Below are 115,343 nucleotides of genomic sequence, written 5' to 3'. Positions count from 1 at the left end.
CCTCTACACGGCCACCCTGCGCAATGCTCAGCTGGCCGGAGTAGGAGACGTGACCGGTTCCATTGAGCCGGGCAAGAGCGCAGATTTTATTGTGACGAAGCACAACCCACTGGACGACCTGCGTGCGCTGCAGCATCTGGAACTGGTGGTCTGCCGCGGCCATGTGATCAAAAAGCCGAACCCCAAGCGGAACAAAACGGTGGATGCCCTGCTGGACCCGTACCTCGAATAATACTGAAAAAGCAAGGAGAGACGATCGGTCTTTCCTTGCTTTTTCGTTCACATGCCTGCCATCACGGCCATGATGCTTTGCCAGCTCTTGTTGCGGGCAGCGGGCACAGTGGTGCGGCGGCGTGCGGGTGCAGAGCCGGAAGAGGCCGTATTCATGGCGGTCATCGGCACCGACGGATGGAAGAATACGGCTGTATCACCGGCCAGCCACTGGGCGGCAAGGCGGGCTGCCTGCGGGTCGGCCTGCAGGGTGCGGCGCTCGGCACCGGCCAGATGATCCGCCAGCCAGTAGAGGATGGCACCCAGCGGCAGGCTGGGCAGAACATCCTGACTCCAGTAGGTCCAGCGGGCACCGGCCCCTACAAAACTCTCCACGGTAATAACGGCACCGGTGCGGGCGTTCTGCGGGATGCTGCCCTGATAATTGATACCGGCGCACTGGCGAAGCTCGGCGGTGATGCGCTGGGTGCGGGGCATATCCAGCCTGTCCTCACGGCAGTAGGCGCGGAAATCGGTCTCGTCGATTAGGCCGTCGGCGCTGGAAGGGAAGCGGCCCACCAGCTGGCCATCGGCGTTGTGGCACAGCTGCCAGCCCTTGCGGAACAGCTGGAAGTTCAGGCAGCGGCGACCCATGGTGGAGTAGCACAGAATGGAGGTGCTCTCACCGGGCAGCTGCTTCAGCTCCAGGCAGGCATCGTTGCCGCAGGTGTCCTGCAGCTTTACCGTTAACAGCAGCTGCGCACCGGGGTGCTGAGCTGACATAGCGTTGTGCATGGCATCAAAATAACGGTTGGCATCCATGATCGGTTCCCTCCTGAAACTATAACACAGCAGTTCGTTGTATAACGGGTGGGCACTGCGCCAAACGACCCGGTGCACAGCAGGCGGCTTACGCAGGAATGTTTTATTGACTGAACATAGTATAGCATACTTTGCAACAAAAAACAACTATAAGTTTGCAGAAAAACAAAATATTTCCGCGCATCCTGCAACAGTGACCCGAAACATGGTTGTTACAAGAGTGAATCAGTTGTGTCCTGTATCAAAAACAGCCCACAGACGGCAAGGCCAAAGCCTCCCATCTGTGGGCTGTTCTGGTAAAATATGGTTCAATCGCCCAGTTCACGAATCTCGTTCTGGATCAGCCGCCCGGCCGCGCGGGCCAGTTGGTCCATGCCGCGGATACGGGCCATGTTTTTGCCGTAGATCTGTGCAGCGGCACCGGCAGAGCTGTCCTCACCCATGAACACAGCCGACACCCGGATGCCCATGCGCTGCAGCGCACGCACCTGCGCGGCAGTGTCAGCCACACCGGCAGCGTCCTCGTAACCGCAGCCCAGCGGGTTTTCTGCACTGGGCGGGATGCGGCGGCTGTCGTTGGGCGAAGCGTCCGTCAGCACGATGAGCAGATGCCGCGGTGCAGGGCCGGGCGCATACTGCAAAAGGTCGCCTGCGGCCCGCAGGGCAAGGCCGTCACGGTTCCAGCCGGAAGCAAAATATCGGTTGATGTTCTGCAGGTTTTTGTCTGCAAAGCCTTTGAGCACACGCAGTACGGTGTAGCCCCGCAGGCTGCTGAAGCTGGACACCCGCACCGGGATACCGCAGGCCGCAAGGCTCTGGGCCAAAATGGACCCTTGAGCCGCGATCACTTCCTGACAGTGCAGGCGGGAAGCGGATGCGTCCAATAAAAGGTCTACCGTAAAAGAGGGCTGGTTCTCTTCCTCGGCACACAAAAACACCCGGTCATCGTTCAAAAGTGGTGCGCGCCAGATGCGCCCAGCGTTCAGGTTGCCACTGCGGGCAACACGGGCGTTGGGCTGCTGGTGCACAAGGATGCAGTTGCGGATCTGCTCGGTAAGCCGCAGCACCACACTGCGGTGCAGTTCCCGATTTTTGGCGTAATAAGCGCGGTTGCGGTCAGCCTGCAGTTCAGCCTGCTCAGCCAGATGTTTTGCTTCCGGGGTGGGGGCCTGTTCCGGACTGGGCACACCGGCACTGAACCACAAATGGCACCCCAGATGGTCGCCCACGCAAAGCTCCTGCTCAGCCTTGCGCAGCCGTTCCGGCGGGTAGAGAGAGCGGCCGAAGCAGCTTTCGATGTAGGCTCTGTCCTGCGCGGCATCCTGCTTCAGGGTGATGTGGGCCCGGCGCTTGTCCACCGCCAGCCCGCTGCCCACAGCATCCACGGAGCTTGAGTGCTCCACGGTCACACGGTCGGTCTTGATCATCTGGGTGGGCATGGCTTTGGTGGCAAGCTTTGCCAGCAGGCCGTCCAGATGTAGATGCAAAGCTGCTCTCTGGTGCACAGTGCCGTCGAACAGGTTGAATTTTGCGTAGATCGATAAAATTTCGGCTTTCAGCTGTTCCGCTGCCGGCGCTTTTTCCGGGGAAAGAGCCGCAGCGAGGCCGGACTCATAAGGGGTCATCACCGGGTCGGCACGGCCCAGTACACGCCGCCAGCGTGCGGCCTGCATGGTGTACACCAGCTGATTTTTTGCCATCCACTCCTGCCGCGAAAGCTTGTACTGGATGGCAAAGAAATAATCTGCATGGGCATGGCGCAGTGCTTCCAGAACCGGGCGGCGGGGCAGCTCCAGCCGATAGGCTGCATTTTCCAGATACAGCCATGTCATGTCGTCCAGCATGGTCTGCCGCAGATCACCGTCCCATGCATCAAAGATGCTGCGGATCAGCGCGTCACCGTAATATTTATGGATGAGGCCCACGACCGTGTTCATGTAAAAATCGGTGGTGCCGTCGGTATAGCGGGCCAGAAACAGCGGCTCAAAGCCATAGGCTCCTGCAGCAGCCCAGACCTGATTGGCCGCACGCCGCTCCTGCGCGGTGTAACTCTGGGCTTCCATCAGCCAAAGAGCTTGGCGGCATCCAGCTTGGCCGGAATGCGCGCCGCGATCACATCACGGATCAAGCCCTGCTCATAGGAGTCAAAGGCCTTGTTGGTGATGCCCATATCCAGTGCCGCGCCTGCCGGGATGCCGCGCCGGATCAGCCGCAGGGCATCCAGCATACCGCGCAGATCCAGCGCCTTGGTGGAAATTTCTGCACTGTCGCACTTTTTCTGCAGGTCAAGGAACAGCAGTGCAAACTGGCGCACATACTTGGAAGTAAGATCGGGGAACTGCGTCCGCAGCAGCTTTTCCAGATCGTCCTGCGTAATGGTGGGCATCTGGATGACCACGAAACGGGAGGTGAGGGCCTCGTTCAGCTCACGAGTGCCGGCATAACCGTAGTTCATGGTGGCAATAAAGCGGGTCTCCTCCGCCAACGGGATGCGGTCGTAGCCGGGCACATCGATGGCACGGCGGAAGTCCAGCACCGCGTGCAGCACGGCCAGCGCTTCGTTTTTGGCCATGTTGATCTCATCCAGCACACCAAAGCCGCCGCACTGGGCGCAGCGGTATACCGGGCCGGGCCGGAACACCACCTGACCGTCCGCAAAAGTGTCCATACCGATGAGGGATGCTGCATCCATGTTCACATGGAAGGAGATGTCCCACGCAGGACGGCCAAAGGCGGCGGCAAGGTTTTCGGCCAGCACGTTTTTGCCGGTGGCTTTTCCGCCTGCCAGCAGCAGGTTTTCGCCGCAGAGCAGCGCCGCCAGCGCCTGCTCCCACACCTGTTTGCCGTAGTAGGTAAAGGCAGGGGAAGGAATGCGCGGGCGCAGTGCGTCCGGCAGGGCATGGGCAGCGCGGTACTGTTGGACTGCTTCCAGCAGAGCGGGGTCTACCCCTTCCTGCTGCAGAGTTTCAAGGAGATCAGACATTTGTACAAACACCTCGATTTTGCCGGTTGTCTGGCACAAACCGGCTGTTCAGCTTTATCATAGCACAATCGTGGGGATTTGTGTAGGGGGCGGGTGGCGAAAAAATGGCAAAGAGAGGCGGCCCCAAACAGGGACCGCCTCTCTTCATGAAGAAAGAAGAAATGGAAAAACGCTTAAGTTGTGCCGGAAAACCGCGCTGAATCAGGCGTTATCCAGACCCGCCATCTGCTTGACGGCCTTCATGGCGAAGGTCAGGGTGCGGCCCATGGCTACACCGGCCATCAGGCAGGGGTAGTTGTTGGCAAAGAAGCTGCCGGACATATCACCGGTGATATACAGGCCCTCCATGGGCTGGTTATTGGTGTCCAGCGCCTGACCCTTTTCGTTGATGGCAATGCCCTGCTCGGTGGTCAGCAGAGAGGCACCCAGCCAGCAGCCATAGAAGGGCGCAGTGCGGATGGCACTCAGGCGGTAAGCGGGCTTGCCGAAATCCTCATCGTTCTGCTTGTCGTACAGCTCATTGTAACGTTCCACGGTAGCAAGGAAGGTGTCCTTGGCAGCACCGGTAAAGCCCATCTTGTCAGCCAGCTCGTCCAGCGTATCGCACTTGAACAATGCACCGGCCTCAATAGCCTCGTCCATCTTACCCTGAATGTACTTCTCGCCGCCGTTGCGGGTCTGGGCAGAGCAGCCGATGGTGTGGAAACGTTTTGCGTCCTCCAGAATGTTGGCATCGCAGATCTGTGCGTAGACGCGGCCCGGCTGGTGGGCAGCAGCGTAGACGATATCGTTGTAGGGGCTGCTCTCGTTGGCAAAGCGCTCGCCGTTGCGGTTCACCTTCAGGAAGGGCTGGGTACCGGGGTTGTACTGGCGGATGTTGCCGGGGAAGGCCTTGCCGCCGAAGGCGGAGTCACTGTCCACGTAGCCTGCATCCACGCCGGGAGCCACGATGCCGCGGTCAAACAGCATGGGAGCAGCTTCCTTGTCCAGATTGGCACCGGCCCACACGGCAGCGCGGATGCCGTAGCCCTTGTCGGCAGGGGAGTAGGAGCAGGCGGTGGTTACGCTGGTGCCCAGCGGATCCAGCTGCTCCATCATGTAGGGGTTGCCGGGGAAACCGCCGCAGGCCAGCAGCACGCCCTTGTTGGCGTTGTAGCGGATAAAGTGGTCATCTTCGGTGCTCTGGGCGATGATGCCGGTAATGCGGCCCTCGCTGTTCTTTTCCAGCTTGGCCAGACTGGTCTTGAAGTCTACATCGTAGCCCAGCTCCTGAATGTACTGCAGCAGCAGCTCATTACGAGCCAGACCAGACTCGCGTTCGCTTGCCATGTAGTTGTGCTCCTGCACAGGGAAGAGGTAGTCGGTGTTGTGCTCCGCGTTCTCTGCAGGCCATGCAGCCTCGCTGCCGGAGGTGAAATCGCACACCCAGCCGTACTTGTCCTCCAGAATGCTACGCATGAAATCGTGCATAGCGGCAGACTCGTTGATCCAGGTCTTGACGACGCGCTGGTCGCACTTGCCGGAGGCATAGCGGGAGATCTCGCTCAGCAGCTTGGCGCGGTCGGCGGGCTGCTCACCGGCGGCCTTGGCAGCAGCGGAGTCGATCGCGCCGTACCAGTGGCGGGTGTCCTGCACGTTGGCGTTCTGCTCAATAACGCGGAAATTCAGGCCGTTTGCAGCTGCATAGGCGGCAGCAAACATACCGCCGTTGCCTGCACCCACAATGAGAATGTCGGTGTCTACGGTCTCGGTGATGGCAGCCTCGTCGATATCGGGTTCTTTGCCCAGCCAGTCGTTTGCATCGCCGGTGGGCAGCTGTACGCTGGACACCACAGTCTCACCCTTTGCCTGTGCGTAGCAGCTCTTGGCAGCTTTCATCACGGCGTCGGAGGTGATGGTAGAGCCGGAAACGCCGTCAATCTCGGCAGAACCGGCAGAAAGCAGCTGCTCACGCAGCTCATCGGCAGCGGCAGCGCCGAAGGAAGCGGTCTCGCCGGAGGTGTCCACCACCACATCGGTGACAGCGCTGTCGGAGAAGGTCATGGTGACCTTGACGGTGGAGGAGATGCCCTCGGCGGTGCCCTCGTAGGTGCCGGGGATGTACTGACCGGCGGCACCGGAGGCAGTGGAGCTGGAGGCGGAATTGCAGGCAGCCAGTGCGCCGGCAGTGACACCGCTCATGGCGGCGGCAGCAGCGATCTTCAGAAAGCCTTTGCGGGAGATCTTGTTCATAGGGATGCTCTCTTTCTTTTTGTTCTTTGTTGTGTTCCTTCTTATCGTGCAGCAGGGTAAAAACTACTTTGCTGAATCTTTAACAATTGTATCGTAGAGCGGCACACTTTACAATTCAAATTTGTTATATTATAATTTAGCAAACCCTAATGTGAGAAGGTGAGGACGCACAGATGAACCAGAGTGCACTGGAAGGATTTGTGAAGATCGTAGAGATGGACAGCTTTTCGGCAGCGGCAGAGGCGCTGTATCTTTCGCAGTCGGCACTTTCGCAGCAGATCCGCACATTGGAAGGACAGCTGCAATTTGAACTGTTTCAGCATGTGCCGCGTCGGGTGATCCTTACCCCGGCAGGCCGGGACTTTTACCCCAAGGCAAAGCAGTTGACGGCCCTGTATCAGGAGGCAGTGCGCCATGCCCGTGCGGTGCAGCAGCAGGCAAACCCACCGGAAAGGCATCTGCAGATCGCCGGTTGTCACGAGGCGATGCGGATGTTCGCGTATGATGTGTTTTCCCTCACCAGTGACCTGTGCCTGCAATACACGCCCATTCTGGGGAAGTGCGCCAACCGCAGCGAAATCTGGCGCAGCCTGAAAAAAGGGGAGATGGATCTTTCCTTTCAGCTGGAAAGTGCAGAGTTCTACGCGCAGGGGCTTACCTTTATGCCGCTGTTCTATGTGCCGGAGCTTTGCATCCCCATCCACCCGCCTGCCGATATGCCGGTGGGCAGGCTGACCTTGGAGCAGGCGCTGCAATACCGCTGGCTGCCCATCAAGGAGATGTACCAGACTGTCTACGAGACAAGTCTGCTGCAGGAGGGGATGGAACGCGGGGTGGAGTTTACGCCGGTGGGCGGCATCCGCAGTGCGCCTTATGGGGACCCGGCGCTCAAGATGGTCCCGGCGGTCTATTACCGCAGACCGGATCTCAGCTTTGTGCGGGTGCTGGACTGGGGCAGGGGACACCGCTTTGGCATCGTGCTGGGGCAAAAACGCGAAGATCCGGTGGTAATGGCCTATGCCCGCGCGTTGCAGCAGCAGCTGCCGTCCTTCTCGGAAAAGCTGTTCGGCCTGAAGCTGGAAGCGATTCAGGAATAAAAAAGAAACACCGCCCGGCGGTTCTCAGTTCGGAGAACTGCCGGGCGGTGTTGATAAGGGAATCATTCAAAAAGGGAAAAGTTCTTTACTCCACCACGTCCTCGAACTGGCTGTTGTACAGGTCGGCGTAGAAGCCGCCTGCTTCGATCAGCTGGTCGTGGGTGCCCTGCTCCACAATGTCGCCATCTCGCATCACAAGGATGAGGTCGGCATCCCGGATGGTGGAAAGACGGTGTGCGATCACAAAGCTGGTGCGACCCTCCATCAGGCGGTCCATGGCGGTCTGGATGCGCTGCTCGGTACGGGTATCCACGCTGCTGGTGGCCTCGTCCAAAATCAGGATGCGGTTATCTGCCAGAATGGTGCGGGCGATGGTGAGCAGCTGCTTCTGGCCCTGACTCACGTTGGAAGCGTCTTCGTTCAGCTCCATCTGGTAGCCGCCGGGCAGGGTGCGGATGAAGTGGTCGGCGTTGGCAGCCTTGGCGGCGGCGATCACTTCTTCGTCGGTAGCATCCAGACGGCCATAGCGGATGTTCTCCATGATGGTGCCCTTGAACAGCCATGTGTCCTGTAGCACCATGCCGAAGCCCTCGCGCAGAGCGCTGCGGTCAAAGTCCCGCACATCGTGGCCATTCAGGGTGATGGAACCGGAATCCACATCATAGAAGCGCATGAGCAGCTTGACCATGGTGGTCTTGCCTGCGCCGGTAGGGCCGACGATAGCCACCTTCTGGCCGGGCTTGACCTCACAGCTGAAATTGTGGATAACGGTCTTGTCCGGGGTGTAGCCGAAGCGGACATGACGGAATGTCACCTGACCGTTGATGCAGCCGGGGTCGGCCCGGCGGGCCGGGTCTGCCTGCTGATCCTCCTCCGGCTCGTTCAGAAACTCGAACACCCGCTCAGCGGCAGCGGCCATGCTCTGCAGCATGTTGGACACCTGAGAAAGCTGCTGGATGGGCTGGGTGAAGTTCTTGACGTACTGGATGAAGGCCTGAATGTCACCGATGGTAATGGTGCCGTTTGCCGCAAAAATGCTGCCCACGATGGCCACTGCCACGTAGCCCAGATTGCCTACAAAGTTCATAATGGGCATCATCAGGCCGGAGAGAAACTGGCTCTTCCATGCGGATTCGTACAGCTTATCGTTGGCGGCGTTGAAGTCGTTCAGCACCACGGCCTCACGGTTGAAGGCTTTGACCACGTTGTGGCCGGAGTAGACTTCTTCCACCTGACCGTTCACAACGCCCAGAATGGCCTGCTGTGCCTTGAAGTATTTCTGGCTGAACTTGACCACGATGAGCACCAGCACCAGCGAGACCGGCAGGATCAGCAGGGCGATCAGGGTCATCTTCGGGCTGATGGACAGCATCATGACCAGCACGCCGATCATGGTGGTCACACTGGTGATGAGCTGGGTGATGCTCTGGTTCAGGCTCTGGCCCAGCGTGTCCACATCGTTGGTGATGCGGGACAGCACCTCGCCCACGGTGCGCTTTTCAAAGTAGGCAAGGGGCAGGCGGTTGATCTTTTTGCTGATCTGCTTGCGGAAGTCGTAGCAGACTTTCTGGGAAAGGCCGGTCATGAGCCAGCCCTGAATAAAGCTGAAGGCACTGCTCAGCAGGTACATGCCCAGCAAAAACAGCAGGATTCGGCCGATATACACAAAGTCGATGCTGCCGGTGCCGCGCAGCTTGGCGATCCAGCCGGTGGCAAGAGCCGTGGTGGCCTTTGCCAGCACCTTGGGGCCTGCAATGTTGAAGATGGTAGAAAGAATGGCAAATACAATGGCGGTAACGAGCGAAAGGCGGTAGCGGCCAAGGGTGCGCACAAGCTGCAGCAGGGTGCCCTTGAAGTCCTTGGCGCGTTCGGTCGTCATGCGTCCGGGTCTTGGCATATCACTCACCCTCCTTTTCGGTATTCAGAGATTCGAGGTCCAGCTCCTTCTGGCTCAGCTGGCTGCGGGCGATCTCCTGATACTCCGGGCAGGAAGCCATCAGCTGGGCATGGGTGCCCTTACCCACCAGACGGCCTTCGTCCAGCACCAGGATCTGGTTTGCGTGTAGCACAGTGGAGATGCGCTGTGCCACAATGATAACGGTAGCGTTATCGGTCTGGGCTTTCAGTGCACGGCGCAGGGCAACATCGGTCTTAAAGTCGAGGGCGGAAAAGCTGTCGTCGAACAGATAAATTTTGGGGTCCTTGGCAATGGCACGTGCAATGGAAAGGCGCTGCTTCTGGCCGCCGGACACATTGGAGCCGCCCTGTGCAATGGGGCTTTGGTAGCCCTCGGGCTTTGCGTCGATGAACTCGGTGGCCTGCGCAATGGCAGCAGCCTTTTTCACATCGGCATCGGTGATGTGCTCCCCGCCGAACTTCAGGTTCGAGTCGATGGTGCCGCTGAACAGCACGCCCTTCTGGGGCACATAGCCCAGCAGGTCGTGCAGCTGTGCCTGCGGCATATTGCGCACATCGATGCCATCCACGGTCACGCTGCCGCCGGTGACATCATAAAAGCGGGGGATGAGGTTGAGCAGGGTGGATTTGCCACAGCCGGTGGAGCCGATGATGGCGGTGGTCTCGCCGGGCTTTGCGGTAAAGCTGATGTGCTCCAGCGCATCGCTGTCCGCACCTGGGAAGCGGAAGCTCACATCGTGGAACTCTACCTCACCCTGCCAGTTTTCGTGCTCCTGCGTGGGCTTTGCAGCAGCTTCGTCCGGGTCGTTGATGGTGGCCTTGGTGCGGATCACCTCGTCGATGCGCTCCGCAGCCACACCGGCGCGGGGCAGCATGACGGCCACCATGGCCAGCATCAGGAAGGACATGACGATCTGCATGGTGTAGGTGATGAATGCGATCATCTCGCCCACCTGCATGGTGCCGTTGTCCATGGCCTTGCCGCCGAACCAGACGATCAGCAGGCTGGTGCCGTTCATGATGAGGGTCATAAAGGGCATCATGGCAACCATGGCACGGTTGGTGAACAGCTGGGTGCTCATCAGGTCTTTGTTGGCCTTGTCGAAGCGCTCCTCCTCAAACTTTTCACGGCTGAAGGCGCGCACCGGCATGATGCCGGTCAGAATCTCGCGGCTGACGAGGTTCAACCGGTCCACCAGCTTCTGCATGATCTTGAACTTGGGCATGGCCACACTCATCAGGAAGAAGATGAGCAACAGCAGAACGGCCACATCCAGCACGATGATCCAGGAAAGGCCGGTGCTGCTGTTCAGCACATGCAGCACGCCGCCAATGCCCAGAATGGGCGCATAGGCCACCATGCGCAGCAGCATGACGCAGACGAACTGCACCTGCTGGATGTCGTTGGTGGTGCGGGTGATGAGAGATGCGGTGGAAAAATTCTCGATCTCTGCATTGGAAAACCCGATGACGCTGGCAAAGGTCTCACGGCGCAGGTCGCGGCCAATGGCGGCGGACACACGAGAGGCGAGGAAGCCCACCGCAATGGACACAGCCACCATCAGCAAAGTCAGGCCCAGCATCTGGCCGCCTACGCGGTAAAGGTAGCGCATCTGCACATCGTGGGCAATGCCCTGTGCCTCGTATTCCAGCTGCACCAGCAGCATGGACTGGCTTTTGAGGTTCTCCATCAGGGTATCATCCAGACTGGCAAAAGCACCGGTCAGCTGCTGCTGGACAGCTTCGCGGGTGAAGCCGGGCATCTGGCTCATAGCGGCAAACTGGGCGCATACGGTGTCCAGATCTTCGGCAGTGGGGGTGACGGTCTCGCTATCCGTGGTGGTGCTCTCAGAGGATGCCGCCTGCATGTCAGCAAGGCCGGTCATGCCCATGGTGTCCTGCCCGGCGGGGGCGTTCGCTGCCTGCGCGGCGGCCATATACAGCACGATGTCCGGCGTGGTGACGGCATCCTCCAGCGCGGTGCGCTCGTCATCGGTCAGGTCGGTGCGCAGCTTCAGCACGCCGTCGTCCTGAAGATAATACCCGTAGGCGTTCTGGAGCGCATCGGCGTTCTCTTCGCTCATCAAAAGCGTGAGGGCGTCCAGCGTGCTCTGGCGTATCGTTTCCGGCAGAGGGCTTTCAATGCCGCCCTGCTGGATGCCGGTGTCCACGATCCTGCTGGTGTAGTCCGGCAGCGAAAGATCGCAGTACGCCTGCACGAACAGCAGCGCGAACACCACAAGACAGACGGCCCAGTGCCGGGCCAGCTGCTTGAAAATTTTCGTCATAGTTCGGTTCTCCCTTCGTTGTTTTTTGCTTCACGGGAAGCGTTTTCCGCAAGAATGGCGTCCATCAGTGCGCCACGCAAAACGTTCATCTGCTGCACCTGTTCCGGTGTCAGCCGGGCCATCACGCAGGCAAAATAATCGCTGAGGGCATCCTCACACCGGGCACAGGCGGCGTAGCCCTCCGGCGTGATGCGCACCAGCGTTTTGCGCCGGTCAGCCGGGTCCGCTTCGCGCAGAACAAGGCCGTCCTGTTCCAGCTGGCGCAGGCTGCGGCTGATGGCCGGCAGCGGCTGGTGTGCCTCCCGGGCAAAATCGGAAACATACACCGCTCCATTCTGCCCGCGGGTACGGATCGTGTGAGCCAGACCCTCCAGCATGGGAAAGTGGCACTTGGGACAGCCCCGCAGAGCCGCCTTCATGCCGGCCCGGGATGCCTTGCTCAGCCGTCCAAAAAAATGGCACAGACCGTGAAAGCTCGCGGCGGCTTCGGTTTCGTACAACATTCTATCCCTCCTCATTGCAGAATGCTTAACAGCTGTTAACTATTAACGCCTGACAATAATATTCCTCCGGCACCCAGAATGCAAGGGCAGTTTAGGATAATTTTAAAAAAGTTCACAAAAAGGGGAGGGCGGCAGAAAGCCTGAACCGCCCGGCAGCTGCATAAATAGAATAAGAAACGTTTCTGCGGGAGGGGCGGCGGCAGTGGAACAGAACCTGACAAGAATTTTTACACTTTTTGGCGGCTTGGCACTGTTTTTATACGGCATGGATGCGCTCAGCCACAGTCTGGAAACAGCGGCAGGCAGCCGCTTGAAAAGCCTGCTGGCCGCTGTGACCGGCAGCCCGGTGCGGGGCGTGCTGGCGGGGGCTGCGGTCACGGCGGTGCTGCAAAGCAGCTCGGCAGTCACGGTGATGGTGCTGGGCTTTGTAAGTGCGGGCCTGCTGACCCTGCGGCAGGCGGTCCCGGTGATCTTTGGCTGCAACATCGGAACCACCGTTACCGCACAGCTGCTGGCTTTCCGGCTGGAAGATGTGCGCGGCCTTGTGCTGCTGGCCGGGCTGCTGCTCTGCTTTGCCTGTGCAGGGCAGAAGGCCCGGGCCATTGGCCGGGCGGTGTTCGCCTTTGGCCTGCTGTTCGAGGGCATTGCCGATATGGGCACTGCCATGGAACCGCTGGTGCAAAGCCCGGTGTTTGTGCACTGGCTGGGTCGGGTGCGGCAGCACCCATGGCTGGGACTGCTGGCGGGGCTTGGCATGACCCTGACAGTGCAGAGCAGCTCGGCTACCATTGCCCTGCTGCAGAACTTCGCAGCCCGCCCCGGGCTGGACGGCAGCAGTCTGTTGGGTCTTGCGGGTGCGCTGCCGGTACTGCTGGGCGATAACATCGGCACCACCATCACGGCAGTGCTGGCATCCTTGAGCGCAAGCCGGGACGCAAAGCGGGTGGCTGCGGCCCATGCAGTGTTCAATCTGACCGGCGCGGCGGTGTTCTGCGCCGGTCTGCCGTTGTATGTGCGGCTGACGGCTGCACTTTCGCCCAAAGGGCCGGAGCTTGCCGTGATCGCCCGGCAGATCGCTAATGCGCACACCTTGTTCAATGTGGTGTGCACGCTGGTGTGGCTACCGCTGACCCCGCTGATGGTGCGGTTTGTGTGCCGCCTTGTGCCGGACCGGGCAGTGCGGTAAGTTTTTACTGGACAAACATACCAATTGCGCATATACTGAAAGGGATGAAACCTACTGCGGAACAAAAAGGAAACATTGCTATGCGACAGAAAATCGGAAGAGTGTGTATGGTGCTGGGCGCGCTGCTGATCCTTGCGGCAGCAGCCCTGCTGGCCTATAACAAGTGGGATGCATCCCGTGCAGACAAGGCCTCGCAGGAGGTGCTGGGCGAGCTGGAGCAGACCCTGAACGCTGCCATTGAGGAAAAAGCAAAATCGGATACCGTGGCGCTGCAGCCGGAGCTGGACCCCACGCAGGAAATGACCGTGACCGAACTGGACGGCTGGGATTACATCGGCTATCTGTCCATTCCGTCCATCGGGCTGGAACTGCCGGTGATGAGCCAGTGGAGCTATGCGGGCCTGAAAATCGCACCGGGCCGTTACTCCGGTTCCACCTATGCGGATAACATGGTGGTCTGCGCCCACAACTATGCAAAGCATTTCAGCCCCATCAAGTGGTTGACCGAGGGCGCGCAGGTCTATTTTACGGATATGGACGGTATGCGCTGGACCTACGAGGTCTCCTATGTGGAAAACCTGCAGCCCACGCAAATTGAGGAAATGACCGAAAAGACGGAGGAGTCCGATGAATGGGATCTGACCCTCTTTACCTGCACCACCGGCGGCAGCGCCCGGTGCGCTGTGCGGTGCGTGCGGACGGGCTACCCGGCGCTCACAACGGAGACCGCAGAATAAGATGCAAAAAATCCCCTGTGCACTGGCACAGGGGATTTTTCATATCCGGTATTCAGTGGGCGGTGCCCACCTTCACAGGGGATTACTTGCTCTGAATGTACTCGTCAATGGCCTTTGCAGCAGCCTTGCCTGCGCCCATGGCCTTGATGACGGTGGCTGCGCCGGTCACGGCATCGCCGCCGGCGTACACACCATCGCGGCTGGTCTTGCCGTCATCGCCGTCGGTAACGATGCAGCCGTGCTTGTTGGTCTCCAGACCCGGGGTGGTGGAGCGGATCAGCGGGTTGGGGCTGGTGCCCAGACTCATAATGACCGTGTCCACATCCAGCTCGAACTCGCTGCCCTTCTTTTCGATGGGGCGGCGGCGACCGGAAGCATCCGGCTCGCCCAGCTCCATCTCAATGCAGGTGATGGACTTGACAAAGCCCTCGTCGTTGGGGTGGATCTCCACAGGGTTGCACAGGGTCTTGAAGATGATGCCCTCTTCCTCGGCGTGCTCCACCTCTTCCTTACGGGCAGGCAGCTCAACCATGCCGCGGCGGTAGACGATGTACACGGTCTCGGCACCCAGACGCAGGGCGCTGCGGGCAGCGTCCATAGCCACGTTGCCGCCGCCCACAACGGCGACCTTTTTGCCGGTGCGGATGGGGGTCTTGCTGGTGGGCAGGTAAGCCTTCATCAGGTTGGAGCGGGTCAGGAACTCGTTGGCGGAGTACACGCCCTTCAGGCTCTCGCCGGGGATGCCCATGAAGCGGGGCAGACCGGCACCGGAGCCTACGAACACGGCCTCGTAGCCGTACTCGTCCATCAGCTCGTCGATGGTGAGCACCTTGCCAATGACCATATTGCACTCAAAATCAACGCCCATCTTCTTCAGGCCGTCGATCTCCTGCTGCACGATGGCCTTGGGCAGACGGAACTCGGGGATGCCGTACATCAGCACGCCGCCGGCCACATGCAGGGCCTCGTAAACGGTGACCTTGTAGCCAAGCTTTGCCAGATCGCCTGCGGCGGTCAGGCCGGCAGGGCCTGCGCCGATGATGGCCACCTTGTGGCCGTTCCATTCGGGCACGATGGGGGCGGTGTGCACATTCTCACGGTGCCAGTCGGCAACAAAGCGCTCCAGGCGGCCGATGCCCACCGGCTCGTTCTTGATGCCGCGGGTGCACTTGCCCTCGCACTGGCTCTCCTGCGGGCATACACGGCCGCAGACAGCGGGCAGGGAAGAGGAGCGGTTGATCACCTGATAAGCGGCTTCAAAGTCGCCCTCGGCCACATGGCCGATGAACTCGGGGATATCGATGCCCACAGGGCAGCCGGTCTGGCAGGGTTTGTTCTTGCAGTGCACGCAGCGCTTTGCTTCGTTCACGGCCATTTCTTCGGTGTAGCCAAGTGCAACTTCCTTAAAGTTCTTGTTGCGCACATTGGGGTCCTGCGTGGGCATGGGGCACTTCTTCGGGTCCATATTGAAAGCCATCTTATTTTACCTCCTGATTGAGCAGATTGCATGCCGCTTCACGGGCGTGTGCCTCAAACGGGCGGTACATGGTGCCGCGGGCCATTGCCTCATCAAAATCCACCAGATCGCCGTCAAAGTCGGGGCCGTCCACGCAGGCGAACTTGGTCTCGCCGCCAACGGTCAGGCGGCAGCCGCCGCACATGCCGGTGCCGTCGATCATGATGGGGTTCATGGAAACGATGCTCTTCAGGCCATGCTTCTGGCAGGTCTTGACCACGAACTTCATCATGATCAGCGGGCCGATGGTGATGACCAGATCGTACTGGTTGCCGGCGGCCACCAGCTCGTCCAGTGCAGCGGTAACAACACCCTTGGTGCCATAGCTGCCGTCGTCGGTCATAATGCGCAGCTCGTCGCTGCAGGCTTTGAACTCGTCCTCAAGGATCAGCAGGTCCTTATTGCGGAAGCCCACCACGCTGTGCACCACACAGCCCTGCTCGTGCAGCTCACGGGCAATGGGCAGAGCGATGGCGCAGCCTACGCCGCCGCCCACGACACATACCTTCTTCAGGCCTTCCACCTCGGTGGCGCGGCCCAGCGGGCCTACAAAGTCGTGGACACTCTGGCCCACCTGCAGGCTGTTCAGCTCCATCGTGGTACCGCCCACGATCTGGAAAATGATGTCCACAGTGCCCTTTTCGCGGTCGTAACCGGCCACGGTCAGGGGGATGCGCTCGCTGTCCTCAAACGGGCGCACAATGATAAACTGGCCCGGCTTTGCCTTTTTGGCGATCAGCGGGGCTTCAATGACCATCTTCGTCACGGTGGGATTCAGCGCGACTTTTTCAGTGATCTTATACATTGTGTTTGCTCCTTTATGCTGGCTTTTCCTATTTCTGCGCACGAAAACGCGCCTGTATGCCCTCGGCGGCATAACAGACGCAGCTTTTACAGGCGACAAAATGACACGTTCCATTATAACGGTTTACAAAAGGGAAAGCAAATCAATTTTCTTCGTGTATGTTATGACAGACTTGAATAATGACACAGGTGAAGCCCGCAAAAGTGAAGCTTTTTGAATACAGACAGGCGGGTTCCCAACTTTTTTGCAGAAAATGCAAATTTGTGGTTGACAATTGCCGGGCGGTACGGTATAATAATCAGCGTCGCCGGTAAACAGTCCGGCACAAACACATGGAATGTGCGGCCGTAGCTCATCTGGTAGAGCGCCACCTTGCCAAGGTGGAGGTAGCGAGTTCGAGCCTCGTCGGCCGCTCCATTTTGTGGAAGTTTAGCTCAGCTGGGAGAGCATCTGCCTTACAAGCAGAGGGTCAGCGGTTCGAGCCCGTTAACTTCCACCATTTGGCCCGGTAGCTCAGTTGGTTAGAGCACCAGCCTGTCACGCTGGGGGTCGTCGGTTCGAGCCCGATCCGGGTCGCTTCGTCGAAAGTCCTGCAGTTCATCGGGCGGTCTTGCAAGCAAGACTGCCGTGATGAACGCCAGACTTTCTCCTCTTCCCCACAAAATCTTGCTTCGCAAGCTTTCGCCGGGGCCCCGAAATTCGAGAGAATCGCTCGGGAGGGTGCAGGGATAATTGCACCGCTTATGCCTCTGTAGCTCAGTCGGTAGAGCAGGGGACTGAAAATCCCCGTGTCATTGGTTCGATTCCGATCGGAGGCACCAGTCAAGGAAACCCAGCAGGGTTTCCAATATGCGGCCGTAGCTCATCTGGTAGAGCGCCACCTTGCCAAGGTGGAGGTAGCGAGTTCGAGCCTCGTCGGCCGCTCCAATACGAAGCCATCGTTGATGCAGAAATGCAAAAACGATGGCTTTTTTGTTGTTTCCCGTTACGGCTCCTTCCTGTGAAAAAAGAAAAGCCGGAAAATCCGCAGATTTTTCGGCTTTTGCAAATATGAAAATAATGATTCCTCTGATATTGTCGGAGCGCAATCCGTGCGCGGAGACAAGTTTAAATCGTTTCTTACAGGATCACATTTTTAATGAGCAGCGAAATGCTGCCGTCGTCACTGTGCAGAAATTCCACCTCGTTGTCCGAGTTGAGCAGTTCGGTGGGGATCTTCACCTCAATGCCGTTGGCGGTGTGGATGCTGCGGCTCTCCATGCGGCGGATGCGCGCAGGGGTCACAGTCACGGGCTGCTCAGGCGCTTCCAGAACATCACTCTTTTCCACATAATCATCAAAGGGCACGGCGGCAAGGGGATATTCCTCTTCCAACTGCTGACGCACCTGCTGGATGGATACCTGATTGTCGTTGTCAACGGCCTGATTGGCGATCAGCATCGCGACCTGAGCCTCTACGTGGGGCTGGTCAGCATAGTTTTCCTGCACGGCCTGAACAGCGGCTTCCTGAATGGCCTGCAGCTTCTTTTTCTCCGGCTGAGCGGTGGTATACTGGAACACCACAGTGGAAAGATAAAAATCCTTGTGCCCGTCGATATCAAATTTTTTTTCCAGCAGCTTCATGGAGTAGTCGGTCAGATTGACAAGGGCACCTTCCTCCACCTTGCCGCTCTGGCTGGGCAGGCAGGCCCGCTGCTGTATGATGGAGTTCACCGGGGCACCCTCCACATTCTCGGTGTAGTGGGTGTAGCCGTTTTTGTAGTTCAACTTCAGGATGCCCAGCCACGGCTCACCATCGCGGGTAAAATCCACCACGGCAAGGTCTGCCCCCGGAATGGTGGTGTGCGCGTGCATGTAGTCGAACAGAACGCCCGCGATGCGGCAGGAGAGGTCCACAAAATCGTGGTTGTGCTCCAGCTCGTTTTTAAAGGCGGAATCCGGCAGCGGGCGGCACTGGCGGATATCGTCGCTGGCAAGCAGCTTTTCGATGTGGTACTGGAAATAGGCGGTCTTTTCGGCGGTCATTTCCATGCCGCTGCCGCTGAGTACAGGCGCATCCATGGTGGTGTCCAGCACGTGCAGAATGGCCTGATGAATGATGATCTCCATGGGAGTTACCTCGTTTTTATAAGAATCTCTTTGGCATACAGTATAGCACAGCCCGGCCCAAAAGGCGAGAGCACATCTTGTAAACCGCCTGCAGGAATGCTACAATAAGGACAGAAAACCACGCAGGAAAGGGGACAAAAACCATGGAATTCCGTGATAAGCCAATGGAAAACCTCATCCGCCTTCAGGAAAAGGACATCTGCAAAAATGCCCGCGCGCTGCTGCTGGACGGTGAGAGCATCGTGGGTGCCTACAAGACGGTGCGCGATCAGGTGATCTTTACCACCCACCGCATCATCATGGTGGATATGCAGGGCGTTACCGGAACCCGGCAGCAGATCTTTGTGATGCCGTACCGCAAGGTGCTGCACTTCGGGATCCAGACGGCAGGCTTTGGCGACCCGATGCAGGCATCGCAGCTGACCGTCTGCTTTGCGGACGCACACGAGGCAAAGTTCGGCTTTATCGGCCAGCAGGAACTGTTTGCGGTCGCCAACGCCATCAGCCGGTGCATCCTGTAAATAACTCCTTTAAAACAGCAGGCTCCCCGCCCGAGACCGGACAGGGAGCCTTTTGCTGTATATGAAATAGGAGAATAGGAGAATGGCAGAATTAGCAGCGGCTTGTTTTGCGCACCAGCTGTTCGTGCATGAATACCATGAGCACCAGCAGTGCCAGCAGGTAAAAAGGGAACAGTGCCGGAGTGATGTTGTTTGCCAGCAGGCCGAACAGCGGCGGCATGGCCAGATTGCCCAAATAGGCGCTTGCCATCTGGATGCCGATGACCGCCTGCGATCTGTCCGCACCGAAGTGTTCCGGCGTGGAGTGGATGATGCTGGGATAGATGGGCGCACAGCCCAGCCCCACAAGAACAAGACCGCTCAGGGCAAGGACCTGCGGCCCGGGCAGCAGCAGAGCCAGCACCCCTGCGGCCAGAATGCACTGACCCATGCGGATCATCTGTGTATCGTTGAATTTCAGGGTCAAAAAGCCGCAGGCGGCGCGCCCGGCAGTGATGCCGATGTAGAACAGGCTGGCAAAGCTGGCGGCAGTGCCGGCGGCAACGCCTTTCGTCAGCGTGAGGTAGCTGCTGGCCCACAGACCGGCCGTGGTCTCCAATGCACAGTAGCAGAAGAAGCACAGCATCACCTCTCTGGCACCCGGCAGACGGAATACCTGTCCAAGGCTCAACGCCTGCGTCGAAGCAGTTTCGGTGTCGGTGCCTGCAGTACGGCTCTGCCATAGCGGCAAACTGAAAAAGAGCACTGCGCTCAGCAGGATCTGGAACAGGGCAATGTACCGGTAGCCGGATGTCCACGGCCCGCCGCCTGCCAGCACCCGGCCCATGACCATGGGGCTGATCATGGTGCCGATGCCCCACATGCAGTGCAGCCAGCTCATGTGGCGGCTTTTATAATGTAAGGCAACATAGTTGTTCAGGGCCGCGTCCACGCTGCCTGCACCCAGCCCATAGGGCACGGCCCACAGGCAGAGCATCCAGAACTGTGTGGAGACCGAAAAGCCGAACAGCGCGGCAGCTGTCATGGCCACACTGAGGGCGGTCACTTTTCCGGTACCCAGCGCACGGGTGAGCCGGTCGCTGTTCAGGCTGGAAACAATGGTGCCAAAGGAGATGATCATGGAAATCAGCCCCGCATAGGACACCGGCACACCGAGCGCCGGATACATGGAGGGCCACGCCGACCCCAGCAGGGAATCCGGCAGGCCCAGACTGATGAACGAGATGTAAATGATCGGAAGCAGAAGCTGTACCATAAACCTTGAGTTCCTCCGGGAAGGGTGTTATACTTGCAATGCATCGTGTGCTTTGCTGATGTAATAATATCACACATCGGAGCGGAATATTAGGATAAAAACGCCCGATTGGTACAACAAAACCGGCGCGGATGCGGATGTGCACCTTGACGGAAAGGAGATGGCTGATCGTGGCATTTCAGACCAGCTGTGCAGCAGCGGGCGGGCTCAACTGCCCGCCGGATATTGTGGCAGATAGCGAGGGCAGGGAGCTGGTGCAGCACGGCAGTGCACTGTTTCCCATTGCCTGCTATGCAGAAGACCTCAAAAGCTATTCGGTAGCATGGCACTGGCATGAAGAGTTTGAATACATCCTTGCCGTAAAAGGCCCGCTGGCGGTGGACGTGAACAAAGCCCGTCTGATTTTGCAGACCGGGCAGGGCGTGTTTGTCAATTCCGGAGTGTTCCATGCGGTGGAGCAGGCTGAGACCGGGGATGCTCTGCTGCATTCCGGGGTATTCCATCCGCGCCTGATCGGCGGCATGGATACCATCTTCTGGCAAAAGCTCGTGCATCCACTGCTTCAGCCGGGAGCACCGGCGTTCTTTCTGCTGGACGAGGCAGACAACGGGCAGAAGGCCGTGCTCTGCCATTTGCGGGAAGTGTGGGACGCAGTGGCCCAGGAGGTCTTTGACTATGAGAATCAGGCGCGGTACCATCTTTCGGCGGCGGTGCATCTGCTGGGAATGCAGTGCGAGGGTGGAAAAACAAAGGTCTCTCAGCAGGAGCAGATCGCGGCCCAGCGCATGAAACAGATGCTGCGTTTTGTGGAAGAGCATTATGCTGAGGAACTAAACGTGGAGCGCATTTCCGACTGCGTGGCCCTGAGTGAGAGCGCCTGCCTGCGCAGCTTCCGGCAGCTGCTGGGGATCACACCCATCCAGTATGTCAAGCAGTACCGCATTGAAAAGGCCGCCGAGCTGCTGCTTTCCACCAGCATGAAGATCGGCGAGATCGGTGCCGACTGCGGCTTTTCGGATACCAGCTACTTTACAAAGACCTTCCGGGAGATCAAGCACTGCACGCCCAGAGAGTACCGTCAGAAGTTTGCAGGAAGAGAGCAGTCTCTTTCAAGGCGGGACGGCGGCAGAGCCAGTGCACCGGCTGAAACAGCGTTATAAAAGGAGAATCGGAAACAATGCAGCGTAGTTTGACCAAAGGCCCCATCACCGGCAGCATTTTGCTGTTTGCTCTGCCGCTGATGCTGGGCAATCTGCTGCAGCAGATGTACAACATTGCGGATACATGGGTAGTGGGCCGCTTCCTCGGCGCAGACGCACTGGCGGCAGTGGGCTCGTCCTATACCCTCATGACCTTCCTCACCTCTATTTTGCTGGGCCTGTGCATGGGCAGCGGCGCGGCCATTTCCATGCAGTATGGCAGCGGTGAGCAGGACCGGATGCGGCAGAGCGTGTTCCTTTCGTTCGTCCTCATTGCGGGCATTTCGCTGGTGCTGAACGTGCTGGTGTATCTGGGACTGGACGGAATCCTGTGGGTGCTGCGGGTGCCGGAGGAGCTGCGCCCCCTGATGAAGGAATACCTGCTCATCATCTTTTTGGGCATTACGGCTACTTTTTTGTATAACTACTTTGCAAACCTGCTGCGCGCCATTGGCAACTCGGTGGTGCCGCTGCTGTTTCTGGCGGTTTCGGCGGTGCTGAACGTCATTCTGGACCTTGTGTGCGTGCTGGTGCTGAACTGGGGAGTGAAGGGCGCGGCGGGCGCAACAGTGTTCTCGCAGTTCGTGTCCGGCATTGGCATCGGGTTGTACACTCTCAAAAAATTCCCGCAGTTGTGCCCCAAAAAGGCCGACTGCCGCTGGGACAAAAAGAATCTGGATATCATCCTCAATCTGTCCGTCATGACCAGTGTCCAGCAGTCCATCATGAACTTTGGCATCCTGATGGTGCAGGGTCTTGTGAACAGCTTTGGCACCGTGATCATGGCGGCGTTTGCGGCGGCGGTCAAGATCGATTCCTTTGCCTACATGCCGGTGCAGGACTTCGGCAATGCGTTTTCCACCTATGTGGCCCAGAACTACGGCGCGGGCCAGACCGACCGCATCAAAAAGGGCATCCGCAGTGCGGGCCTGTGCAGCGCAATGTTCTGCGTGTGCATCAGCGTGCTGGTGTGCGCCTTTGCTTCGCCGCTCATGAGCATCTTCATCGACCCGGGCGAAGGGGCTATTATTGCCGCCGGTGTGCACTACCTGCGCATTGAGGGCGCGTGCTACATTGGCATCGGCATTCTGTTTTTGCTGTACGGCTATTACCGCGCCGTCAACCAGCCGCAGATGTCGGTGGTGCTCACCATTGCATCGCTGGGCACCCGCGTGGCGCTGGCCTATCTGCTTTCGGCCACGCCGCTGGGCGTTACCGGCATCTGGCTCAGCGTGCCCATTGGCTGGGCGCTGGCAGATGCCATTGGCATTGGATACTACCTGAAAAAGAAGCGCTAAAAAAGCAAATAGCACAAAAACAGAAACCCGGAACCTTCTTGAGCCGCTTGGCTCGGAACAGGTTCCGGGTTCCTACTTTTGCACGATGCTAGCGCATTTTTATTTTGCAACAGCCCCTTTTTTGCTCTGTGAGAAAGCAGGCATCAGCCTGCAGCGTCCAGAACGACCTTTTTATGATTGAAGTATTCCGCCAGAGCTTCGTTCTGCCAGTATTCACCGTCATCTTCGGATGCGGCAAGAAGATCATCCTCAAACGGCGGGCAGGGCGGCAGAAGCCCCGGAAGAACACAGACATCAGAAGGTGTCAGAAGAAGCTCCAGACGTTCCTGATAAGCCTGTTCATGCCGGTCTGCAGAGCCATCGACAATGGCAGTGATTGCCTTGCCGGAGGTAAGCCGCTGGAGAGAGGGCAGAGGATCCTCCGGTCCCACCAGACCGACGGCCAGCATGAGGATGCCTGCCAGAAAGAAAGCTGCCCGGTGGGATGGTACAGCAAGAAAAGCGGGCAGCCCTGATGGCTCGGAACGGGTGTGTTTGAACCAGTTGATCCAGTAATAGAGGATTGCAAAAATGCACCAGTAGGAGCTGTAGCAGTAAATGTTGATCTGACGCCCGGAGCCGATGTAGCCCATAGCATACAGCGGCGGGGGGTACTGCGAAGCGTAAAGGCCAAAGATCAGAGTACTTGCCAGCACCGGATGCTGGAACGGAAGGATGCGGCGATCCGGCAGGCAGTAGAAAAACACCCCGGCAATCGCAAACAGGACGATCTGAGGTAGATTGACCCAGCTCATCACCCAGATAACAGCGTTGGACAGAGAAAGAAGAATGGCCAGCACGGGGGAAATGGATGCCTCGCGGGCAGCCCGGACAGCGTTTCCGGGCGCAAGAACGCTGATTGCAAAGGAAACCAGCAGGATCAGAAGAATCACAGCAAGGCGGAACCGGCCGGGCTTTTTGAAAAATAACCATGCGGCGCAGAGAACAGAGGCGATGAAGCTGGTGGTCAGGGCGGTGCTGTAATTTCCGCCGCCGATCAGAACCGCAAGCAATGCACAGCACCCAGTCAGCACCGGATGCACTTTTTTGCCGGCGTCCAGCAGCAGGGTACCGATCCCGGCAAAAAAGAGAAGCGAAAACGAATAAAAGACCGCATAATAGGAAGCGCCGTTGAACCAGTAAAACGCCTGCGCCTGATTGGTCACCATCTGAACTGAGAGCAGAAGCGTCAGCGCGGAGAGGATCACGGCCTGACTGCTTTTTCCGCCCAGAAGCCTGCAATAGACAAAATGCATCAGGACGAAGGTGGAAAGGCTCAGGCAGCCGATAATGATGAATGGGGTGAGAAAATAGGCAGACTCTGAAAAAGCCCCCGGCTGTAATGCAAATAGAAAAATTGCTGAAAACGTCCCCTGCCAAGTGAAATAGTAGTCGCGCACCGTTTCCGCTGCAGCGGACAGAATCTCCGGGATCCCGCCGCCGGAAACAACCGCCCGATGCACAAGCAGTCCGTATGTAAAATCGTCTGCCAGAGGGTGACAGTAAGATGAAAACAGGAAAATCGGGATCAATGAGATCAGATAGAGAAGAACGGCCAGAAAGGCGATCCTGGATGGCATCAGTGCGGCACCGAACCTCCGGTGCAGGCGCTGGAAACGGGTCGAATGCATGAAAAACCTCCTGAAATAAAGTACAAAATGACATACCTGTAGTATAACAGAAAAAACCGGCAGGAAAAGTGTTTGCCCACAAAAAAATCTGGTCTCCTGCACAAAAGCAGGAAACCAGACCGGGAAAAAGCGATTACCGCTTAATATCGTAATTCATGTTCATCAGGTTGCGGATGGTGCTCACATCATCGGTGATGTTGGCATCGCCGTGGATGGTGTGCTTGATGGCACTGCTTGCCACCGCAAAGTTGATCATATCCATGGCTCTGTAGTTGTGCAGCATGGCGTAGATCAGGCCGCTGGCAAAGGCATCGCCGCCGCCCACGCGGTCAAGGATATTAAAGGTGAACAGCTTGCTCTCGAAGGTGTGGCCGTCGTACCACATGAAGGCCTTCAGGCTGTTCTCGCTGCCGCTGTGCGCATAACGCACATGGCGGGCAATGCACTTGAGGTTGGGATACCGCTCGATGAAGTGCTGGAAAATCTCGTCCTGCTGCTCATAGCTGGGCTGCAGAGGAACGCCGTCCTTCCAGTCGCCCTTGGAGTGGTCGCTCTCATCCTTCCACAGGTGGTACGGCTCAATGCCAAGCAGCACATCCACATAGGGCAGGCACTCGGTGCAGAAATCGCGGGCTTCTTCCCAGCTCCACAGGGTGGAGCGGAAATTGCCGTCGAAGCTGACGGTCAGGCCCTTGTTTTTGGCGACCTTGAGCATATCCAGAATGAGGGTGCGGCAGTTGGGTGCCAGTGCCGGGGTGATGCCGCTCAGGTGCAGCCAGTCGTAGCCGTCCAGCAAAGCATCCAGATCCACCTGCGAGAAATCGTACTCAGTAATGGCACTGTGCTTGCGGTCATAGATGACCTTGGACGGGCGGATGCCGTAGCCGGTCTCCAGATAATAAGTACCAAGACGGTTGGAAGGAGTTTCGTTCGGCTCGGTCAGGATCATAGGGGTGCAGTGCACGTCGTTGGAACGCAGCCAGCGCACGGCGCTCTTGCCCAGACTGTTGTTGGGCACCACGCTGAAGAAGGTGCTGTCCACACCAAGGTTAGCCAGTGCCAGTGCAATATTGGCCTCGCTGCCGCCGTAGCTGGCCTCAAAGCCGGATGCCATACGGATCTTCTCGTAGTTCGGCGGGGTCAGGCGCAGCATGATCTCACCGCAGGTGATGAATTTCTGGCCGGTGGTATCGTTGCCAAGGATCGGGTTGAAATGTTCCATAACGCTCCTCCTGATATTTACAGCTCATCAGAGTTCTGTTAACACATCGTTGTATCCATTATAATCCGGCCCGGATGGGATTGCAAGCATTTCCGCGGGGATGCAAGAGAAAATAATCGGCCTTTTTTGGGAGATTTGACGAATTCATACCCCTGTCAAATCGAAAGAAGGCGTATACTCTTCCTTTGCGCTGCTCTTCTGCTGCATGTAGCCCTGCGCCAGTCCCTTGTCCATGGCATAGTTGACCACCCGGCGGTATTCATAGGTGGTAATGCGCCGTCCGATGCCGTGCTCTGCGGCTTTGTAAAACGGTGTGTACTGGCTCATGACGCTGGGGATGAAGCATCCGGGGTCTGCATCGTTCCACGCGGCCATCTGGTCAAGCACCGCAAAGCTGTCGTCAACATGGCCGGGCAGGGCAAGGTGCCGCAGAATGACCCCCTTTTGCAGGATGCCCTCTGCATTGAACACCGGGTGCCCGGCCTGTGCCATCATGGCTTCAATGGCGGGCTTTGCCTGCGCAAAATAGTCCGGTGCAGAGGAAAGCTCTGCCGAGAGGGCGGAGGAGACGTATTTCAGGTCGGCCAGCCAGATGTCGATGTATCCGCGCCATGCTTCCACGCTTTCCACCGTTTCGTAGCCGCCGGTGTTGCATACGATGGGCAGATGCAGGCCATTAGCCCGGGCAATATCCAGCGCGGCAATGATCCAGGGCCGCCACTGGCCGGGCGTGACCAGATTGATGTTGTTGGCACCCTGCTCCTGCAGATTCAGGAAAATCTCTGCCAGATGTTCCACGCTGATCTCCTTGCCAAGGCCCTCGGCGCTGATGGGATAGTTCTGGCAGAAGCAGCATTTGAGGGTGCAGCCGGAAAAGAACACCGTGCCGCTGCCCTTTGTGCCGCTGATGCATGGCTCCTCCCAGTAGTGCAGGGCAGCGCGGGCTGCTTTTAAGGTGCCGCCCGCGCCGCAGAAACCGGTGCGTCCGGCAGCACGGTCGGCCCCGCACCGGCGCGGGCAGAGGGTGCAGGAAGAGGGAACGGAGACGAAATCGCTTTTCGGCATAATATCCAAAGTCCTTTGCTGAAAGTTTGTCAGCCCCAGTATACCACTTTTCGCCCCGGACGTGCTATACTATAAGATAAGGAAAAAATAATACATATGGAAAGCAACATCTTTGCAAGGTCCTTGTGGCGGACTGCGGCAGAGAGAACGTTGTGATGGAGGAGACCATGCGCACCGAAACCGATGAGATCCGCGATAATCTCAAGTACCTGACCCTGCTCTCGCGGGATTATCCTTCGCAGGCGGCGGCAGCCAGCGAGATCATCAGCACGCAGGCACTGCTCAAGCTGCCCAAGGGTACCGAGCACTTCATGAGCGACCTGCACGGCGAGAATGAAGCTTTTGTGCATATTCTGAATTCCGCTTCCGGTGTCATTCGCGAAAAAGTGGATCAGGTGCTGGGCGATACTGTGCCGAAGAATACCCGCGCCGAGCTTGCAACGCTGATCTATTACCCAAACGAAAAGCTGCCCCAGCTCAAGGCACGCTGTACCAGCGAGGAAGCGCTGGATCAGTGGTACACCGAAACGCTGCTGAGGCTCATTGATATCTGCCGTCTGGTGTCCTCCAAGCATACCCGCGACCATGTGCGCAGATGCCTGCCTGCCAGCTGCGGCTACATTCTGGACGAGCTGCTCCACGCCCATTTTGAGGATCACGACAAGGATCTGTACTACGGCCAGATCGTGGGCAGCATCATTGAAAATGGCCGCGCCGACCGCTTTATCGTGCGGCTGTGCGAGCTGATCAAGCATCTGGCAGTGGACAAGCTGCACATCGTGGGCGACCTGTTCGACCGCGGCCCACGCCCGGATATCATCCTCGATCTGCTCATGCGCCACCACAATGTGGATATCCAGTGGGGCAACCACGATGTAGTATGGATGGGTGCCGCTGCGGGCAGCCCCATCTGCATCTGCACGGTGCTCAAGACCACGCTGGCTTATCATAACCACGGAATGCTGGAGGACTGCTACGGCATCAACCTGCGCCATCTGCAGCGCATGGCCGAGCAGTTCTACGGCAATGATGATCTTTCCATCTGGATGCCTCATACCGATGCAGCCCGCGGCCCCTACACCAGGGGAATGCTGCACCGCTGTGCCGTGATGCACAAGGCCATCAGCATTCTGATGTTCAAGCTGGAGTGCCATGTCATCGACCGCAACCCGGACTTCCAGATGCAGGAGCGAGATTATCTGCGCCGCATCGACTGGGAAAAGCACACGGTAAAGATCGGCGAAAAGGAGTATCCGCTGCGGGATACCTCGTTCCCCACGGTGGACCCCGCCGACCCGGCCGCACTGCACCCGGATGAACAGCTGGTGCTGCGCAAGCTGGTGCAGTCCTTCCGCCAGAGCGAAAAACTGCAGCAGCATGTGGAATTTCTCTATGCAAAGGGCAGCGTGTACCACATTGAGAACGGCAACCTGCTCTACCATGGCGCTGTGCCCATGACCAGCCGCGGCACCTTTGCCATGGAGCGCTTTGAGGGCCGCTACTACTCCGGCCGCGCACTGATGGACTACTGTGATGCCCGCGCCCGCCGGGGCTACTATGCACCGGAAGGCAGCGCTGCCCGCCAGAGCGGACAGGATTTTTTGTGGTATCTATGGTGCGGCAAGCTTTCGCCGCTGTTTGGCCGCAGTGCCATGACCACATTTGAGCGGCTCTATGTAGAGGACGCTTCCACCCACACCGAGGTGAAGGACCCCTATTATACATGGTATAACGATGAGGCCGTCTGCCGCCGCATTCTGGCCGAGTTTGGCCTGCCCGGTGCCAGTCACATCGTCAACGGCCACGTGCCGGTGCGGGAAAAGAACGGCGAAAGCCCCATCAAGGGCGGCGGACGGCTGGTGGTGATCGACGGCGGTTTCTGCCGTGCCTACCACGAAAAGACCGGCATTGCGGGCTACACGCTGGTGTATTCCAGCCGCACCATGTCCCTGCGCACCCATCAGCCCTTTGAAAGTGCTGAGAAAGCGGTGAAGGATAATCTGGATATCATTTCCCAGAAAAACATTCTGGAGACCGAAAATCATCGCATTCTCGTGGAGGACACCGACGAGGGCGAGGTGCTGCGGGAGCGTGTGCACGACCTCAAGCAGCTGGTGGCTGCCTACCAGCTGGGCTGGATCACTGAGACTCGGTGCGAAGACCACATCTGGTAAAGAAAGCGCAACAGCAATGTATCTGGTTTTTGTAAAATACCTGAAAAAGAAATCAAAATTTTGGAATATCCTGCGCGAAAATGGGCAAAACAGAAAATAATAAAACAACACCAAACGGGGCTTTGCTTTTTTGTGAAAGTTGTGTATAATAAGATAGCTGTACGTGTACGGCCTTATGGCCCATGCACATCAGGCAGCTTTTATGGAAAATGCTTTCAGGAACCTTAACAGGCCTGCGGCTGCGGGCCTCCGACAAGGAGATCATAAAATTGGAGAAATTTGTTATTACGGGCGGCAAGCCCCTGCACGGCGAAGTTACTATTTCGGGTGCCAAAAATGCGGCGGTGGGCGTCCTGCCTGCAACCATTCTGGCAGCGGATGTCTGTGTGATCGAGAATCTGCCGGATATCAGTGATGTGGCGGTGAGCCTGAAAATCCTCAGCGTTCTGGGCGCACAGATCAAAATGATCAACCGCAACACCTACGAGATCGACACCACCCATCTGACCGGCACCAACGTCCCGGACGACCTGTCCCGCCAGATGCGCGCCAGCTACTACTTTCTGGGCGCACTGCTGTCCCGTTTTGGCAAGGCTCAGGTGGCCATGCCCGGCGGCTGCAACCTCGGCCCCCGCCCCATTGACCAGCACCTGAAGGTGTTCAGTGCTCTGGGCGCAGAGGACAGCGTGGACTACGGCATGATCAGCGTGCGCGCCAAGGAGATGAACGGTGCACACATCTTCTTTGATAAGGTCAGCGTGGGCGCTACCATGAACGGTATGCTCTCCGCTGTAATGGCCAAGGGCCAGACCATTCTGGAAAACTGTGCCAAGGAACCCCATGTGGTGGATCTGGCAAACTTCCTGAATATGTGCGGTGCGAACATCCGCGGCGCAGGCACCGATGTGATCAAGGTGCGCGGTGTGGAAAAGATGCACGGCTGCACCTACAGCATCATCCCGGATCAGATCGAGGCTGGCAGCTACATGGTGGCTGCTGCTGCCACCGGCGGCGATGTTCTGGTGAAGAACGTCACCCCCAAGCATCTGGAACCCATTACCGAAAAGCTGCGCCGTGCAGGCGTGGAGGTGGAAGAATTTGACGATGCTGTGCGTGTGCGCCGCACCGGCGATATTCTGCCGCTGAAGATCAACACGATGCCGCATCCCGGCTTTCCCACCGACATGCAGCCCTTGATGGGCGTGCTGCTGAGCGTGGCCAAGGGCACCAGCACCGTGACCGAGAGCGTGTGGGACAACCGCTTCCGCTATGTGGACGAGCTGCGCAAGATGGGTGCCAACGTGCAGGTGGACGGTCAGGTGGCTGTGTTTGAGGGCGTGGATAAGCTCACCCCTGCACCGCTGCGCGCACTGGATCTGCGTGCAGGCGCTGCCATGGTGGTGGCTGCGCTGATGGCAGACGGCACCAGTGAGATCGAGGAAATCGGCCACATCGAGCGCGGCTACGAGAATATCGTGGAAAAGCTGCGCGGTCTGGGTGCAGACATCAGCAAGGTGGAGCGTATGCCCGCTGCACTGGATCAGGCACTGTAACTTATAAAAAGCAAACAGCCTGCTGCATATGCGGCGGGCTGTTTTTGAGTGTATCAGAGGTTTTTCATGGCAGAATTCATCTCGTTATATTCGGGTTCCTCCGGCAACAGCAGTGTGGTGCGCTGCGGGCAGCGGTATCTCATTGTGGATATGGGCAAGGGCGTGCGCACTACCTCGGCGGCGCTCAAGGCGCTGGGCCTTGCCGCCAGTGACTGCGACGGCATCCTTGTCACCCACGAGCACAGCGACCATGTGAAGGGGCTTTCCACCTTCCTCAAAAAGAACACGCTGCCGGTGTACGGTGCAGCGGCAACGCTGGATTTTCTGGACAGCAACGGCATCGTACCGGCCAGCTGTGAGCTGCACGAGCTGGAAGGCAGGGAAGAGGACGTGGGCGCGTTTGGCGTGCAGAGCTTTCCCACCAGCCACGATGTGCCCTGTGTGGGCTACCGCATCCACACCCCGGACGGCAAGACCATGACCATTGCAACCGACCTTGGCGTGCTCACGCCGCCGGTGCACGAGGCGCTTTCCGGCTGCGACCTTGTGGCACTGGAGAGCAACTACGACCTGCACATGCTGCGCAGCGGGCCGTACCCTTATTACTTACGGGCACGCATTGAAAGCACCCGGGGCCACCTTTCCAACGACGAGTGCTCGGCAAAGCTGCTGGAACTCATTCAGGAAGGGTGCAAAAAGTTTGCGCTGTGCCATCTTTCGCAGGAGAACAACACGCCTGCGCTTGCCCTGCAGACCGTGTTCAACACGCTGGGCGCGGCGGGCGTTGTGCCGGAGAAGGACTGCATCGTGCAGGCACAGCGCCGCAACGAAATGAGTCCGGTATTAGAGTTTTAAATAAAACAAACGGCAATGCATTTGCATTGCCGTTTGTTTTATTCAGCTGCTTTCTGTGTGCGGATGTCATCGCCTGCAAAAAGGCAGGGGACAAAGGCAGAAAGGCGGCTGGAAATTTTTTCGGTATACAGCTTTTCCAGCAGAGCACCGTCAGTGATGTTGGTGGTGACGATGGTGGGCAGCTTTGCACCCAGCCGGTTGTTGAGCAGACTGTACAGACTGCTGATGAGGAAGGCGGAGTTGAACTCCGAGCCAAGATCATCCAGAATGAGCAGGTCGGCCCCGGCAGCGGTCTGCATCAGCGTTTCCTCCTCGCCTGCCGGGTCTGCACCAAAGTGCAGCCCTTCCAGCTTGGAGAAAAAGTCCGGGCTGGAAACATAGATCACATCGTAGCCCTTTTCCAGCACGATGCCCGCAATGGCAAGGGCCGCATGGGTCTTGCCAAGGCCCGCATTGCCAAACAGCATCAGGCTCTCGCTGTGGTGGTCAAACTCTTCCGCGTAGCTGCGCAGGTCTGCCAGCATATCGGCCATGTAAGGGCGGATGGAACCGCCCACCTTTTCATCGGCACGGTTCGGGTAATAGCGCAGCTCCATGGTGTCAAAGCTTGCAATGGACAGGCTGGACAGCGCTTCGATCTCCTTGCGGCGCAGCTGCTGCATCACCTTGTGCACGCACTCACAGGTGCGGCCATTCACGCTGCCGGTGTCCTGACATTTGGGGCAGACAAAGCGCGGCTCCAGTGCATCAGCGGGTCGTCCGCCTTGTGCCAGCAGGGCGGTCAGCTTCTGCTTTGCATCGGCAAGGGCGGCGGCAGCTTCGGTGCGGTCCTTGCCCGCAGCACCGGCCAGTGCGCAGCGGATGCCCCGCACCCGCACCTCTTCTTCTGCATGGCGCAGGGCGGGAATGGCGGCTTCGGCTTCGGCGCGGGCATCCTCGGCTCTGGCTCTGGCCATCTGCCGCCGGGCGGCCACGGTGCGCATGGCTTCCTGATACAGTTCGTTTTTGGTACGCATGGCTCCTCCTTATTCCGGCTTCTTTTTCAACGGACGGCGGCGGGCAGCGTTCTTGAGAAAATCGTTGCCGCTGGGGGCTTCGCGGTCTACCCGGAGGTTTCGGCTGGCACCCGCAATGGCCACCGGGCTGCGCACATCGTGCACGGTGCGCAGGCCCTTGGCGTTCCATGTTTTGAGGATACTGTTCCAGTACCACAGGTCGCGCTTGGCCCCGGCCTGCACGGCAGCTTCCTGCACCATGGCATCGTCGTAGCCGTAAACCTCGTACCAGCGTGCAATGGCCTTGCGCCCGCCAAGGGTCAGCTCGCTTTCCGGGATGTTCAGAAGGCCGCTGACATACTGCTCGCGGCTCTGGCGCAGTGCCAGCAGTTTGAGGTGGGCATCGGCCTGCTCACCGGTCTCCACGCCCTCGGTGCGCCACACCTTCAGCTCATGCACTACGGCGGCCATGGTGCTACGGCCGGTGCTGGCAACGTAGGCGGTGCACAGCATCACGGTCTCCGGCGCAAAGCCCTCCTGCATATAAAGGTTGACCAGCTTTTCCATCTCCCTGTGGGTCAGCGGACGGGCAAAGCCGGTCTGTGCGCAGTCGATCAGGCTGGAGATCATGGGGTCGGTGCGGCTGGCCGCAGCGATCTCGGCCCAGGTCATGGGTGCGGGGGCGCTGGGTTCCTCGCCCGGTGCGCCGTTCTCTTCGTACCGCTCCAGCAGGCCAGCGCCTGCCCAGAAGGAGAGGGCGCTCTCGGCGCTGATGCGGCTGCGTAGCTTGAGGTCGGCACAGATCTTGTCCGGGTCGGTGATGCCGGTCGCCAGCACATACAGAGCCACGCGCACATTGTATTCTTCGGCGATGCCCAGTTTGGAAAACACCAGCTGCGGCACTGCAATGGTATCGCCCTTGAGTTCTTTTAAACGATAGATCATGTTTTATTCCTTCGGCTTGTCCGGCTCGGCTTCGGCAGCAGGCGGCTCCCACGGGTCGCTGTCCATCATGCTGGGGCAGTTTTTCCAGCGGTCAGGATCGGCATTGAACGCGTCCTGCAAAAAGGCGGCTGTGGCCTCCCGGCCCTCGTCGGTGAGCGGAAACACCTTCTGCACACGCAGGGCAGGGTCGGTCTTTTCAATGGTCCAGGGGTCCGGCCAGTAGTCCACGGTGAGGATACTTTCCTCTTTTGCGGCACCCTCGCCGCCGTCCGGGTCCGGCACGGTGCGCTTGCCGGGGATCATCCGGTATCGCAGGCCGTATTCGTTGCCGCTGTAGGAATTTTTGCATTTGAAGTAATGCAGCAGGGGAACAAAGATCATGGCAGAGTCCTTTCGTGTTTTGCAGGGAGCGGCTGTAAGCAAAAACGGCAAACCGATATTCCACGGTTTGCCGTTTGTTTTTGGAGCAGGGTACGGGACCCGAACCCGCCGCCTGCTGCTTGGGAAGCAGCCGCTCTACCGGATGAGCTAACCCTGCAAGTTGCTCATTTATTGTAGCAAAGAGGGACGGGATTGTCAAGGGCCGGAGAATGTCAGTTTTTCTGGGCATCGGTCAGGTCCAGCACCGGCGTGAAGGGGTCGAACACAAGGCCGGTGATGCCGTCCGCCACCAGCAGACGCCTGTTCTGGCCCAGCAGCGGCACCACGGCGCAGCCTTCCAGCAGCTGGCGCTCACAATCGGCCAGCAGGGCACAGCGGGTGCTGCCGGTCTGCTGGGCACTCTCGGCCAGACGCTGAGAGTAGATGGGGTCGGACCAGCCGGTCAGGCCGCCGCCCTCGGCCGTGAACTGCTGCAGCATCTGGTATACGCTGCCGCCTTCGGCGCGGATGGGAGCCAGCGCAATGGTGTAGCTGCCCGCTGCAAGGCGTTTGTCGAACTCCTCCTGCGGAACCTCTTCCACCGAGAAGAAAAGGGAGCAGTCCTTCTGCCATGCGCCGTTGATCTGCTCGGCCAGTTCGGTCAGGCCGGCTTCCTTCGGCAGCAGGATGGTCACGCCGGAAAAATCCGAGCTGGCCATGCCCTGCCGTGCATTCAGGTACAATGTACGGGGGTCGGTGATGGTGGGCAGCGGGTTCCTGGCAGACTTGCGGTAATCGATGCCGTCCACGGAAAGGCCGGTGGGCACAAGACCCTCGGCAGCGGTGTACAGACCGGAAGAGGGTACATCCACATTCTCCCGGGCGATGCCGGCAAGCGCCTGCCGCAGTTCCTGATCGGAAAACACAGAACCTTCGGCGCTGTTGAACAGCAGTGCCCAGGTGGTGTCGGAGTAAGCCACCGACTGCAGCGAGGTATCCTCGCCGGTGTCGTCCAGCGCGGCGGAGCATTTTTCGTCTGCAATGAGCTGGGCGGCGCTCTTGCCGGTGCTGCCGGTGTTCTGCACCAGACGCAGACTGCCGATCATGGGGGAGGAGACATCCCGGCGCAGGAACAGGCCGCTGGCCGTCCAGTTGTAAAGATAGAAGCTGCCGCTGGAAAGGGTGGTCTTGGCGGTCAGGCCGTAGGTGCCGCGGGTGCTCTCAAAAAATGCTTCATCGCAGGGCATGGCACCGGGCAGGGTGAGCTTGGCAAGGAAGTTGTCGTCCTTTTCACTCAGGCGGAACACCAGCGTCAGCGGGCCGGCGGCCGAAACGCCCAGCGTGCTGGCATCGGCTGTGCCAGCCAGCACGGCAGCACTGTTCTCAAGGGCGGCAAACTCCACGGCATAAGGGGAATTTGTCTGCGGCTGGAATATGCGCCGGAATGCAAACACAAAGTCCTCGGCAGTGATGGTGTGATCCGTGGAAGCGCCCTTGACGGCCTTGTAGGTCAGGCCGTCCTTGATCTGGAAGGTGTAGGTCTTGCCATCGGAGGAAATCGTCCAGCTCTCGGACAGATCGGGCACGATCTCGCCATCCGCTTTTTTGCGGACAAGCCCGCTGTAAAGGTTCTCGCAGGCGATCACGTCCGGGGCAGCAGAAGCCACCTGCGGGTCGAGGTTTGCGGGAATGGTATCCACGAACCATGTAAAGCTTGGCGCACTGGAACTGCTGCCGCAGCCGGTGAGCGCAAGCAGGAACGCAGCAGCAAGCACTGCTGCGGTAATACGGAAGAACTGTTTCAAGGGGATGACCTCATTCTATGGTATTTGCGGAAAAAAGGCTTCTTGTATACAAAAAGTACTCTGCTTCGACAAGTGTAGCAGAAACAGCGGCAAAATACAATTGCAGAATTGTGAATTTACCTTGCTTTTTGGGGCAAAAAGGGCGTTTTTCCGTTGCCAATTGCGGCTAAATGGACTATAATGGTACAGCGAAACATCTCTGCACCCGTTTTGAGGTGCGTTCTGAATACGATATTATGGAGGAGGAACTGTTTTTATGCAGAAGGATCAGCAGAAACTGATGGAACTCATCAAAGGCAAAAAAGTGGCCTTTATTGGTGCCGGTGTCAGCCACAAGACCCTGATCAAGGAGTTTGTGGAGCTGGGTGCCCATGTGACCCTGTGCGACCAGAAAAAGAGCGTGGAGGACTTTGGCGATTACGCTGCCACCATCAAGGAGCTGGGCATCGACCTGAGCCTGGGCGAAAACTATCTGGATGGCTTCAAGGGTCAGGATATCATCATGCGCACCCCGGGCTTTGTGGGCTACTTTGAAAAGCCCCTGCAGGATGCCATGGCCGCAGGCACCATGGTCACCAGTGAGGTGGAGTTGTTCTTCGACTTCTGCCCCTGCGAGATCGTAGCCGTGACCGGCTCCGACGGCAAGACCACCACCACCACCCTGATCTCCAAGTTCTACGAGGCCGCAGGCCGCAAGGTGCATCTGGGCGGCAACATCGGCGCAGCTCTGCTGCCCATGCTGCCCGAGGTGGCTCCCGAGGATGTGGCTGTGGTGGAGCTTTCCAGCTTCCAGCTCATCAGCATGCATTCCAGCCCCAACATTGCCGTGGTGACCAATGTTACCCCCAACCATCTGGACCACCACAAGGACATGCAGGAGTACATTGATGCCAAGCGCAACATCCTGCTGTACCAGAAGCAGCCCTGCCGCGCTGTGCTGGGCTATGAGAACGAGATCAGCCGTTCCATGCAGTCCGACTGCAAGGGCAAGCAGGTGTGGTTCACCCGCCTGCACGATACCGACAACGGTGCCTTCCTGCGCAAGGAGGACAACATGCTCTGCATGGCCGAGGATGGCGTTGTGACCCCCTTCCTGGCCCAGAAGGACGTGAAGCTGCGCGGCCTGCACAACATTGAAAACCTGCTGGCTGCTGCCGCTGCCGTGTGGGGCGAGGTGCCCGTGGAAGCCATCCAGAAGGTGGGCAGCACCTTTACCGGTGTGGAGCACCGCATTGAGCCGGTGCGCACGCTGGACGGCGTGCTGTACTACAACGACTCCATCGGCACCAGCCCGACGCGCACCATTGCCGGTCTGCGCAGCTTTAACCAGAAGGTCATTCTGATCGCTGGCGGCTACGACAAGCACATTCCCTATGAGCCGCTGGCACCGGAAGTGGTGGCCCACGTGAAGAACCTTGTGCTGATGGGTGCCACCGGCCCCCGCATCGAAAAGGCTGTGCGCGAGGACCCGAACTTCAACGAAGCAGAGCTGCCCATCCAGCACGCCGACAACATGCAGCACGCTGTGGAGCTGGCCCGTGCCTGCGCAAAGCCCGGTGACATCATCATCCTGTCCCCGGCCAGCGCATCGTTTGACCTGTACCCCAACTTTGAGGTGCGCGGCCGCGAGTTCAAGAAGATCGTCAACGAGCTGAAGTGATCGCGCAGGTCAGCACAAAAGCCCACCGCGCCCGCTTTTTAAATGCCTGCCGGGGGAAATGGGTGCTGGGAGCGACCCTGCCGCTGGATCTTGCCCTTTTTAGCAAAAGCCAGCCGTGGCGATTCTATGCAGGGCCTACACTGGCGCTGGAACTCAGCGGCAGCACCGCATGGGCAGCAGGGCACGCAAACCCGGAAGAGCTGGCCAGCTTTCTGGCTTTCTGCGGGGGTGAGAGCATCATTTTAGACGAAAACGAATGCCCACCGCCTGCCGGGTGGTGCAAAGCTGAAACGCTGACCGTATTCGGCCTTGCACCCGGCAAGGCTCTGCCGCTGCCCGCTGTAGACGAGACGCTCTGGGCCGGACTGACCCTTGACAGAGAACCCTCTGCCATGGATGTGGCACGGGCGCTCTACCCGGCGGATACGGCAAAGCAGGAGGACTTTTACTCCGAACTTTGCACAAAGCGCACCCGCGGCAAAGCCCTTGTGTGGGCGCTGCGGCAGGGAAGTGAAACGATCTGCACGGTAGGGGCCTATGCCCTTGCGAACAGGCAGGCCTACATGGCCTGCGGGCAGACAGCCCAGCCTTTGCGGGGCAAGGGCATCGGCGGGCGGCTCATTGTGCAGATGGCGAACGAGCTTGCCGCCAAAGGGGAGCACCCGGTGTTTCTCTGCAGCCCGGAGCGGGTGCACTTTTATACCCGGCTTGGCTTTGAAAAGCTGGGGGAATATGCAAGATATGAACAAACTCCTTCAGTCAAAACCTGACGGTTTTGCCAGCTCCCTCAATGAGGGAGCCTTTGGCAGGACGGAAAAGCTTTCTGCATAAGTGAAACGTTCTGGTTTCGTCAGGAGCTCCCTCCCTGAGGGAGCTGGCGCACAAAGTGCGGCTGAAGGAGTCATTCCGACAGAAAGCCTGCGCTCTATAAAATCTATAAAATTAAGGAACCGTTATAATGTCAATGTTGAACCACTTTTTCAATTACAAACCCGAAGTTCTGGCGCTGGACGAAAAGGCTATGGAGCTGTGCCAGCCCTACTTCCGCCATATGGAGGAGATCCGCGATTTTAACCAGCTCAAAATGCTGAAAGCCTTTGCGGATACCCAGATGTCCTCCACCGATATGCTGGGCACCACCGGCTACGGCCTGTGGGATACCGGCCGCGCAAAGCTGGAGCAGATCTTTGCCGAGGTGATGGGCGCAGAGGATGCTCTCGTGCGCAGTCAGTTCCAGAGCGGCACCCACACGCTGGCTGTGGCGCTGTTCGGCCTGCTGCGGGCAGGGGATATCCTGCTGGCTGCCACCGGCCGCCCCTACGATACGCTGGAAGGCGTGATCGGTCTGGACGGCAAGGGCAGGGGCACCGGCACCCTGATGGATTACGGCATCCGGTACGATGAAGCTCCGCTGAAAGCCGACTTCACCCCGAATTATGACCTGATCGCCCAAAAGGCCCCCGGTGCAAAGGTGTGCCACATCCAGCGCAGCCGCGGCTATCTGCAGCGCAATGCCTTTGATCTGGAAACGATCCGAAAAATTGCGGATACCGCCCGCGCCGCAAACCCGGACATCATTATTTTTGTGGATAACTGCTACGGCGAGTTCACCCAGACGCAGGAACCCTGTCAGATGGGCGCAGACCTTGTGGTGGGCAGCCTGATCAAGAACCCCGGCGGCGGCATCGCTCCCACCGGCGGCTACATTGCGGGCCGCAAAGACCTTGTGGAGCTGTGCGCTTACCGCCTGAATGCGCCCGGTCTCGGCAAGGATCTGGGCTGCACGCTGGAAACGCCCCGTGATATGTATCTGGGCTTCTACTATGCGCCCGGCGTGGTGTGCGAGGCCATCAAGACCGCCATTTACGCCCAGTGTATGCTGGAGCTGCTGGGCAAGAATCCAGTGCCGCGCTACTGCGACGACCATAACGACATCGTCACCTGCTTTGATGCAGGCACTGCGGATGCGCTCATCGGCTTCTGTCAGGGCATTCAGGCTGCAAGCCCCGTGGACAGCTATGCCGCCCCGGAACCTTCTCCGGAGCCGGGCTATACCGACGAGGTGGTCATGGCAAGCGGCAGCTTTACACAGGGCAGCACCATCGAGCTTTCCTGCGACGGCCCGCTGCGTGAGCCGTATACCTGCTACCTGCAGGGCGGTCTGAACTTTGCTGCCAGCCGTGCAGGCGTGCTGCTGGCCATCCAGAAGGCTTATTTTAAGGACTAAAAAGAGGAGAGTACATGCCTGTTCTAAGTGACCGTGTGGGGCTGAAGCACAATGTTCCGCAGGGCACCTATTTTATGATGATCGATTTTTCCGATTTTCTGGCGCTGCCCCAGTTCAAGGGCTGGACCGATCTGCAGTTCTGTGAGTGAATGATCCGGGAAGTGGGCGTGGCCGCTGTGCCTGGCTCCAGCTTCTTCCGGGAGCCGGTGAACCACCTGATCCGGATGCACTTTGCCCGCGGCACCGATGTGCTGGACGAAGCCGTCCGCCGGCTGGAAAAGCTGCAGGCTTTCCTGAAATAAAAGCAAAACAAAAAACAACAACGCCGCAGGAAGTTTCCTGCGGCGTTGTCTCTTTCCCGATACTCTATACACGATTCATCACACGGCGTGGCGCTGCACGGTGGGCATTGGCTCCACAAGAGCGGGATGCATCCCCTCGCGGTAGTCCAGGTCGCCCTGATCCATACCGCGCAGCAAGACCTCGGCGGTGGCAATGTTGGTGGCAATGGGTACGCTGTGCATATCGCACAGGCGGAGCAGATTCTGCTCGGTGATGCTGGCGGCATCCGCTTTCAGCGGGTCACGGAAGAACAACACCAGATCCACTTCGTTGCACGCAATGCGGGAAGTGATCTGCTGCACACCGCCCAAGCGCCCGGAGAGATAACAGTGCACGGGCAGGCCGGTAGTCTGCGCCAGCATCCGTCCGGTGGTACCGGTAGCAATGACTGTGTTTTTGGACAAAATGGCGCTGTAAGCAGTGCAGAACTGCAGTGCAAGTTCTTTGCGGGAATCGTGTGCAAGAATGGCAATCGTCATAGTACTCTCTCCTTTGCTGTCAGTATAGTACTGTATACGGCGAACAATTCATAGACGGAAAATGAAACACCGTGAAATCGTTATCAAAATTTCCAATATAGTTTTACCGCAACAAAACCGTGCTTGTCAAGAGTTTTTTATACTTTTTACCAGATAAAATAGAGAAAGTGAGATTATTGCTTTGTATGAATTGGAGAAAACTGGGATACAATCATCTATATCAGTGAGCGAATAGGAAAGGCAGATTGAAAACATAATTCAGCTTTTTGTCTTTATTGAAAGAACATTCCACGGGAATAAAACAAAAATACAGGCTGGCGCAAATCGCACCAGCCTGTTTCGGAAAAAGCTTTTCAGTTTCGTTTCTAAATTATGAATATTATGGAGAAAACGCTCACTCCCGATTTCCGAACTGGAAAGATGGGCTTAGCGGGCTTTAGCGGATCTGACCATTGCCGTGGATGATATACTTGTAGCTGCACAGCTCGGCCAGTCCCATGGGGCCACGGGCGTGGAGTTTCTGGGTGGAAATGCCCATTTCGCACCCAAGACCGAATTCACCGCCATCCGTAAAGCGGGTGGAACAGTTCACATACACGGCGGCGCTGTCCACTGCGGCAGTGAACAGGTCGGCATGGGCCTGTGTCTGGGTCAGGATGGCTTCGCTGTGGCCGGTGGAGTGCTCAGCAATATGCCCGATGGCCTCCTCCACGCTGTCCACGACCTTGACCGCGAGGATGTAGTCCAGAAATTCGGTGTCAAAGTCCTTTTCTCCGGCAGGGGTGCCGGAGATGATGGCGGCTGCGCGCTTATCCAGCCGCAGCTCCACCGGGTGCAGGCCCTTTGCCGCGCGGTTCGGGCCAAGGCGCTGGGCCAGACGGGGAAGAAACTCCCCGGCAATGGCAGAGTGCACAAGGCACACCTCCTCGGCGTTGCACACGCTGGGGCGGCTGGCTTTTGCGTTCTCGATGATGTCCAGAGCTTTGTCCAGATCGGCGGTGTCGTCTACGTACACATGGCAGATGCCGGTGCCGGTCTGGATGCAGGGGACCTTGGCGTTCTGAACGCAGGCACGGATCAGCCCGGCACCGCCGCGCGGGATCAGCAGATCCACATAGCCTACAGCGGTCATCAGAGCGTTGGCAGAAGCGTGTGTGGTGTCCTCGATCAGGCAGACCGAAGTCTCGGGCAGACCGGCCTTTTTCAGGCCCTGCCGCAGAACGGTGACGATGGCGTTGGCACTGCGCCAGGCCTCCTTGCCGCAGCGCAGGATGCAGGCGTTGCCGCTTTTGATGGCAAGGGCAGCGGCATCGCTGGTCACATTGGGGCGGCTCTCGTAGATAATGGCGATCACGCCCATGGGCACAGCCGTCTTTTCAATGACAAGCCCGTTGGGGCGCTCCACCCGGTTCAGCACCCGGCCCACCGGGTCGGGCAGAGCGGCAACCTCGCGGATGCCCTGCGCCATGGCTTCAATGCGCGGTGCGGTCAGGGCCAGACGGTCCAGCATCACATCGCTGATGTGCCCTTTGGCAGCAGCCATGTCCTCAGCGTTGGCGGCAAGGATGGCCGCCTGATCGTCTGCGCTGCACAGCGCATCCACCATGCCCAGCAGGGCCGCGTTGCGGGCGGTGTTATCGGCCAGCGCAAGGGCACTTTTGGCGCTGCGGGCGGCTTCCAGAATTTCCTGTGTGGTCATGTGTTCAGTCCTCCTTGCGGGCCGCAAAGCGGGTGCCTGCGGGCTTGCCTGCGGCAATGTCGTACAAAAGCTCCGGGTGTGCGCCGTTGGCAATGACCATGTCGGCACCGCTGCCCGTTACCATGCGGGCGGCGCGCAGCTTGGTGGCCATGCCGCCGGTGCCAAGGGCCGAACCGGCACCATCGGCCAGAGCCATCACCTCGGGGGTGATCTCCTCCACCAGAGGGATGAGTTTTGCATCCGTGTGGGTGTGGGGATTGGCGGTGTACAGGCCGTCAATGTCACTCAGAAGCACCAACAGGTCAGCCTTGGCGCAGCAGGCCACGATGGCCGCCAGCGTGTCGTTGTCGCCAATGGAGGTGATCTCATCGGTGGCAACGGTGTCGTTTTCGTTGATGATGGGCAGGGCACCCAGCTCCAGCAGGCGGGACAGAGTGTTCTGAAAGTTCACGCGGCGTTCGGTGTGCTCCACGTCCACGCCGGTGAGCAAGATCTGCGCCACGGTGTGATTGTAGGCGTTGAACAGCCGGTCGTAGGTGTACATCAGCTCACACTGGCCCACAGCGGCGCAGGCCTGCTTGGTGGTGGTGTCCTTTGGGCGGGTTGGCAGTGAGAGCTTGCCCACGCCCATGCCAATGGCACCGGAGGACACCAGAATGACCTCATGGCCCTCGTTTTTCAGGTCGCTGAGCACCTTGACCAGCTGTTCCGTGTGGCGGATGTTCAGCCGTCCGGTGGCGTATGCCAGAGTAGAAGTGCCTACTTTTACAACGATGCGCATGATATCCTTAACCCTTTCCCATTTCCTTTGTCTTATTGTACGAGGCAATCACGGCATCCATCACCGCACCGCGCAGGCCGTGCTCTTCCAGCACGCGCACGCCCTGAATGGTGCTGCCGCCGGGGCTGCATACAGCATCCTTGAGTTCGCCGGGATGCTTTCCGCTTTCCAGCACCAGCTTTGCGCTGCCCAGAACCATCTGCGCGGCATATTCCTGCGCTTTGGCGCGGGGCAGGCCGCAGGCCACGCCGCCGTCGGCCAGAGCCTCAATAAACTGGTACACCCATGCCGGGCCGCAGCCGGAAACGCAGCTGGCGGCATCGATCAGACTTTCCGGCACGGCATCCAGACGGCCCGCAGGAGCCATGATCTTGAGGAAGGCTTCTTCTTCCTCAGCGGTGACATTACTGGAACAGTACTGGATCATACCCTCACCCACCGAAGCCGGGGTGTTGGGCATGATGCGGATCACAGGAAAGTCCTCACCGGCCAGCTCCTGAATACGGGCAATCGAAAGGCCCGCTGCCATGCTGCACAGCACAAAACGGCTGGGGCGCTCGTCAAAGGTGAACTTGAGCGGCTGGAGCAGAGCTTCCATCATCTGGGGCTTTACCGCCAGAAAGATCAGGCCGCAGTCACCGGCCACCTCAGCATTGGTGGCTGTTTTGCAGCCCAGTTCTTTGGCCAGTGCCTGTGCCTTGGCCGCAGTGCGGTTTGCCAGAAAAACCTTCTTAGGGTCAACAGCTTTGCAAACGGCACGGGCGATGGCTCCACCCATGTTGCCGCAGCCCAGAAAACCAATGGTATCCATCATAGTTTGTACCCTCCCTCAAAACGGCACTTCAATCACAGCCGTCTGCTCCCATTCTAAGCGTAGAGGAATATAAAATCAAGGGCCTTTTCCGCTTTTTTGCCGGAAGAAGCCGCTTTTGCAGGCATTGTGCACCGCCGGAAGGGGTTTGGGGCTGAGAAACGGCTTTTGAAGCGAGAAACTGCCGGAGTGAAAACGCAGGAAGTCATTCATTGTTTACAAAATGGACGGAATCAATGCTTGCAATCGGAACGACTTTTGCGGTATTATAATGTACGAAGCTGCCAATCGCCGTACGCAGCGGGAAAAATTTCTACGGTCGGGAAAGGAAGGTTTTTGTGTCACAAACAACGAAGCGGGCACTGGAAGCATCGCTGAAAAAGCTGCTGCTGGAAAAGCCCCTCAATAAGATCACGATCAACGATATCACCGAGGACTGCGGCGTGAACCGCATGACCTTCTACTACCACTTTAAGGATATTTACGATCTGGTGGATTGGATCCTGATGGAAGATGCGGCCAAGACGATGGAAGGCCGCCAGAGCTTTGATACATGGACCGAAGCATTTCTGGACATCCTGCACCAGATCCGGGATAACAAAGCACTGGTACTGAACGTATACCGCTCTGTGGGTCGTGAACAGGTGGAGCAGTATCTGTACAAGCTTCTGGACCCTATGCTGAAGGAATTTGCGGATCGCGAATGCCGCGACATCACCGTGCAGGACGATGACAAGCAGTTTGTGGTGGATTTTTACAAATATGCGCTGGTGGGCGTGGTGCTGGAATGGATCCGCCGGGATATGAAAACGGATCCTGCTGTGATGGTAGAACGTACGGGACGGATGCTGCAGGGCGATCTGCGCCGCGCGTTATGCCGCCTTGCCAGCAATAAGATCCATCTGGAACAGGACGGTTGAACCGGAAGAGCGACAAAATTTTATCATAATCCGCGCCGTGATGGGTTTTCTATCACGGCGCTTTTTCTGTTTATGGCAACTTGTGGGATAAAATGGTAGAGTAATGGCATAGAAATAGAAAAAGAGATCTCCGAAAAATACCGTTTGGAGGAAAAGGATAATGAATACTTCTGTTGAGAGCCTGACTCATAAAATGCAGCGTGCTGCCGTTGGTAAAATGGTGGACGTGGTGCTTTCTCATGCCGATAAAGACCGTCAGAAAACCGTGGGACAACTGGTGGATGTCGCAAAGCAGTTCTATGGCAGTTCGTTCAGCGCTGAAGCCTACGAACACGCCAGACAGACCCTGACCGACCCCGACAGCAAGTGGTCCAAGCTCATCAACTGTGTGCTGGATCAGACCGACCCCAATGTGGCCCGCACCATGGCGCTGAATCTGGGCTACGAGGCTTTCTTCCGCGGCACCAAGACCATCCGCGAGAACCGTGTGAAGTACCAGTGCAACATCCCCTGGCTGATCCTGTTCGACCCCACTTCCGCCTGCAATATGCACTGCGTGGGCTGCTGGGCAGGCGAGTATGGCCACAAGAACAACCTCAGCTTTGAGGATATGGACAAGATCGTTACCGAGGGCAAGGAGCTGGGCGTGTACCTGTACATGCTGACCGGCGGCGAGCCGCTGGTGCGTAAGGCTGATATCCTCAAGCTGGCCGAGAAGCACAATGATGTGCAGTTTGCCATCTACACCAACTCCACCCTCATCGATGAGCCCTTCTGCAAAGAGGTGGTGCGTCTGGGCAACATTGCCTTCATGCTGTCCATCGAGGGCACCCCGGAGACCAACGATGCCCGCCGCGGTGAGGGGCACTATGCCGCTGTTATGCATGCTATGGATCTGCTCAAGGAGCACGGCATCGTGTTCGGCACGTCCATCTGCTACACCCGCGATAATATCGAAGCTGTTACCAACGATGAGTTCATGCGTTTCCTGTGTGAGAAGGGCGCACACTTCGGCTTCTACTTCCACTACATGCCCGTGGGCAACGAGGCAGCACCGGAACTGATGCCTACCCCGGAGCAGCGCAAATATATGATCGACCGCATCCGCTATCTGCGCTCGGAAGAGTGCGATATCCCGTTCTACCCGATGGATTTCCAGAACGACGGTGAGTTTGTGGGCGGCTGTATTGCCGGCGGACGCAACTACTTCCACATCAACTCTGCCGGTGACGCAGAGCCCTGCGTGTTCATCCACTACTCCAATGCCAATATCCACGACCAGAGCATTCTGGAAATTCTGCACAGCCCGCTGTTCATGGCTTATCACAACGGCCAGCCCTTCAACAAGAACCATCTGCGTCCCTGCCCGATGCTGGAAAACCCCGAACTGCTGCAGAAGATGGTGCACGAGACCGGTGCCCACAGCACCGACCTGCAGTCGCCGGAGAGCGTGGAGCACCTGTGCGAGAAGTGCAAGAACTATGCAGCCAACTGGCAGCCCACGGCGGACGAGATCTGGTCCCACACCAAGATCCGCGAGAGCCGCTACGAGAACTACAAGGACTGGAAGCCCTCGCAGCCCATTGAAAAGTAACGAAGGCAGACGTCATAATGCAAACAAAGCCCAGGCGTTCCATTGAAGTGCGCTCCGTCAAGTAGACAGAGAAATAATATCAGTTTTTGTTCGCCGTTTCCACAAGGAGACGGCGAATTTTTTGTGCAAAAGTGATTGTTCTTTCCTGACATGAAAATACCCCCCAGAGTACGCAGAGTTTTTGCTTTACTCTGTCTACTCTAGGGGGAGCATATCACACTCAGAGAGGGTCTTGCTGTTTCATGAAAGAGTGGTTTTGAAAATTACCAGAACCAGTAGCGCTTTTTCAGCACAACATATGCAATGCCGATCAGAACCACTACAACACCACCGGCAATGAAGAAGGTCCAGTTGATATTGGCAAATTTCAGGTTCTGGTTGGTCAGCAGATAACGGCCTGCAGTATCGGCAGTAATGATGCCGTCGGTGTAGCTGTTCAGGTACTGCCACTTGTTGGAGACGGCGTTGTACAGATACAGGCGGGTATAGGTGCTCACATCCAGATCGATGCGCACCGAGCAGGGAAGAGCCTTGCCCTTGTCCAGCTCGAACTCGATGCCCTGATCGGACTCAGTCAGGATGAGCATGGTGTCCAGCTCACTGGTGGTGCTCTTGACACCGCTGCCTGCAATCTGCATGGTGTAGCCATCGCCCACCACGCACAGGGTCTTGCCGGTGGTGCGCAGCGCATTGAGGATATCACCGGTCACGGTAGGCACCTCGGCCTGTGTGAAAACGATCTCGTTGTCCTCACTGTCCTGAATGGCCTGCACAACGGGATCGATCTCGATGGGAGTATCGTTATCCGGTTCGGTGGAGCTGCTGTCCGAAGAATTATCGGAAGAAGATGCAGCCGAACGGTTGACGATGACCGTGACCATGGCGGATGCAGTGCCATTGGAAACGGTAATGGAAGTAGCGCCGGTGCCCACAGCCGTGATCACGCCGCTGGGGCTGACCGTGGCAATGTTGCTGTTGGCGGACTTATAGGTGAACTTCTGGGAAGCGGAAGAAGGCTTGACACTGGCGGTCAGGGTGCGGGTGGCACCGGGCTTGAGCACAACGTAGGAAGGATTCACCGTGACGACCTGACCGCTGTTGGAAGAACCAGCGCTGGTGGTGCCGGTGCCGGAGTTGGGAATACTCATGACCGTGACATTGGTGGTAGCAGTCACCGAACCGCAGGTAGCGGTAATGGTGGCGGTGCCGGGGGCAATGCCGGTAACACGGCCGAAATTGTTCACCGTGGCGACCTTCTCATTGGAAGAGGTCAGGGTGACGGTGGCATAGTTGGAAGCCGAAGTAGGCCGCACCTGCAGCTGTGCCGAGACCGAGTTGCCAACATAGATGGTGTTGGAGGAAAGGGAAAGGTCCATCTCGGTAACGATCATGGAAGAATCCATGGAGACAACGATGGTATAGGCACAGATCTGGTTGCCTGCGGCAGCGGTGATGCGGGTGGTGCCTACGCCCACAGCCTGCACGACACCGGAGTTGCTCACGGTCAGGATGGAAGTATCGTCCGAGATAAAGACAACCGAGTCGGTAGAGTTGCGCGGACGCACCACAGGAGACAGCTGCTGAGAGGAACCCAGCAGCATGTTGGCGGTATAGCTGCCGGCCTCAATGCTTTCGGCAGGCACGTCCTGATCCCACGGCATGGCAACGCCGCTCAGGGCAAGGCCGGAGACAGGGCTTGCTGCGGCCGCAGACACAGCTGTGCCGCAGGCCAGCAGGCAGAGCGCTGCCGCACAGACGGCCAGTTTTTTTGCGGTTGATTTCATAGTAAGTGTACCTCTTTGGGTGATATAACGGCGGCTGGCAGTCAGCACAGCTCCGGTTTAGCGGAACAGAACGCCCAGGGCTTCCATTGCGTACTCGAAATAGGTGACCTGATCGTACTCCACACGGGCAGTAACGCTCATGCCGTTGGAAAGATCCACCTTGTCGCCGCTGCGGCTCACCACATAAGTGGCATCGGGCTTAATGGTCATCTTATAGTAGGAAGCGTTGGAGCTGGCCGTCACGTCACTGTCAATGGCCGTTACAGTGCCGGTCAGGGTGCCATAGGAATACTCCGAAAGGCCGGTAATGGCGATCTTGCAGGGGTCACCCACATGAAGCAGCGGGCGGTCATTCACGGTGACCATGGCAACGATCTCCAGATCGTCGTTCTCGCTGGCAACAGTGGCCAGCGGGGAGCCTGCGCTCAGCACCATGCCCTCTTTGTAAGGAGTATCCATGTGGATCACACCGGAGGTGGGGGCATAGATGTAGTAATCGTTGGCACCGGTGTTCAAGGCATCGAGCTGAGCCTGAATGTTGTCCACGTTGCTCTGTGCGCTGGTAATGCTCTGGGAGATGGACTGCATGGTGGAGTAGTACAGAGCTTCTACTTCGCTCTGGCTCTGCTCCATCATGGTCTTGATCTGAGCATCGGAGTAACCGGCAGCCTGATAGGCCGTGGCATCAAAGGTCTTCTGAGAGACCTGGCTCTTGTAGGTCTCGTACTGATAGTAGTAGGGCTGATCTTCGGGGTTTGTCTCGCTGAAGTAGTTGGTATCATCCTGCACGCACTGCAGCAGCTTGTTGTACTGGTCCAGCTGGGTCTGGTAGATCTTGAGCTGGCTTTCCAGGTTATCCTGCTGCATGTCGATATCCGTGCTCTTGATGTGGGCCACGAGGTCGCCCTCGTTCACATAACTGCCCTCCGAAATATACATCTCGGTAATGGAGCCGGAATAACTGGACATGATATAGGTTTTATTGCTGGCCTGCACGGTGCCTGCGTTCTGGCTGACATAAATGCGGTTGGTATGGGTGCTCCACACCACCAGAAACAGCATGAAGATGCCCACCAGAATGACAAAAGCGTAGCCATAAGGCGGCAGCTTTTTTTCCATCATGATGCGGCGGTCCTGCAGATCCGAAAGGTTCTGAACTTTAATCGTCATAATTACTTGGTCTCCATAAAGACATCGACCACGGCATCATCCTCGTCCTGATTGACATAGATGGTATAGGAGGTGCCGGTCAGTTTCTGCTCATTCTCAAAAGCGTGGACCTGCAGCTTGTAGGAAGCCAGCTGGCTTTCGGGCATGGGGCCGGTGTAGTGGGCATACAGGCAGTTCTTCACGCGCAGAATGGCATCCATATGGTAGTCCTGCTCCATCTGGCCGATGAACTGGGTAGCCTGCTGCATCATGTACAGGTGCATCTGACGGTCCTCACCAACCACCATGGCCTGCACGATGGGGCCAATGGGCTGTGCGTTGTTGCTCTTGATAAAGTTGTGCATCTGGGTCAGCACCACGGGCAGGCTGGCCATCTCTTCCGGATGGATCTCACGGGAGAGCACATTGGTGAGCTTCAGGGTCTTGTTCTCGGCTACTTTGATCTCTTTCATGTTGAATACCTCGGTTCCTTTTCAGATTTACCTCAGAAGAGGCAGTAATAGGCAATCGAGAAAGGGGAGAAAACCGCTGCAGAGAGTAGCTTCCTCTCCGCTCCCGATCGCCTACTACTTATAAAAGTAATAGGGATCTTGCGAATAAAATGTGCCCGGAGGCGTTTTGCCTCCGGGCACACCATAGTGAGGCATAGTCACCTGAGCAGGCAGGGCCTGTTCAGGATAACACCATCTACTTCTACTAAACAGAAAGTCTTTCTAGCTCTTTTTTATCTGACACAGCAAAACTATGTCAAACCAAGCTATCCATCAAGAATTACTCCCTTTCATATGTAACCGGGTATGCACCCGGCTGCAACACATCAATAGGTGATCGACTCACCGTCGTCATCCTCTTCCACCACGGCCTGCATGACAGACTGCTTGGGCTCTGCCTTTTTGTTGCGGTAGATACCCTGCTGCATGTTCCACAGCTCGTAGTACTTGCCTTCCTTGGCAAGCAGCTCCTCATGGGTGCCGCGTTCCACGATCTTGCCGTGATCCATCACAAGGATCAGATCACAGTCACGAACGGTGGACAGGCGGTGCGCCACGATCAGCATGGAACGATCTGCAAGCTGATCGTAGATCATGTTGAAGATCAGATTTTCCGTAGCAAAGTCCAGATTACTGGTGGATTCATCCAGAATGTAGAGGTTGGAATCTTTCAGGAAAGCGCGTGCCAGCGCAATGCGCTGCTTTTCACCGCCGGACAGGCCGTTGCCTGCTTCTTCCAGATAAGTGTTATACTGCAGGGGCAGATGACGGATAAAGTCGTGAGCATCTGCCTTCTTGGCAGCTTCCTTAACTTCGTCCATCGTAGCGTCCATACGGGAAACGCGGATGTTATCATAAATGGTCTTGCTGAACAGCTCAACGTTCTGCGGCACATAAGAAATTGCGCGGCGGACAGAGTCATTGGTGTATTCAGCCAGATTCACACCGTTCAGGTCAATCTCGCCATCTTCCGGCTCATAATACTTGAGCAGAAGCTTGGTGATCGTGGATTTGCCGCTGCCGCTGCTGCCCACCAGCGCGACCTTTTTACCGGCCGGAATGGTAAAGCTGATGTGATCCAGTGCAGGGGCACGGTTGCCATAACGGAAAGTGACATCCTTGAACTCGATATCGCCCTCCACCTTGTCCAGATCGGTGCGGTCTTCATCGCCGACCGTCTCGGAGGGATAATCCATAATCTCGCCCAGACGCTTCATGGAAATGCTGGCCTCCTGAATCTGCATCTGCAGACCGATCAGGTTGCTCAGCGGGGAAGTAAAGTAAGAGGACAGTGTGCTGAAGGCCATGAATCCGCCCAGTGTCATCTCACCCTTCAGAACCTGACTGATACCCACATAGGTGGTCAGCATGCTGAAACCGGTGGAAATGAAGGAGGAAATCAGGCCCTGCGTGGTGCTGATCTTGCTGGAGCGCAGGCTGATCTTCAGGCTCTTGATGTACTCACGCTCGAGGTTCTCCATTTCGGTATCCTCGTTGGCGTTGCACTTGACCGTCTCAATGCCGCGCAGGCTTTCGATCATCTGGCTGTTCAGTGCAGCGGACTGCACCATGGTCTCTTCGTTGATCTTTTTGTAAGGCTGCTTGTAAATCAGCACCAGCAGAATGCTGACCAGAGCCATGAACAGCGAGATCGAGAAGAGCATCGCATTCATGCGGAACAGGATGATACCGGTGATAATGGCCATCGAGATATCCATGATCAGACTCAGCGCAATGCTGGTGAAGATGGATTTGATGGTGTTTGCATCCGAATAACGGGTGGTGATATCACCAGTCTTGCGGGTGGCAAAGAACTTCATGGGCAGATGGAAGATATGCCCGAAGTAACCCAGCATCAGCGGAATATCAATCTTGATGGATAGGTGGATCAGAACCCACTGCCGGACAAAGCCCACCAGCGTATTGGTGATGCTGACCATGCTGAACACAAGGATCAGTGTGACCAGCAGATTGTCCAAGCCATATGGCAAGACCTCGTCCATCAGGATCTTGTTGAACATGGAGGAGGCGATGCCCAGGATCGTAACGATCAGAGAACTCAGGATCGCATAGGCAAAGAGTTTTTTCTGGGGCAGCAACAGGTCGATGTAACGCTTGAACATGCCGCCCTTTTCGATCTTACCGCCCTTGAACTCCGAGGTGGGGTTCATCAGCAGCAGAACACCGGTAAAGTTCTTGTAGAACTCATCCAGAGAGATCTTTTTCAGCTCACTGCCGGGGTCGCCGATCACGACATAATCCTTGCACTTGTGTTTTTTGCCGTTCTTCTCATCTTCCTTGGCGGCTTCGGCTTCTTTCAGCATGTGCCGACGACGCTCACCGTCATCTTTGATGGTGGTCTTTTTAAAGACGACCACAAAGTGGGCCAGACCCTGATCGGTGATGACCTGCGCAATGCAGGGCAGCGAGAAATCGCTGAGGAAATTTTCACGGTCTACGCGAACCGCTGCAGTGGTGAAACCCAACTCATTAGCGGCTTTCTGCAAACCAACAAGGTTCGTGCCTTTCAGGTCGGTACCCATCATATCGCGCAGGCGGGTGATGGTAACTTCCTTTTTGTAATGGAGGCACACCATTGCGAGGCAGGCAGCCGCACAGTCAGTGGTGTCATGCTGCCGGACATAGGTATAACGCATAGATGCTTCCTTTGATCATATACAAATTTATTCAAACAGCGGCAGGCGTTTTGAAGAAGCGGCTTGCCGCAGATCTGACAACGTGAAAAGAGCCGGAGCCTGAAACAGCAGCACAGAGGCCGGTGCTTTGTCCTGTCCTGCGGAGAACCATGACAAAACACCGGTCGGCTGCTATCAAAAGAAGGGAGCACCTACCCTTTGATCTGTGTGCCGGACTTTGGAAAAACAGATACAAATTCCCAAAGCTTATAAGCAGTATACCACAATGTGACATCTTCTTCAAGTAGTCAAATTTTAAGAAATCATTATGCTTGATGCTTTTTTCGCATGAATGCTATGTTTTTGGGACAGAGAAGCCCAAAAACAGAGGAGAAACACGACTGCATGGCTGTACAGAAAAAGGGTGTAGTATGGGACAAACAAAAAAGGCAATGTTCTGTGGAACATTGCCTTTTCTTCTGGCGCCTCTTGCCTGACTCGAACAGGCGACACCCTGATTAACAGTCAGGTGCTCTAACCGACTGAGCTAAAGAGGCAGATCACATTTGTGACTGCAAGAGATATTATACCGCATAAGAATGCCTTTTGCAAGCCCTTTTTTAAAAAATGGATCATTTTTGGCAAAACAAAACCGTCCTGCGGTGTTTTGAAACGCTGCAGGACGGTAAAGTACATATTATAAAAGAAGGAAAGGCTTATTTCAGCTTGCTCTTGGCCTTCATGCGCTGCTCGTGGTTCAGGATCTGCTTGCGGATGCGCAGATTCTCGGGGGTGACCTCCAGCAGCTCGTCCTGTGCAAGGAATTCCAGGCAGCCTTCCAGACTGAGCTTGCTAATGGGGATCAGGCGCAGAGCATCATCGGAGCCGGATGCACGGGTATTGGTCAGGTGCTTGGTCTTGCAGACGTTGACATCCACGTCCTCGCCGGAAGCGGTGTAGCCAATGACCATGCCCTCGTAGACCTTTTCACCAGCGCCCACCAGAAGGGTGCCGCGCTGCTGAGCATTGAACAGACCGTAGGTGACAGCCTCGCCGGTCTCAAAGCTGACCAGAGAACCGGTGGAGCGGTTGGCAATCATGCCAGCCCAGACATCGTAACCGTCGAAGATCTGGTTGATAACACCCTCGCCATGGGTATCAGTCAGGAACTGGTTGCGGTAGCCGAACAGGCCGCGGCTGGGCATACGGAACTCCAGACGCACACGGTCGGTGCCCAGAGATTCCATCTGCTGCAGGATAGCCTTGCGCTGGCCCAGACCGGTCATGACAGCGCCCTGATACTGGGTGGGCACATCGATGACGACATGCTCCATAGGCTCGTAGGTCTTGCCGTCGATGACCTTAGTCAGAACGTGCGGGGGAGAGACCTGCAGCTCATAACCTTCACGGCGCATGGTCTCGATCAGGATGGACAGGTGCATCTCACCACGGCCCATAACGCGGAAGGAATCGGTGGTGGCGGAATCCTCCACCTTCAAAGCGACATCCTTCAGCAGCTCCTTCTGCAAACGGTCACGGATCTGGCGGCTGGTGACGTATTTGCCCTCGCGGCCGGCCAGCGGGCTGTCGTTGACGGAGAAGGTCATTTCAACAGTAGGATCGTTGATTTTCACGAAGGGCAGCGGCTCCACATTGGAGGGACTGCACAGGGTATTGCCGATGGTCACGTCGGGTAGGCCGGAGAATGCCACGATATCGCCGGCGGTAATGTTATCGCACGGCTGACGGCCATTGGCCTGGAAGTCGTACAGCTTGGTCAGACGACCGCGCATCTTCAGATCCTGATTGTGCCAGTCACAGACGACAACTTCCTCGCCCACCTTGGCAACGCCGTTCTGGATGCGGCCAATGCCGATGCGGCCCACGAAGTCGTTATAGTCCACAGAGGACACCAGCATCTGGAAGGGAGCCTCGGGGTCGCCCTCAGGCGGCTTGATGGTGCTCAGCAGAGTATCGAACAGAGGGATCAGGTCGGTGCCGGGCACATCGGGGTCCAGGCTTGCGGTGCCATCACGGCCACAGCAGAACAGCATGGGGCAGTCCAGCTGCTCATCGGTAGCACCCAGATCCATCAGCAGGTACAGAACTTCGTCGATGACTTCCTTGATGCGGGCATCGGGGCGGTCGATCTTGTTGATGGCCACCACCAGACTCAGGTTCTGCTGCAGAGCCTTCTGCAGCACAAAACGGGTCTGGGGCATGCAGCCTTCGGCGGCATCCACCAGCAGCAGAACACCGTTGACCATCTTCAGCACGCGCTCCACCTCGCCGCCAAAGTCGGCATGGCCCGGAGTATCGACAATATTGATCTTGACACCCTTGTAGGTGCAGGAGCAGTTCTTGGCCAGAATGGTAATGCCGCGCTCACGCTCGATATCGCCGCTGTCCATGACGCGCTCAGCCACGACCTGATTATCGCGGAATGCGCCGCTCTGACGCAGCATTGCATCCACCAGGGTGGTCTTGCCGTGGTCAACGTGAGCGATAATGGCAACGTTGCGCAAATCGTTACGAACCATAAAATTCAACCTCTCTATTATTAAAACTCATAAAATACGAACGAACGTCATACAAGTTTAAGTTTATAACAGGAAGGGGTGGTTTGTCAAGATTGTATAAAAATTTTTTCAAGCTTTCGGCAGAATGCCTGAGAAAAGCCATGCGATTTGTGCGGCGTGTACCTTTAAAATATGCTATACTAAGGGTACAGAAGAAATAAAGCCGGAGGTGTTTTTATGAAGATCACATTTCTGGGCGCGAACCATGAGGTCACCGGCAGCTGCACTTTGATCGAAGCGGCTGGGCAGCGCTTTTTGATCGACTGCGGCATGGAGCAGGGTAAGGACGTATACGAGAACCAGCCCATCCCGGTGGCACCCGGCGAGATCGACTGGGTGCTGGCCACCCATGCACACATCGACCATACCGGTATGCTGCCGCTGCTGGTGCGCAACGGCTTCCGCGGCAAGATCTATGCCACGAACCCCACGGTGGAGCTGTGCGGCATCATGCTGCGGGACTCGGCCCATATTCAGGAATTTGAAGCGGAGTGGAAAAACCGCAAGGGCCAGCGCTCCGGCGCAGAACCGGTGGAACCGATGTATACTGTGCAGGATGCTGAAGCAGCCATGAAGCTGTTTGTGGGCAAGGCCTATGAGCAGCGCTTCCAGCTTGCACCGGGCATTGAAGCCCGCTTTGTGGATGTGGGCCATCTGCTTGGCTCGGCCAGCATAGAGCTTTGGATCACCGAGGGTGAGACCACGACCAAGCTGGTATTCTCCGGTGATATCGGCAATCTGGATCAGCCCATCATCAAGGATCCTGCTTACATCAAAGAGGCGGACTACGCCTTTATGGAATCTACCTACGGCGACCGTAGCCACGGCCCGAAGCCGGACTATGTGAGCGAGCTGACGAAGATCCTGCAGCGCACCTTTGACCGGGGCGGCAATGTGGTCATTCCCAGCTTTGCGGTGGGCCGCACGCAGGAGATGCTCTACTTTATCCGTGAGATCAAGGAAAAGGGCCTTGTGAAGGGGCACGGCAACTTCCCGGTGTACATTGACAGCCCGCTTGCCATCGAGGCGACCCGCATCTTTAAAGATACCGACCCGGACTGCTTTGATGCGGACACCCGCGCTCTGCTGGAAAACGGCATTGATCCGATCACCTTCCCGGGTCTGCGCGTCACGGTGACCAGCGATGAATCCCGCATGATCAATGCAGACCGCGTGCCAAAGGTCATCCTCTCGGCCAGCGGCATGTGCGAAGCGGGCCGCATCCGTCACCACCTCAAGCATAATCTGTGGCGGCCGGAGTGCACCATTCTGTTCGTGGGCTATCAGGCGGTGGGCACGCTGGGCCGCACCCTGCTGGAAGGTGCCACGACGGTAAAGCTGTTCGGTGAACCCATTGAGGTGCAGGCAGAGCTGTGCCAGCTCACCGGCATGTCCGGCCATGCGGACAGAGAAGGTCTGCTGCGGTGGGTGAACTCCTTTGAGCAGAAACCAAAGCGTGTGTTCGTGATGCACGGCGAAGATGAGACCGAGGACCACTTTGTGGAGACCTTGACGGAACAGGGCTTCACTGCCTGCGCACCCTACAACGGCGCACAGTGGGCCATCGGAGCCGAAGGGGCCGTCTGCCTGCAGGAGGGCACGAGAGCCCGCATTGAGCACAAGGCGAATGAAGGCCAGAGCCGTGCCGCCAGTGTGTTCCAGCGGCTGGTCAGCGCCGGCAAGCGCCTGCTGCGGGTCATCGAGCACAACGAGGGCGGCGCAAACAAAGACCTTGCCAGGTTTGCCGACCAGATCAATGCCCTGTGCGATAAGTGGGACCGATAAAGCAAAACAAAAGCACCGTGACCCAAAAGGCCACGGCGCTTTTTTGCATGGAGCGGGCAATGGGAATCGAACCCACCTCCTCAGCTTGGAAGGCTGATATACTAGCCGATGTACGATGCCCGCATTTACGAACGATATTATAGCATGTTCCGGCACAAATGTCCAGCCCAATTTTTGTGTGTTCCTTAAAGCACCGGAAAAGAATGCCGGAACGGCCTTGCTTTTCCATACGGCTCTGCTACAATAGAAAAGAACGGAGGGAGAGAGGATGGAGCCGGAAGCAGAGATCATTCGTGCGCAGCTGTTTGCCTTGCAGGATGAAGCATACCGCACCTTTCACAGTGCGTTGATGCCCACCGTGCCGCCGGAAACGGTGATTGGCGTGCGCGTTCCGGCTCTGCGCAGGCTGGCAAAACAGCTCGCGGGCACAGCGCAGGCAGAGGTGTTTTTACAGGCCCTGCCGCATGGATACTACGAAGAGAACAACCTCCACGCGTTTCTGATCGAACTTATCCGGGACTACGACAGGGCGCTGGCTGAAACGGAAGCGTTCCTGCCCTACATCAACAACTGGGCCACCTGTGACTGCTTTTGCCCCAAAGTGTTTGCAAAGCACAAGAAGGAACTGCTGGTGCCCATTCGCCGCTGGCTGGATTCGGGCGAGGTGTACACCGTGCGCTATGGCATGGAGATGCTGATGCGCTATTATCTGGATGATGCATTCCGGCCGGAATATCTGGAATGGGTGGCCGATGTGCGCAGCACGGAATACTATATCAATATGATGCGGGCATGGTATTTTGCCACAGCACTGGCAAAGCAGCCGGATGCCGCGCTGCCGTGGCTCACAGAAAAGCGGCTGGATCTGTGGACCCACAACAAAGCCATCCAGAAAGCGGTGGAAAGCCGCCGCATTCCGCCCGGAATGAAGCAGCTGCTGCGCGGTCTGCGCATCCGTTCATAAAAGCTTCCGGATTTCCGCGCAGATTTCCTGTTTACTTTATGGATGTTTTATTGTAAAATAAGCTATAGTAAAAAATGTCAGGGTATGCCTATGCCCTGACGGAAGATAAAAACAGGTGGTGTTTGGATTATGGCATTGAAATATCAGCGTATCCTTCTGAAGATCAGCGGCGAAGCACTGGGCGGCGAAAAAGGCATGGGTTTTGACGAGCCCACCATGGACGAAATCTGCGGCGGCGTGAAGAAAGCACACGATCTCGGCGTGCAGATCGGCATTGTTGTGGGCGGCGGCAACTTCTGGCGCGGCCGTTCCAGCGGCAAGATGGAGCGCACACTGGCCGATAAGATCGGTATGCTGGCAACCGTGATGAACGCACTGGCTGTTTCCGATAAGCTGGAGCAGCTGGGTGTGCCCACTGAGGTGTTCACCTCCATCACCATGCCACAGGTGGCACAGCCCTTTACCCGCAAGGATGCCCTGCGCGCCATGGATGAGGGCAAGATCGCCGTGTTCGGCGGCGGCACCGGCAACCCGTTCTTCTCCACGGATACGGCAACCGCTCTGCGCGCTGTGGAAGTGAGCGCCGATGTGATGTTCAAGGCTACTATGGTGGATGGCGTTTACGATAAGGATCCCCACAAGTACGCCGACGCAAAGAAGTATGATACCCTCACCTTTACCAAGGTGCTGGAAGACCAGCTGGCTGTTATGGATGGCACTGCTGCCACTCTGTGCCGCGACAACAAGCTGCCCATCCTCGTGTTCGATCTGGCCGACCCGGACAACATTGCCCGTGCCGTGCAGGGCGAGAATGTGGGCACACTGGTTTACGAGGGCTGAAACGCCTGCAGCCGACATACATTATAGGGCAGACGCATTGCAGCGCAGCCCCAAGATAAAAAGGAACAGGAGACTACCGCAATGAGCAGCAACACCAAGGTTTACGAAGACAAGATGAAGAGCTCGGTCGAACATCTGGGCCGCGAACTGGGCGCTGTGCGCGCAGGCCGCGCAAATCCCGCTGTGCTGGATAAGGTCAGCGTGGATTATTATGGTGCCCCCACTCCCATCCAGCAGGTGGCATCCGTGGCTGTGGCCGAAGCACGCACCCTGACCATTACCCCGTGGGACCGTACTCTGCTGCGCCCCATCAGCAAGGCCATCATGGCCAGCGATGTGGGTATCACTCCCATTGATGACGGCTCTACCATCCGCCTGAACTTCCCGGCTCCCACCGAGGAGCGCCGCAAGCAGCTGGCAAAGGAAGTTTCCAAGCTGGGCGAGGAGGCTAAGGTGGCAGTGCGCAACATCCGCCGCGAGGCTATGGATAAGGCCAAGGCCATGAAGAAGGCCGGCGAGCTGACCGAGGACAGCCAGAAGACCATGGAAGAGGATGTCCAGAAGCTGACCGACAAGTATATCAAGAACATCGATGCTGCGGTGGAAGAAAAGCAGAAGGAGATCATGTCTGTCTGATCTGCGCAGATGCAATAGACTGGAGGTGCCGTGCGCTGAAGAAGAGTGCGCGGCACTTTTGTTGAAGGTGGCATTGCTGCCGGGAGGAAATAATGGCGCATCCGAAAGAATTTGCCGAGGGCCTTTCCATCGGCATCATCATGGACGGCAACGGCCGTTGGGCAAAGAACCGCGGCCTGCCCCGCACTGCCGGGCACAAAAAAGGCGCAGAGGTGTTCAGCGATATTGCAGATTACTGCGATGAGCTGGGCGTTTCGTCGGTGTACTTCTATGCGTTTTCCACCGAGAACTGGAAGCGTCCGCTGGAAGAGGTCAACGCCATCATGCGGCTGTTCGGCGAATATCTGCTGAAGGGCTTTGACTACAAGAACCGCAATATCCGCATCAAGTTCATGGGTGACCGCACGGTGCTGGATAAAAAGCTGCAGCAGCTGATGAACAAGCTGGAAGTAGATTCTTCGGTCAAGACCGGCATGACCCTGAACATTGCCATCAACTACGGCGGCCGCCCGGAGATCGTGCGGGCGGCGCAGCAGCTTGCGGCAAAGGCGGCGGCAGGGGAGATAAAGCCCGAAGAGATCACGGAACAGCTGCTCAGCGATGCCATGTATACCGCTGGCCAGAAGGACCCGGATTTTATCCTGCGTCCCAGCGGAGAAAAGCGGCTGTCCAACTTCATGCTCTGGCAGGCAGCTTACTCGGAGCTGGTAGAAATGGACGTTCTGTGGCCGGATTTCACCCGCAGCGATCTGGACGCTGCCATTGAGGAGTTCAATCATCGTTCCCGCCGGTTTGGCGGACTGTAAAACCCAAGACCTCCTGCACACGGTGCAGGGACCGGACGGCCCGGCGGCTTTGCCGGAGCCAAACTTAATCCAGAGGGGCGCGGCACCCGACCGGTGAAAAGGAGATCCAATCTATGAAAACACGTGTTATTACTGCGATCGTGGGCATCATTGTACTGATCGGCGTGATGTTCACCTTCAACACTCTGATCTTTAATCTGGTCATCGCGGCCATTACGCTGATCGCCGTTCACGAGATCTACAGTGCCCTCGGCTTTGAAAAGAAGGACTGGCTGATGTATGCGGTTCTGGTGCCGTATACACTGCTGGTCATGACGAGCAATTATCAGGTCATGCGGCGGCTGGTGATGCCGGTGTCCTTTCTGCTGGTCACATTTTATGCCATCTATCTGGTGGTGCGCAACGGCACCATCAGCTATCAGAAGGCCAGCGGCCTGCTGATGTTCTCCGGCATCGTGATCTTCTGCTTCTATTCCTTTATCCGGCTCAAGGAGCTGCTGCCGGTGGAGCAGTACGGCTACGATGCGGTGTTCTTTATCCTGCTCATCCTCTGCTTTGCCTGGGGCGGCGATACCTGTGCCTACTTTGCAGGCCGTGCCTTTGGCAAGCATAAGCTCTGCCCGGTGGTCAGCCCCAAAAAGACCGTGGAAGGTGCTGTTGGCGGTGTTCTGGGCACCATGGCGTTTGGTGTGATCATCACGCTGGTATACTCGGTGGCAGCAAACCGGATGGAAGCCTTCACCCGCTCCAACATTGGCGTTTCCATGTATGTGATCATTGCGCTGCTGGGCTGCGTGGCGGCGGTGCTGGGCATTTATGGCGATCTGTTTGCCAGCGTGGTCAAGCGCCAGTGCGGCATCAAGGATTACGGCACCATCTTCCCGGGGCACGGCGGCATTCTGGACCGCTTTGACAGTGTGATGTTCATTGCACCCTTTGTGACCATGGTCATTACGGCGGTGTTCTACTATTAAGGGAGGAATATGTGATGTCGAAAAAAATCACTCTGCTGGGTTCTACCGGTTCCATTGGCACCCAGAGTCTGGATGTGATCCGTGCACAGGGCTATGAGGTGTTCGGCCTTTCTGCCCACAGCCATGTGGATAAAATTCTGCAGCAGATCGAAGAGTTTCATCCGCGCTATGTCTGCATGACCGATCCGGATGCGGCCCGCAGGCTGGATGCGGAGCTTTCCGGTCGTGCAGATGCGCCCCGGCTGCTGGTAGGGCCGGAGGGTCTTAAGCAGCTGGCTGCACTGGATGGCACCGATGTGGTGCTGAACAGTGTGGTGGGCATTGCAGGCCTTGGTGCCAGCCTGTGCGCGATCGAAAGCGGGCATGATCTGGCCCTTGCCAACAAGGAGAGTCTTGTCACCGGCGGTCATCTGGTCACACAGGCCGTGGCAAAGCAAGGTGTAAAGCTGCTGCCGGTGGACAGTGAACATTCGGCCATCTTCCAGTGCCTGCAGGATAAGGAGAGTGCCCCCAGCCTGACCAAGATCCTGCTCACGGCATCCGGCGGCCCCTTCTTCGGGATGAAGACCGAGGAGCTGCGCGGTAAGACCAAGGCGGATGCCCTCAAGCACCCCAACTGGAACATGGGCGCAAAGATCACCATTGACTCTGCCACCCTGATGAACAAGGGTCTGGAACTGATCGAGGCAGTGTGGCTGTTCGGCCTGCCGCCGGAGAAGATCCAGATCGTGGTGCAGCGCCAGAGCATCGTGCACTCGGCAGTGCAGTTCAGCGATAATTCGGTCATTGCTCAGCTGGGTGTGCCGGATATGCGCATTCCCATCCAGTATGCGCTCACCTACCCAAAGCGCGTACCCGGCGTTGTGCCGGAGCTGGACTTTGCCGCACTCAAGGTGCTCACCTTCGATGTGGCAGACGACGAGACCTTCCGCTGCCTTGCCGCCTGCAAAAAGGCCATCAAAAAGGGAGGTCTCGGCCCATGCGCCGCCAACGGTGCCAATGAGGAAGCTGTCAAGCTCTTCCTTGAGGACAAAATTGGCTTCCTCGATATTGGCCGTCTGGTGGAAGCAGTCGTGGACAGCGACAGCTTTGGCGGCGAGTATACCCTCAGCGATGTGTACGAGTGCGACCGCATGGCACGAGAGTTCGTGCGCGCACATCTTTGATCTTTAGGAGACGCAATGTCAATTTTTATCACCCTGATCGCCGCATTGATCGTGTTCAGCGCTGTGATCGCCATTCATGAATTCGGGCACTTTACCGTGGCAAAGCTCTGCGGCATTCAGGTCAACGAGTTTTCCATCGGCATGGGGCCGGCTTTGTGGAAGAAAATTTACAAGGGCACCCAGTACAGCCTGCGTGCATTGCCGGTAGGCGGCTATGTGGCGCTGGAGGGCGAGGAAAGCCCCGAGAGCCAGCAGGCCGAAGCGGCCCGCGACGAACGGGAAGCAGAGGACGAAAACCCTGTCCCGCCGGAGCAGCGCACCGGCATCCCTTTGAACGAGGCATCGGTATGGCAGCGTGTGCTTGTGATGGTGGCAGGTGCCTTCATGAATTTCGTGCTGGGCTTTGTGGTGCTGGTCATTCTTGTGGCAGCACAGGAAGGAGCCATCACCAGCAAGACCATCTATTCCATTGAGAACGATGCCCTCTGCGGCCAGACCGGCCTGCAGGCGGGGGACGAGATCGTTGCCGTGAACGGCAGGCGCTGCTTTGTGGCCAACGACATCCTTTATGAGCTGGTGCGCACCGAAGCCTATCGCGCCGATTTTACGGTCAAGCGGGACGGCCAGAAGGTGGAACTGTCGGACGTGCAGTTCAACACCTGGCAGGACGAGGACGGCCAGACCCATATGACCCTTGGCTTTACGGTGTACGGCATCAAAAAAACACCGCTCAATGTGTTAAAAGAAGCGTGGAACAGCACCCTGTACTACGGACGCATCGTGTTTACCTCGCTGGAAGACCTTGTGCGCGGACGCGAGAGCATCAACAATCTGTCCGGCCCGGTGGGTATCGTGACAGCGATCGGTCAGGCGGCAAGCTACGGCTGGCAGGATCTGCTGGAGCTGCTGGCCCTCATCACCATCAATCTGGGCGTGTTCAATCTGCTGCCCTTCCCGGCACTGGATGGCGGCAAGGTGGTATTTTTGATCATTGAGGGCGTTACCGGCCATGCAGTGCCGGAAAAGCTGCAGGGCACACTGACCATTGCGGCCTTTGCACTGCTGTTTGGCCTGATGCTCTTTGCAACCTATAATGATATCATCCGGCTTGTGACCGGTGCAATGTGAGCAAAAACAGAAAGGGGAGCTTTATGAGGCAGTTAAAACGGGAAGTGAAGATCGGCAATGTGACCATCGGCGGCAAGAATCCTATTGCGGTGCAGACGATGCTCAACGTGCCGGTGGAGGATATTGAGGGCAATGTGGCGCAGGCAAAGCGGTGCGAAGCTGCTGGCTGTCAGATCTTGCGCGTGACCTGCCCCAGCCCGGCGGATGCAAAGTGCATCGAAGCCGTCAAGAATGCGGTGAACATCCCCATTGTGGCAGACATCCATTTTGACTACAAGGCGGCTCTGGCCTGCGCAGATGTGGGCGTGGATAAGATCCGCATCAACCCCGGCAACATCGGCGACGATGACCGGGTGAAGGCTGTGGTGGATGCCTGTCAGCGCAAGAACATTCCCATCCGCATCGGCGTGAATGGCGGCAGTCTGGAAAAGCACATCCTTGCAAAATACGGCGCACCCACGCCGGAGGCCATGGTGGAGAGTGCACTGTACCATGTGCGCCTGCTGGAAAAATTCGATTTCAACAACATCGTCATTTCCATCAAGAACTCCAATGTGCCCCGCATGATGGAGGCCTACCGCCAGCTCAGCGCTGTCACGGATTACCCGCTCCATGTGGGTGTTACCGAGGCGGGTACCTACCAGATGGGTCTGCTGAAAAGCGGCATGGGCATCGGCGGAATGCTGCTGGAAGGCATTGGCGATACCATCCGCGTCTCGCTGGCCGCAGAGCCAGAAAAGGAAGTGGAAGCGGGCTACAACATCCTGCGCGCCGTGGGCTTCCCGGTAGCAGGCCCGGAGGTCATCACCTGCCCCACCTGCGGCCGCACCCAGTATCCCTGCACCGAGATCGCCAATGAGGTGGAAAAGCGGCTGCAGGGCTGCAAAAAATCCATCAAGGTGGCCGTGATGGGCTGCGTGGTCAACGGCCCCGGTGAAGCCCGTGAAGCAGACATCGGCATTGCCGGCGGCAAAGGCGAGGCGGTGCTGTTCATCCACGGCAAGCCCATCAAAAAGCTGACCGGAGACAACATCCTGGATCAGTTCATGGATGAGATCTATAAACTGTAAAATGGGAGAATGCTATGGCACTGCAAAACAAACTGGGCCTGACAGATGAACTGGAGCTTGCCCGTGAAGAGGAAAGAATCAGCAAACAAAAGGCGCTGGCGCTGTATGATACGGGTTTGCTGAATACTTTTCCGGTGGGAACATTTGCAGGCCTTGCAATGATCCATAAATATCTGTTTGAAGATATCTATGAATTTGCCGGTCAGATGCGCACCGTAAACATCGCAAAGGGAAATTTCCGCTTTGCACCGGTCATGTATCTGCGCCCGGCACTGGAAAGCATTGACCAGATGCCGCAGTCCACGTTTGATGAAATTATTGAAAAATATGTGGAGATGAACGTGGCGCACCCTTTCCGGGAAGGCAATGGCCGCAGTACCCGTATCTGGCTGGACAGCATCCTGAAAAAAAAACTGCATCAGGTGGTGGATTGGAGCCGCGTGGATAAAAGCGACTATCTGATGGCCATGGAGCGCAGCCCGGTGAAAGATCTGGAAATCAAGGTGCTGCTGCATAAAGCACTGACGGAACAGATCAATGACCGTCAGGTGTATATGAAGGGGATTGATGCAAGCTATCATTATGAGGGCTACCAGATTTTCAGAACAGAGGAACTTGCAAAGAAATAAAACCACATTTTTGCTGCCACACCTGCAAAAACGGGTGCGGCAGTTTGTGCTGTATAAAAAGGAGTACCATTTGTGACACCACTCGTATCCAACCTGTGGCCGCAGTTCATGGTGGACCCGGCATTTGCGGCCTGCTTCGGGCAGGTCATTGTGGAGCATGCGCAGATGCTGCGGCAGGAGCGGCAGGTCATTTTTACCCTGCGCAGCGGTGCGCCGCTGGACAAAGATCTCTGTGCCCGGCTGCTGGCATCCCTGCAGCCGGATTATGAGGGCTTTGAGCTGCGCATCCAGAACCTGTTTGGCTATGCCATGCTGGACGAAGCGGCCCTGCGCGATCTGATGGAAGAGATGAAGCGGGACGGCGTGCCCATCAATGGCTTTCTGGACCGGTGCAAGATCAACATCATCGGACAGAAGATCACCATCGGCGTATGCCATGGCACCAAGTTTTTGCAGGAGATGCACTTTGAAAAGCTGCTGGCAGAGCGCATTGCGGCCCACACCGGGGTAACGCCGCAGGTAACGCTGCAAAGCGCTGTAAGCGAAGCCGAGCAGCACCAGATGGAAGAAAAGCTGGAGCGCAAGATTGCGCCACCGGTGGTCAAGTTTGAGAAAAAGAACACAGCACCGTCCATCAAGGTGGATGGTCTGGACCTGACCGATAAGCCCGTCACCATTTTCCACGGCAAGATGTTCACCCCCAAGAACCTCACCCCGCTGAAAGATCTTGGCGGCGAGGGCGGCAAGTGCACGATCTGGGGCGATGTGTTCTTCTCGGAGGTCAAGGGAAACTTCCGCAAAATTTATACCGTATCCATCACCGATTATCAGGGCTCCATCAACCTGAAGATCCGCGCGCAGGAAGGTGAGGACTGCTCCAAGTGGGAGAGCCTTGGCAAAGGCACCACCCTCATCGTGCGCGGCGACTGCTCCTACGACAAGTACGAACACGATTATATCGTCTACCCCTACGATGTGCTCATCGTGGAGCGCAAAAAGCGGGAGGATACCGCACCGGTCAAGCGTGTGGAGCTGCATCTGCACACCAAGCTTTCCAGCATGGACGGCTTCTGTGATCCCGGCGGCATCGTCAAGCTGGCCCACCGCATGGGACATCCGGCCGTTGCCATCACTGACCACGGTGTGTGTCAGGGTTACCCGGAAGCCATGCTGGCAGCGGACGATATCCATAAATCAGACCCGGACTTCAAGTTGATCTACGGCTGCGAAGCCTACTTTGTGGACGACATGATCCCCTGTGTATACGGTGTGAAGGATCAGCCGCTGGACGGGGAGTTCTGCGTGTTTGATACCGAGACCACAGGCCTTGACCCCGGCGTGGAGTATATGACCGAGATCGGTGCCGTCATCGTGAAAAACGGCGAAGTGGTGGAGGAATTTGATACCTTTGTCAAGCCCGGCAAGCCCATCACCCCCAGGATCACCGAGCTGACCGGCATCACCAACGAAATGGTGGCGGATGCCCCCGGCGAAAAGGAAGCGCTGGAAGCCTTCCTCAAATTTGCGGGAGACCGCATCCTTGTGGGCCACAACGTCCACGCCTTTGATATGCGTTTCCTGCGCGCCGCCGCCAAGCGCAGCGGCATCAAGCTGGAGCCGACCTATATCGACACCCTAACCATGGCGCAGGCCATGTACCCCGGCCTGCACAACTACAAGCAGGGCACCATCAACAAGCATCTGGAGCTGCCTGCCTACGAGGCCCACCGTGCCTGTGAGGATTCTGCCGCGCTGGGCCGCATCTTCGGGGTCATGCTGAACGACCTGAAAGAAAAGCAGGTAGCGAAGGTAAGCGAGATCAACACCGGCCTTGGCGGCAACCGCGAGGTGCTGAAAAAGAAGTATTACCACCTCATCATTCTGGTCAAGAACCAGATGGGCCTGAAAAATCTGTACAAGATCGTCAGCGAAGCCCATGTGAACTACTTTTTCAAAAAGCCCCGGGTGCCCCGGAGCCTTTTGAACAAATACCGGGACGGCCTGCTGCTCACTTCCGCCTGCGAAGCCGGCGAGCTGTACCGAGCCATCGTGGATGGCACCAGCTATGAAGAACTGAAAAAGATCGCGTCCTACTACGATATTCTTGAGATCCAGCCGCTGGGCAACAACGCCTACATGGTGCGGGACGGCAAGGTGGACAGCGAAGAGGACATCAAAAACTTCAACCGCACGGTCATCAAGCTGGGCGAGGACCTGCACAAGCCGGTCATTGCTACCGGCGACGTGCACTTTACCGAGCCGGAGGACGCGGCTTACCGCGCTGTGTTGCAGGCGGGCAACGGCTTTAAAGATGCCGACAACCAGCCGCCGCTGTTCTTCCGCACCACGCAGGATATGCTGGCGCAGTTCTACTATCTGCCCAAGGAAAAAGCCTACGAGGTAGTGGTGAAGAACCCCCGCAGGATCGCGGCGATGATCGACAACAATGTTCGTGCCATCCCGCGCGGCACCTACCCGCCCAGCATCGAGGGCGCAGAGCAGCAGCTGCGCGATGCTACGTGGGAACACGCCAAGCGCGATTACGGTGACCCGCTGCCCGAAATTGTGGAAAAGCGGCTGCAGAAGGAGCTGGACTCCATCTGCGGCCATGGCTACGCCGTGCTGTACGTGATTGCAGTCAAACTGGTGGCCTATTCCAACGCGGGCGGCTATCAGGTGGGCAGCCGTGGCTCGGTCGGCTCATCGGCCGTGGCCCACTTCTCCGGCATCTCGGAGGTGAACAGCCTGCCGCCCCACTACCGCTGCCCCAAGTGCAAGCACAGCGAGTTCATCACCGACGGCAGCGTGGACGACGGCTTTGACCTGCCGGATAAAAACTGCCCCAACTGCGGTACCCGGATGCTGGTGGACGGCCACGACATTCCCTTCGAGACCTTCCTGGGCTTCTACGGCGATAAAGAGCCGGATATCGACCTGAACTTTTCCGGCGAATATCAGTCCAATGTGCACCGCTATACAGAGGAGCTGTTCGGCAAAGCCAACGTGTTCAAGGCGGGCACCGTGTCCGGTATTCAGGACAAGACCGCCTACGGCTATGTCAAAAAATATCTGGATGAGCGCGGCCGCACGGTGAACCATGCGGAGGAGAACCGCCTGACTCTGGGCTGCACCGGTGTCAAGCGCACCACCGGCCAGCACCCCGGCGGCATGGTCGTTGTGCCGGACACCTACGAGATCTACGATTTCTGTCCCATCCAGCACCCGGCGGATGATGTGGCAGGCGGCCTGCTGACCACCCACTTCGAGTTCAAGTACCTGCACGATACCCTGCTCAAGCTGGACGAACTGGGCCACGATATGCCCACCTTCTACAAGTATTTTGAGGAGTACACCGGTATCCCCATCGACAGCATCCCCATGAACGACCCCAAGGTGTACAGCCTGCTGACCAGCCCCGAAGCGCTGGGAGTGACCCCGGAACAGATCGACAGCCAGACCGGCACCTTCGGCATCCCGGAAATGGGCACCAACTTCGTGCGCGGTATGCTGGTGGAGGCACGCCCCAAGAACTTCTCCGAGCTGATCCAGATCTCGGGCCTGTCCCACGGCACGGATGTGTGGACCGGCAACGCGGACGAGCTGATCCGCAGCGGCACCTGCACCATTGCGGAGGTCATTGGCTGCCGTGACAGCATCATGCTGTACCTGCTGCGCAAGGGTCTGGAACCCAAGATGGCCTTTGATATCATGGAGGCCGTGCGTAAGGGCAAGGTGGCCAAGGGCGGTTTCAAGGATGGCTGGGAGGAAGCCATGCGGGAGCACGAGGTGCCGGACTGGTACATCGAGAGCTGCCGCAAGATCAAGTATATGTTCCCCAAGGCCCATGCCGTGGCCTACCTGATGTCGGCCATTCGTCTGATGTGGTTCAAGATCTACCGTCCGCCGGAGTTCTATGCGGTATACTTTACCGTACGCGGCGACGACATCGACTACGAAGCCGCTGTGGGCGGTGCGGCAGTGGCCCGCGCCCACATGGAAGAAGTCAAGCGCCGCCTGAAGGAAGAGAAGAACGCCAAGGACGAGGATGTGCTGGTCAGCCTGCAGCTCGTCAACGAGATGCTGGTGCGCGGCTACGAGTTTTTGCCCATTGAGCTGGGCAAGAGCCGCGGCTCCAAGTATGTGGTGGAGGACGGCAAGGTACGTCTGCCTTTCTCTTCGCTGAAGGGTCTTGGCGGTGCTGCCGCCGATGCACTGGAAAAGGTGACCATCCACGGCGAAGAATATATCTCGGTGGAAGAGCTGCAGCAGGCTTCCGGCGTCGGCAGCAGCATTCTGGACCGTCTGCGTCAGGTGGGCGCTCTGGGCGACCTGCCGGAGAGCAGTCAGGTGAGCTTCTTCTGAGGATCCTGAAAGCAAAAGTGCCTGCACGGCTTTAGCTGTGCAGGCATTTTTGCTTAAAAAAGCACCCGCGGCAAAAATCGCAGGTGCTTAAAAAATCAGCAGAACGGGGGAGTGTTTACTCCACGCTGATCATATAATAGTAAACGGGCTGGCCGCCGCGGATGTGGCTGACCTCAACGTGGTTCGGGCACTTTGCCTTTACGATCTCGGTCACTTTCTCGGCATCCTCATCGCTCACGTCGCAGCCGGAAATGATGGTGACGAAGCTGGAATCCTTCTTGCACATGCCGCGTGCCAGACGGTAGGTAGCTTTGGTGATATCGTTGGAGGTGGAAACGATCTTGCCGTTCTCCAGAGCCATGATCTCACCCTTCCTGATGCGCTTGCCGTCGTACTCACTGTCGCGGGCAGCATAGGTGATCAGACCGGTGGACACCTTGTCGGCAGCAGCCATCATGTTGATGGTGTTGGTCTCGGCGTTCACAGAGGGATCAAAGTTCAGCATGGCGGTAATGCCCATGGGCACGGTGCGGGTGGGCAGAACGACCACCTGACGGTCGGCCAGCTTCTGGGCCTGCTCAGCAGCCATGATGATGTTCTTGTTGTTGGGCAGCACGAACACGGTCTTTGCGGGCACGCTCTGGATGGCGGCGAGGATATCCTCGGTGGCAGGGTTCATGGTCTGACCACCGGAGACCACTGCGTCTGCAGCCAGATCGGTGAACACGGACTTCAGGCCTTCACCGGCGGCAACGGCAACAAAGCCATAGTCACGGCTGGGGTCCACAGCAGCGTAGACGAACTCGCTGGACTGAGAAGGGGCCTTCTCAGCAGAAGCCTGCTTTTCCAGGCTCTTGCCCTGCTTCTGACGGGCCAGGAACTGCTCGTGCATGTTCTCGATCTTGAAGTTGGTCAGGTAGCCATACTTGATGGCTTCGCTCAGGATCTTGCCGGGGTCAGCGGTGTGCACATGCAGGTTGATCACATCGTCATCCTCGATGCACACCACGCTGTCGCCGTTGGATTCTGCAAAGGCACGCATCTTTGCGGCGCTTGCACCCTCATACTTGTTGATCAGGAACTGGGTGCAGTAGCCGTTTTTGATGTCCTCCACCTTCATCAGGTCGTCGGTGAACACACCCTTGCCGGCGTTCTCGGTGGAGAGCTTTGCCTTGTTGGGAGCAGCCTCGCCGCCTGCCACGATGCCTTCGCCATGGAACACCTTGCCCATGCCCTCAAAGATGACCATGATGCCCTGACCGCCGGCATCCACAACGCCGGCCTTCTTCAGAACAGGCAGCAGGTTGGGGGTGTCCTCCAGAGCCTTCTGGCCGGCGGTCATCACCACATCCCACAGAGCGGGCACATCCTCGGCACCGCAGGCAGCAGCTTCCTCAGAGGCAATGCGTGCAACCGTGAGGATGGTGCCCTCGGTGGGCTTCATAACGGCCTTATAGGCACCCTCGACACCCTTCTTCAGGGCCTCGACAATGTCGGCAGCGGTGGCTTCCTTCTTGCCTTCCAGCGCCTTAGAGAAGCCGCGGAACAGCAGGCTGGTGATAACACCGGAGTTGCCGCGTGCGCCGCGCAGCATGGCGGAAGCAGCGGTCTTGGAAGCCTCACCCACGGTGCAGCTGTCGTCCAATGCTTCCAGCTCGCGCACAGAAGCACCCACGGTCATGCCCATGTTGGTGCCGGTATCGCCATCAGGAACAGGGAAAACGTTCAGCTCGTCCACGCGGGAGCGCTGATTGTTGATGTTGTTGGCGCCAGAGATAATGGCGTCACGCAAGATCTTACCAGAAATCATTCTTTTTTACTCCTTGTACTTGCCGGAAAAGCCCGGCGCATTCGGATGAACCAACAAAAATCAGGCGATCACATCGTCTACCGAAACCACAACGCGGGCAACCTTCAGGCCGGTAGCCTGCTCCACCTCGTCCTTGACGCGGTGAGAGATGCTGCGTGCGGCGGTAGAAATGTTCAGGCCATAGCTCACTGCAATGTGCAGTTCGATCACCAGACGACCATCCTCCTGCGTGACACGGACACCCTTTTCCGGGTAATCAGAACCGTGCACCATGCTTCTGACGGCATCGGTCATATCACGGGGTGCCATTGCGGCAACACCGTAACACTGTTTGGCTGCTTCACCTACCAGAGTAGCAAAATACCCGGACGTAAAGCTGACATCCCCCAGAGGGAAACGGGAAGTGATCATAGTCGCTCTGCTCCTTTATGTTATTTTCATAAAACACATTCAAGGTCTGGGGCGCAGCGACGGACAGATACGCATACTGCGCCGAAAAACACCCACATTATTATACAACTTTGGGGCGCGCTTGTACAGCGCAAAATGCTGGTATATCAACTTTTTGCGCAGGTTTCTGCATTGGCGGCATGGTTCGGGCGGTTTCGCACCGGGAAGGTGATAGCATAACGGACGCTGGTTGCTTTTTATCAAAACCGAAAGTATGACGAAAGAAAGCAAACAATCTGTTAAAAAAATATAAAAGGTGGGTGATAACTCTTTATCTGACTATGAAAAAGTGCTAAAATAAAAACAAGGATAGGGACTGCGGCGCAGGGTCCCGCTTGTGCGGACGAACTGCGTTATTTTTTGCGCACGGCGCGTGGAACAATGTTTAGGAGCTGTTGTCATGAATATTTTGTTTTTCCTTTCACCCAAGCAGGATCTGATGTATGTTTACGACGATTTTACCCTTCGGCAGACGCTGGAAAAGTGGGAGAATAACCGCTACGCATCCATTCCGGTGCTCAACCGGCAGGGAAAATATGTGGGCACCCTGACCGAGGGCGACATTCTCTGGGGGCTGAAAAAGTTCCATGGTCTGGATCTGGAAGCGGCTGAGGATATCCCCATTTCGGCCTTCCCGCACAAGCGCGACTACAAGGCTGTCACCGTGACCACCAGCATGGATCAGCTGATCGAAGCGGCCATGAACCAGAACTTTGTGCCGGTTGTGGATGACCGCGGCATCTTCATTGGCATCGTGCGCAGGCAGGCAATCATCCGTTACTGCTATGAGAAGGCCCGCACGGAGCAGCAGGCCCATGAGCAGCGCATCCCGGAATATGCCGCTGTGCATTGAACGATATAAATAGGTGGCCAGCCGTCCGGTTCCGCATCTGGAGCCGGGCGGCTTTTTGTCTGCAAAATGCGTTGAAGATCCGATTTATGGTACCTGTTGTGTGCGATAATACAGCCATGGAACAAAAACGTTCTGAAAAGCTGCAAAAAATGAGATACAGGAGGGAACACAGATGAAAGATTTTGAACTGCGTTATGTTGGAAGCCATGTGGAAGTATACACCGGCAGCGGAGTGTTCCTGTTTTCGGCCGATACGGTGCGGGAAGCAATGGAAGAACTGGCAGAGTAAGCGCCCGCAAACAGACAGGGACTTCAGTACAAATGTAAAATTGATGTAAAATAATTGAAAAGGAAAGAGCACGAATTCATTAAGAGACGGAAAATTGTGTAGAAAAAGTGATTTTCTTGTAAAATAAACCTTGTTGTGACAGGATAAAAAATGATATAATAAATCCAAGCGCGGTCATTGTGCGCCGTTCTGTGCAGCAGAGCGGCAGGCCGCAGCATCTGCCGAATCAAGCAGGCCCGGTGTGCGGGCAGGGCAGATGTACAAGGATCAAAAGGAAGATCATTTTTAGGAGTATCGTTATGGATATCACACACATTACCTCTCTGTTGGGTGGAATTGCGCTGTTTCTGTACGGCATGTCCATTATGGGCGCTGGTCTGGAAAAACTGGCCGGCGGCAAAATGCAGGGCGTGCTGCAAAAGCTGACCTCCTCAACGCTCAAGGGCGTTATTTTTGGCACCCTCATCACGGGTGTCATCCAGTCCTCGGCCGGCACGGTCGTTATTTGTGTCGGTCTGGTAAACTCCGGCATCATGACCCTTACGCAGTCGGTAGGTGTCATTATGGGTGCAAACATTGGTACCACTGTTACCGGCCAGCTGATCCGCATGGCGGATATCTCCGGTGACAGTCTCTGGCTGACACTGATCCAGCCCAAGACCTTTGCGCCCGTGGTGGCGTTTATCGGCTGCATTTTTTATGTGTTCCTGCGCAGCGCTAAAAAGAAGAACATCGGCCAGATCATGCTGGGCTTCGGCATCCTGTTTACCGGCATGAGCCTGATGGACACCGGTGTGGCTCCTCTGCGTGAGAGCGCCGTGTTCCAGAATCTGTTCGTTACCATGACGAATCCCGTTCTGGGCATTCTGGTGGGCGTGGTGGTCACGGTGATCATCCAGTCTTCCTCGGCATCGGTGGGTATCCTGCAGGCACTGTCCAGCACGGGTCTGGTCACCTTCAGCTCTGCCATCCCCATTATTCTGGGCGCACACATCGGCACGGCCTTTACGCCGCTGCTCACCATTGGCGGCTCCTCCAAGGACGGCAAGCGCGCTGCACTGATCCATCTGTACTTCAACATCATTGGCAGCGTGATCCTGCTGGCGCTGGTGTATGCGGTGCAGTTTACCGTTGGCATCCCCATGTGGAACGATGTGATGAACAAAAGCTCCATTGCAAACATCCACACCTTTTCCAGTGTGTGCGCAATGCTGCTGTTCCTGCCGTGCAGCGGCGTGCTTTCCAAGCTGGCAATGCTCACTGTGCCGGATAACGCCGAGGAAGCACAGGAGCTGAGCATGCCGGTGCTGGATGAACGTCTGTTCAAAAGCCCGGCTGTGGCCCTGCAGCAGGCTAAGAGCGCTGTGGTCAAGATGTCCCGCCGTGCTGCCCGCAATGTGAATCTGGCTGCACCGCTGTTGCTGAAGATGGACGAGGATGCCGTCAGCGCCATCCGGGTGCGTGAAAACCTGATCGACCGCATGGAGGTGGCAATCTCCAACTATCTGATCAAGATGACCGATCAGGAGCTGGGCGACGATGAGAGCCACACTGTGACCGAACTGCTGAATTTTGTTACCGAGTTCGAGCGCATCGGCGACTATGCGGTGAACATTATGGAAAAGGCAGAAGAACTGCAGGAAAAGGAAGCGTCCTTCAGTGAAAGCGCCACCAAAGAGCTGCAGCTGCTGGAGAATGCGCTGAACCGCATCCTGAACCTGACCAACGATGCCTTTGAAAACAGCGATATGCGTCTGGCGGCTCAGGTGGAACCGCTGGAGGAAGTGATCGATGTGATGGCGGAGCGCCTGCGCGACCAGCACATCCTGCGCCTGAAGGACGGCGTGTGCTCCATTGATACGGGTGTCGTGTTCCTGGATGTGCTGAACAATGCAGAGCGCATCTCAGATCACTGCTCCAACGTTGCTGCCCGCCTGATCGGCATGGATGCCGGCGAGGACTACGACTCCCACACCCTCAAGAGCATCATGCACCACAACCCCACCAAGGACTACATGCTGGAATACGAGGAGTGCCGCAAGGCCTACCTTGTTCCGCTGGAAGAAATGGAAGCCTGAAACTAAGAAAGACCTCCGGGGCACTTTTCCCGGAGGTCTTTTTTGCGTTAAAAATCAAGCACTTTTGGGCAAAGAGACAATGACCCAGCGGTGCGGCCCGTGAAAGCCGTCCACCTTGGCGGCTTTGCTGCAGGTGCCGGGGCTGGGCGGGCCGAGGTGGATACCGCGGTCCAGCTGCTTGCCGCAAAGACGGCACTGGTAATGGAGGGTGATCTGTTCTGACATGAGGAAGCACTTCCTTTTATGATCGCTGCAGGCGGTTAAGAAACTTTACTTCTATTATCATTATATAATTTTTACATCGGAATGTCAATAAAAATAATCGGTAAAAGTCGACAAAAATTGAGCATTCTGCACTCAACCGCCCAGATCTTCCAGCAGCAGGTCCAGTTCCCGTTCGCTGTACACGGTCACACCGCGCTTGATGCGCACGGCATCGTTCTCCGGCAGAAGATTGGTGTAGATGCCGGTGACGGTGACAAGCACATCCGGCTGGCCATTGGTGCCGCAGCGGTAAACGGCCACGCGCCCGCCTTTGTCGCACAGGCGGTAGCTTTGGGCAGCAAGCTCCGGCATGGCCTGTGCGGCAAGGTCTGCTGCGGAGGAAGGCGGTGCTTCGCTGCCGGGGTCGGGCACCGGAAGGCTGAGCTTGGGTAGGGCCATCCAGAACAGGCTGAACACGATGGTGAATACGCACAGCCCGTAGAACAGGCAGGTGCACAGTTTGCGCATGGAGAAACACGCTCCTTTCCGGCTGAAGTATGCCCCAAAACAGGGGGGCACAGTCAATTTTCACACGGGAATGCTGTACTTTGTCCGGCAGATTGTGTTATACTACAGATGATTAGACCTATCAGGGCCGAAGATTGGTTCTTGCCCGCGTTCTGTGCGCGTGCTATAATATGGTATTGCGTGCAGTTCTGTGCGCTTTGATGGAAAAGTACCAGCGCATGGCGCTGAAAAAGCAGCCTGAATGTTAGGAGGCGATTTCTATCTCCGATATGAGAAAGATCAACCGTGCCGGTGAGGGGCATTCCCCGGCACCGGCGGGGCGGAAGGTAAATGTGAGCAACAGCCGCCGGGAGTCCCAGCCGGGACCCAAACGCGGCCGGGAACCCAAAGAACCAAAGGAACCCCGTGAAAAGGGCAGACATCCCATTCTGCGCTTCATTGGCCGAACCATTGCTACACTGATCTGTCTGGGCATCATGGCAGGCAGTCTGGTGGCAGTGGGTGCTGTGTATTACGTGGTGCAGGCTACCGCCAACGACGGCGACCTGCTGGATCTGGACAACATTGAGCTGAGCCAGTCCAGTGTGGTGATGGCCACCGACCCGGACACCGGTGCACAGGTGGAGTATGCCACGCTGCGCTCTTCCAACAGCCACCGCGTGTGGGCGGATCTGGAGCAGATCCCCACGAACCTGCAGTATGCGTTCATCTGCACCGAGGATAAGGACTTTTACAACGAGCCCGGCGTCAACTTCAAGCGCACCATCGGCGCAATGGTCAACGAATACCTGCTGCCCATCTACAGCTCCAAGCAGGGTGCATCCACGCTGGAGCAGCAGCTGATCAAGAACCTGACCGACGACAAGAGCGCCAGCGGCATTGAAGGCGCACTGCGCAAGCTGCGCGAGATCTACCGCGCCCTCTGCCTGAGCCGCAGCTATTCCAAGGAGACCATTCTGGAAGCGTACCTGAACACCATCAGCTTTACCGGCACCATTCAGGGCGTGCAGACTGCGGCCAACGAATACTTTAATAAGGATGTCAGCCAGCTGACCCTGTGGGAGTGTGCGACCATTGCGTCCATCACCAAAAATCCCACCAACTATAACCCCTACACCAACCCCGAAAACCTGATCAACCGCCGTAACTTCCTCATGTACAACATGTGGCAGCAGGGCGTGATCAGCGAAGAGGACTACCGCAACGCAGCGGCCCAGCCGCTGGTACTGGCCGAGGAAGAGGATACCAAGAAGAATTCTTCCGTTACCTCTTACTTTACCGATGCACTGTTCACCGAGCTGGTGCAGGACATCATGGACAAGGAAAACATTTCGGAATCCGAGGCACAGAAGCTGCTGTACACCGGCGGCTTTACCGTTGAGTCGACTGTGAACACCAAGGTGCAGTCCGCCATGGAAAACCTGATGCTCAACACGGACGATGCCTACTTCCCGGCCGGCTGGCATGAGGAAGAGGTGACCTCTATCTCGGATGACGATGTACAGGTGATGAACGAGGACGGTACGCCCAAGACCCGCACCGGCGACGACGGTACCGTTTACTATTACCGCAATGTGCGTACTCAGGCAGCCATGGTCACGCTGGACTATGACGGCAATGTGATCGCCATTGTGGGTGGTCTGGGCGAAAAGAACAAGAGCCTCTCGCTGAACCGTGCCTACAGTGTCACTCGTCAGACGGGTTCTACCATCAAGCCTATCGGTGCGTATGCACTGGGTGTAGAGTATGGTCTGGTGAACTGGTCCACCATGCTCAACAACTCGCCCTTGTATCAGAAGCAGGATATGGTGATCCGCGATGAAGATTACTGCCGCAAAAACGGCCTGATGGGCCTTTCCGACAAGCAGCTGCGCGCTTATCCCAACGCATGGCGCAGCTGGCCCCGCAACTATGGCGGCAACTACGGCGACAACAGTGATGTGCCGCTGTGGAACGGTCTGGCCCGCTCGCTGAACACCATTGCGGTGCGTGTGGGTGATCTGGTGGGCGCAAGCAACATCTTCAATTTTGTGTACAACACCCTGCAGCTGAACACGCTGGACCCGGTAAACGATGTGGGTCTGGCGCAGATGGTCATGGGCAGTCAGACCCATGGCGTTACGCCCACGGCGCTGGCAGCTGCGTTCCAGATCTTCTACGATGGCCAGTACACCACCCCGCACCTGTATACCCGCGTGCTGGACCGTGACGGCAATATCTATCTGGAGAACAACTCCACCAGCTATCAGGCCCTGACCCCGGATACCGCTTATGTGATGAACCGCCTGCTGAAGAACGTTCTGTACTCCAGCGTGGGCACCGCCGGTGGCCGCTACCCCAACTCCAACGGCATGGAAGCCTTTGGCAAGACCGGTACCGCCAGCGACGAAAAGGATCTGTGGTTCGTGGGCGGCACGCCGTACTACGTTACCGCCGTGTGGTGGGGCTACGATGCACCCTATGATATGACCAAGACGCTGGGTAAGCAGCAGGCCAAGACCCGTACCTGTGTTATGGCGTGGAAGGCGCTGATGGAACAGGTGCAGGCAGACCTGCCGTATAAGGCATTCCCGACCTCTGCCGGTGTGGTGGAGCGCCGCTACTGCACCCAGAGCGGTCTGCTGGCAGGCGGCTCCTGCCCCAGTACCGCCGTGGGCTACTACCGCGCCGATGATCTGCCTGGTACCTGCAACTACTCCCATGCAGCAGCTCCTGCAGCGGCTGCACCTGCGGAGACTGCGGCACCGGAGCAGGCTGTCATTCCTGCGGATACAGGTAATCAGGATACAGACTGATCTGTAGCCATATGAAGGACAAAAGGCGTACTATCGGCACCGGCGCGGGGTGAATCCGGCAAGGAAATACCGCGCTTGCCGCAGCAAAACTGGATAATCTGACAAAAACGCATCCGACCTCTTGCATTGCAGGGGGCCGGATGCTATTATATTCACTGCAAGAACACTTGTGTTTGTGAGGTGAACAAGTTGGAACGCCGCTTTTATCTGGTAGATGCGCAGGTGCTGCCTGAGGTTTTTCTCAAGGTGGTGCGTGCCAAGGAACTTCTGGCCAGTGGGGAGGCACGCAGCATTTCCGCTGCCACCCGCGCAGTCGATCTTTCGCGCAGTGCTTTTTATAAGTATAAGGACTGCATTTTTGACTCCGAGAATGGCCGTGAGGTGATCACCGTCATGGCTACTCTGCGGGACGAGACCGGTGCACTGCAGAGCCTGCTGGCCGGCATCAGCGCCGCAGGTGCAAGCATTGTGACCATCAACCAGTCCACACCGGAAAACGGTGCCGCACTGGTGGCAGTCACCATCCGCACCGATACCATGCAGATGACTCCCGAAGAGCTGACCGAAAAACTTTCGCGTCAGCGTATGGTGGTAGGCGTGCACTGCGGGTACAATCTGTAAGCAGTCTTCAGAAAACGAGGGAGAACAACAATGGCTAAAATTGCAATTCTGGGCTTTGGCACGGTGGGCAGCGGCGTGTACGAGGTACTGTGCCGCAACGCTGCGGGTGTCTCCCGCCGTGCAGGTGAGCCGGTGGAGGTCAAGTACATCCTTGACCCGAAGGATTTTTCAAACCATCCGGATGCACACCTGTTTATAAAGAACTTCGATACCATTCTGGAAGACCCGGAGATCAAGGTGGTGGTGGAGACCATCGGCGGCACCCGCTTTGCGTATCCGTATGTAAAGGCCTGCCTTGAGAGCGGCCGCAGCGTATGCACCTCCAACAAGGAGATGGTGGCCACCTACGGCGCAGAGCTGCTGGGCCTTGCCAAAGAGCACGGCTGTGCCTTCCTGTTCGAGGCTTCTGTGGGCGGCGGTACGCCCATCATTACCCCGATGCACCAGTGTCTGGCGGCAAACGTCATCACCGAGGTGGAGGGCATCGTGAATGGCACCACCAACTTCATGCTCACCAAGATGGTGCGCGAAAATCTGGGCTTTGACGATGCGCTGAAGATCGCGCAAGAGCTGGGCTACGCCGAGACGAAGGACCCCAGCGACGATGTGGACGGCCGTGATGCCTGCCGCAAGATCGCCATTCTGTCCTCGCTGGTGTGCGGCCATCAGATCTACCCCCAGAACATTCCCACCCGCGGCATCCGTGCCATTACCACGGCAGATGTGGAAGCGGCGGAAAAGCTGGGCTGTGTGATCAAGCTGATCGCATGGATGAAGCGCGGCAAGGACGGCAGCGTGGCTGCCGGTGTGGAGCCGTGTCTGGTGCCCAAGGCAAACCAGCTGGCCAGCGTGGACGATGTGTTCAATGCAGTGCTGGTCAAGGGCGATATGCTGGGCGACGTGGTGTTCTACGGCAAGGGCGCAGGCAAGCTGCCCACCGCCAGCGCCGTGGTGGCCGACATTGTGGATGCCCTGAAGCATGGCTCCAAGGTGCACGACAGCCTGTTCTGGCAGCCTGCTGAGCCGGTGGAGGGAATGCTCACCGACCCGGCTCCTGCTGCATATTATGTGCGTGTAGCAGGCATTGCTCCGGCGGTGGTGGAAGCCATCTACGGCTATGGCAGGGTGGTGGACGAACGCTACGAAGGCTGCGCTTACTTTGTGGAGCGCGCCGACGAAAAGGCACTGGCCGAAGCAGCCCGCAAGGTGGAAGCCGTGGGCGGCAGCGTGAAGCTGGTGCTCAAGCGTCTGCCGGAAGAAAACTGATAACGGAATAAGGAAAGGTGCGGCGGCTATGAAGATCAAGGTTTCTGTCCCGGCCACCAGCGCAAACATCGGCTCCGGCTTTGATGCGCTGGGTCTGGCGGTGACGCTGTATAATACGGTCACCTTTGAAGAGAGCGAAGTGCTGGATATCTCGTCTGCGGACGGTACCCGCATCCCGCGCGGTGAATCGAACCTCGTGTACCGTTCGGCAAAGGGTCTGTTTGAGAAGGTGGGCAAGCAGATCCCGCCCCTCAAGATCACCCAGACGAATCCCATCCCCATGGCGCGCGGCCTTGGTTCTTCCTCGGCCTGCATCATTGCGGGACTGCTGGGTGCAAACCGGATGCTGGGCGATGTGCTCAACACGCAGGAGCTGCTCACGCTGGCGACCGCCATCGAGGGCCACCCGGATAACGTGGCCCCGGCCCTGCTGGGCGGCCTGACCAGCAGCGTGTTTGAGGATGGCAAGGTGTACTCGGTCAAGCGCAATGTGGATGAAACGCTGTGCTTCGCCGCCATCGTGCCGGACTACAAGCTGCTGACGGAAGCCGCTCGTGCGGCCCTGCCCAAAGAGGTCTCCCACAAGGACGCGGTATATAACCTTTCGCGCGCTGCGCTGGTGCCTGCCGCCTTCTGCGAGGGCAGACATGATCTGCTGGCCATTGCCACTGAGGATAAGCTGCACCAGCCCTACCGTATGCCGCTGATGCCCGGATCCAAGGAAGTGTTCGATATGGCACGCCTGTGTGGTGCAAAGGCTGTTTACGTTTCCGGTGCGGGCAGCACCGTGATGGCCGTAGCGGAAAAGGCGGAGGCCGAAAAGTTCTATTCCAAGCTGGAAAAGGGTCTGGAGCTGCTGGAAGGTCTGGACGGATGTGAAGCATTTACATTGCTGCGTTTGGATGCCGATAACACCGGCGCAACGGTGGAATGATAAATGGGTAAGGGAAGTGCAAGGCGCTGCTGACCGCTTCCGCCCGGTGTACCCCTTTTGACAAAGGGACAAAAAGAGGAGAGTGACAAGATATGGCGTTGATCGTACAGAAGTTCGGCGGTTCTTCGGTGAAGGACCGTGACCGTATCTTCAACGTGGCACGCATTGTGGCAAACACCCACAACGCGGGCAATGACGTAGTGGTGGTGGTGTCCGCTCAGGGCGATACCACCGATGACCTGATCGCCAAGGCTGGGGAGATCACCCACAACCCTTCGGCCCGTGAAATGGATATGCTGCTGGCTAGCGGCGAGCAGATCAGCATTTCGCTGCTGGCCATGGCACTGAATGAGCTGGGCTGCCATGCCATCAGCCTGACCGGCTGGCAGGCTGGCTTCCGCACCGACCGCGCCTATACCAAGGCGCGCATCACCCGCTTGGAGACAGAGCGCATCTCTTCTGAGCTGGAGCGCAACCGTGTGGTCGTTGTGGCGGGCTTCCAGGGCCTGAACAAGATGGATGACATCACCACTCTGGGCCGCGGCGGCTCCGACACCAGCGCTGTTGCCATTGCAGCAGCCCTGCACGCAGACCGCTGCCAGATCTTTACCGATGTGGAAGGCGTTTACACGGCCGACCCGCGCAAGGTGCGCAACACCCGCAAGCTGGATGAGATCACCTTTGACGAGATGCTGGAGCTGGCATCTCTGGGTGCACAGGTGCTGAACAACCGCAGCGTGGAGCTGGCCAAAAAGTATAATGTGGAGCTGGAGGTGCTCTCCAGCCTGAATCCCGTGCCCGGTACGGTGGTCAAGGAGGTTACAAAAGACATGGAAGGTATGCTGATCAAGGGTGTCGCAAAAGACACTGATGTTGCTGTTATCACGATTCTGAACGTTCCCGATGAGCCGGGCATGAGCTTCAAGATCTTCGGTCTGCTGGCCCAGAAGAACATCAACGTGGACATCATCCTGCAGTCCACCGGCCGTGACGGCAAGAAGGATATCAGCTTTACCTGCTCTGAGGGCGAAGCCGATCTGGCTATGCGCGTGCTGAAGGAGAGCGCACACTTCAACGATGTGAGCGTGGACACCACCTGCGCCAAGGTCTCCATTGTGGGTGCCGGTATGCAGAGCCACAGCGGCGTTGCTTCCAAGATGTTTGAGGCACTGTCCAACAACAACATCAACATCAAGATGATCTCCACCAGCGAGATCAAGATCTCCTGCATCATCGACCGCGGCGATGCCGACAAGGCTGTTTCTGCGATCCACGATATGCTGTTTGATTAAATAAAAATATAGGAATGCCGCATCGCCTTTTAGGTGGTGCGGCATTTTTGCGTGGAAAACTCCTCCAGTCGCCTGCGGCGACAGCCCCCTCTGAGAGGGGGCCTTTGGCAGAGCGGGAAACTTTTCTGTTTCGCCAGAGCCTCCCTCATTGAGGGAGGTGGATGCGAGCGTGCGAGCAGACGGAAGGAGTTTTTTCGGTCATACTTATTTTACACTTCCGGCGTTTACACAAAATGCAAAGGGGTGTATAATATACACTGTATCTGTGCGGCGCAGTGCGCTGCAAATTCTGCAAAAGGAGCTGCAACGCGCCATGGAACCGACTGATAGAAATGCTGCAAAGCCCCGCCTGACCCGCGCTCAGTGGAAGCGCCGCAAGCGGCTGCGTCTGGCCCGCAACTGGGCCATTCTCATTCTCGTCTGCGCCGCCATTGTGGCGCTTATGACCAAAGGCATCCTCTGGCTGCTGCCAAAGGTGAACGCCATGCTTGCAGGGCCGCAGAGCTTTGATGCGGCCAGCTACGATGGCACCGGCTACAGCTTTGATGCTGACGATGAGCGTTTTGTGCTGGTAAACACCAATCTGCCTTTTGCCGAGGAACCCTCTCCGGCCCTTGCCGATGCCGATGAAGCCAGCGGTATCCAACTGGAAGCTGAAGCAGCTGCAGCCTACCAGAAAATGGCTGCGGCTGCGGCCGAGGACGGCGTTGCACTGGTGCTGACGGCAGGCTATCAAGACGCAGATGCCCGCAGCGCGGCCTATGAGACACAGAAGCAGCAGTATCTGGAAAAGGGCAAAACCGAGGAAGAAGCCGCAAGCCTTGCGGCAGATATCCAGCCGCCTGCGGAATGCAATGATCACGGCACCGGCTATGCGGCGGATATCCTCAGTACGGACTACCCGACCCGTGATACCGGCTTTGATACGACCCGCGCCTACGAGTGGCTCACCGCCTACGCCGCCGAATACGGCTTTATCCTGCGCTATCCGCAGGACAGGCAGGCTGCTACCGGCGTGGTGTTTGAGCCGTGGCACTGGCGGTATGTGGGCGTTGAAAATGCCCTTGCCATCCGTGCCAGCGGCCTGAGTCTGGAAGAATTTCTTGCCTTGCAGAAGGCATCATAAAAATAAAAGCTCCCTGTGAAAGCAGGGCGGAGGAACAAATTGGAACGTACTCTCATTGCGCCGGGTGTGCATCTTTCCTGTGACCCGGCGGAAAAATTCAACCGCTGCCGCATCAGCGTCCACTTTGCCTTTCCGGCAAAGCGGGAAACGGCCACAGCACATGCGCTGCTGCCGCTGGTGCTGGAGCGCGGCTATGCCGACTGCCCGGATATGACCCGCCTGACCAAAAAGCTGGCCAAGCTCTACGGTGCAGACCTCACAGTGGATGCCCGGCCCATGGGCTGCAGCCACAACCTGTGTGTTAGTGTTACCGGTATCAAGGATCAGTTTGCGCTGGAAGGGGAGACCCTTACAAGGGAATATGCATCCATTGCACTGGGTGCAGCCTTTCACCCGTATTTTGTGGGCGGCACTTTTGATCCGGAAGCCGTGGGCATTGAGAAGCAGATGCTGAAAAAGGCGCTGGAAGATGAGATCAACGATAAGCGCCTTTACTGCCTGCATCAGGCCAACCGGGAATTCTTTGGCGACAGCCCGGCGGGTGTGCGGCAGGAGGGCTATCTGGAAGAGGTGGAAGGCCTGACACCGGAACAGCTTACCGCAGCCTATTACGAGATGCTGCGCACCGCCAACATTGAACTGATCGTGCTGGGCTGCACGGCAGAGCAGACCGCTGCGGTAAAGGATGCGCTGCTGGCAGAGCTTGCGGCAATTGACCGCGCACCGCTGCCGCTGGCGGAAAACATTGCCATGCCCCGCCGGGAGCCGGTGCACAAAACCGAAACCTATGATATGGTGCAGGCGAAGCTCTGTATGCTGTTCACGCTGGGCAAACCCATGCGCACCGAACAGCTGGCTGCTGTGCGCCTTGCCATGGCGCTGTACGGCGGCAGTGTGACCAGCCGCCTGTTCCTGAATGTGCGCGAGCGTGACCACCTGTGCTACTACTGCTCGTCCTCGTTCCAGAGCTTTACCGGAAGCATGGCTGTGAACAGCGGCGTGGAGCACGCCGACGCAGCCCGGGCAGAGCGGGCCATCTTGAAGGAACTGGCCGACCTGTGCGATGGCCCCATCACCGACGATGAATTTGAGGACTGCCGTCGGGGTCTGCTGAGCGGGATGCAGGGGGTAGAGGATACCTTGGGCGGCATCGAGACATGGTATTACATTGAAGTGCTGCGCGGCGGCGACCCGGCCAAGGTGCAGACACCTGCCGAAGCCCGCGCCGCTCTGCAGGCCGTGACCAAGGACGATGTGCGCGCCATCCTGCGCAAACTGACCCTCTCGGTCAGCTATCTGCTCACAAAGGAGGTGGCCGCTCATGCCGCAGAATAACCAGACCCTGCTGGAAAAGACCGTGGCTGACCAGTGGCAGACCCTGCCCTCCGGACTGACCATTATCGTGCGGCCCATGCCGGGTTATTCCAGCACCCATGTCATTTTTGCTACCCGCTTTGGCTCCATTGACCGGGATTTCCGGCTGGACGGCAAAGAGGTGCATCTGCCTGCAGGCGTGGCACACTTCCTCGAGCACAAGATGTTTGAAGATCAGGACGGCGATGCCTTTGCAAAGTATGCCAAGACCGGTGCCAATGCCAACGCATTTACCAGCTTTGACCGCACCTGCTACCTGTTCACTGCGACCCAGCAGCTGGACGAAAGCTTGGATGTGCTGCTGGGCATGGTGACGCATCCGTACTTTACCGAGCAGACCATCGCCAAGGAGCAGGGCATCATCGGGCAGGAAATCAAAATGTATGATGACAGCCCGGACTGGCGGCTCATCACCGGCCTGTTCGAGTGCTTGTACCACGAGCATCCCATCCGCAGCGATATCGCGGGCACGGTGGAGAGCATTGCTGAGATCACGCCGGAGATGCTTTACGACAGCTGCAAAGCCTTCTATGCACCGGGCAATATGGTGCTGGCGGCTGCCGGCGACACTACCATGGAGCAGATCCTGGCTGCCTGTGAGCGCCACGGCCTGATGAGACCGCGCAGCACCGAAAGGGTGCAGCGGCTGTGGAAGCCGGAACCCATGACGCTGGCGGCAGCCCATAAGACCCTGAAAATGCCGGTGTCCAAGCCCTGCTTCGGCGTGGGTTTCAAGGAGAAGCCGTTGCCCCCGAACGATCTGCGCACTGAAGCGCTGTATGATCTGATCCTGAGCTGCATCACAGGCGGCATGTCGCCGCTGTACCGCCGCCTGTACGACGGAGGCCTTGTGAACCCCGGCTTTGGAGGGGAAGTGCTGCGGGTAGACGGCTGCTGCTGCATCCTGTTCACCGGCGAGAGCGATGCCCCCGATGCCGTGAAGCAGATGCTTCTGGACGAGATCGCCCGCATCCGTGCCGCGGGTGTGGACCGGGAGATCTTTACCCTGTGCAAGAACGAAAAGTACGGCCAGCTGATCGAAAATCTGGAAAATGTGGAGGACTCGGCCAGCCAGATGGCAGATTTTGCCCTATCCGGCCAGACGGTGGCGCAGCAGATCACCATGCTGGCAGGGCTGACTGCCGAGGATGCGGACGCTGCGCTGCAGCACATCCTCAGCACCGACCGCATGGCTGTGATGGATATACTGCCAGATGGCACTGCGCCGCTGGCCGAGAACGAGGAGGAAGCAGAATGACAAATCTGGTGCAGTTCCCGGGGCTGGGCCTGAGCTTTGAGATCAACCGCGTGGCCCTTTCCATTGGCGGGTTCAATATTTACTGGTATGGCGTGTGCATTGCCTTTGGCATCTGTCTGGCGCTGGTATTTGCGTTCCGCCACAGCATCGAGTTCGGTGTGGACCCGGACAGCATGGTGGACGTGATCTTGATTGGCATCGTGCTGGGCATTGTCAGCGCCCGCGCTTACTATGTGGCCATGGCACCCTTTAAATACGAAAGCATCTGGGAGATGATCGCCATTCGGGATGGCGGCCTTGCCATCTACGGTGGCATCATCGGCGCCTTTCTGTTCGGTGGCTTGTCCTGCAAAAGGCGGGGCGTGCCGGTGCTGCCCATGTTCGACCTGACCGCTATGGGCTTTCTGCTGGGACAAGGCTGCGGCCGCTGGGGCAACTTTTTCAATCAGGAAGCCTTTGGCTGCAACACCACGCTGCCGTGGGGCATGTTCAGCGAAACGACCCGCGCTTACCTGATGGGCAGCACAGTCACGGCCCAGAGCGGCGTGACCATTGACCCGAATCTGCCGGTGCATCCCACCTTCCTGTACGAAAGCATCTGGTGCTTCGTGGGCTTTCTCCTGCTGTTCCGTTACATTAAAAAGCGCAAGTTCAACGGTGACATTGCCCTGCGGTATATGATCTGGTACGGCGCGGGCCGCTTCTGGATCGAAGCCCTGCGCACCGACAGTCTGATGCTGGTGCCATCCATTGGTCTGCGGGCATCCCAGCTGGTGGCAGGTATCGCTGTGGTAGTCGGTATGGCTGCGGAAATTTACTTTACCCACAAGTTCAAGGACAAGCCCCTGATGGTAAAGCTGGCAATGACGGCGGACAACGAAGCTGCAGTCAATAAGCTGAGCAAAGAAAAAGCTGTTATCGGTCTGATGACGGATGCAGATACTGAACTGCTGGCCTCCAGCCCGCGTAAGCTGTTCGTGGAGCGCACCGAAGCCTACAACGCGGAAGTAAAACGCACCATCGCGGAAAGCGGGAAGGCGAAACAATAAAAAATCTTTCGGAAAGAGGAAAATTCCTCTTGCATTTCCATCGTTTTTTTGCTATACTATTCTAGCCGCGTGGTGTGGGCGCCTGAAATGGCCCAGTGTAAGGGCCTGCCTTTACGACCAGCGAGTACAACGAAAAGGAATGAACAAAATGTACGCAATCATTGTTACCGGCGGTAAGCAGTACCGCGTGGAGCAGGGCGACATCGTCTACATCGAAAAGCTGGACGTTGAGGCCGACTCCGAAGTGAAGTTTGATCAGGTTCTCGCTATTGGCGAGGAGGGTTCTGTGAAGGTTGGCGCTCCCGTTGTTGAGGGTGCTACCGTTTCTGCCAAGGTCATCAAGAATGGCAAGGGCAAGAAGCTGAACATCATCACCTATCGCGCAAAGAAGCACAGTGCTCGCCGTATGGGCCATCGTCAGCCCTTCACCAAGGTTGAGATCACTGCGATCAACGGCTAAGGAGGTAAATTACAATGGCACATAAAAAGGGCGTAGGCAGCACCAAGAATGGCCGCGATTCCGCAGCACAGCGTCTGGGCACCAAGCGTGCAGACGGTCAGTTCGTTCTGGCCGGCAACATCCTGGTTCGTCAGCGTGGCACCCACATCATGCCGGGTGAGAACGTTGGCAAGGGCAGCGATGACACCCTGTTTGCTCTGGTGGACGGTACCGTCCGTTTCGAGCGCGTGGGTAAAGACGGCAAGAAGTGCAGCGTCAAGCAGTAACTTCTTTCGGATAACTGCAAAACGTAGAGAGCCGGACCCTCGTGGCCCGGCTCTTTTTGATGAAGAATTCTCTTTTTGACTGTCTGGCAGAAACTCCTCCAGTCGCCTGTGGCGACAGCCCCCTCGGGGAGGGGGCCTTAAAGCCTCCCTCCTTGAGGGAGGCGGCATCGTGCAGCGATGCCGGAAGGAGTTCCCGGCAAGGGAAGGGGAATAAACGAACATATAAAACTAAGGAGGGGCTGTATGGCAGCACAAACCAACTTTATCGACATCGCCACGATATGGCTCCACGCGGGCAAGGGCGGCGACGGTGCGGTGAGCTTTCACCGTGAAAAATTCGTGGCCGCTGGCGGCCCGGACGGCGGCGACGGCGGCCGCGGCGGCGATATCATCTTTGTGGTGGACGATCACCTGACCACCCTGATGGATTTCCGCTATAAGCGCAAGTATGTGGCCCCGGAGGGTGGCAAGGGCGGTGCAAGCCTGTGCCACGGCAAAAACGCGGAGAACCTTGTCATCAAGGTGCCGCTGGGCACCGTCATCAAGGACGCCGAGAGCGGCCTTGTCATTGCGGACCTGTCCGACCACACCCCAGTCACCATTGCAAAGGGTGGCCGCGGCGGCTACGGCAATGCGCATTTTGCCACTCCCACCCGACAGATCCCCAAGTTTGCAAAGCCCGGTATGCCCGGCGAAGACATTCAGGTGACGCTGGAGCTGAAGCTGATCGCCGATGTGGGTCTGATCGGCTTCCCCAATGTGGGGAAGTCCACCCTCATTTCCACCATCAGCGCAGCCAAGCCTAAGATCGCAAACTACCACTTCACCACGCTGGTGCCCACGCTGGGCGTTGTGTCCGTGGCGGAGGGCGCAAGCTTTGTCTGCGCCGACATCCCCGGCCTGATCGAGGGTGCCAGCGAGGGCATCGGTCTGGGACATGACTTCCTGCGCCATGTGGAGCGCTGCCGCCTGCTGCTGCATGTGGTGGATGTTTCTGGCAGCGAGTGCCGTGAACCCATTGAGGATTTTGAAAAGATCAACGAGGAGCTGGCAAGGTTCAGCCCTGTGCTGGCTGAGCGCCCGCAGATCGTCATTGGCAACAAGTGCGATCTGGCCACCGAGGAGCAGATCGAAGCTTTCCGCAAGTATGTGGAGGGCAAGGGCTTGACCTTTGTGCCCATCTCTGCCGCTACGATGCAGGGCGTGAAGGAACTGCCGGGCCTCGTGTACAACCGCCTGAAGGATATCCCGCCGGTGCCGGTGTTTGCTCCCGAGTACAAGAAGCCCGAACCCAAGGCCAACGACCGTGCGTTTGAGATCAAGCGCATGGAAGCCCATGTATGGAGCGTGGAAGCCCCGTGGCTGGAATACATTCTGGCCGGCAGCAATGTGGACGACTACGAAAGCCTGCAGTTCTTCCAGCGTCAGCTGGGCGAGAGCGGCATTCTGGACGCTCTGGTGGCAAAGGGCGTGCAGGAGAACGATACCATTCTCATTGGTGATTACCAGTTCGATTATATCTTCTAAGAGGTCACTATGAACGAACCTGAAAAGATCGACCCGCGGGAGCTTAGCCCCTTGGCGCTGGCCTTTGTGGGCGACAGCGTGCTGGAACTGCTGGTGCGACAGCGTCTGGTGGAGCACCACCGCCTGTCTGCCGGAAAGCTCAACGCAGAAAAGGTCAAATATGTCTCGGCCCGGGCACAGTTCCGGGAGGAACAGCTGCTGGAGCCGCTGTTCACTGAGGACGAACTGGCCGTGTTCAAGCGGGGCCGCAACGCCAGCAAGGCCAGCGTGGCAAAGCACGCTTCCCCGGAGGAATACCGTGCTTCCACCGGCTTCGAGTGCCTGCTGGGCTGGCTGTATCTGAACGGTCAGCTGGGCCGTGTGCACGAGCTGTTTGAAACACTGTGGCAGCAGTTCGACCCCAACGAGACCTGAGAAGTTGCTTTCATAATCATTGCACACCGCCTGAACGGTCTTTTTGCTGCCATACTGCGTTGCTCTTCCTTGCAATCCATCAGGATTGCTGCGGAAAACCGCCTTGTCTGGCGGCAAAAAGCCGCGCCCATTCGGCGCACCCTGACTATAAAAACAACTTCTGACGCGAAAGCCCGCTGCTTTCCGCACTGGAAAACAGTGCCGGAGGGCAGCGGGCTTTGCGATTTGAGAAAGATCAGAGGTTCGCGCCCATGGTCCATCAGGCGCGAAGGGCAGCGTTAGCGGCTGTTTTTGGCGTTGCTGGAACGGTTGCTCGTGGAGTTCTTGGCGCTCTCATCGTCGGCACCCTTGGTGTACTGGTTGGGGTGCTTGTGCTCGTTGGTGGCGCTGTTGGTGGTCTGGTTGGACGTGCGGTTCGAGGTCTGATTCTTGCAGTTATTGCTGCGGTTTTCGGTTGCCATAGTGAATGATCTCCTTTCGGTTTTCCGTGCGGGGCGGTGTGCCCCTCACAAGACCTAGTTTGGCCGCAGACGGCGGCTTTATACATCCCACAGGAGGAATGCAGAATGCCCATGGAATATTTTGAACAGCGGGAGCGCGCTCTGCTGGGAGACCGGTTCGATGTCCTGTATGCAGCCCCGCAGGAAACGGCGGAGCGCGGCGTAACGGTGTCGGCCCTGCGCAGCTCACCGGAGCAGTTTGCCGCAAAAGCCGATTTCCCACTGGAAGCATCGCCCTTTTGCAAGGCGGCATTCGTGGTGCATCAGCCGGACTTTAAGCCCGGGCGGCATCCGTACTACCATGCGGGTGTGTTTTACTCGCAGGAGCCGTCGGCGTCCTCGGCAGCGCCGCTGCTGGGTGTGCGGCCCGGGATGCGCGTGCTGGACATGTGTGCAGCCCCCGGCGGCAAAAGCAGTCAGCTGGCGGCGGCATTGCAGGGGCGCGGCGTGCTGGTGAGCAACGAATATGTTGCGGCCCGTGCGGATATCCTGAAAAGCAATCTGGAACGCATGGGCGTGTCCAATGCGGTGGTGCTCAATGAGTCGCCCGCCCGCATTGCGGACGCTCTGCCGGAGTTTTTTGACCGCGTTCTGGTGGATGCACCCTGTTCCGGCGAGGGAATGTTCCGCAAGGAGCCGGTGGCCCGTCAGCAGCACTGTGAAGCGCTGGTGAAGCAGTGTGCTGAGCTGGGTGCAGAAATTCTGGACTGTGCAGCCGCTGTGCTGGCCCCGGGCGGGCAGCTGGTGTATTCCACCTGCACCTTTGCACCTGAGGAGGACGAGGGACAGGTGGCGGCATTCCTGCAGCGCCACCCGGAGTTCACCCTTGCGGATGCGCTTGGCAATGTGGACTACACCTTTGGCAGTGAGGGCGAAGCCAACCGCACCGGCGGTCTGCCGCTGGATGTGAGCAAGGTGCGCCGTATCTGGCCCTGTCAGGGCGGCGAGGGCCACTTTATGGCCCGGCTCGTCAAAGCTGGCACTCCGCGCGTTCTGCCCGCAGAGGGCGAGTACACTGCCGAAGAACAGCTCTGGCTGGCAGCAGCGGAAACTGCGGGCAAAAAGGCCAAGGGGAAGGGCGGCAAGCCTGCCAAGGCTGCGGATGCCCGTGCATCCCGCCGCGAGAATGTCCGTGCCTGCCGGGAAGCGGTGCAGGGTGAAAAGCGCAGCCGCGAAGCACAGGCAGGGGAGACAAGTCCTGCCCAGAGCCTTGCAGTATGGCACGCGTTTGCCGGGCAGTATTTCCCGGCGCTGGCAGACCGCCCGGCTGTGGTGCACGGCGGCGGTGTGCTGCTGCCGGTGCCGTTCCCGCAGACGAACCTGCATGTGCTGCGGGCGGGCGTATTTGTGGGCAGCGTGCAGAAAGGCCGCTTTGTGCCGGAGCACCATCTGTTCACGGCATTTGGCGCACAGTGTGTAAACCGCGAAGAACTCACCCTTGATGACCCGCGCTGCGTGGAGTATCTTTCCGGCCGTGAGGTGGAAGCCCGCATCGCTGCTGACGGCTGGTGCTGCGTGACGGTGGACGGCTGGCCGCTGGGCGGCGGCAAGGTGTCCGGCGGGCGGGTGAAAAACCATTATCCCAAGGCGCTGCGGCTGCTGTGAACGGGCAGAAAAAGCGCATTTTTCCGCGCAGAATGCTGAAAACCGGGCGGATAAGGCTTGAACGCTCTGCCCGGTTGTGCTACAATAATAGAGTTAGATTTTGTGTGCTGCCACAATGCGGGCGACCACAGCCCGTCTGCCCGCAGGCGGAGATTTGAGAATATACAGGAGGCTCTTTCCCATGTCTGGACATAGCAAATGGAACAATATTAAGCGCAAGAAGGAAAAGACCGATGGCGCAAAGGCAAAGGTCTTTACCAAGATCGGCCGCGAGATCAGCGTTGCCGTGCGTACCGGCGGCCCGAACCCCGCTTCCAACAGCAAGCTGGCTGACCTGATCGCCAAGGCAAAGCGCATGAGCGTGCCCAACGATAACATCCAGCGCATCATCAAGAAGGCCGAGGGCGGCGATAAGACCGAGTACGAAGCAATCACCTACGAAGGCTACGGCCCCGGCGGCGTTGCTGTCATGGTGGAGACCCTGACCGACAACCGCAACCGTACCGCTGCCGACTTGCGCCACTACTTCGACAAGAACGGCGGCAATCTGGGTGCTATGGGCTGCGTGGGCTTCCTGTTCAGCCAGAAGGGTGTCATTGACATCTCTCTGGAAGATAAGGATGCCGACGAGGCTATGATGGATGCTCTGGATGCTGGTGCCGAGGACTTCGATGCCAGCGAGGATGCAGCCGAAATCACCACCGATCCCGAGAACTATTCTGCTGTGGTCAAGGCCATGGAGGAGAAGGGCTACGAGATCCTCTCCGACGATCTGGCCATGGTGCCCATGACCACCACCCGCCTGACCGACCCCGACCAGCTGAAGCTGATGGGCAAGCTGCTGGATGCGCTGGAAGACAATGATGATGTCCAGAACGTCTGGCACAGCCTGGAGAACGAAGAGGATCTGCCGGAATAACCTTCCGCAAGGCTCTTTGCTCCTGAAATAAGACGATAAAAAGCCGCTTTTTGTGCTAATTGGCACGAAAGGCGGCTTTTTTGTGCTGTGTTACGGGACTGAAAACGTCTTGGGACCTCCACTGACAATAAAAATCCCCCGTCGGCAAGGCATACCGGCGGGGGAAAGGGGGAGAGCGGTTTTTAATAGATTATTGCACGCTTGCAAGGAACCGCACAAAGCCTGCGCGGCCAGCCTCGTCCATTTTATAGACACCGGCATCGGCCAATACCTGAGCGAACACATGGCCCACCTCGTCCTGCAGGATGAGGTGCACGGTGTCGCCGTTCAGTTCCGGGTGGCGGGCAAGAATATCCTCGGCCCACTCGGCGTGCTTCTGCAGTTCTTCCGGGTACTGGCTCACCGGGGTGCGGGCCACCAGTGCATCGGCCAGCTCAAACAGCTCCTTTTTCAGGCGGCTGGGCAGCACGGCAAGGCCCATGACCTCGATCAGGCCGATGTTTTCCTTTTTGATGTGATGCAGCTTTGCATGGGGATGGAACACGCCCAGCGGATGCTCCGGGGTGGTGATGTTGTTGCGCAGCACCAGATCCAGCTGATACTTGCCGTCCCGCATCCGGGCAATGGGGGTGATGGTGTTATGTGGCTCGCCGTCGGTCTCGGCAAAGATGAAGCATTTTTCATCCGAGTAGCCGCGCCATGCGGTCAGAATTTTATCGGCCAGCTCCACAAGACGGGCATCATCCTCGCTGGTCAGGCGGATGCAGCTCATGGGCCAGTGCACGATACCGGCATCCACATCCTCAAAACCGGGGAAGACCCACTTCTTCTCGACGGGAGCCTTTGCCATAGCGAATTCATAGTGGCCGCCCTGGAAATGGTCGTGGCTGAGAATGCTGCCGCCCACGATGGGCAGGTCGGCGTTGCTGCCCACGAAATAGTGGGGGAACAGGCCCACGAAATCCAGCAGCTTGCGGAAGGTAGCACGCTCGATCTTCATGGGAGTGTGCTGGTTGTTGAACACGATGCAGTGCTCGTTGTAGTAGACATAGGGGCTGTACTGCAGGTTCCAAGCGCTGTCATTGATGGTGAGAGGGATGATGCGGTGATTCTCGCGGGCGGGATGGTTCATGCGGCCTGCATAGCCTTCGTTCTCGGCGCAGAGCTGGCACTTGGGGTAGGCGCTCTGGGGAGCCAGTTTGGCGGCGGCAATGGCCTTAGGGTCTTTTTCGGGCTTCGAGAGGTTGATGGTGATATCCAGATCGCCGTAGGGGGTCTTGGTGACCCATTTCAGGTCGCGCTTGATGCGGTAGCGGCGGATATAATCGGTGTCCTGACTGAATTTATAGAACCAGTCGGTCGCGGCCTGAGGGCCTTCGCTTTCGTAGCGCTCCTCGAAATTGGCGCGCACGATGCTGGGCCGCGGGGTCAATACGCCCATGAGCTTTGTGTCGAACAGGTCGCGGGCGGTGGAGTTGTCCTCGCACACACCGCGGGCAACGGCATCATCTACCAGCGTTTTGAGGATGCTTTCCAGATCGGTATAGCACACCTCGCCCTCCGGCGCGGTAAAGTCGTCCAGCTGCATGGTCATAAGCAGCTGGTTGCGGATGTAAATTTCATCATCGGGCAGGATAAGGCCGGTGTCCAGCCCGTAATTCACGAGCTGCTGAATGGCGGTAGAGATCACAGCACTGCGCCTCCTTCCGGGCGGATGCTCAGCACATGGCAGCGGCCCTCACCAAGGATGGCTTCCATGTGGGCCTTGAAGTCGGCCAGCATTTCCACCGGCACAAAGGCCTGAGCCGTACCGGCAAAGCCGCCGCCATGCACGCGCACAGCGCCCTTGCCGTTCAGATAATGCTTGGCAGCTGCAATGGTCACGCCCATCTCCTGATGCTCCTTGTAACCGGCGGGGATCACGTTCTGCAGGTATTCCCAGCTGCTGTGGCCGGACTCGTTGACCAGACGCAGGAAAGTGTCAAAATCGCCCTCGCGCAGGGCAGCTACCTGTTTTGCCACACGGTCGTTATCGGCATAGATATGGAAGGCGCGCAGCACAGCACGGTCGCCGCACTGCTTGCGGCACTCCGGAAGCTTTGCAAGGAAGGTCTCGAACGGCACATCCCGCAGCACTTCGCCGCCGCACACAGCAGCCACAGCGCGGCACTCGGCGGGCACAGCGGCATATTCGTCGGTCAGGTCGGCATGATCTGCGCAGGAATCCAGAATGCACAGGGCAAGGCCTGCCTTGGAGAAATCCACGGCCACCGGCTCCACATCCGGGTGGGCAGGGTCCGCAAAATCAATGGTAATAATGTTGCCAACGCTGGAAGCCATCTGATCCATCAGGCCGCAGGGCTTGCCAAAGTAGACGTTCTCTGCCCACTGGCCGATCTGCGCGATCTCGATGGGGGAGACTTTATCGGTCATGAAGCAGTCATTCAGGATCACGCCGATCAGCACTTCAAAGGCGGCGGAGGAAGAAACGCCGCTGCCCTTGGGCACGTTGGAGGAAATGTACACATCCAGACCGGCCAGCTTTGCGCCGCGCTGACGGAAGGCTTCGCATTCGCCGCGCAACAGAGAGAGGGTAGTGTTTTCCTCTTCCTTGCGGGCAGCAAGGTCATCAAGGCCGATCACACACAGGTCGTAGCCTTCGCTCTGCACGCGCAGCTGGTTCAGGGTGTTGGGCGCGGCGGCAGCGATCATATCAATATTCACGCTGCCGGCCAGCACGCGGCCATGCTGGTGGTCGGTGTGGTTGCCGCCGATCTCGGTGCGGCCGGGGGCACTGTAAAGGCCAGCTTCAGCATGGGGGCCAAAGGTGGCATCCAGACCATTCAGAACAGCTTCGTAGCGGGCAGCCTGTGCAGGAGTTTCTTCGGGCGCACAGCAGTAAAGTGCTGCCAGCCGGGCAGCGTGAGCGCCGCTGGAAAGCTCCTGCTTCCATGCGGAAACAGATTTCATCATAGGATAATCCTCCTTTTGAGCGGGTTGGAACTGCAGTGCAGAGCCGCATACAGGATGCTCTGCACACTTCTGTCCTTATCATATAAAATCCGGACAGAAAAAACCATGTGTTATTGTTGCATCTGGATGAAAAGTTGCAAAAAGACTGAAATTGGCGCACAGAGTGGAATTTGACGGTTGAAATAAAATTAGATATAAAACGGAAAAACCATTGGCAAAAATGCCTGCAAATCCGCGGTTTTGCGTGGGACGGACGAGGCCTGCACAACATGGAGATTTGCGCTTTGAAAAAACAGGGAAAAAGCTCATGGGCCTTTTCCCTGTTTCCGAAAATATTATTTTGTAAACTCGTTTCCGGTCAGGCCGTCCATGTTCAGCATCCCTTCCAGCGCGGCCACATCTGCCGAAACGTCCAGTGCGTCGGACTGGAACAGCTTGTCCAGCTGATTTTCAAAGGCGGTCACCATCAGGTCCATGCTGCGCTCGATGTTCTTTTTGGCATCGGCGATGTTTTCCCCCTGCACATCCTGCGCAGGAAGGCTGGCGTAAGTGTTCAGCAGCTTGAGGGCGGTGGGCAGATAGTAGTCCATGAATTTCTGCAGCTGAGCCTTTTTGCCGGGGTCCTGCTTTGCCAGCTCAAAGATGCGGGCACTGACCGCTTCCAGACGGCTGATCTTGGTGGTCATCACGGGGTCCGGGATGGCATCGTTGACCTGCCGCAGCTGTTGCAGAATTGCGGTATATTGGTCCGCTGGTGCAGGTTCTGGGGCGGGCGCAGGCTTCGGTTTCCGGGGCGGCTGGGGAGCCGCGCCGCGCACTACCAGAGTATTGGTGCGGTTATCAATGTAAGCATCTGCACCGAAGTAACCGTGGGAAATAGCACTTTCCACCACGGTGCGGCCCTTTGCAGCGTCGATGCCCGCGGCAGCAAACAGCTCGTCCAGCGGAATATTGTCGCGGTCGCCTGCGATCTTGTCCAACAGGCGTTCCAGCTTGCGGGTACGATCCATGCGCAGGCCGGTCCACAGTGCGCCGGCTCCGCCAATGGTCGTGGCCAATGCAGGGAGCAGATCGTCGAAGTCCGGAAAGTCGAACAGGCAGTCGATCAGTTCCTCCGCACCGGTAAACAGGAAGATAGCACCCAGAATGGTGCAGATCACGGCAATGGTCTTGTGCCAGTTTTGAGCGTCCTTCTGCTCTTTGGTGGGAACATCGTGGCCGTAGGCTGGCTCGTTTTCCTGCTGGGGGGCCGTCTGCGCAGATGCGGGGCCGAGGTCGGAACGATAGTCTGCCTGCGCCTGTGCAGCAGCCTTTTCCTCTTTTTCGGCGTTTTTATCGATGCTTTTTAAGATGAACAGCAGCACGCCCAGCGGTGCCGACATGGCAAACACAATAAAGATGGCAATGGTGGGAATGTGGGCAAAATAATGTTTTTTGGGCTGCATGAGCAAAAACCTCTCAATTTATCCTGACTGTCCGGCAAAAGAACAGAAAAAGACCGCGTTCCACTCTATTATAGCGGAGCACGGCCTTTTTGTTAAGGGGGAAATATTGATGTGCGTGGAAGCAGCAGGGGAGTAAGTATGCTGCCTGCCGGAAAAAGTTACTTCATCAGGCTGCAGACGGCCTCGGCGTAGGCGGCGGGATCATCCACCGGCAGGCCTTCGATCAGCTGAGCCTGTGCGTACAGCAGAGCACTGTACTTCTTGAGCTTGTCGGTGTCACCGGCTTCCTGTGCGGCCTTGAGCACGGCGAACACGGGGTGGTTGACATTCAGTTCCAGAACCTTATCGCTCTTTACGCCTTCGCTGCCGGGCTGCTTGGACAGCACCTTTTCCATCTCAATGGACAGCGGGCCGTCAGCACTCAGGCACACGGGGTGATCCTTCAGGCGGGTAGAGACCTTGACCTCTTTCACCTTGCCGTCCAGAGCGTCCTTCATGGCATCGAACAGGTTCTTGTTCTCAGCGGTAGCGTCCTCGGCGGCCTTCTTCTCTTCCTCGGTCTCAAGGCCCAGATCACCGCTGTTGACATTCTTGAACTCCACAGTGCCGTCCTTGCCTTCGGCATCCTTGCGGGGATAGGTGCGCAGGATCTGCAGGCAGAACTCATCCACATCCTCGGTCAGCAGCAGGACGTCATAGCCCTTATCCATGACCAGCTCAGCGGCGGGCAGCTTTGCCAGACGGTCGGTAGAATCACCGGCAGCAAAGTAGATATACTTCTGCTCAGCGGGCATCTTGTCCACATACTCCTGCAGAGTGACCATCTTCTGCTCCTTGGCAGACCAGAACAGCAGCAGGTCGCGCAGCAGCTCGGCGTGCATGCCGTAGTCGGAGTAAGCACCGAACTTGATCTGACGGCCGAACTCTTTCCAGAATTCCTCGTACTTCTCGCGGTCATTGGCCAGCATGGCGTGCAGCTCGTTCTTGATCTTTTTTTCCAGAGCGTTGTGGATCAGCTTGAGCTGGTTGTCCTTCTGCAGCATCTCGCGGCTGATGTTCAGGCTCAGATCCTGACTGTCCACAATGCCCTTGACGAAGCTGAAGTAATCGGGCAGCAGGTCGGCGCACTTCTCCATAATGAGCACGCCGGATGCGTACAGGGCCAGACCCTTTTCATAATCCTTGGTGTAGAAGTCGTAGGGACGGTGGCTGGGCACGAACAGCAGGGCATTATAATTTGCAGTGCCCTCGGTGCGGCTGACGATGACGCGGGCGGGGTCGGTATAATCGCCAAACTTTTCCTTATAGAAGTTCGCGTACTCCTCGTCGGTCACTTCGCTCTTCTGCTTTTTCCAGATGGGCACCATGCTGTTCAGGGTTTCCAGCTCGGTGTAAGTCTCCCATTCGGGCTTATAGTCCTCCGGCTTAGGATCGGGTTCCGGCTTCTGGCGCTCGTGCTGGCGCTCCATCTGGATGGGATAGCGCACATAGTCGCTGTACTTCTTCACGATGGCCACGATGCCGTACTCATCGAGGAAGTTGTCGTAGTGGTCCGTCTCAGTATCCGGCTTGATGTGCAGGATGATCTGGGTGCCTGCGGTGTCCTTCTGGGCGGGGGTCATTTCGTAGCCGTCCACACCGGAGGACTCCCACTGCCATGCTTCATCCGAGCCATAAGCCTTGGAAATGACGGTGACTTTATCGGCTACCATGAAGGAAGAGTAGAAGCCGACACCAAACTGGCCGATGATATCGATGTTCTCGTCCTTGTTATCCTTCTTGAAATCCAGAGAACCGGAGTGAGCAATGGTGCCCAGATTCTGCTCAAGTTCCTCTTTGGTCATGCCGACACCGTTATCCTCAATGGTCAGGATGCGGTTCTCCCGATCGCGGGTGATGAGGATGCGGAAATCGCCCTTGTTCATGCCCACAGAAGGATCGGTCAGGCTCTTATAATAGAGCTTATCGATGGCATCCGATGCGTTGGAGATCAGCTCGCGCAGGAAAATTTCCTTATTGGTGTAGATGGAGTTGATCATCATATCCATCAGCTTTTTGCTTTCAGCCTGAAATTCTTTCTTAGCCATAATGCAAAACCTCTTTTTATCTGTATTCGGCACCAAGCACTCGGAGTAGGATATTACTTTTGAATGCTTAGCACTCGTAACTTTCGAGTGCTAATATACACCGACAAAAAGCAAAAATCAAGGGCTTTCATAAAAAGTTTAAAAAATGGTTCGTTTTGTGCTATAATGAACCGCAAAGGATGCTGTAAAAGGAGGAAATATCATGCAGCTGAAACAGCTGGAACTGGCCGGCGGTGGGACGCTGACCGTTTATCTGCGTGATTGCTGTGAGCGGATGCCGAATGTGCTTGACCGGCCATTGGTGCTGGTGGTGCCCGGCGGCGGCTATACCCATGTGAGTGCCCGTGAGGGCGACCCGGTGGCGCTGCAGTTTGCGGCGGCGGGGTACCACACCGCTGTGCTGGACTACGCCATCTGCGAAAAGGCAAAGGACTACATGCCGCTGCGCCAGCTGGCCGAGGCTATCGGTCTTGTGCGGCAGCACGCGGCCCAGTGGCATATCCTGCCGGAAAAAATTGCCGTGTGCGGCTTTTCAGCGGGCGGCCACCTGGCCCTTTCCGGTGCTGTGCTGGACATTCCCGGCGAAGCGGCCCAGCCCCGGCCCAATGCGGTCATTCTGGGCTATCCGGTGGTCACGGCAGGGCAGTATGCCCACCGCGGCAGCTTTGTGCAGCTGGCGGGCAGCGCCGACCCGGCGGCACAGCAGGTGTTCGGGCTGGAGGATAAGATCACGCCGCAGATGCCGCCGGTGTTCGTATGGACCACCATGGAGGATGCCGCCGTTCCGGTGGAGAACACCCTGATGCTGGTGAACGCTCTGCACCGGGCGGGTGTGCCCTGCGAGGCGCATCTGTTTGAAAAGGGGGTGCACGGTACCAGCATCAGCACGGCAGAGGTGGACCAGCCCAGCCGCCACCGGCATCACTGGGTGGAACTGGCAGTGGAATGGCTGGGAGACACTTTTGCCTTTTCCGTCTGTTAAGTCTGGATATATTTGAACGAACCTACAAAAAATTCACAATTAAACTGTTGACTTGCATAAGCCTTTGACGTATACTGGTCAGCAGGGACAAACTGAAGGAAGAAGGAAATACCTATGGTTATGGACCCGACTCTGCCGCGCATCTCTGTGCGCGACCTGATGATGCAGGCTTTTCTCACCGGATGGGAGCTTTCGGACAAGACGGTCTCGCAGGACGAATACCTGCAAAGCTCTATTCAGGTGATCGAAATGCTGCAGGTGGAACCGGAAAACCTTTATGCCGAAGAAGGCCTTGGCCTGCCGGACGGCGAAGAGGTGGATCATCTGGACGACTGGCTGCGTGCCGACGGCCAGTGGCTGTACTACGGTGTAGAGGAAGAAAATTTCTTCCTGATCCAGTGGTACCCGGACGAAGCCGCCGCAAAGGCAAAACTGGCCCAGCTGGAAGAACTGGGCGACGGCAAGCAGTATCTGGTAGATTTTTCCCTCAAGCGGGAGAACCCTTCCAGTGCAGAGAACTTCGGTAATTCCAATCCGGTCCAGCTCCGCTCCTGAAAACATCACCTTAAAGCGAAAGGAAATTTTGCAGCATGCAGCTTTCTGAGATCGAGCGCGAACAGCTTTATGCCATCGTAGAAAAATATGATCATCACCCGGATGTGCAGCGGATGCGGGAGTACATCCAGCACGGCTCTGTCACCACCTACCAGCATTGCAAGAATGTGGCGCTGGTGAGCTTCTGGCTCAACCGCCGTCTGCATCTGCACGCTGACGAGACCTCGCTGGCAGTGGGTGCCCTGCTGCATGATTTTTATCTGTACGACTGGCACACCACCGGTACCTTTCACGGCCTGCGCCGCCTGTTTGAGATGCACGGCTTCTCCCATCCGGGTTATGCCTGCGTCAATGCAAAGCGGGTGTTCAGCATTACCACAAAGGAACAGAGCATCATTGCAAGCCACATGTGGCCGCTGACCTTCCGTCATGTGCCCACCTGCCGCGAAGCAGTCATCGTCTGTCTGGCCGATAAGTACTGCGCTGTGGTAGAAAGCATGTTCCAGCGTTCCCGCGCCGGTGCCGTGGTGGACGGCAGCGTGGACATCGACGGCGAAGAGTGGTAAGCCTGTTTTTACCTTTATCGTTTTATCAATGGACAAAAAAGAACTCCGCACCTCACAGGGCGCGGAGTTCTTTTGTATCTTACAGCTTTTTATAGCCTTCCGGTTCATTGGCAGCAGCGCGGTATTCCATTAAGAATGTGTCCAGCCAGCGGCCGTGACAGTCGCGGGCAATGCGTTCCCGGCGGCCCACTAAGCGAAAGCCGCATTTTGTGTGCAGGGCGCGGCTGGCAGCGTTGTCCTGCAGCACGGTGGACTGCAGTGTCCAGTAGCCGGCCTTTTCTGCCTGATGGCATAGCTCGGTCAGCAGGTGATAGCCAAGGCCATGGCCCCGGAACTGCTCACCCACGTAAATACTCACCTCGGCAACGCCGCGGTAGCACCAGCGCGGGTCCACCCGGCGCAACGCCGTCCACCCGGCAATCACGCCGTCGGCCAGCAGTACCAGTCGGCATTCTTTTGCGTGGGAAGCATCCCACGCAGAATACGGCGGACAAGTGGTCTGAAAAGTGGCATGTTCTGTAGCAATGCCCTCTAAATAGATTCTGGAAACAGCGCTCCAGTCTTCCGGCTCCATGGGCCGGATCTCGATTTTGCTCATATTTCGATCCCGGCAGAAAGTGCATAGCTTTCCGCGCCCTCAACTCTCAAAAAATATCCGGCTCCAGTATAGCAGAATTTGCGGTGCGGTACAAGCGCCGTACTGCACAGAAATTTCTTTGACAAGCGGAAGGTTTGTGATACAATAAATCATAACAAAGAAAAGCACGGCAGGATACGCCGCTGCAGAATGGAGGATGTCCCAAAATGAAGTGGATCAGAACGGTGGTGTGCGCGCTGGGAATGCTGGCGTGCGTATCGCTTTCGGCATTTGCTGCAGAGTACGGCGAGCCGAACATCACAACAAAGACGACCATGAAAGAGCTGCGGGAGAACCCCAGCATCAAAGGCTCCGGCTACTATACCTACTGCAACGAATGGATCGAGGGCAGCACGCAGTACGATGATACGCCCATTGAGGGCTATGTAAGCTACGCGGCTGCCGAGGATGCCGCCGAAGGCATGAACCTTGTGATCGAAAACTACAACAGGGGCGTACAGATCACATGGCAGGTGTATACCCCGGAAGAAATTGCGGAAAATTCTTCTCTGGGCATGGTGCAGCTGTATTATTTCCCGGCTAAAACAGCCAACGCAAAGTACGCCATCGTGGTGCCCGGCAACGGCGGCAACACCACCGCAGAGCTGAACGAGGGCGCATCCATTGCCAACCAGCTGCACGAGCTGGGCTATGCGGCTTTTGTGCTGCGGTACCGCTCTTTCCTGAATGCATCCGACAATGCGCCACTGTACGATATTGCCAATGCCGTAAAGTACCTGACCGAAAATGCAGATCAGTTTGGCGTTCAGCGCGAAAACTATGCGCTGATGGGCTTTTCTTCCGGCGGACACATCGTGGGCCTGATCGGCTCGGACAACGAAAAGTTCGGCTATAAGGCATTTGGCCTCCCACAGCCTGCAGCGCTGCTGCTGGGTTACCCCATCAACGATTTCTTTGAGGTGAAGCCGCTGTATCAGCTGGCCATTGACCCGCTGGTGCTTGGCTGGCGTTACTACTGGACCGATATTTCGGATGTGGTGAACGAAAACTTTACCCCTACCTATTTCTTCTACGGCAAAAATGATCTTTATATGCAGCGCATGTGCTACTCCCAGCAGGGGCCGCTGCTGGAGCGCAAGCTCCGGGAGAGCGGGGCTGTTTATGAGTGCCATGTGTACGAGAACGCACCCCACGCCATTGGCCCGGGCCGCCACACCGATGCGGACGGCTGGATCCGGCAGGCAACGGCATTCTGGGAAAAACAGTGCAAATAAAGAGATAAACGGGGGATTGCTGTGAGAAAACGATTGCGCACGGTGCTGTTTGGTATTGGCCTGATGATCCTGCTGGCACAGCCGGCGTTTGCGGAGGAGCTTGGTCAGGCCAACATCACACCGCGCACCAAAATGGCAGAGATCCGCTCCAACCCCAGCATTGTGGGTGCGGGCATCTACACCTACTCGCTGGAGCAGGACCGTGTGCTGGACCGGATGTACTGGGACGCGCAGCCGCTGAGCCGCCTTTCCAATCACTGGACGGCACAGGATGCGGCGGATGGACTGAACTATCTGATCCGCACCTATAACGCTGGGCAGCGGGTGACCTTCCCGCTTTATACGGCGGAGGAGATCGCGCAGGATACCAGCCGGGACGGTGTGGAACTGTATTATCTGCCGGCAGAAGGGGCGCAGGCGAACCAGAAATATGCGCTGGTGATCGGCGGTAATGCGATCGTGGTCAGTGCGGAGATCCGCGAGGGCATTTCCACTGCATGGAACCTGCACGAAATGGGCTACCCGGTGTTCGTGCTGCGCTACCGCATCGGCATGAAGGCTTCCAACAATGCGCCGCTGCAGGATGTGGTCCGCGCGGTGCAATACATCACGGAACATGCTGGACAGTTTGGCGTGCAGGCGGAGGATTATGCCATTGTAAGCTATTCCTCAGGCGGGCAGATCGCCGGACTGTTCGGCACCGACGCGGTGGGCTACAAAAATTACGGCCTGCCAAAGCCCGGTGCCATGCTGCTGGGCTACCCGGTAAACACCTTTCTGGAGTTCAAACCGGTCTATAATATCCTGCTGGACCCCGGTGTGTGCAAGCAGCGGTATTATAAAATGACATTGTCGGATTACATCACGCCGAATTACCCGCCTACCTATCACTGGTACGGCAAAAACGATATGACCCTTATGACCATGTGCTGGTCGGCGCAGGGGCCTGTGCTGGAAAAGGCACTGGCCCGCAACCATGTGACGCATATCTACCATGTGTATGATGATGCTCCCCATGCAGTGGCCGCAGGCAAAGGCACCGATGCGGAGGGCTGGCTGAATGAAGCAGTTGCCTTCTGGGAGGAACAGGTCGGCTGAAAAGGAGATACTGAGTTGAAACACAGGATATGCACCGCAGCAGCCTGTATCTGTCTGCTGCTGATGATGGCGCTGCCTGCATTTGCAGCAGAGTATGGCGAGCCGGATATCACGCCGCAGACCACCATGGGCGAGATCCGCTCGAACCCCAGCATCCTTGGCGCAGGCGTTTGGACCTATTCCAAGGAGCAGAACCTGCCCGGCACTGAGGACTGGTGCAATGACCAGACGCTGGAAAAATATGTGAGCAGCTATGTGGCACAGGATTGTGCCGATGGTCTGAACCTGCTTATCCGCAATTACAATGCGGGCGTGCAGATCACCTATAAGCTCTACTCGGAGCAGGAGATCGCCGAGGACAGCTCCCGCAACAATGTGGAGTTCTATTACTACCCGGCCAGCACGCCGGATGCAAAGTATGCGCTGGTGCTCTCCGGCAACATCCTCAACCGCACGGCGGAGTTAAAGGAGTGCATCTCCACAGCTTACCAGCTGCACCAGAAAGGCTATGCGGTGTTCGTGATGCGCTACCGCGCCTACCCGGATAACGACAACAACGGACCCGTGGAGGACATTGCACGGGCGGTGAAGTACATCACCGGCCACGCACAGCGGTTCGGCGTGCAGACGGAAAGTTATGCCCTGATCGGCTATTCTTCCGGCGGACATCTGGCGGGCCTGTTTGCATCGGACGCTCTGGGCTATAAAAACTATGGCCTGCCCAAGCCCGGCGCAGTGATCCTGGCGTATCCCATCGTGCAGTTTGCCGAGATCACACCGATCTACCGTGTGGGCACCGACCCCTTTGTGTGCGGCCGGTTCTACTATGAATACAGTCTTGCCGACCTGATCACAGAGGACTATCCGCCGGTGTACTTCTGGTATGGCAGGGATGACCTGACCTTGAACCTGCTGTGCTGGCCGCTGCAGGGGCCAGCCCTCAGCAAGGCACTGGCCGCGCATGGCGTACCTTACAAAGAAGTGGTATATGACCACGCAGCCCATGGCATCAGCCTTGGCCGCGGCACGGCTGCGGATGGCTGGCTGGACGAAGCCGCTGCCTTCTGGGAAGAGCAGACAAAATAATACAAAGTACGCAGATCCGGGCTTTGCAGCTGCACAGCCCGGATTTTGCAATAGGAGGCATTATGGAATTTTTAGCGTTTCTTTACACGGTGCTTCTGGTGGCCATCTGCCTGATGATGGCCCTGCTGCTGTACCGCTCGGCAAAGCCTGCCGCAAACCGGGACGATGCAGAACGGAAGGAATGGCTGCGTCAGCAGCTGGAAGCGCAGAACCGCCAGATGGACGCGAAGCTGGCAGAGATGGCGCAGCAGAACCTTGCCGCTATGGGCCACATCAGTGAAACGCTGCAGGCTTCGGTGCAGAGCATGAGCACTGCCCTTGCCGCAGGGCAGGGCACCCAGCAGCAGACCATGGAGCAGCGCCTGCAGGGGCTGGAAGCCTCCAACGCCCGCAAGCTGGAAGAGATGCGCCGCACCCTTGCCGAGGGTATGACTGCCCTGCAGGCCCAGAACGCCCAGAAGCTGGACGAGATCCGCCATACGGTGGACGAACAGCTGCAGGATGCGTTGCAGAAGCGGGTGACCGAAAGCTTCAAGGCGGTGAACGACCAGCTGGAACAGGTGTACAAGGGTCTTGGCGAAATGCAGAACCTTGCCGCTGATGTGGGCGGGCTGAAACAGGTGCTTTCCGGTGTGAAGACCCGCGGTATTCTGGGCGAGATCCAGCTGGGAGCCATTCTGGAAGAAATCCTTGCCCCGGAACAGTACGACACCAACGTGGCCACCATTCCGGGCAGCACCCAGCGGGTGGAATACGCCATCCGGATGCCCGGCGCGGACGGCGGCACGGTCTGGCTGCCCATCGATTCCAAGTTCCCCGGCGACACCTATGCCCATTTACAGGATGCGCAGGCATCCGGCGACGCGCAGGCTGTGGAGAACGCCCGCCACGCACTGGAACTGGTGCTGCGGGCCGAGGCCAAGGACATCCGGGAAAAATATGTGGAGCCGCCCTACACCACGGCCTTCGGCATCCTGTTCCTGCCCTTCGAGGGTTTGTATGCCGAGGTGGTGAACGCGGGCCTGCTGGAAGTGCTGCAGCGGGACTATCAGGTGAACATTGCAGGCCCCAGCACCATGGCAGCGCTGCTCAACAGCCTGCAGATGGGTTTCAAGACCCTTGCCATCCAGAAGCGTTCCGGTGAGGTATGGCAGCTGCTGGGTGCGGTGAAGACCGAATTTGACAAGTTCGGGCAGGGGCTTTCCAAGATGCAGCAGCGTCTGCGCCAGACTGACGAAGAGCTGGATAATCTCATTGGTGTGCGCAGCCGTGCCATCAGCCGCAAGCTGCGCGCTGTGCAGACCATGGACGAAAGCGCTGCTGCCGCTCTGCTGGAACTGGATGCTGAGCCGGGCAGGCCGGTAACGGCAAGACTGCCGGAAAATGGAGAAGAATAATATCTCTTGCGAAATTTCTAACAATGTGCTATAATAGGAAATATTCTTAGAAATAATTGCTGCGTTCTGCGGCATATCATAAAAAGGAGACGGAAAGCTATGAGCATGAAGAAGATCAGTGAAGCCATTTTGGGTGTGGGCGTGGATGATACCACCATTGACCTGTTCGAGAGCCAGTATCCGGTGCCCACCGGCGTGAGCTATAATTCCTATGTCATTCTGGACGAAAAGACCGCCGTTCTGGATACGGTGGATGCCCGCGCTACCGAGCCGTGGCTGGAAAACCTGTCCGAAGCTCTGGCAGGCCGTAAGCCGGATTATCTGGTAGTCTCCCACATGGAGCCGGACCACGGTGCCAACATTGCAAAGCTGGCGGCACTCTACCCTGAGATGCAGGTGGTGGGCAACGCCAAGACTTTCCTGTATATGGATCAGTTCTTTGGTGCTGATGCTGTGGCAAAGGAGCGCCGTGTGGTGGTGAAGGACGGCGAGAGCCTGAGCCTTGGCACCCACACCCTGACCTTTGTGTTTGCCCCCATGGTGCACTGGCCGGAGGTCATGGTCAGCTATGAATCCACCGAAAAGGTGCTGTTCTCCGCGGATGGCTTCGGTCGCTTTGGCGCTGTGGCAAAGTTTGACGAAAAGGCCGACTGGGCCAGCGAAGCCCGCCGCTACTACCTGAACATCGTAGGCAAGTACGGCCCGCAGGTGCAGGCGCTGCTGAAAAAGGCCGCGGCTCTGGACATCCAGACCATTTGCCCGCTGCACGGCCCGGTGCTGACCGGAGATCTGGGCAAGTACCTGAACTACTACGACATCTGGTCCAGCTACAAGCCCGAGGAGCCGGAAAAGATTCTTGTGGCAAGTGCTTCCATCCACGGCCACACCCGTGCAGCAGCCCACCTCATGGCAGAAAAGCTGCGTGCAAAGGGCGCAAAGGTCGTGGAGGTGGACCTGACCCGCACGGATGTGTCCTATGCCGTCACCGAAGCCTTCCGCTGCGGAAAGATCGTGCTGGCCTGCGCCACCTACGACGGCTTCCTCTTCCCGCCGATGGAAAATCTGCTGACCCACCTCAAGACCAAGAGCTTCCAGAACCGCACGGTGGGTCTGATGGAGAATGGCACATGGGCACCCATGGCCGCAAAGCTCATGCGCGCCGAGCTGGAAGGCATGAAGAACATCACGGTCTGCGAGAATGTGGTCACCATCCGCAGTGCTGCCAATGCTGCTGCCGAAGCGCAGATGGATGCACTGGCTGCAGAAATCGTGGCAAAATAAAGCACTCTGGAAAAAATACGCAAGATCCTCTGCCGACTGCCCGGCAGGGGATTTTTTTATTGAACCATGTGGAAGAGTTTGATATACTGAAAAGCAGAAGTTTATGGATGGAGGAATATCATGTCTGTAAAAATAAAAGCGGATATCAGACACTGGCTGCGGGAGTTGGATAAGAAATATTTCTGTGTGATGCTGGGCTTTGCGGTGATGGTCTATTTTCCGCTGATCAGCTTGAAGCTGACGAACACAGTGGATGGTCTGTGGACAACGGCTGAGTACATGGCGGGAGCATGGGAGCTTTCCAATGGGCGATGGTTCTGGCTGGTGACCAGTTTTCTGCGTTTCAGTCTGCAGCTAGAACCCATCAATGCGGTGGTGTGCTTGGTGCTGGTTTCTCTTGGCGTTACAAAACTTCATATGACCTTTAAAACTGTGCACGGGGGGACATCTTACCTTGACTGGCTCGCAGGATTATGCTATTTGGCTAATACCGTGATCGGTTGTTACCTCTCGTTTGCACATCAATCGGTCGAGTTTGGTTTGGCATTTTATTTGTCGGTGCTGGCAGCGGTCTGTGTGATCAGAAGCCGCAGCATTGCGGCAGGCGTTGCGCAGGGAGCATTGTTACTTGCGTTGAGTCTTGGACTCTATCAGACAGACCTTGCTTGCTTCTGCATGGTGCTGCTGGCGTGGTTTCTGGTGCTGTTGCTCCGAGGTGAAGAAGGGATAAAGCTCCGGTACTATATCGCAAAATGTCTGGGCAGTGCAGTGTGCGGCGCGGCGCTGTACTGGGGAATATTGCAGATTATTCTGAAGATTTCAGGTGTTGCAATGACGAATTATCAGGGCGGAGCTTCTACCTCGCCGCTGAATATGCTGAAAAGCCTGCCGCAGAGTATTGTAAAATGCTATGCCCAATTCTGGGACTACTTCTTTGGTGATACAGTACGCCATAATGTGCTGCAGAGCTTTGGGGTACTGTATGCGCTGGCGTTCCTTGTCGTGGGTGCAGCGCTTGTACGTCGGTTGGCAGTTGTTCTGCGAAGAAAGAATGCAGAAACGGCGTTTTACGCAGTGGCTGCGGTGCTGGTGATGCCGCTTGCCAGCGTGATCTTTCTGCTGGCAGCATCGCAGGCGACGTTTTATATCCCAATGGCCGGAGGAACTGCGCTGTTCTTTCCGGTATGTTTCTGGCTGTTAGATGCTGCCCGGCCTGCATCTAACACAGAAATCTCAGGCAAAAACAAAGCTGGCAAGGTGGAAAAGGCTGCGCTTCTGCTGGCTGCGGCAGGCATTCTTTATGGCAGTGTCTTTATGTCGGCTATCGATCAGCAGGCGATGTATGAGGGACGCAAGGCAACAAAACAAATCGCGGACCTTGTGGCCGGTGAGCTGGTGGCAGAGGGCTATTATGATTTGCCGGAAAAACTGCCAGTGATGCTGGTAGGCCGCCCCAGTGCAAGCCCGCTGTTCCGGACACACGTCATCTATTGGGATGCGAACGACTACGCACAGGTGGGCCTTTTCGAAAAAGAAAATGCCGCCACAATGCGCTATTCATGGAATGCGGTGTTTCGTGACCTCACACCGATGCAGTTGGAGCTGTGCAGTGATGAGGTATATGACGAACTGATCCGGACAGAAGAAATCAAACGAATGCCGACATTCCCTGAGAAAGGCTCCATACAGGAAATGGACGGTGTATATGTGATCAAAATTTCAGAGGATTATCTGATCGATGAATAACAAATGAGCCTGAGAACATAAAACAGGACAGATGGAGAAAATAACGATGAAAGAAAAAATCGATGTACAGAAACCGGACGACCTTGGGCTGGATATATCGGATCTAAGATATTTTCTGGTGATGCTGCTGTTTTCGGCGGTAGTGTTTTTCCTGCTGATCAGCCAGCGGCTGACCAATACATTTGACGGATTGTGGAACAATACATGGTTCTTCGGCGGCTATTGGCAGGTAGTCACGGGCCGATGGCTCTGGCCGGTGATCGATGCGCTGCGGTTTGGCATCCAGACGGAACCTTTCAATTCATTGCTGACGCTTTCCATGTCGGCGCTGGCTGTTACCCTGCTTCGGAAGTTTTTTACAGAGAAGGATTCTGTCGTGACCTATCTGGCGGGTATGGCTGTTCTGGCCAGCACGGTCACTGGAATACAGCTGTCATATCGGTTTCAGTCGCCGGTGTTTGGCTGCTCTTTTTTGTTTTCTGTTCTGGCGGCAGAGCGTGTGGTTCGTGCCGCAGATTTTAGAAAAGCGGTCGTACAGGGAGCACTGCTTCTGGTCATGAGCCTTGCGTGCTATCAGACGAGCCTTGATAACTTTTGTCTGCTCCTGCTGACATATCTTCTGCTGCTTCTGTTCCGCAATGTGGACAGAGAAAAGATCCATGCCCACATTGGAAGAAGTCTTTGCAGCGCAGCTGCAGGAATGGTTTTGTATTTCCTGCTCACAAAGCTGATCGTATGGGCATGTGGATGGCAGATGGCAAGTTATAATGGAGGAGCGGATGTTTCGGTACTTTCTATACTGAAAAATCTGCCCAATGCCATTGCAGAGACCTACCAACTGTTTGGAGCTTACTTTTTTCAGAATTACTATCGGCATAACATTCTGCAGCCGGTGGGCTTTTTCGTTTTGGTATTTCTGGCGCTGAGCATCGGACTGCTGAACCGCTTCAGAAAAATGCTTCACCGGAAAAATTGGGAATATATCCTTCTGGGAGTGGCAGCGCTGATCGTTTTGCCCATCATGTGCAATGCCATCATGCTGATCACAAGCGAGGCGGTCTGGCTTTTGCAGATGGGCGAAGGATTGAATCTGTTCGTGCCGGTATGTCTGCTGCTGCTTGAAGGGACGCGCACAAATCAGCCTATGGTAAAAAAGTATGTACGTGCTGCCCGGACAGGGGCTGTAGTACTTGCGGTTTTGGTCGTCTATGGCAATGTCTGCTCTGCAGTGATCGATCAGGAAGCTATGTATGAGGGAAGGAAAACACTCAAGAGCATGTCGGATCACATCGCGGACGACCTGATGAGCAGCGGATATTTTGACGATAACGAGCAGCTGCCGGTACTGTTTGTGGGCAGACCCAGCTCGAACTCCAGTTTTATGAAGAGGGAGTATTACCTCTATGCAAATCCGTATGCGCAGATGGGCCGCTTCTGGCTGAACGATTACTCGGCCAGAGCGTCTTGGAAAGCGGTTTTCAGGGATATCACTCCGGCAAAACTCAAGCATTGCTCGGTGGAACAGTACGGGGAACTGTACAGCAGAACAGAGCTGGAACAGATGCCAGTCTATCCGCAGGAAGGATATATCCAGCAGATCGACGGTGTGGTCGTGGTAAAAATTTCAGATGATTACAAAGTTGATAAAGAGTTTGCGCCACTAATCGACCTGGGAGAATTGTTTCAGCTCATAATGGATGACATAAACGATTCATAATGGCTGCGGCTTTGTGAAAAAACTCCACCGAACGCGATTTTTGCGGAAAGTGACTGCACAGCCCTTGCAAACTGTCCCGAAATGTGGTAACATAACTCTTGGTTATAAAACCTGAATACTCCCAAACGCAGCGACGGAGAGAGTAGGCATGGCGTACACGGCAAAGAGAGAAGCTTCACCGGCTGAGAGGGCTTCCGGGTGTATCTGTGCTGAAGTTCGCTCCTGAGCGGTCTGTGCGAAACAGCAGTAGTACAGAACGGCCACGCCCCGTTACGGCGTTCTGAGAGCCGCCCGGCATCTGTGCACGGGTGGAAACCGGGTGGTACCGCGGAGCTAAGAATCAACAGCTTCGTCCCTTTTGTCTGAGAAATCGGGCAGGGGACGGAGCTTTTTTGTTGCACTCCGCTCATCAACACGAAGAATAAAGGAGAGAACATCCATGCAAGCAATGATCGACGAGCTGGCAAAACAGGCCGCTGAAAGCCTTGGTCAGGTGTCCGGCAAGGAAACGCTGGCCTCCTTCTGGCAGGAGTACCTCAGCAAAAACGGCAAGATCCCTGCCCTGATGAAGAACCTGCGCACCGTTGCGCCGGAAGAGCGCCCCGCTATGGGCAAGATCATCAATGAACTCAAGGCAAAGGTTCAGGCAGATTACGATGCTGCTGCAGAACAGGTGAAGCAGGCAGAGCTTGCTGCCCGCAATGCTGCGGAGACGGTGGATATTACCCTGCCCGCCAAGACCCGCTCTGTGGGCGGCCTGCACCCGCTGACCCTGATCACCAACCAGATCATCGACGTGTTCTCCGGCATGGGCTTTTCGGTGGGCACCTTCCCGGAGATCGAGGACGATGACCACAACTTTACCCGCCTGAACGTGCCCAAGGATCACCCGGCACGCGACATGCAGGACACCTTCTACCTGTCGGAGGAGTTCCTGCTGCGCACCCAGACCTCCGGCGGCCAGATCCGCACCATGGACGTTCAGAAGCCGCCCATCAAGATCCTGATGCCCGGCCGTGTGTTCCGCTCTGACTCCGATGCCACCCACAGCCCCATGTTCCACCAGATGGAAGGTCTGGTCGTGGACAAGGGCATCACCCTGGGCGACCTGCAGGGCGCACTGAATACCTTTGTGCAGAAGCTGTTCGGCGCCGACACCCGCACCCGCCTGCGTCCCTCCTACTTCCCGTTCACCGAGCCCAGCGTGGAGGTGGACGTGAGCTGCTTCGAGTGCCACGGCAAGGGCTGCCCGCTGTGCAAGCACACCGGCTGGATCGAGGTGCTGGGCGGCGGTGTCGTCAACCGCAAGGTGCTGGAGAACTGCAATATCGACCCGGACGAGTATTCCGGCTTCGCCTTCGGCATCGGCATCGAGCGTATCGCCATGCTGAAGTATGGCATCAACAACATCGGCCTGATGTTCGAGAACAACCTGCAGTTCCTCAAGCAGTTCCACGAATAAGAGGGGAGAGAAGAGACAATGAAAGTACCTTTCAGCTGGTTAAAAGAATTTGTAGATATCGACGTTACTGCGCAGGAACTGGAGGAAAAGCTCTTCTCCTGCGGCTTTGAGGTCGAAGAGCTGATCCCGCTGGATGCCGGCATCAGCAAGGTGGTCGTCGGCAAGATCGTGGAGATGGAAAAGCAGGAGGGCACCCACCTGACCAAGTGTGTGGTGGACTGCGGCGACTACGGCCACGACATCCGCATCAGCACCGGTGCCGCCAACATGAAGCTGGGCGACTGCGTGCCCGCGGCTCTGGATGGCTCCACCCTGCCCGGCGGCATCAAGATCAAGGCCCGCAAGATGCAGGGCGTGGAGTCCAACGGTATGCTGTGCTCCGGCGAAGAGCTGGGCCTGAACGACGACCTGTTCCCGGGCTCTGAGGTCTACGGCCTGCTCATCCTGCCCGAGGACTCTGTCCCCGGCACCGACATTGCGCCGGTGGTGGGTCTGGACGACTATATCTTTGATATCTCCATCACCGCCAACCGCCCGGACTGCCAGTCTGTCCTGGGCATTGCCCGTGAGGTGGCTGCCGTTCTGGGCAAGCCCCTGCACATGCCCGCCATGGACTACAAGGCCGTCTGCGAGCCGGATGCGCCCATCACCGTCAAGGTGGAGGCACCGGACCTGTGCCCCCGCTACATGGCACACTATGTGCGCAACATCCGCATGGGCGAGTCTCCCCGCTGGATGAAGCACCATCTGGCTCTGTGCGGCCTGCGCTCCATCAGCAATGTGGTGGATATCACCAACCACACCCTGCTGGAAATGGGTCAGCCCATGCACGCCTTTGATCTGAACAAGGTCGCCGGCCGCACCATCGATGTGCGCCGCGCCCATGCGGGCGAAAAGATCGTCACGCTGGATGAGAAGGAGTTCACTCTGAATCCCAACAATCTGGTCATCTGCGATGCCGAAAAGCCGGTGGCACTTGCCGGCATCATGGGCGGCGCAAACTCCGGCATGGATGAGAACACCACCAGCCTGCTGTTTGAGTGTGCCACCTTCGCCCGCGACTGCGTGCGTAAGACCAGCCGCGCATTGGGCCAGAACAGCGACTCTTCTGCTCGCTACGAGAAGGGCGTGGACCGTCACTCTCCTGAACTGGGCCTTGCCCGTGCCCTGCACCTGATTCAGGAGCTGGACTGCGGCGACATCACCACACTGGAATATGACCTGACCGATGGCCGCCCGATGGAGCGCAAGCACATCGTTACCACTCCGGCTAAGATCTGCGGCGTGCTGGGCATCACCGTGCCGGATCAGACCATGATCGACATTCTGCAGCGTCTGGAGTTCACGGTGGATGTACAGGCCGATGGAAGCTGGGACGTGTCCGCACCCCTGTACCGCGAGGACGTGGAGAGCTTCCCGGATCTGGCCGAGGAGGTCATCCGTGAGTACGGCTACGACCACATCGTGCCCACCTTCCTGAACACCGCCTCCGTTACAAACGGCGGTCTGAACTATGACCAGAAGCAGCAGCTCAAGACCAAGCGTCTGCTGGCCGCACAGGGCTTCTATGAGGCCTCCACCCTGGCCTTCTACTCCAACGCAGAACTGGATATGCTGCACATCCCGGCGGATGATGAAGCCCGCAAGGCCATCCGCATCCTGAACCCCATCAGTGAGAATCTGTCCATCATGCGTACCCTGCTGGCTCCCTCCATGCTGAACGTCATTGTGGACAATCTCAAGAAGGGCAACACGGAAGGCCGTCTGTTCGAGATGGCACCGGTGTATCTTGCCAAGAAACTGCCCATCAACGAGCATCCGCACGAGCGCCAGACCCTCTGCATTGGTGCATTCGGCCCCGAAGAAGATTTCTTCACGGTCAAGGGTGCACTGGAAGCACTGGCAGCCGGCTTTGGCCTGAGCTTTGATTATAAGCGCGAGACGACCCCGTGGCTGCACCCCGGCATCAGCGCCGCTGTTTACTGTGGTGACAAGCGTCTGGGCGTGTTCGGCAAGCTGTCCAACGAGATCAACGGCGAACTGGAGATTGCAAAGGATCAGAAGGACAGCCAGAATATCTATCTGGGTGAGCTGGACTACGAGGCTCTGATGTCCTGCGCGGACGGTGAGCTGCGCTATCAGCCGCTCAGTCCCTACGCTGCTGTCAAGCGTGATCTGGCATTGGTCTGCGACGAAAAGACCACCTGCGGCGAGATCGAAGAGACCATCAAGAAGGCCAGCCCTCTGGTGGGTGAGATCAAGCTGTTCGATATCTATCGCGGCGCAAATCTCGGCGAGGGCAAAAAGAGCATGGCATTCACCCTGTCTCTGTCCGACCCGAAAAAGGAAGTTTCCGCTGAGGAAGTGGAGCGCGTGGTCAAGAAGATCCTCGGCAACCTGAAGTTCAAGCTGGGCATCGAGATCCGCTAACTCTATTATAGAAGTAATATAAGGCCGTCTGTGCAGGAATGTGCAGGCGGCTTTTTTGCGTAAAAAGAGAACGTTGAATACAAGAAAATGAACGTTTTTCAGCAGCGCAAGAAAAAAGATGAAAAAAGTTGTCAAAAAGTGTTGACAAGGAGGCGGGGGTGTGGTATTATACT

94 protein-coding genes, 8 tRNA genes and 1 other annotated feature (1 of these 103 running past the window's edge) are annotated in these 115,343 nt (G+C 57.3%); of the genes, 62 read left to right on the top strand and 40 right to left on the bottom strand.

What is annotated here, in order from left to right; genetic code table 11:
• Window positions 1-232: the 3' portion of an amidohydrolase family protein gene (locus tag DW937_RS09830; RefSeq protein ID WP_120120809.1), read on the top strand. Its footprint begins 1,052 nt before the window's first position; 232 of the gene's 1,284 nt are visible here — the last part of the coding sequence; the start codon falls outside the window, past its left edge; it ends in the stop codon at window positions 230-232.
• Between the two features lie 47 nt (window positions 233-279).
• Here DW937_RS09830 and DW937_RS09825 read toward each other — a convergent pair whose 3' ends face one another.
• The 4 genes from DW937_RS09825 to DW937_RS09810 form a co-directional block, all read right to left on the bottom strand.
• The gene (locus DW937_RS09825; RefSeq protein ID WP_120120808.1) at window positions 280-1,032 is read right to left on the bottom strand and encodes a hypothetical protein; all 753 of its coding nucleotides are present in this window, start codon (window positions 1,030-1,032) and stop codon (window positions 280-282) included.
• Window positions 1,033-1,340: 308 nt separating this feature from the next.
• Entirely contained in the window at window positions 1,341-3,095 is a 1,755-nt protein-coding gene (locus DW937_RS09820; protein ID WP_120120807.1) for a hypothetical protein, read from the bottom strand.
• Window positions 3,095-4,015: a MoxR family ATPase gene (locus DW937_RS09815; RefSeq protein ID WP_120120806.1), complete on the bottom strand. Its 921-nt coding sequence runs from the start codon at window positions 4,013-4,015 to the stop codon at window positions 3,095-3,097. The genes DW937_RS09820 and DW937_RS09815 overlap by 1 nt, the downstream gene beginning before the upstream one ends.
• Window positions 4,016-4,216: 201 nt before the next feature.
• On the bottom strand, window positions 4,217-6,247 hold the full coding sequence (locus DW937_RS09810; protein ID WP_120120805.1) for an FAD-binding protein: 2,031 nt from the start codon (window positions 6,245-6,247) through the stop codon (window positions 4,217-4,219).
• A 173-nt stretch (window positions 6,248-6,420) separates the two neighbouring features.
• Here DW937_RS09810 and DW937_RS09805 point away from each other — a divergent pair, with 173 nt between their 5' ends.
• Entirely contained in the window at window positions 6,421-7,344 is a 924-nt protein-coding gene (locus DW937_RS09805) for a LysR family transcriptional regulator (protein WP_120120804.1), read from the top strand.
• Window positions 7,345-7,429: 85 nt separating this feature from the next.
• On the opposite strand, the gene DW937_RS09800 is transcribed toward DW937_RS09805, so the two are convergent.
• Genes DW937_RS09800 through DW937_RS09790 form a run of 3 tightly spaced genes read right to left on the bottom strand, consistent with a single transcriptional unit; the run spans window position 7,430 to window position 12,052 of the window.
• Window positions 7,430-9,241, bottom strand: coding sequence for an ABC transporter ATP-binding protein (locus DW937_RS09800; RefSeq protein WP_118526087.1), 1,812 nt, complete (start codon window positions 9,239-9,241; stop codon window positions 7,430-7,432).
• Window position 9,242: 1 nt separating this feature from the next.
• Window positions 9,243-11,549: an ABC transporter ATP-binding protein gene (locus tag DW937_RS09795; RefSeq protein ID WP_120120803.1), complete on the bottom strand. Its 2,307-nt coding sequence runs from the start codon at window positions 11,547-11,549 to the stop codon at window positions 9,243-9,245.
• Window positions 11,546-12,052, bottom strand: a complete 507-nt coding sequence (locus tag DW937_RS09790; protein ID WP_243111459.1) for a MarR family transcriptional regulator — start codon at window positions 12,050-12,052, stop codon at window positions 11,546-11,548. The genes DW937_RS09795 and DW937_RS09790 overlap by 4 nt, the downstream gene beginning before the upstream one ends.
• A 202-nt stretch (window positions 12,053-12,254) precedes the next feature.
• Between DW937_RS09790 and DW937_RS09785 the strand changes: the two genes are divergently transcribed.
• Both DW937_RS09785 and DW937_RS09780 read left to right on the top strand, forming a co-directional pair.
• Window positions 12,255-13,238 carry a Na/Pi symporter gene (locus DW937_RS09785; protein WP_120120801.1) on the top strand — a complete coding sequence of 328 codons (984 nt, stop codon included), beginning with the start codon at window positions 12,255-12,257 and terminating at the stop codon, window positions 13,236-13,238.
• An 80-nt stretch (window positions 13,239-13,318) separates the two neighbouring features.
• On the top strand, window positions 13,319-13,975 hold the full coding sequence (locus DW937_RS09780) for a sortase (RefSeq protein ID WP_120120800.1): 657 nt from the start codon (window positions 13,319-13,321) through the stop codon (window positions 13,973-13,975).
• Window positions 13,976-14,057: 82 nt separating this feature from the next.
• Here the strand turns inward: DW937_RS09780 and gltA are convergent, their stop codons facing one another.
• Both gltA and DW937_RS09770 read right to left on the bottom strand, forming a co-directional pair.
• Complete coding sequence (gltA, locus tag DW937_RS09775) at window positions 14,058-15,452, bottom strand: NADPH-dependent glutamate synthase (RefSeq protein ID WP_120120799.1); 1,395 nt, start codon at window positions 15,450-15,452, stop codon at window positions 14,058-14,060.
• 1 nt (window position 15,453) lies between these two features.
• Entirely contained in the window at window positions 15,454-16,296 is an 843-nt protein-coding gene (locus tag DW937_RS09770; RefSeq protein WP_044954207.1) for a sulfide/dihydroorotate dehydrogenase-like FAD/NAD-binding protein, read from the bottom strand.
• Between the two features lie 341 nt (window positions 16,297-16,637).
• On the opposite strand from DW937_RS09770, the gene DW937_RS09765 reads away from it, so the two are divergent.
• The 5 genes from DW937_RS09765 to DW937_RS09745 all read left to right on the top strand — a co-directional run bounded on the left by DW937_RS09765 (window position 16,638) and on the right by DW937_RS09745 (window position 17,223).
• Window positions 16,638-16,713: transfer RNA gene (locus DW937_RS09765), tRNA-Gly, on the top strand.
• Window positions 16,714-16,719: 6 nt separating this feature from the next.
• Window positions 16,720-16,795 (top strand) — tRNA-Val (locus tag DW937_RS09760).
• Window positions 16,796-16,798: 3 nt separating this feature from the next.
• Window positions 16,799-16,872 (top strand) — tRNA-Asp (locus tag DW937_RS09755).
• 169 nt (window positions 16,873-17,041) lie between these two features.
• Window positions 17,042-17,117 (top strand) — tRNA-Phe (locus DW937_RS09750).
• Window positions 17,118-17,147: 30 nt separating this feature from the next.
• Window positions 17,148-17,223, top strand: a tRNA-Gly gene (locus DW937_RS09745).
• A gap of 192 nt (window positions 17,224-17,415) precedes the next feature.
• On the opposite strand, the gene DW937_RS09740 is transcribed toward DW937_RS09745, so the two are convergent.
• Window positions 17,416-18,405, bottom strand: coding sequence for a nucleoid-associated protein (locus DW937_RS09740; RefSeq protein ID WP_120120798.1), 990 nt, complete (start codon window positions 18,403-18,405; stop codon window positions 17,416-17,418).
• Window positions 18,406-18,548: 143 nt separating this feature from the next.
• Between DW937_RS09740 and DW937_RS09735 the strand changes: the two genes are divergently transcribed.
• Window positions 18,549-18,926 (top strand): PH domain-containing protein, encoded by a 378-nt coding sequence (locus DW937_RS09735; protein ID WP_120120797.1) that lies wholly within the window; start codon window positions 18,549-18,551, stop codon window positions 18,924-18,926.
• 91 nt (window positions 18,927-19,017) lie between these two features.
• Here DW937_RS09735 and DW937_RS09730 read toward each other — a convergent pair whose 3' ends face one another.
• The gene (locus DW937_RS09730; protein WP_120120796.1) at window positions 19,018-20,181 is read right to left on the bottom strand and encodes an MFS transporter; all 1,164 of its coding nucleotides are present in this window, start codon (window positions 20,179-20,181) and stop codon (window positions 19,018-19,020) included.
• A 170-nt stretch (window positions 20,182-20,351) separates the two neighbouring features.
• Between DW937_RS09730 and DW937_RS09725 the strand changes: the two genes are divergently transcribed.
• Both DW937_RS09725 and DW937_RS09720 read left to right on the top strand, forming a co-directional pair.
• Window positions 20,352-21,341 carry a helix-turn-helix domain-containing protein gene (locus DW937_RS09725; RefSeq protein WP_243089001.1) on the top strand — a complete coding sequence of 330 codons (990 nt, stop codon included), beginning with the start codon at window positions 20,352-20,354 and terminating at the stop codon, window positions 21,339-21,341.
• Between the two features lie 17 nt (window positions 21,342-21,358).
• The gene (locus tag DW937_RS09720; protein WP_097777591.1) at window positions 21,359-22,678 is read left to right on the top strand and encodes an MATE family efflux transporter; all 1,320 of its coding nucleotides are present in this window, start codon (window positions 21,359-21,361) and stop codon (window positions 22,676-22,678) included.
• A gap of 143 nt (window positions 22,679-22,821) precedes the next feature.
• On the opposite strand, the gene DW937_RS09715 is transcribed toward DW937_RS09720, so the two are convergent.
• The 3 genes from DW937_RS09715 to DW937_RS09705 form a co-directional block, all read right to left on the bottom strand.
• Complete coding sequence (locus tag DW937_RS09715) at window positions 22,822-24,348, bottom strand: DUF6056 family protein (protein WP_120120794.1); 1,527 nt, start codon at window positions 24,346-24,348, stop codon at window positions 22,822-22,824.
• Between the two features lie 133 nt (window positions 24,349-24,481).
• Complete coding sequence (locus DW937_RS09710) at window positions 24,482-25,570, bottom strand: sugar kinase (RefSeq protein ID WP_005945787.1); 1,089 nt, start codon at window positions 25,568-25,570, stop codon at window positions 24,482-24,484.
• A gap of 144 nt (window positions 25,571-25,714) precedes the next feature.
• Complete coding sequence (locus DW937_RS09705) at window positions 25,715-26,635, bottom strand: radical SAM protein (RefSeq protein ID WP_120120793.1); 921 nt, start codon at window positions 26,633-26,635, stop codon at window positions 25,715-25,717.
• A 155-nt stretch (window positions 26,636-26,790) separates the two neighbouring features.
• On the opposite strand from DW937_RS09705, the gene DW937_RS09700 reads away from it, so the two are divergent.
• The 3 genes from DW937_RS09700 to DW937_RS09690 all read left to right on the top strand — a co-directional run bounded on the left by DW937_RS09700 (window position 26,791) and on the right by DW937_RS09690 (window position 31,217).
• Window positions 26,791-28,809 (top strand): fructose-1,6-bisphosphatase, encoded by a 2,019-nt coding sequence (locus DW937_RS09700; RefSeq protein ID WP_120120792.1) that lies wholly within the window; start codon window positions 26,791-26,793, stop codon window positions 28,807-28,809.
• Window positions 28,810-29,078: 269 nt separating this feature from the next.
• Window positions 29,079-30,362: a UDP-N-acetylglucosamine 1-carboxyvinyltransferase gene (locus DW937_RS09695; RefSeq protein WP_242702968.1), complete on the top strand. Its 1,284-nt coding sequence runs from the start codon at window positions 29,079-29,081 to the stop codon at window positions 30,360-30,362.
• 66 nt (window positions 30,363-30,428) lie between these two features.
• The gene (locus DW937_RS09690; protein ID WP_118526059.1) at window positions 30,429-31,217 is read left to right on the top strand and encodes an MBL fold metallo-hydrolase; all 789 of its coding nucleotides are present in this window, start codon (window positions 30,429-30,431) and stop codon (window positions 31,215-31,217) included.
• Between the two features lie 38 nt (window positions 31,218-31,255).
• Here the strand turns inward: DW937_RS09690 and DW937_RS09685 are convergent, their stop codons facing one another.
• From DW937_RS09685 to DW937_RS09665, 5 genes are all read right to left on the bottom strand, one after another.
• Window positions 31,256-32,233: an ATP-binding protein gene (locus tag DW937_RS09685; RefSeq protein WP_120120791.1), complete on the bottom strand. Its 978-nt coding sequence runs from the start codon at window positions 32,231-32,233 to the stop codon at window positions 31,256-31,258.
• 9 nt (window positions 32,234-32,242) lie between these two features.
• Window positions 32,243-33,157, bottom strand: coding sequence for a DnaD domain protein (locus DW937_RS09680; protein WP_120120790.1), 915 nt, complete (start codon window positions 33,155-33,157; stop codon window positions 32,243-32,245).
• 3 nt (window positions 33,158-33,160) lie between these two features.
• Window positions 33,161-33,538 (bottom strand): hypothetical protein, encoded by a 378-nt coding sequence (locus DW937_RS09675; protein ID WP_097775348.1) that lies wholly within the window; start codon window positions 33,536-33,538, stop codon window positions 33,161-33,163.
• An 81-nt stretch (window positions 33,539-33,619) separates the two neighbouring features.
• Window positions 33,620-33,695 (bottom strand) — tRNA-Gly (locus DW937_RS09670).
• A gap of 55 nt (window positions 33,696-33,750) precedes the next feature.
• Window positions 33,751-35,322, bottom strand: coding sequence for an ABC transporter substrate-binding protein (locus tag DW937_RS09665; RefSeq protein WP_120120789.1), 1,572 nt, complete (start codon window positions 35,320-35,322; stop codon window positions 33,751-33,753).
• A gap of 256 nt (window positions 35,323-35,578) precedes the next feature.
• On the opposite strand from DW937_RS09665, the gene murD reads away from it, so the two are divergent.
• The 5 genes from murD to DW937_RS15055 all read left to right on the top strand — a co-directional run bounded on the left by murD (window position 35,579) and on the right by DW937_RS15055 (window position 39,511).
• Window positions 35,579-36,982, top strand: a complete 1,404-nt coding sequence (murD, locus tag DW937_RS09660) for a UDP-N-acetylmuramoyl-L-alanine--D-glutamate ligase (RefSeq protein ID WP_097777600.1) — start codon at window positions 35,579-35,581, stop codon at window positions 36,980-36,982.
• A 62-nt stretch (window positions 36,983-37,044) separates the two neighbouring features.
• Complete coding sequence (locus DW937_RS09655; RefSeq protein WP_243111458.1) at window positions 37,045-37,752, top strand: GNAT family N-acetyltransferase; 708 nt, start codon at window positions 37,045-37,047, stop codon at window positions 37,750-37,752.
• A gap of 194 nt (window positions 37,753-37,946) precedes the next feature.
• The gene (locus tag DW937_RS09650) at window positions 37,947-39,209 is read left to right on the top strand and encodes a methionine gamma-lyase family protein (RefSeq protein ID WP_120020283.1); all 1,263 of its coding nucleotides are present in this window, start codon (window positions 37,947-37,949) and stop codon (window positions 39,207-39,209) included.
• A 14-nt stretch (window positions 39,210-39,223) separates the two neighbouring features.
• Window positions 39,224-39,358: a hypothetical protein gene (locus DW937_RS15420; protein ID WP_279221260.1), complete on the top strand. Its 135-nt coding sequence runs from the start codon at window positions 39,224-39,226 to the stop codon at window positions 39,356-39,358.
• Window positions 39,359-39,511 carry a hypothetical protein gene (locus tag DW937_RS15055; RefSeq protein ID WP_207666643.1) on the top strand — a complete coding sequence of 51 codons (153 nt, stop codon included), beginning with the start codon at window positions 39,359-39,361 and terminating at the stop codon, window positions 39,509-39,511. It abuts the gene before it with no gap.
• Between the two features lie 78 nt (window positions 39,512-39,589).
• Here DW937_RS15055 and DW937_RS09640 read toward each other — a convergent pair whose 3' ends face one another.
• The 4 genes from DW937_RS09640 to proC form a co-directional block, all read right to left on the bottom strand.
• Window positions 39,590-40,030, bottom strand: a complete 441-nt coding sequence (locus DW937_RS09640) for a methylglyoxal synthase (RefSeq protein WP_120120787.1) — start codon at window positions 40,028-40,030, stop codon at window positions 39,590-39,592.
• A 436-nt stretch (window positions 40,031-40,466) separates the two neighbouring features.
• A complete protein-coding gene (locus DW937_RS09635) occupies window positions 40,467-41,729 on the bottom strand; it encodes a glutamate-5-semialdehyde dehydrogenase (RefSeq protein WP_120120786.1) in 1,263 nt (420 codons plus the stop codon).
• A 4-nt stretch (window positions 41,730-41,733) separates the two neighbouring features.
• Window positions 41,734-42,510, bottom strand: coding sequence for a glutamate 5-kinase (gene proB, locus DW937_RS09630; protein WP_120120785.1), 777 nt, complete (start codon window positions 42,508-42,510; stop codon window positions 41,734-41,736).
• Window positions 42,511-42,517: 7 nt separating this feature from the next.
• Window positions 42,518-43,324: a pyrroline-5-carboxylate reductase gene (gene proC / locus DW937_RS09625; protein ID WP_120120784.1), complete on the bottom strand. Its 807-nt coding sequence runs from the start codon at window positions 43,322-43,324 to the stop codon at window positions 42,518-42,520.
• Between the two features lie 335 nt (window positions 43,325-43,659).
• Here proC and DW937_RS09620 point away from each other — a divergent pair, with 335 nt between their 5' ends.
• Both DW937_RS09620 and DW937_RS09615 read left to right on the top strand, forming a co-directional pair.
• The gene (locus DW937_RS09620) at window positions 43,660-44,241 is read left to right on the top strand and encodes a TetR-like C-terminal domain-containing protein (protein ID WP_118526041.1); all 582 of its coding nucleotides are present in this window, start codon (window positions 43,660-43,662) and stop codon (window positions 44,239-44,241) included.
• A 160-nt stretch (window positions 44,242-44,401) separates the two neighbouring features.
• Window positions 44,402-45,835, top strand: coding sequence for a radical SAM protein (locus tag DW937_RS09615; RefSeq protein ID WP_118526039.1), 1,434 nt, complete (start codon window positions 44,402-44,404; stop codon window positions 45,833-45,835).
• A 263-nt stretch (window positions 45,836-46,098) separates the two neighbouring features.
• Here DW937_RS09615 and DW937_RS09610 read toward each other — a convergent pair whose 3' ends face one another.
• The 6 genes from DW937_RS09610 to typA form a co-directional block, all read right to left on the bottom strand.
• Window positions 46,099-47,619, bottom strand: a complete 1,521-nt coding sequence (locus DW937_RS09610) for an Ig-like domain-containing protein (protein WP_120120783.1) — start codon at window positions 47,617-47,619, stop codon at window positions 46,099-46,101.
• A gap of 57 nt (window positions 47,620-47,676) precedes the next feature.
• Window positions 47,677-48,789, bottom strand: coding sequence for an HlyD family efflux transporter periplasmic adaptor subunit (locus DW937_RS09605; protein WP_097777609.1), 1,113 nt, complete (start codon window positions 48,787-48,789; stop codon window positions 47,677-47,679).
• Between the two features lie 2 nt (window positions 48,790-48,791).
• Window positions 48,792-49,241 carry a hypothetical protein gene (locus tag DW937_RS09600; protein WP_097777610.1) on the bottom strand — a complete coding sequence of 150 codons (450 nt, stop codon included), beginning with the start codon at window positions 49,239-49,241 and terminating at the stop codon, window positions 48,792-48,794.
• Window positions 49,242-49,606: 365 nt separating this feature from the next.
• Entirely contained in the window at window positions 49,607-51,937 is a 2,331-nt protein-coding gene (locus DW937_RS09595) for a peptidase domain-containing ABC transporter (protein ID WP_120120782.1), read from the bottom strand.
• Between the two features lie 459 nt (window positions 51,938-52,396).
• Window positions 52,397-52,473, bottom strand: a tRNA-Asn gene (locus DW937_RS09590).
• A 159-nt stretch (window positions 52,474-52,632) separates the two neighbouring features.
• Window positions 52,633-54,456 (bottom strand): translational GTPase TypA, encoded by a 1,824-nt coding sequence (typA, locus tag DW937_RS09585; RefSeq protein ID WP_097777612.1) that lies wholly within the window; start codon window positions 54,454-54,456, stop codon window positions 52,633-52,635.
• Between the two features lie 216 nt (window positions 54,457-54,672).
• Here typA and DW937_RS09580 point away from each other — a divergent pair, with 216 nt between their 5' ends.
• Window positions 54,673-56,280 (top strand): MBL fold metallo-hydrolase, encoded by a 1,608-nt coding sequence (locus tag DW937_RS09580; RefSeq protein WP_120120781.1) that lies wholly within the window; start codon window positions 54,673-54,675, stop codon window positions 56,278-56,280.
• 48 nt (window positions 56,281-56,328) lie between these two features.
• Here DW937_RS09580 and DW937_RS09575 read toward each other — a convergent pair.
• Window positions 56,329-56,403: transfer RNA gene (locus tag DW937_RS09575), tRNA-Gly, on the bottom strand.
• A 145-nt stretch (window positions 56,404-56,548) separates the two neighbouring features.
• Between DW937_RS09575 and DW937_RS09570 the strand changes: the two genes are divergently transcribed.
• The 10 genes from DW937_RS09570 to DW937_RS09525 all read left to right on the top strand — a co-directional run bounded on the left by DW937_RS09570 (window position 56,549) and on the right by DW937_RS09525 (window position 68,855).
• Complete coding sequence (locus tag DW937_RS09570; protein WP_120120780.1) at window positions 56,549-57,244, top strand: DNA alkylation repair protein; 696 nt, start codon at window positions 56,549-56,551, stop codon at window positions 57,242-57,244.
• Between the two features lie 129 nt (window positions 57,245-57,373).
• Window positions 57,374-58,084 (top strand): UMP kinase, encoded by a 711-nt coding sequence (gene pyrH, locus DW937_RS09565; protein ID WP_120120779.1) that lies wholly within the window; start codon window positions 57,374-57,376, stop codon window positions 58,082-58,084.
• Window positions 58,085-58,165: 81 nt separating this feature from the next.
• A complete protein-coding gene (gene frr, locus DW937_RS09560; protein ID WP_005945866.1) occupies window positions 58,166-58,720 on the top strand; it encodes a ribosome recycling factor in 555 nt (184 codons plus the stop codon).
• Window positions 58,721-58,812: 92 nt separating this feature from the next.
• Complete coding sequence (gene uppS, locus DW937_RS09555) at window positions 58,813-59,526, top strand: polyprenyl diphosphate synthase (protein ID WP_120120778.1); 714 nt, start codon at window positions 58,813-58,815, stop codon at window positions 59,524-59,526.
• Between the two features lie 113 nt (window positions 59,527-59,639).
• Window positions 59,640-60,500, top strand: coding sequence for a phosphatidate cytidylyltransferase (locus tag DW937_RS09550; protein WP_097777616.1), 861 nt, complete (start codon window positions 59,640-59,642; stop codon window positions 60,498-60,500).
• A 14-nt stretch (window positions 60,501-60,514) separates the two neighbouring features.
• Window positions 60,515-61,666: a 1-deoxy-D-xylulose-5-phosphate reductoisomerase gene (dxr, locus tag DW937_RS09545; RefSeq protein WP_120120777.1), complete on the top strand. Its 1,152-nt coding sequence runs from the start codon at window positions 60,515-60,517 to the stop codon at window positions 61,664-61,666.
• A gap of 15 nt (window positions 61,667-61,681) precedes the next feature.
• Window positions 61,682-62,794 (top strand): site-2 protease family protein, encoded by a 1,113-nt coding sequence (locus tag DW937_RS09540; RefSeq protein ID WP_120020273.1) that lies wholly within the window; start codon window positions 61,682-61,684, stop codon window positions 62,792-62,794.
• Window positions 62,791-63,864 carry a flavodoxin-dependent (E)-4-hydroxy-3-methylbut-2-enyl-diphosphate synthase gene (gene ispG, locus DW937_RS09535; protein ID WP_256372179.1) on the top strand — a complete coding sequence of 358 codons (1,074 nt, stop codon included), beginning with the start codon at window positions 62,791-62,793 and terminating at the stop codon, window positions 63,862-63,864. The genes DW937_RS09540 and ispG overlap by 4 nt, the downstream gene beginning before the upstream one ends.
• 14 nt (window positions 63,865-63,878) lie before the next feature.
• Window positions 63,879-64,493 (top strand): Fic family protein, encoded by a 615-nt coding sequence (locus DW937_RS09530; protein WP_120020271.1) that lies wholly within the window; start codon window positions 63,879-63,881, stop codon window positions 64,491-64,493.
• A 72-nt stretch (window positions 64,494-64,565) separates the two neighbouring features.
• Window positions 64,566-68,855, top strand: coding sequence for a PolC-type DNA polymerase III (locus tag DW937_RS09525; RefSeq protein WP_243111457.1), 4,290 nt, complete (start codon window positions 64,566-64,568; stop codon window positions 68,853-68,855).
• A 115-nt stretch (window positions 68,856-68,970) separates the two neighbouring features.
• Here DW937_RS09525 and DW937_RS09520 read toward each other — a convergent pair whose 3' ends face one another.
• Both DW937_RS09520 and DW937_RS09515 read right to left on the bottom strand, forming a co-directional pair.
• Window positions 68,971-70,665 (bottom strand): DAK2 domain-containing protein, encoded by a 1,695-nt coding sequence (locus DW937_RS09520; RefSeq protein WP_097777621.1) that lies wholly within the window; start codon window positions 70,663-70,665, stop codon window positions 68,971-68,973.
• 60 nt (window positions 70,666-70,725) lie between these two features.
• Complete coding sequence (locus DW937_RS09515; RefSeq protein WP_005945874.1) at window positions 70,726-71,076, bottom strand: Asp23/Gls24 family envelope stress response protein; 351 nt, start codon at window positions 71,074-71,076, stop codon at window positions 70,726-70,728.
• A 439-nt stretch (window positions 71,077-71,515) separates the two neighbouring features.
• Between DW937_RS09515 and DW937_RS09510 the strand changes: the two genes are divergently transcribed.
• Window positions 71,516-71,968, top strand: a complete 453-nt coding sequence (locus tag DW937_RS09510) for a CBS domain-containing protein (protein ID WP_097777622.1) — start codon at window positions 71,516-71,518, stop codon at window positions 71,966-71,968.
• Window positions 71,969-72,556: 588 nt separating this feature from the next.
• Window positions 72,557-74,335 (top strand): Na/Pi cotransporter family protein, encoded by a 1,779-nt coding sequence (locus DW937_RS09505; RefSeq protein WP_120120776.1) that lies wholly within the window; start codon window positions 72,557-72,559, stop codon window positions 74,333-74,335.
• Between the two features lie 54 nt (window positions 74,336-74,389).
• On the opposite strand, the gene DW937_RS14915 is transcribed toward DW937_RS09505, so the two are convergent.
• Together DW937_RS14915 and DW937_RS09500 are read right to left on the bottom strand one after the other, a co-directional pair.
• A complete protein-coding gene (locus tag DW937_RS14915; protein WP_154255643.1) occupies window positions 74,390-74,560 on the bottom strand; it encodes a hypothetical protein in 171 nt (56 codons plus the stop codon).
• Window positions 74,561-74,692: 132 nt separating this feature from the next.
• Window positions 74,693-75,067, bottom strand: a complete 375-nt coding sequence (locus tag DW937_RS09500) for a hypothetical protein (RefSeq protein ID WP_097775368.1) — start codon at window positions 75,065-75,067, stop codon at window positions 74,693-74,695.
• A gap of 269 nt (window positions 75,068-75,336) precedes the next feature.
• On the opposite strand from DW937_RS09500, the gene DW937_RS09495 reads away from it, so the two are divergent.
• From DW937_RS09495 to DW937_RS09435, 13 genes are all read left to right on the top strand, one after another.
• Window positions 75,337-77,862, top strand: coding sequence for a transglycosylase domain-containing protein (locus DW937_RS09495; protein WP_120120775.1), 2,526 nt, complete (start codon window positions 75,337-75,339; stop codon window positions 77,860-77,862).
• Window positions 77,863-78,042: 180 nt separating this feature from the next.
• The gene (locus DW937_RS09490; protein WP_005945891.1) at window positions 78,043-78,483 is read left to right on the top strand and encodes an ACT domain-containing protein; all 441 of its coding nucleotides are present in this window, start codon (window positions 78,043-78,045) and stop codon (window positions 78,481-78,483) included.
• 30 nt (window positions 78,484-78,513) lie between these two features.
• Window positions 78,514-79,749, top strand: a complete 1,236-nt coding sequence (locus DW937_RS09485) for a homoserine dehydrogenase (RefSeq protein WP_120120774.1) — start codon at window positions 78,514-78,516, stop codon at window positions 79,747-79,749.
• 28 nt (window positions 79,750-79,777) lie between these two features.
• Window positions 79,778-80,683, top strand: coding sequence for a homoserine kinase (gene thrB / locus DW937_RS09480; RefSeq protein ID WP_120120773.1), 906 nt, complete (start codon window positions 79,778-79,780; stop codon window positions 80,681-80,683).
• A 92-nt stretch (window positions 80,684-80,775) separates the two neighbouring features.
• Window positions 80,776-81,975: an aspartate kinase gene (locus DW937_RS09475; RefSeq protein ID WP_120120772.1), complete on the top strand. Its 1,200-nt coding sequence runs from the start codon at window positions 80,776-80,778 to the stop codon at window positions 81,973-81,975.
• Between the two features lie 313 nt (window positions 81,976-82,288).
• Window positions 82,289-83,101, top strand: a complete 813-nt coding sequence (locus DW937_RS09470) for a M15 family metallopeptidase (protein ID WP_097781704.1) — start codon at window positions 82,289-82,291, stop codon at window positions 83,099-83,101.
• 39 nt (window positions 83,102-83,140) lie between these two features.
• Window positions 83,141-84,436: an insulinase family protein gene (locus tag DW937_RS09465; protein WP_243111456.1), complete on the top strand. Its 1,296-nt coding sequence runs from the start codon at window positions 83,141-83,143 to the stop codon at window positions 84,434-84,436.
• A complete protein-coding gene (locus tag DW937_RS09460) occupies window positions 84,423-85,733 on the top strand; it encodes a pitrilysin family protein (RefSeq protein ID WP_120120770.1) in 1,311 nt (436 codons plus the stop codon). The genes DW937_RS09465 and DW937_RS09460 overlap by 14 nt, the downstream gene beginning before the upstream one ends.
• Window positions 85,730-86,782: a prolipoprotein diacylglyceryl transferase gene (lgt, locus tag DW937_RS09455; protein WP_120120769.1), complete on the top strand. Its 1,053-nt coding sequence runs from the start codon at window positions 85,730-85,732 to the stop codon at window positions 86,780-86,782. The genes DW937_RS09460 and lgt overlap by 4 nt, the downstream gene beginning before the upstream one ends.
• Before the next feature lie 148 nt (window positions 86,783-86,930).
• Window positions 86,931-87,242, top strand: coding sequence for a 50S ribosomal protein L21 (gene rplU / locus DW937_RS09450; RefSeq protein WP_120120768.1), 312 nt, complete (start codon window positions 86,931-86,933; stop codon window positions 87,240-87,242).
• A 14-nt stretch (window positions 87,243-87,256) separates the two neighbouring features.
• Window positions 87,257-87,508, top strand: coding sequence for a 50S ribosomal protein L27 (rpmA, locus tag DW937_RS09445; RefSeq protein WP_005945908.1), 252 nt, complete (start codon window positions 87,257-87,259; stop codon window positions 87,506-87,508).
• A 243-nt stretch (window positions 87,509-87,751) separates the two neighbouring features.
• Window positions 87,752-89,035: a GTPase ObgE gene (obgE, locus tag DW937_RS09440; protein ID WP_120120767.1), complete on the top strand. Its 1,284-nt coding sequence runs from the start codon at window positions 87,752-87,754 to the stop codon at window positions 89,033-89,035.
• Window positions 89,036-89,044: 9 nt separating this feature from the next.
• On the top strand, window positions 89,045-89,449 hold the full coding sequence (locus DW937_RS09435; protein WP_097775375.1) for a ribonuclease III domain-containing protein: 405 nt from the start codon (window positions 89,045-89,047) through the stop codon (window positions 89,447-89,449).
• 278 nt (window positions 89,450-89,727) lie between these two features.
• On the opposite strand, the gene DW937_RS09430 is transcribed toward DW937_RS09435, so the two are convergent.
• Window positions 89,728-89,910, bottom strand: a complete 183-nt coding sequence (locus tag DW937_RS09430) for a hypothetical protein (protein WP_097777633.1) — start codon at window positions 89,908-89,910, stop codon at window positions 89,728-89,730.
• A gap of 105 nt (window positions 89,911-90,015) precedes the next feature.
• On the opposite strand from DW937_RS09430, the gene DW937_RS09425 reads away from it, so the two are divergent.
• Together DW937_RS09425 and DW937_RS09420 are read left to right on the top strand one after the other, a co-directional pair.
• Window positions 90,016-91,554, top strand: a complete 1,539-nt coding sequence (locus DW937_RS09425; protein WP_120120766.1) for an RsmB/NOP family class I SAM-dependent RNA methyltransferase — start codon at window positions 90,016-90,018, stop codon at window positions 91,552-91,554.
• Window positions 91,555-91,735: 181 nt separating this feature from the next.
• The gene (locus tag DW937_RS09420; protein ID WP_044954219.1) at window positions 91,736-92,473 is read left to right on the top strand and encodes a YebC/PmpR family DNA-binding transcriptional regulator; all 738 of its coding nucleotides are present in this window, start codon (window positions 91,736-91,738) and stop codon (window positions 92,471-92,473) included.
• A 190-nt stretch (window positions 92,474-92,663) separates the two neighbouring features.
• On the opposite strand, the gene galT is transcribed toward DW937_RS09420, so the two are convergent.
• From galT to htpG, 4 genes are all read right to left on the bottom strand, one after another.
• Window positions 92,664-94,163, bottom strand: a complete 1,500-nt coding sequence (galT, locus tag DW937_RS09415; protein ID WP_097775378.1) for a UDP-glucose--hexose-1-phosphate uridylyltransferase — start codon at window positions 94,161-94,163, stop codon at window positions 92,664-92,666.
• On the bottom strand, window positions 94,160-95,446 hold the full coding sequence (locus tag DW937_RS09410) for a galactokinase family protein (RefSeq protein ID WP_097777636.1): 1,287 nt from the start codon (window positions 95,444-95,446) through the stop codon (window positions 94,160-94,162). Before DW937_RS09410 ends, galT begins: the two co-directional genes overlap by 4 nt.
• Before the next feature lie 335 nt (window positions 95,447-95,781).
• On the bottom strand, window positions 95,782-96,891 hold the full coding sequence (locus DW937_RS09405; RefSeq protein WP_120020262.1) for a 5-bromo-4-chloroindolyl phosphate hydrolysis family protein: 1,110 nt from the start codon (window positions 96,889-96,891) through the stop codon (window positions 95,782-95,784).
• Between the two features lie 158 nt (window positions 96,892-97,049).
• Window positions 97,050-98,978, bottom strand: a complete 1,929-nt coding sequence (gene htpG / locus DW937_RS09400) for a molecular chaperone HtpG (RefSeq protein WP_120120765.1) — start codon at window positions 98,976-98,978, stop codon at window positions 97,050-97,052.
• A 202-nt stretch (window positions 98,979-99,180) separates the two neighbouring features.
• Here htpG and DW937_RS09395 point away from each other — a divergent pair, with 202 nt between their 5' ends.
• The 3 genes from DW937_RS09395 to DW937_RS09385 all read left to right on the top strand — a co-directional run bounded on the left by DW937_RS09395 (window position 99,181) and on the right by DW937_RS09385 (window position 101,081).
• Entirely contained in the window at window positions 99,181-99,960 is a 780-nt protein-coding gene (locus tag DW937_RS09395) for an alpha/beta hydrolase (protein WP_120120764.1), read from the top strand.
• Window positions 99,961-100,074: 114 nt separating this feature from the next.
• Window positions 100,075-100,515, top strand: a complete 441-nt coding sequence (locus DW937_RS09390; protein ID WP_005945935.1) for a hypothetical protein — start codon at window positions 100,075-100,077, stop codon at window positions 100,513-100,515.
• A 35-nt stretch (window positions 100,516-100,550) separates the two neighbouring features.
• Entirely contained in the window at window positions 100,551-101,081 is a 531-nt protein-coding gene (locus DW937_RS09385) for an HD domain-containing protein (protein ID WP_097777640.1), read from the top strand.
• 79 nt (window positions 101,082-101,160) lie between these two features.
• Here DW937_RS09385 and DW937_RS09380 read toward each other — a convergent pair whose 3' ends face one another.
• Window positions 101,161-101,679, bottom strand: a complete 519-nt coding sequence (locus tag DW937_RS09380; protein WP_005945939.1) for a GNAT family N-acetyltransferase — start codon at window positions 101,677-101,679, stop codon at window positions 101,161-101,163.
• A gap of 206 nt (window positions 101,680-101,885) precedes the next feature.
• Between DW937_RS09380 and DW937_RS09375 the strand changes: the two genes are divergently transcribed.
• The 9 genes from DW937_RS09375 to pheT all read left to right on the top strand — a co-directional run bounded on the left by DW937_RS09375 (window position 101,886) and on the right by pheT (window position 115,170).
• Window positions 101,886-102,953, top strand: a complete 1,068-nt coding sequence (locus tag DW937_RS09375; RefSeq protein ID WP_243111455.1) for an alpha/beta hydrolase — start codon at window positions 101,886-101,888, stop codon at window positions 102,951-102,953.
• A gap of 21 nt (window positions 102,954-102,974) precedes the next feature.
• Window positions 102,975-104,051, top strand: coding sequence for an alpha/beta hydrolase (locus DW937_RS09370; protein WP_243111454.1), 1,077 nt, complete (start codon window positions 102,975-102,977; stop codon window positions 104,049-104,051).
• A gap of 15 nt (window positions 104,052-104,066) precedes the next feature.
• The gene (locus tag DW937_RS09365) at window positions 104,067-105,137 is read left to right on the top strand and encodes an alpha/beta hydrolase (RefSeq protein WP_243088996.1); all 1,071 of its coding nucleotides are present in this window, start codon (window positions 104,067-104,069) and stop codon (window positions 105,135-105,137) included.
• A gap of 62 nt (window positions 105,138-105,199) precedes the next feature.
• On the top strand, window positions 105,200-106,534 hold the full coding sequence (rmuC, locus tag DW937_RS09360; RefSeq protein WP_120120763.1) for a DNA recombination protein RmuC: 1,335 nt from the start codon (window positions 105,200-105,202) through the stop codon (window positions 106,532-106,534).
• A 99-nt stretch (window positions 106,535-106,633) separates the two neighbouring features.
• The gene (locus DW937_RS09355; RefSeq protein ID WP_120120762.1) at window positions 106,634-107,815 is read left to right on the top strand and encodes an MBL fold metallo-hydrolase; all 1,182 of its coding nucleotides are present in this window, start codon (window positions 106,634-106,636) and stop codon (window positions 107,813-107,815) included.
• Between the two features lie 120 nt (window positions 107,816-107,935).
• Window positions 107,936-109,561 carry a glucosyltransferase domain-containing protein gene (locus DW937_RS09350; protein WP_120120761.1) on the top strand — a complete coding sequence of 542 codons (1,626 nt, stop codon included), beginning with the start codon at window positions 107,936-107,938 and terminating at the stop codon, window positions 109,559-109,561.
• A gap of 46 nt (window positions 109,562-109,607) precedes the next feature.
• Complete coding sequence (locus tag DW937_RS09345) at window positions 109,608-111,278, top strand: glucosyltransferase domain-containing protein (RefSeq protein ID WP_243111453.1); 1,671 nt, start codon at window positions 109,608-109,610, stop codon at window positions 111,276-111,278.
• A 121-nt stretch (window positions 111,279-111,399) separates the two neighbouring features.
• Window positions 111,400-111,638 (top strand) — a binding site (T-box leader).
• A gap of 79 nt (window positions 111,639-111,717) precedes the next feature.
• Window positions 111,718-112,740 carry a phenylalanine--tRNA ligase subunit alpha gene (pheS, locus tag DW937_RS09340; protein WP_005945958.1) on the top strand — a complete coding sequence of 341 codons (1,023 nt, stop codon included), beginning with the start codon at window positions 111,718-111,720 and terminating at the stop codon, window positions 112,738-112,740.
• An 18-nt stretch (window positions 112,741-112,758) separates the two neighbouring features.
• On the top strand, window positions 112,759-115,170 hold the full coding sequence (gene pheT, locus DW937_RS09335) for a phenylalanine--tRNA ligase subunit beta (protein ID WP_120120759.1): 2,412 nt from the start codon (window positions 112,759-112,761) through the stop codon (window positions 115,168-115,170).
• Window positions 115,171-115,343 lie beyond the last annotated feature (173 nt).

The organism is Faecalibacterium sp. AM43-5AT (assembly GCF_003603345.1).
In the GTDB taxonomy this organism is placed as follows: domain Bacteria; phylum Bacillota; class Clostridia; order Oscillospirales; family Ruminococcaceae; genus Faecalibacterium; species Faecalibacterium taiwanense.
Note: the sequence above shows the minus strand (reverse complement) of the source record. Positions and strands in the feature narration are given on the sequence as shown.

Excerpts from the sequence above, each read along its gene's own strand:
- DW937_RS09825 (WP_120120808.1), bottom strand. The coding sequence starts at position 1,032 with ATGGATGCCAACCGTTATTTTGATGCCATGCACAACGCTATGTCAGCT.
- DW937_RS09820 (WP_120120807.1), bottom strand. The coding sequence starts at position 3,095 with ATGGAAGCCCAGAGTTACACCGCGCAGGAGCGGCGTGCGGCCAATCAG.
- DW937_RS09815 (WP_120120806.1), bottom strand. The coding sequence starts at position 4,015 with ATGTCTGATCTCCTTGAAACTCTGCAGCAGGAAGGGGTAGACCCCGCT.
- DW937_RS09810 (WP_120120805.1), bottom strand. The coding sequence starts at position 6,247 with ATGAACAAGATCTCCCGCAAAGGCTTTCTGAAGATCGCTGCTGCCGCC.
- DW937_RS09805 (WP_120120804.1), top strand. The coding sequence starts at position 6,421 with ATGAACCAGAGTGCACTGGAAGGATTTGTGAAGATCGTAGAGATGGAC.
- DW937_RS09800 (WP_118526087.1), bottom strand. The coding sequence starts at position 9,241 with ATGCCAAGACCCGGACGCATGACGACCGAACGCGCCAAGGACTTCAAG.
- DW937_RS09795 (WP_120120803.1), bottom strand. The coding sequence starts at position 11,549 with ATGACGAAAATTTTCAAGCAGCTGGCCCGGCACTGGGCCGTCTGTCTT.
- DW937_RS09790 (WP_243111459.1), bottom strand. The coding sequence starts at position 12,052 with ATGTTGTACGAAACCGAAGCCGCCGCGAGCTTTCACGGTCTGTGCCAT.
- DW937_RS09780 (WP_120120800.1), top strand. The coding sequence starts at position 13,319 with ATGCGACAGAAAATCGGAAGAGTGTGTATGGTGCTGGGCGCGCTGCTG.
- gltA (WP_120120799.1), bottom strand. The coding sequence starts at position 15,452 with ATGGCTTTCAATATGGACCCGAAGAAGTGCCCCATGCCCACGCAGGAC.
- DW937_RS09770 (WP_044954207.1), bottom strand. The coding sequence starts at position 16,296 with ATGTATAAGATCACTGAAAAAGTCGCGCTGAATCCCACCGTGACGAAG.
- DW937_RS09740 (WP_120120798.1), bottom strand. The coding sequence starts at position 18,405 with ATGGAGATCATCATTCATCAGGCCATTCTGCACGTGCTGGACACCACC.
- DW937_RS09735 (WP_120120797.1), top strand. The coding sequence starts at position 18,549 with ATGGAATTCCGTGATAAGCCAATGGAAAACCTCATCCGCCTTCAGGAA.
- DW937_RS09730 (WP_120120796.1), bottom strand. The coding sequence starts at position 20,181 with ATGGTACAGCTTCTGCTTCCGATCATTTACATCTCGTTCATCAGTCTG.
- DW937_RS09720 (WP_097777591.1), top strand. The coding sequence starts at position 21,359 with ATGCAGCGTAGTTTGACCAAAGGCCCCATCACCGGCAGCATTTTGCTG.
- DW937_RS09715 (WP_120120794.1), bottom strand. The coding sequence starts at position 24,348 with ATGCATTCGACCCGTTTCCAGCGCCTGCACCGGAGGTTCGGTGCCGCA.
- DW937_RS09710 (WP_005945787.1), bottom strand. The coding sequence starts at position 25,570 with ATGGAACATTTCAACCCGATCCTTGGCAACGATACCACCGGCCAGAAA.
- DW937_RS09705 (WP_120120793.1), bottom strand. The coding sequence starts at position 26,635 with ATGCCGAAAAGCGATTTCGTCTCCGTTCCCTCTTCCTGCACCCTCTGC.
- DW937_RS09700 (WP_120120792.1), top strand. The coding sequence starts at position 26,791 with ATGGAGGAGACCATGCGCACCGAAACCGATGAGATCCGCGATAATCTC.
- DW937_RS09690 (WP_118526059.1), top strand. The coding sequence starts at position 30,429 with ATGGCAGAATTCATCTCGTTATATTCGGGTTCCTCCGGCAACAGCAGT.
- DW937_RS09685 (WP_120120791.1), bottom strand. The coding sequence starts at position 32,233 with ATGCGTACCAAAAACGAACTGTATCAGGAAGCCATGCGCACCGTGGCC.
- DW937_RS09680 (WP_120120790.1), bottom strand. The coding sequence starts at position 33,157 with ATGATCTATCGTTTAAAAGAACTCAAGGGCGATACCATTGCAGTGCCG.
- DW937_RS09675 (WP_097775348.1), bottom strand. The coding sequence starts at position 33,538 with ATGATCTTTGTTCCCCTGCTGCATTACTTCAAATGCAAAAATTCCTAC.
- murD (WP_097777600.1), top strand. The coding sequence starts at position 35,579 with ATGCAGAAGGATCAGCAGAAACTGATGGAACTCATCAAAGGCAAAAAA.
- DW937_RS09650 (WP_120020283.1), top strand. The coding sequence starts at position 37,947 with ATGTTGAACCACTTTTTCAATTACAAACCCGAAGTTCTGGCGCTGGAC.
- DW937_RS15420 (WP_279221260.1), top strand. The coding sequence starts at position 39,224 with ATGCCTGTTCTAAGTGACCGTGTGGGGCTGAAGCACAATGTTCCGCAG.
- DW937_RS15055 (WP_207666643.1), top strand. The coding sequence starts at position 39,359 with ATGATCCGGGAAGTGGGCGTGGCCGCTGTGCCTGGCTCCAGCTTCTTC.
- DW937_RS09640 (WP_120120787.1), bottom strand. The coding sequence starts at position 40,030 with ATGACGATTGCCATTCTTGCACACGATTCCCGCAAAGAACTTGCACTG.
- DW937_RS09635 (WP_120120786.1), bottom strand. The coding sequence starts at position 41,729 with ATGACCACACAGGAAATTCTGGAAGCCGCCCGCAGCGCCAAAAGTGCC.
- proB (WP_120120785.1), bottom strand. The coding sequence starts at position 42,510 with ATGCGCATCGTTGTAAAAGTAGGCACTTCTACTCTGGCATACGCCACC.
- proC (WP_120120784.1), bottom strand. The coding sequence starts at position 43,324 with ATGATGGATACCATTGGTTTTCTGGGCTGCGGCAACATGGGTGGAGCC.
- DW937_RS09615 (WP_118526039.1), top strand. The coding sequence starts at position 44,402 with ATGAATACTTCTGTTGAGAGCCTGACTCATAAAATGCAGCGTGCTGCC.
- DW937_RS09610 (WP_120120783.1), bottom strand. The coding sequence starts at position 47,619 with ATGAAATCAACCGCAAAAAAACTGGCCGTCTGTGCGGCAGCGCTCTGC.
- DW937_RS09605 (WP_097777609.1), bottom strand. The coding sequence starts at position 48,789 with ATGACGATTAAAGTTCAGAACCTTTCGGATCTGCAGGACCGCCGCATC.
- DW937_RS09600 (WP_097777610.1), bottom strand. The coding sequence starts at position 49,241 with ATGAAAGAGATCAAAGTAGCCGAGAACAAGACCCTGAAGCTCACCAAT.
- DW937_RS09595 (WP_120120782.1), bottom strand. The coding sequence starts at position 51,937 with ATGCGTTATACCTATGTCCGGCAGCATGACACCACTGACTGTGCGGCT.
- typA (WP_097777612.1), bottom strand. The coding sequence starts at position 54,456 with ATGGTTCGTAACGATTTGCGCAACGTTGCCATTATCGCTCACGTTGAC.
- DW937_RS09580 (WP_120120781.1), top strand. The coding sequence starts at position 54,673 with ATGAAGATCACATTTCTGGGCGCGAACCATGAGGTCACCGGCAGCTGC.
- DW937_RS09570 (WP_120120780.1), top strand. The coding sequence starts at position 56,549 with ATGGAGCCGGAAGCAGAGATCATTCGTGCGCAGCTGTTTGCCTTGCAG.
- pyrH (WP_120120779.1), top strand. The coding sequence starts at position 57,374 with ATGGCATTGAAATATCAGCGTATCCTTCTGAAGATCAGCGGCGAAGCA.
- frr (WP_005945866.1), top strand. The coding sequence starts at position 58,166 with ATGAGCAGCAACACCAAGGTTTACGAAGACAAGATGAAGAGCTCGGTC.
- uppS (WP_120120778.1), top strand. The coding sequence starts at position 58,813 with ATGGCGCATCCGAAAGAATTTGCCGAGGGCCTTTCCATCGGCATCATC.
- DW937_RS09550 (WP_097777616.1), top strand. The coding sequence starts at position 59,640 with ATGAAAACACGTGTTATTACTGCGATCGTGGGCATCATTGTACTGATC.
- dxr (WP_120120777.1), top strand. The coding sequence starts at position 60,515 with ATGTCGAAAAAAATCACTCTGCTGGGTTCTACCGGTTCCATTGGCACC.
- DW937_RS09540 (WP_120020273.1), top strand. The coding sequence starts at position 61,682 with ATGTCAATTTTTATCACCCTGATCGCCGCATTGATCGTGTTCAGCGCT.
- DW937_RS09530 (WP_120020271.1), top strand. The coding sequence starts at position 63,879 with ATGGCACTGCAAAACAAACTGGGCCTGACAGATGAACTGGAGCTTGCC.
- DW937_RS09520 (WP_097777621.1), bottom strand. The coding sequence starts at position 70,665 with ATGATTTCTGGTAAGATCTTGCGTGACGCCATTATCTCTGGCGCCAAC.
- DW937_RS09515 (WP_005945874.1), bottom strand. The coding sequence starts at position 71,076 with ATGATCACTTCCCGTTTCCCTCTGGGGGATGTCAGCTTTACGTCCGGG.
- DW937_RS09510 (WP_097777622.1), top strand. The coding sequence starts at position 71,516 with ATGAATATTTTGTTTTTCCTTTCACCCAAGCAGGATCTGATGTATGTT.
- DW937_RS09505 (WP_120120776.1), top strand. The coding sequence starts at position 72,557 with ATGGATATCACACACATTACCTCTCTGTTGGGTGGAATTGCGCTGTTT.
- DW937_RS14915 (WP_154255643.1), bottom strand. The coding sequence starts at position 74,560 with ATGTCAGAACAGATCACCCTCCATTACCAGTGCCGTCTTTGCGGCAAG.
- DW937_RS09500 (WP_097775368.1), bottom strand. The coding sequence starts at position 75,067 with ATGCGCAAACTGTGCACCTGCCTGTTCTACGGGCTGTGCGTATTCACC.
- DW937_RS09495 (WP_120120775.1), top strand. The coding sequence starts at position 75,337 with ATGAGAAAGATCAACCGTGCCGGTGAGGGGCATTCCCCGGCACCGGCG.
- DW937_RS09485 (WP_120120774.1), top strand. The coding sequence starts at position 78,514 with ATGGCTAAAATTGCAATTCTGGGCTTTGGCACGGTGGGCAGCGGCGTG.
- thrB (WP_120120773.1), top strand. The coding sequence starts at position 79,778 with ATGAAGATCAAGGTTTCTGTCCCGGCCACCAGCGCAAACATCGGCTCC.
- DW937_RS09475 (WP_120120772.1), top strand. The coding sequence starts at position 80,776 with ATGGCGTTGATCGTACAGAAGTTCGGCGGTTCTTCGGTGAAGGACCGT.
- DW937_RS09470 (WP_097781704.1), top strand. The coding sequence starts at position 82,289 with ATGGAACCGACTGATAGAAATGCTGCAAAGCCCCGCCTGACCCGCGCT.
- DW937_RS09460 (WP_120120770.1), top strand. The coding sequence starts at position 84,423 with ATGCCGCAGAATAACCAGACCCTGCTGGAAAAGACCGTGGCTGACCAG.
- lgt (WP_120120769.1), top strand. The coding sequence starts at position 85,730 with ATGACAAATCTGGTGCAGTTCCCGGGGCTGGGCCTGAGCTTTGAGATC.
- rplU (WP_120120768.1), top strand. The coding sequence starts at position 86,931 with ATGTACGCAATCATTGTTACCGGCGGTAAGCAGTACCGCGTGGAGCAG.
- rpmA (WP_005945908.1), top strand. The coding sequence starts at position 87,257 with ATGGCACATAAAAAGGGCGTAGGCAGCACCAAGAATGGCCGCGATTCC.
- obgE (WP_120120767.1), top strand. The coding sequence starts at position 87,752 with ATGGCAGCACAAACCAACTTTATCGACATCGCCACGATATGGCTCCAC.
- DW937_RS09435 (WP_097775375.1), top strand. The coding sequence starts at position 89,045 with ATGAACGAACCTGAAAAGATCGACCCGCGGGAGCTTAGCCCCTTGGCG.
- DW937_RS09430 (WP_097777633.1), bottom strand. The coding sequence starts at position 89,910 with ATGGCAACCGAAAACCGCAGCAATAACTGCAAGAATCAGACCTCGAAC.
- DW937_RS09425 (WP_120120766.1), top strand. The coding sequence starts at position 90,016 with ATGCCCATGGAATATTTTGAACAGCGGGAGCGCGCTCTGCTGGGAGAC.
- DW937_RS09420 (WP_044954219.1), top strand. The coding sequence starts at position 91,736 with ATGTCTGGACATAGCAAATGGAACAATATTAAGCGCAAGAAGGAAAAG.
- DW937_RS09410 (WP_097777636.1), bottom strand. The coding sequence starts at position 95,446 with ATGATGAAATCTGTTTCCGCATGGAAGCAGGAGCTTTCCAGCGGCGCT.
- DW937_RS09405 (WP_120020262.1), bottom strand. The coding sequence starts at position 96,891 with ATGCAGCCCAAAAAACATTATTTTGCCCACATTCCCACCATTGCCATC.
- htpG (WP_120120765.1), bottom strand. The coding sequence starts at position 98,978 with ATGGCTAAGAAAGAATTTCAGGCTGAAAGCAAAAAGCTGATGGATATG.
- DW937_RS09395 (WP_120120764.1), top strand. The coding sequence starts at position 99,181 with ATGCAGCTGAAACAGCTGGAACTGGCCGGCGGTGGGACGCTGACCGTT.
- DW937_RS09390 (WP_005945935.1), top strand. The coding sequence starts at position 100,075 with ATGGTTATGGACCCGACTCTGCCGCGCATCTCTGTGCGCGACCTGATG.
- DW937_RS09385 (WP_097777640.1), top strand. The coding sequence starts at position 100,551 with ATGCAGCTTTCTGAGATCGAGCGCGAACAGCTTTATGCCATCGTAGAA.
- DW937_RS09380 (WP_005945939.1), bottom strand. The coding sequence starts at position 101,679 with ATGAGCAAAATCGAGATCCGGCCCATGGAGCCGGAAGACTGGAGCGCT.
- DW937_RS09375 (WP_243111455.1), top strand. The coding sequence starts at position 101,886 with ATGAAGTGGATCAGAACGGTGGTGTGCGCGCTGGGAATGCTGGCGTGC.
- rmuC (WP_120120763.1), top strand. The coding sequence starts at position 105,200 with ATGGAATTTTTAGCGTTTCTTTACACGGTGCTTCTGGTGGCCATCTGC.
- DW937_RS09355 (WP_120120762.1), top strand. The coding sequence starts at position 106,634 with ATGAGCATGAAGAAGATCAGTGAAGCCATTTTGGGTGTGGGCGTGGAT.
- DW937_RS09350 (WP_120120761.1), top strand. The coding sequence starts at position 107,936 with ATGTCTGTAAAAATAAAAGCGGATATCAGACACTGGCTGCGGGAGTTG.
- DW937_RS09345 (WP_243111453.1), top strand. The coding sequence starts at position 109,608 with ATGAAAGAAAAAATCGATGTACAGAAACCGGACGACCTTGGGCTGGAT.
- pheS (WP_005945958.1), top strand. The coding sequence starts at position 111,718 with ATGCAAGCAATGATCGACGAGCTGGCAAAACAGGCCGCTGAAAGCCTT.
- pheT (WP_120120759.1), top strand. The coding sequence starts at position 112,759 with ATGAAAGTACCTTTCAGCTGGTTAAAAGAATTTGTAGATATCGACGTT.